This window comes from Bacillus paralicheniformis, assembly GCF_001042485.2.
In the GTDB taxonomy this organism is placed as follows: domain Bacteria; phylum Bacillota; class Bacilli; order Bacillales; family Bacillaceae; genus Bacillus; species Bacillus paralicheniformis.
The window spans coordinates 115344-230686 of sequence record NZ_LBMN02000005.1; the positions used below are offsets into that span (position 1 = coordinate 115344).

General features: G+C 45.9%; 111 protein-coding genes, 2 pseudogenes and 1 other annotated feature (2 of these 114 cut by a window edge). Of the genes and pseudogenes, 38 read left to right on the top strand and 75 right to left on the bottom strand.

Annotation, left to right across the window (positions count from 1 at the left end; all coding sequences use genetic code 11):
- From ACH97_RS05575 to ACH97_RS05615, 9 genes and pseudogenes are all read right to left on the bottom strand, one after another.
- On the bottom strand, window positions 1–773 hold the start of the coding sequence (locus ACH97_RS05575; RefSeq protein ID WP_057957822.1) for a YceG family protein. It extends 832 nt beyond the left edge of the window; only the first 773 of its 1605 coding nucleotides appear in the window; its start codon is at window positions 771–773; its stop codon lies beyond the left edge, outside the window.
- Between the two features lie 5 nt (window positions 774–778).
- Window positions 779–985: pseudogene (locus tag ACH97_RS05580) on the bottom strand (helix-turn-helix domain-containing protein); the annotation flags it as partial.
- A gap of 116 nt (window positions 986–1101) precedes the next feature.
- Window positions 1102–2283: an HpcH/HpaI aldolase/citrate lyase family protein gene (locus tag ACH97_RS05585; protein ID WP_048350141.1), complete on the bottom strand. Its 1182-nt coding sequence runs from the start codon at window positions 2281–2283 to the stop codon at window positions 1102–1104.
- A gap of 93 nt (window positions 2284–2376) precedes the next feature.
- The gene (locus ACH97_RS05590; RefSeq protein WP_048350140.1) at window positions 2377–3150 is read right to left on the bottom strand and encodes a TerC family protein; all 774 of its coding nucleotides are present in this window, start codon (window positions 3148–3150) and stop codon (window positions 2377–2379) included.
- Between the two features lie 65 nt (window positions 3151–3215).
- Window positions 3216–3794: a TerD family protein gene (locus ACH97_RS05595; RefSeq protein WP_048350139.1), complete on the bottom strand. Its 579-nt coding sequence runs from the start codon at window positions 3792–3794 to the stop codon at window positions 3216–3218.
- A gap of 79 nt (window positions 3795–3873) precedes the next feature.
- A complete protein-coding gene (locus ACH97_RS05600; protein WP_020450064.1) occupies window positions 3874–4455 on the bottom strand; it encodes a TerD family protein in 582 nt (193 codons plus the stop codon).
- Window positions 4456–4482: 27 nt separating this feature from the next.
- On the bottom strand, window positions 4483–5085 hold the full coding sequence (locus ACH97_RS05605) for a TerD family protein (RefSeq protein ID WP_048350138.1): 603 nt from the start codon (window positions 5083–5085) through the stop codon (window positions 4483–4485).
- 407 nt (window positions 5086–5492) lie between these two features.
- Window positions 5493–7388: a DUF2207 domain-containing protein gene (locus ACH97_RS05610; RefSeq protein WP_020450062.1), complete on the bottom strand. Its 1896-nt coding sequence runs from the start codon at window positions 7386–7388 to the stop codon at window positions 5493–5495.
- Window positions 7389–7501: 113 nt separating this feature from the next.
- Window positions 7502–8089, bottom strand: a complete 588-nt coding sequence (locus ACH97_RS05615) for a TetR/AcrR family transcriptional regulator (protein WP_020450061.1) — start codon at window positions 8087–8089, stop codon at window positions 7502–7504.
- 150 nt (window positions 8090–8239) lie between these two features.
- Between ACH97_RS05615 and ACH97_RS05620 the strand changes: the two genes are divergently transcribed.
- Both ACH97_RS05620 and ACH97_RS05625 read left to right on the top strand, forming a co-directional pair.
- Window positions 8240–9127, top strand: coding sequence for an ABC transporter ATP-binding protein (locus ACH97_RS05620; protein ID WP_048350137.1), 888 nt, complete (start codon window positions 8240–8242; stop codon window positions 9125–9127).
- Window positions 9124–9936, top strand: a complete 813-nt coding sequence (locus ACH97_RS05625) for an ABC transporter permease subunit (protein WP_048350136.1) — start codon at window positions 9124–9126, stop codon at window positions 9934–9936. Before ACH97_RS05620 ends, ACH97_RS05625 begins: the two co-directional genes overlap by 4 nt.
- Window positions 9937–9987: 51 nt before the next feature.
- Here the strand turns inward: ACH97_RS05625 and ACH97_RS05630 are convergent, their stop codons facing one another.
- Entirely contained in the window at window positions 9988–11346 is a 1359-nt protein-coding gene (locus tag ACH97_RS05630) for a C40 family peptidase (protein ID WP_003178705.1), read from the bottom strand.
- A 308-nt stretch (window positions 11347–11654) separates the two neighbouring features.
- On the opposite strand from ACH97_RS05630, the gene ACH97_RS05635 reads away from it, so the two are divergent.
- Window positions 11655–12647, top strand: coding sequence for an LLM class flavin-dependent oxidoreductase (locus tag ACH97_RS05635; protein WP_338399912.1), 993 nt, complete (start codon window positions 11655–11657; stop codon window positions 12645–12647).
- Between the two features lie 46 nt (window positions 12648–12693).
- Here the strand turns inward: ACH97_RS05635 and ACH97_RS05640 are convergent, their stop codons facing one another.
- Window positions 12694–13122, bottom strand: a complete 429-nt coding sequence (locus ACH97_RS05640) for a cell wall hydrolase (RefSeq protein ID WP_003178702.1) — start codon at window positions 13120–13122, stop codon at window positions 12694–12696.
- Between the two features lie 55 nt (window positions 13123–13177).
- On the opposite strand from ACH97_RS05640, the gene ACH97_RS05645 reads away from it, so the two are divergent.
- Window positions 13178–14131: a sulfurtransferase gene (locus tag ACH97_RS05645; RefSeq protein WP_048350135.1), complete on the top strand. Its 954-nt coding sequence runs from the start codon at window positions 13178–13180 to the stop codon at window positions 14129–14131.
- A gap of 53 nt (window positions 14132–14184) precedes the next feature.
- Here the strand turns inward: ACH97_RS05645 and ACH97_RS05650 are convergent, their stop codons facing one another.
- The 3 genes from ACH97_RS05650 to ACH97_RS05660 form a co-directional block, all read right to left on the bottom strand.
- A complete protein-coding gene (locus ACH97_RS05650; RefSeq protein WP_048350134.1) occupies window positions 14185–15582 on the bottom strand; it encodes a YcdB/YcdC domain-containing protein in 1398 nt (465 codons plus the stop codon).
- An 86-nt stretch (window positions 15583–15668) separates the two neighbouring features.
- A complete protein-coding gene (locus ACH97_RS05655) occupies window positions 15669–16499 on the bottom strand; it encodes a DUF1835 domain-containing protein (protein WP_020450053.1) in 831 nt (276 codons plus the stop codon).
- A gap of 157 nt (window positions 16500–16656) precedes the next feature.
- Window positions 16657–17430, bottom strand: coding sequence for a glucose 1-dehydrogenase (locus tag ACH97_RS05660; protein ID WP_020450052.1), 774 nt, complete (start codon window positions 17428–17430; stop codon window positions 16657–16659).
- 171 nt (window positions 17431–17601) lie between these two features.
- Here ACH97_RS05660 and ACH97_RS05665 point away from each other — a divergent pair, with 171 nt between their 5' ends.
- Window positions 17602–18543: a trypsin-like serine peptidase gene (locus ACH97_RS05665; protein ID WP_020450051.1), complete on the top strand. Its 942-nt coding sequence runs from the start codon at window positions 17602–17604 to the stop codon at window positions 18541–18543.
- Between the two features lie 58 nt (window positions 18544–18601).
- Here ACH97_RS05665 and ACH97_RS05670 read toward each other — a convergent pair whose 3' ends face one another.
- From ACH97_RS05670 to ACH97_RS05685, 4 genes are all read right to left on the bottom strand, one after another.
- On the bottom strand, window positions 18602–20683 hold the full coding sequence (locus tag ACH97_RS05670; protein WP_020450050.1) for a glycosyl hydrolase family 18 protein: 2082 nt from the start codon (window positions 20681–20683) through the stop codon (window positions 18602–18604).
- 90 nt (window positions 20684–20773) lie between these two features.
- Window positions 20774–22570: a glycosyl hydrolase family 18 protein gene (locus tag ACH97_RS05675; RefSeq protein ID WP_048350156.1), complete on the bottom strand. Its 1797-nt coding sequence runs from the start codon at window positions 22568–22570 to the stop codon at window positions 20774–20776.
- A 399-nt stretch (window positions 22571–22969) separates the two neighbouring features.
- A complete protein-coding gene (gene chbG, locus ACH97_RS05680) occupies window positions 22970–23704 on the bottom strand; it encodes a chitin disaccharide deacetylase (RefSeq protein WP_020450048.1) in 735 nt (244 codons plus the stop codon).
- Window positions 23701–24435: a GntR family transcriptional regulator gene (locus tag ACH97_RS05685; RefSeq protein ID WP_020450047.1), complete on the bottom strand. Its 735-nt coding sequence runs from the start codon at window positions 24433–24435 to the stop codon at window positions 23701–23703. The genes chbG (ACH97_RS05680) and ACH97_RS05685 overlap by 4 nt, the downstream gene beginning before the upstream one ends.
- Before the next feature lie 162 nt (window positions 24436–24597).
- Here ACH97_RS05685 and ACH97_RS05690 point away from each other — a divergent pair, with 162 nt between their 5' ends.
- The 6 genes from ACH97_RS05690 to ACH97_RS05715 all read left to right on the top strand — a co-directional run bounded on the left by ACH97_RS05690 (window position 24598) and on the right by ACH97_RS05715 (window position 30704).
- Window positions 24598–25932, top strand: a complete 1335-nt coding sequence (locus tag ACH97_RS05690; RefSeq protein WP_020450046.1) for a 6-phospho-beta-glucosidase — start codon at window positions 24598–24600, stop codon at window positions 25930–25932.
- Window positions 25919–27205 carry a PTS cellobiose transporter subunit IIC gene (gene celB, locus ACH97_RS05695; protein ID WP_020450045.1) on the top strand — a complete coding sequence of 429 codons (1287 nt, stop codon included), beginning with the start codon at window positions 25919–25921 and terminating at the stop codon, window positions 27203–27205. Before ACH97_RS05690 ends, celB begins: the two co-directional genes overlap by 14 nt.
- Before the next feature lie 16 nt (window positions 27206–27221).
- Complete coding sequence (locus ACH97_RS05700; RefSeq protein ID WP_020450044.1) at window positions 27222–27554, top strand: PTS lactose/cellobiose transporter subunit IIA; 333 nt, start codon at window positions 27222–27224, stop codon at window positions 27552–27554.
- Window positions 27551–27853, top strand: a complete 303-nt coding sequence (locus tag ACH97_RS05705; protein ID WP_023857786.1) for a PTS sugar transporter subunit IIB — start codon at window positions 27551–27553, stop codon at window positions 27851–27853. The genes ACH97_RS05700 and ACH97_RS05705 overlap by 4 nt, the downstream gene beginning before the upstream one ends.
- Before the next feature lie 119 nt (window positions 27854–27972).
- On the top strand, window positions 27973–29385 hold the full coding sequence (gene glcD, locus ACH97_RS05710) for a glycolate oxidase subunit GlcD (RefSeq protein WP_023857785.1): 1413 nt from the start codon (window positions 27973–27975) through the stop codon (window positions 29383–29385).
- Entirely contained in the window at window positions 29382–30704 is a 1323-nt protein-coding gene (locus ACH97_RS05715) for a (Fe-S)-binding protein (RefSeq protein WP_025810806.1), read from the top strand. Before glcD ends, ACH97_RS05715 begins: the two co-directional genes overlap by 4 nt.
- A 59-nt stretch (window positions 30705–30763) precedes the next feature.
- Here ACH97_RS05715 and ACH97_RS05720 read toward each other — a convergent pair whose 3' ends face one another.
- Window positions 30764–32479 (bottom strand): serine hydrolase, encoded by a 1716-nt coding sequence (locus ACH97_RS05720; protein WP_048350146.1) that lies wholly within the window; start codon window positions 32477–32479, stop codon window positions 30764–30766.
- A gap of 170 nt (window positions 32480–32649) precedes the next feature.
- Here ACH97_RS05720 and ACH97_RS05725 point away from each other — a divergent pair, with 170 nt between their 5' ends.
- Together ACH97_RS05725 and pepF are read left to right on the top strand one after the other, a co-directional pair.
- Window positions 32650–32919 carry a GlsB/YeaQ/YmgE family stress response membrane protein gene (locus tag ACH97_RS05725; RefSeq protein WP_017474015.1) on the top strand — a complete coding sequence of 90 codons (270 nt, stop codon included), beginning with the start codon at window positions 32650–32652 and terminating at the stop codon, window positions 32917–32919.
- A gap of 111 nt (window positions 32920–33030) precedes the next feature.
- Complete coding sequence (gene pepF, locus ACH97_RS05730) at window positions 33031–34866, top strand: oligoendopeptidase F (RefSeq protein ID WP_048350147.1); 1836 nt, start codon at window positions 33031–33033, stop codon at window positions 34864–34866.
- A gap of 22 nt (window positions 34867–34888) precedes the next feature.
- Here the strand turns inward: pepF and ACH97_RS05735 are convergent, their stop codons facing one another.
- Complete coding sequence (locus ACH97_RS05735; RefSeq protein WP_003178655.1) at window positions 34889–36388, bottom strand: amidase; 1500 nt, start codon at window positions 36386–36388, stop codon at window positions 34889–34891.
- Window positions 36389–36487: 99 nt separating this feature from the next.
- Here ACH97_RS05735 and ACH97_RS05740 point away from each other — a divergent pair, with 99 nt between their 5' ends.
- On the top strand, window positions 36488–36940 hold the full coding sequence (locus ACH97_RS05740) for a GNAT family N-acetyltransferase (RefSeq protein ID WP_020450037.1): 453 nt from the start codon (window positions 36488–36490) through the stop codon (window positions 36938–36940).
- A gap of 31 nt (window positions 36941–36971) precedes the next feature.
- Here ACH97_RS05740 and ACH97_RS05745 read toward each other — a convergent pair whose 3' ends face one another.
- On the bottom strand, window positions 36972–38102 hold the full coding sequence (locus tag ACH97_RS05745; RefSeq protein ID WP_020450036.1) for a type II asparaginase: 1131 nt from the start codon (window positions 38100–38102) through the stop codon (window positions 36972–36974).
- A 173-nt stretch (window positions 38103–38275) separates the two neighbouring features.
- Window positions 38276–39445 carry a M20 family metallopeptidase gene (locus ACH97_RS05750; protein ID WP_020450035.1) on the bottom strand — a complete coding sequence of 390 codons (1170 nt, stop codon included), beginning with the start codon at window positions 39443–39445 and terminating at the stop codon, window positions 38276–38278.
- 125 nt (window positions 39446–39570) lie between these two features.
- Between ACH97_RS05750 and ACH97_RS05755 the strand changes: the two genes are divergently transcribed.
- A complete protein-coding gene (locus ACH97_RS05755; protein ID WP_035337325.1) occupies window positions 39571–40971 on the top strand; it encodes a YfcC family protein in 1401 nt (466 codons plus the stop codon).
- A gap of 618 nt (window positions 40972–41589) precedes the next feature.
- Complete coding sequence (locus tag ACH97_RS05760; protein ID WP_020450033.1) at window positions 41590–42666, top strand: DUF4352 domain-containing protein; 1077 nt, start codon at window positions 41590–41592, stop codon at window positions 42664–42666.
- Between the two features lie 10 nt (window positions 42667–42676).
- Here the strand turns inward: ACH97_RS05760 and ACH97_RS05765 are convergent, their stop codons facing one another.
- The 3 genes from ACH97_RS05765 to ACH97_RS05775 form a co-directional block, all read right to left on the bottom strand.
- Entirely contained in the window at window positions 42677–44761 is a 2085-nt protein-coding gene (locus ACH97_RS05765) for a class I SAM-dependent methyltransferase (protein WP_048350148.1), read from the bottom strand.
- An 87-nt stretch (window positions 44762–44848) separates the two neighbouring features.
- On the bottom strand, window positions 44849–45589 hold the full coding sequence (locus ACH97_RS05770) for an SDR family NAD(P)-dependent oxidoreductase (RefSeq protein WP_020450031.1): 741 nt from the start codon (window positions 45587–45589) through the stop codon (window positions 44849–44851).
- On the bottom strand, window positions 45573–45989 hold the full coding sequence (locus ACH97_RS05775; protein WP_020450030.1) for a tautomerase family protein: 417 nt from the start codon (window positions 45987–45989) through the stop codon (window positions 45573–45575). Before ACH97_RS05775 ends, ACH97_RS05770 begins: the two co-directional genes overlap by 17 nt.
- A gap of 109 nt (window positions 45990–46098) precedes the next feature.
- Between ACH97_RS05775 and ACH97_RS05780 the strand changes: the two genes are divergently transcribed.
- Window positions 46099–46998: a LysR family transcriptional regulator gene (locus ACH97_RS05780; RefSeq protein ID WP_020450029.1), complete on the top strand. Its 900-nt coding sequence runs from the start codon at window positions 46099–46101 to the stop codon at window positions 46996–46998.
- Between the two features lie 56 nt (window positions 46999–47054).
- Here ACH97_RS05780 and ACH97_RS05785 read toward each other — a convergent pair whose 3' ends face one another.
- The 16 genes from ACH97_RS05785 to ACH97_RS05855 form a co-directional block, all read right to left on the bottom strand.
- Window positions 47055–48425, bottom strand: coding sequence for a sensor histidine kinase (locus ACH97_RS05785; protein ID WP_020450028.1), 1371 nt, complete (start codon window positions 48423–48425; stop codon window positions 47055–47057).
- Window positions 48416–49078, bottom strand: coding sequence for a response regulator transcription factor (locus ACH97_RS05790; RefSeq protein ID WP_020450027.1), 663 nt, complete (start codon window positions 49076–49078; stop codon window positions 48416–48418). Before ACH97_RS05790 ends, ACH97_RS05785 begins: the two co-directional genes overlap by 10 nt.
- 20 nt (window positions 49079–49098) lie before the next feature.
- A complete protein-coding gene (locus ACH97_RS05795) occupies window positions 49099–49869 on the bottom strand; it encodes a lantibiotic immunity ABC transporter MutG family permease subunit (RefSeq protein ID WP_020450026.1) in 771 nt (256 codons plus the stop codon).
- A 1-nt stretch (window position 49870) separates the two neighbouring features.
- Window positions 49871–50629: a lantibiotic immunity ABC transporter MutE/EpiE family permease subunit gene (locus ACH97_RS05800; RefSeq protein ID WP_023857778.1), complete on the bottom strand. Its 759-nt coding sequence runs from the start codon at window positions 50627–50629 to the stop codon at window positions 49871–49873.
- Window positions 50626–51342, bottom strand: coding sequence for a lantibiotic protection ABC transporter ATP-binding protein (locus ACH97_RS05805; RefSeq protein WP_020450024.1), 717 nt, complete (start codon window positions 51340–51342; stop codon window positions 50626–50628). The genes ACH97_RS05800 and ACH97_RS05805 overlap by 4 nt, the downstream gene beginning before the upstream one ends.
- A gap of 120 nt (window positions 51343–51462) precedes the next feature.
- The gene (locus ACH97_RS05810) at window positions 51463–52530 is read right to left on the bottom strand and encodes a YecA family protein (RefSeq protein ID WP_020450023.1); all 1068 of its coding nucleotides are present in this window, start codon (window positions 52528–52530) and stop codon (window positions 51463–51465) included.
- Window positions 52531–53069: 539 nt separating this feature from the next.
- Window positions 53070–54014, bottom strand: a complete 945-nt coding sequence (locus tag ACH97_RS05815; protein WP_041817142.1) for a DMT family transporter — start codon at window positions 54012–54014, stop codon at window positions 53070–53072.
- Window positions 54015–54033: 19 nt separating this feature from the next.
- Window positions 54034–54195 (bottom strand): anti-TRAP regulator RtpA, encoded by a 162-nt coding sequence (locus ACH97_RS05820; RefSeq protein ID WP_020450020.1) that lies wholly within the window; start codon window positions 54193–54195, stop codon window positions 54034–54036.
- A 100-nt stretch (window positions 54196–54295) separates the two neighbouring features.
- Window positions 54296–54554, bottom strand: a binding site (T-box leader).
- Between the two features lie 58 nt (window positions 54555–54612).
- On the bottom strand, window positions 54613–55128 hold the full coding sequence (locus ACH97_RS05825) for a DUF2812 domain-containing protein (protein ID WP_020450019.1): 516 nt from the start codon (window positions 55126–55128) through the stop codon (window positions 54613–54615).
- The gene (locus tag ACH97_RS05830) at window positions 55121–55468 is read right to left on the bottom strand and encodes a PadR family transcriptional regulator (RefSeq protein ID WP_048350149.1); all 348 of its coding nucleotides are present in this window, start codon (window positions 55466–55468) and stop codon (window positions 55121–55123) included. Before ACH97_RS05830 ends, ACH97_RS05825 begins: the two co-directional genes overlap by 8 nt.
- Before the next feature lie 15 nt (window positions 55469–55483).
- Complete coding sequence (locus tag ACH97_RS23385; protein WP_155273789.1) at window positions 55484–55654, bottom strand: hypothetical protein; 171 nt, start codon at window positions 55652–55654, stop codon at window positions 55484–55486.
- A 211-nt stretch (window positions 55655–55865) separates the two neighbouring features.
- Complete coding sequence (locus tag ACH97_RS05835) at window positions 55866–56618, bottom strand: MerR family transcriptional regulator (RefSeq protein WP_020450017.1); 753 nt, start codon at window positions 56616–56618, stop codon at window positions 55866–55868.
- Between the two features lie 118 nt (window positions 56619–56736).
- Window positions 56737–57564, bottom strand: a complete 828-nt coding sequence (locus tag ACH97_RS05840; protein WP_020450016.1) for a DUF4885 family protein — start codon at window positions 57562–57564, stop codon at window positions 56737–56739.
- Between the two features lie 63 nt (window positions 57565–57627).
- Complete coding sequence (locus ACH97_RS05845; protein WP_023857769.1) at window positions 57628–58455, bottom strand: PPC domain-containing protein; 828 nt, start codon at window positions 58453–58455, stop codon at window positions 57628–57630.
- A gap of 111 nt (window positions 58456–58566) precedes the next feature.
- The gene (locus ACH97_RS05850; RefSeq protein ID WP_023857768.1) at window positions 58567–59781 is read right to left on the bottom strand and encodes a serpin family protein; all 1215 of its coding nucleotides are present in this window, start codon (window positions 59779–59781) and stop codon (window positions 58567–58569) included.
- A 107-nt stretch (window positions 59782–59888) separates the two neighbouring features.
- Entirely contained in the window at window positions 59889–61400 is a 1512-nt protein-coding gene (locus ACH97_RS05855) for a class I adenylate-forming enzyme family protein (protein WP_020450013.1), read from the bottom strand.
- A 277-nt stretch (window positions 61401–61677) separates the two neighbouring features.
- Here ACH97_RS05855 and ACH97_RS05860 point away from each other — a divergent pair, with 277 nt between their 5' ends.
- Window positions 61678–62097, top strand: a complete 420-nt coding sequence (locus ACH97_RS05860) for a MarR family winged helix-turn-helix transcriptional regulator (protein ID WP_020450012.1) — start codon at window positions 61678–61680, stop codon at window positions 62095–62097.
- Between the two features lie 34 nt (window positions 62098–62131).
- Here the strand turns inward: ACH97_RS05860 and ACH97_RS05865 are convergent, their stop codons facing one another.
- From ACH97_RS05865 to blaP, 21 genes and pseudogenes are all read right to left on the bottom strand, one after another.
- On the bottom strand, window positions 62132–63043 hold the full coding sequence (locus ACH97_RS05865) for a macrolide 2'-phosphotransferase (RefSeq protein ID WP_020450011.1): 912 nt from the start codon (window positions 63041–63043) through the stop codon (window positions 62132–62134).
- Window positions 63044–63463: 420 nt separating this feature from the next.
- Complete coding sequence (locus ACH97_RS05870) at window positions 63464–64636, bottom strand: DUF4885 domain-containing protein (RefSeq protein WP_043054031.1); 1173 nt, start codon at window positions 64634–64636, stop codon at window positions 63464–63466.
- Between the two features lie 150 nt (window positions 64637–64786).
- Window positions 64787–65860 carry a DUF3900 domain-containing protein gene (locus ACH97_RS05875; RefSeq protein ID WP_020450009.1) on the bottom strand — a complete coding sequence of 358 codons (1074 nt, stop codon included), beginning with the start codon at window positions 65858–65860 and terminating at the stop codon, window positions 64787–64789.
- Window positions 65861–65956: 96 nt separating this feature from the next.
- On the bottom strand, window positions 65957–66655 hold the full coding sequence (locus ACH97_RS05880) for an ABC transporter permease (RefSeq protein WP_023857763.1): 699 nt from the start codon (window positions 66653–66655) through the stop codon (window positions 65957–65959).
- Between the two features lie 15 nt (window positions 66656–66670).
- The gene (locus tag ACH97_RS05885; protein ID WP_020450007.1) at window positions 66671–67354 is read right to left on the bottom strand and encodes an ABC transporter permease; all 684 of its coding nucleotides are present in this window, start codon (window positions 67352–67354) and stop codon (window positions 66671–66673) included.
- A 14-nt stretch (window positions 67355–67368) separates the two neighbouring features.
- A complete protein-coding gene (locus tag ACH97_RS05890; protein WP_023857762.1) occupies window positions 67369–68292 on the bottom strand; it encodes an ABC transporter ATP-binding protein in 924 nt (307 codons plus the stop codon).
- Between the two features lie 94 nt (window positions 68293–68386).
- Window positions 68387–69322, bottom strand: coding sequence for a HAMP domain-containing histidine kinase (locus tag ACH97_RS05895; protein WP_023857761.1), 936 nt, complete (start codon window positions 69320–69322; stop codon window positions 68387–68389).
- 1 nt (window position 69323) lies between these two features.
- The gene (locus tag ACH97_RS05900; protein ID WP_095323705.1) at window positions 69324–70004 is read right to left on the bottom strand and encodes a response regulator transcription factor; all 681 of its coding nucleotides are present in this window, start codon (window positions 70002–70004) and stop codon (window positions 69324–69326) included.
- A gap of 252 nt (window positions 70005–70256) precedes the next feature.
- Window positions 70257–70610: a hypothetical protein gene (locus ACH97_RS05905; protein ID WP_020450003.1), complete on the bottom strand. Its 354-nt coding sequence runs from the start codon at window positions 70608–70610 to the stop codon at window positions 70257–70259.
- A 15-nt stretch (window positions 70611–70625) separates the two neighbouring features.
- Complete coding sequence (locus ACH97_RS05910) at window positions 70626–72548, bottom strand: DUF6792 domain-containing protein (protein ID WP_048350150.1); 1923 nt, start codon at window positions 72546–72548, stop codon at window positions 70626–70628.
- A 1-nt stretch (window position 72549) separates the two neighbouring features.
- On the bottom strand, window positions 72550–73260 hold the full coding sequence (locus tag ACH97_RS05915) for a hypothetical protein (RefSeq protein WP_020450001.1): 711 nt from the start codon (window positions 73258–73260) through the stop codon (window positions 72550–72552).
- A gap of 311 nt (window positions 73261–73571) precedes the next feature.
- Window positions 73572–75098: a galactarate dehydratase gene (gene garD, locus ACH97_RS05920; RefSeq protein WP_033155080.1), complete on the bottom strand. Its 1527-nt coding sequence runs from the start codon at window positions 75096–75098 to the stop codon at window positions 73572–73574.
- 88 nt (window positions 75099–75186) lie between these two features.
- Complete coding sequence (locus ACH97_RS05925) at window positions 75187–75888, bottom strand: FadR/GntR family transcriptional regulator (RefSeq protein WP_154495802.1); 702 nt, start codon at window positions 75886–75888, stop codon at window positions 75187–75189.
- A 106-nt stretch (window positions 75889–75994) separates the two neighbouring features.
- Window positions 75995–77362 (bottom strand): glucarate dehydratase, encoded by a 1368-nt coding sequence (gene gudD / locus ACH97_RS05930; protein WP_048350151.1) that lies wholly within the window; start codon window positions 77360–77362, stop codon window positions 75995–75997.
- Window positions 77363–77399: 37 nt separating this feature from the next.
- Complete coding sequence (locus ACH97_RS05935; RefSeq protein WP_048350152.1) at window positions 77400–78776, bottom strand: MFS transporter; 1377 nt, start codon at window positions 78774–78776, stop codon at window positions 77400–77402.
- 40 nt (window positions 78777–78816) lie between these two features.
- Window positions 78817–80283, bottom strand: coding sequence for an alpha-ketoglutaric semialdehyde dehydrogenase GucD (gene gucD, locus ACH97_RS05940; RefSeq protein WP_020449997.1), 1467 nt, complete (start codon window positions 80281–80283; stop codon window positions 78817–78819).
- Window positions 80284–80303: 20 nt separating this feature from the next.
- Entirely contained in the window at window positions 80304–81230 is a 927-nt protein-coding gene (gene kdgD, locus ACH97_RS05945) for a 5-dehydro-4-deoxyglucarate dehydratase (RefSeq protein WP_020449996.1), read from the bottom strand.
- Window positions 81231–81424: 194 nt separating this feature from the next.
- Window positions 81425–82159: a twin-arginine translocase subunit TatC gene (gene tatC / locus ACH97_RS05950; protein WP_020449995.1), complete on the bottom strand. Its 735-nt coding sequence runs from the start codon at window positions 82157–82159 to the stop codon at window positions 81425–81427.
- A gap of 75 nt (window positions 82160–82234) precedes the next feature.
- On the bottom strand, window positions 82235–82447 hold the full coding sequence (locus tag ACH97_RS05955; RefSeq protein WP_020449994.1) for a twin-arginine translocase TatA/TatE family subunit: 213 nt from the start codon (window positions 82445–82447) through the stop codon (window positions 82235–82237).
- A gap of 22 nt (window positions 82448–82469) precedes the next feature.
- On the bottom strand, window positions 82470–84221 hold the full coding sequence (locus ACH97_RS05960; RefSeq protein ID WP_020449993.1) for an alkaline phosphatase D family protein: 1752 nt from the start codon (window positions 84219–84221) through the stop codon (window positions 82470–82472).
- Between the two features lie 342 nt (window positions 84222–84563).
- Window positions 84564–85486 (bottom strand): annotated as a pseudogene (gene blaP / locus ACH97_RS05965) (class A beta-lactamase BlaP).
- A gap of 364 nt (window positions 85487–85850) precedes the next feature.
- On the opposite strand from blaP, the gene ACH97_RS05970 reads away from it, so the two are divergent.
- The 3 genes from ACH97_RS05970 (at window position 85851) to ACH97_RS05980 (ending at window position 88674) form a co-directional block, all read left to right on the top strand.
- The gene (locus ACH97_RS05970; RefSeq protein ID WP_020449991.1) at window positions 85851–86237 is read left to right on the top strand and encodes a BlaI/MecI/CopY family transcriptional regulator; all 387 of its coding nucleotides are present in this window, start codon (window positions 85851–85853) and stop codon (window positions 86235–86237) included.
- Between the two features lies 1 nt (window position 86238).
- On the top strand, window positions 86239–88044 hold the full coding sequence (locus tag ACH97_RS05975; protein WP_020449990.1) for a BlaR1 family beta-lactam sensor/signal transducer: 1806 nt from the start codon (window positions 86239–86241) through the stop codon (window positions 88042–88044).
- A 93-nt stretch (window positions 88045–88137) separates the two neighbouring features.
- Window positions 88138–88674, top strand: coding sequence for a GNAT family N-acetyltransferase (locus ACH97_RS05980; protein ID WP_020449989.1), 537 nt, complete (start codon window positions 88138–88140; stop codon window positions 88672–88674).
- Between the two features lie 42 nt (window positions 88675–88716).
- On the opposite strand, the gene ACH97_RS05985 is transcribed toward ACH97_RS05980, so the two are convergent.
- Together ACH97_RS05985 and ACH97_RS05990 are read right to left on the bottom strand one after the other, a co-directional pair.
- Window positions 88717–89652: a DNA-binding domain-containing protein gene (locus ACH97_RS05985; protein ID WP_020449988.1), complete on the bottom strand. Its 936-nt coding sequence runs from the start codon at window positions 89650–89652 to the stop codon at window positions 88717–88719.
- A gap of 6 nt (window positions 89653–89658) precedes the next feature.
- Window positions 89659–90987 carry a sensor histidine kinase gene (locus ACH97_RS05990; RefSeq protein ID WP_039073141.1) on the bottom strand — a complete coding sequence of 443 codons (1329 nt, stop codon included), beginning with the start codon at window positions 90985–90987 and terminating at the stop codon, window positions 89659–89661.
- Between the two features lie 388 nt (window positions 90988–91375).
- On the opposite strand from ACH97_RS05990, the gene ACH97_RS05995 reads away from it, so the two are divergent.
- The 3 genes from ACH97_RS05995 (at window position 91376) to ACH97_RS06005 (ending at window position 94344) form a co-directional block, all read left to right on the top strand.
- On the top strand, window positions 91376–92359 hold the full coding sequence (locus ACH97_RS05995; protein ID WP_020449986.1) for a glutaminase: 984 nt from the start codon (window positions 91376–91378) through the stop codon (window positions 92357–92359).
- A 23-nt stretch (window positions 92360–92382) separates the two neighbouring features.
- Entirely contained in the window at window positions 92383–93813 is a 1431-nt protein-coding gene (locus ACH97_RS06000; protein ID WP_020449985.1) for an alanine/glycine:cation symporter family protein, read from the top strand.
- A 132-nt stretch (window positions 93814–93945) separates the two neighbouring features.
- A complete protein-coding gene (locus ACH97_RS06005; RefSeq protein ID WP_020449984.1) occupies window positions 93946–94344 on the top strand; it encodes a ribosomal maturation YjgA family protein in 399 nt (132 codons plus the stop codon).
- A 441-nt stretch (window positions 94345–94785) separates the two neighbouring features.
- Here ACH97_RS06005 and ACH97_RS06010 read toward each other — a convergent pair whose 3' ends face one another.
- Entirely contained in the window at window positions 94786–95004 is a 219-nt protein-coding gene (locus ACH97_RS06010) for a hypothetical protein (protein ID WP_125897644.1), read from the bottom strand.
- A 253-nt stretch (window positions 95005–95257) separates the two neighbouring features.
- Between ACH97_RS06010 and ACH97_RS06015 the strand changes: the two genes are divergently transcribed.
- Both ACH97_RS06015 and ACH97_RS06020 read left to right on the top strand, forming a co-directional pair.
- Window positions 95258–95968: a gamma carbonic anhydrase family protein gene (locus ACH97_RS06015; protein ID WP_020449981.1), complete on the top strand. Its 711-nt coding sequence runs from the start codon at window positions 95258–95260 to the stop codon at window positions 95966–95968.
- Window positions 95956–96678, top strand: a complete 723-nt coding sequence (locus ACH97_RS06020; RefSeq protein ID WP_020449980.1) for a DUF421 domain-containing protein — start codon at window positions 95956–95958, stop codon at window positions 96676–96678. The genes ACH97_RS06015 and ACH97_RS06020 overlap by 13 nt, the downstream gene beginning before the upstream one ends.
- Window positions 96679–96696: 18 nt before the next feature.
- Here ACH97_RS06020 and ACH97_RS06025 read toward each other — a convergent pair whose 3' ends face one another.
- From ACH97_RS06025 to chbG (ACH97_RS06035), 3 genes are all read right to left on the bottom strand, one after another.
- Window positions 96697–97473, bottom strand: coding sequence for a MerR family transcriptional regulator (locus tag ACH97_RS06025; RefSeq protein WP_020449979.1), 777 nt, complete (start codon window positions 97471–97473; stop codon window positions 96697–96699).
- 121 nt (window positions 97474–97594) lie between these two features.
- A complete protein-coding gene (locus ACH97_RS06030) occupies window positions 97595–98968 on the bottom strand; it encodes a PTS transporter subunit EIIC (protein WP_020449978.1) in 1374 nt (457 codons plus the stop codon).
- A 13-nt stretch (window positions 98969–98981) separates the two neighbouring features.
- Window positions 98982–99722 (bottom strand): chitin disaccharide deacetylase, encoded by a 741-nt coding sequence (gene chbG, locus ACH97_RS06035; protein ID WP_039073139.1) that lies wholly within the window; start codon window positions 99720–99722, stop codon window positions 98982–98984.
- 211 nt (window positions 99723–99933) lie between these two features.
- Between chbG (ACH97_RS06035) and mmuM the strand changes: the two genes are divergently transcribed.
- The 3 genes from mmuM to ACH97_RS06050 are packed head-to-tail and all read left to right on the top strand — an operon-like array spanning window position 99934 to window position 102742.
- Window positions 99934–100881, top strand: coding sequence for a homocysteine S-methyltransferase (gene mmuM, locus ACH97_RS06040; RefSeq protein WP_020449976.1), 948 nt, complete (start codon window positions 99934–99936; stop codon window positions 100879–100881).
- Window positions 100881–102335: an S-methylmethionine permease gene (gene mmuP, locus ACH97_RS06045; RefSeq protein WP_020449975.1), complete on the top strand. Its 1455-nt coding sequence runs from the start codon at window positions 100881–100883 to the stop codon at window positions 102333–102335. The genes mmuM and mmuP overlap by 1 nt, the downstream gene beginning before the upstream one ends.
- Window positions 102336–102361: 26 nt before the next feature.
- Complete coding sequence (locus ACH97_RS06050) at window positions 102362–102742, top strand: DUF2512 family protein (RefSeq protein ID WP_003178548.1); 381 nt, start codon at window positions 102362–102364, stop codon at window positions 102740–102742.
- Window positions 102743–102776: 34 nt separating this feature from the next.
- Here the strand turns inward: ACH97_RS06050 and ACH97_RS06055 are convergent, their stop codons facing one another.
- On the bottom strand, window positions 102777–103664 hold the full coding sequence (locus ACH97_RS06055; protein WP_020449974.1) for a Vgb family protein: 888 nt from the start codon (window positions 103662–103664) through the stop codon (window positions 102777–102779).
- A gap of 342 nt (window positions 103665–104006) precedes the next feature.
- Between ACH97_RS06055 and ACH97_RS06060 the strand changes: the two genes are divergently transcribed.
- Together ACH97_RS06060 and ACH97_RS06065 are read left to right on the top strand one after the other, a co-directional pair.
- A complete protein-coding gene (locus ACH97_RS06060; protein WP_020449973.1) occupies window positions 104007–104771 on the top strand; it encodes a sulfotransferase family 2 domain-containing protein in 765 nt (254 codons plus the stop codon).
- A gap of 154 nt (window positions 104772–104925) precedes the next feature.
- Entirely contained in the window at window positions 104926–105693 is a 768-nt protein-coding gene (locus ACH97_RS06065) for a SurA N-terminal domain-containing protein (RefSeq protein ID WP_020449972.1), read from the top strand.
- A gap of 50 nt (window positions 105694–105743) precedes the next feature.
- Here the strand turns inward: ACH97_RS06065 and ACH97_RS06070 are convergent, their stop codons facing one another.
- Genes ACH97_RS06070 through ACH97_RS06080 form a run of 3 tightly spaced genes read right to left on the bottom strand, consistent with a single transcriptional unit; the run spans window position 105744 to window position 108615 of the window.
- Window positions 105744–106799: an iron-containing alcohol dehydrogenase family protein gene (locus ACH97_RS06070; protein ID WP_020449971.1), complete on the bottom strand. Its 1056-nt coding sequence runs from the start codon at window positions 106797–106799 to the stop codon at window positions 105744–105746.
- A 17-nt stretch (window positions 106800–106816) separates the two neighbouring features.
- Window positions 106817–107932, bottom strand: coding sequence for a saccharopine dehydrogenase family protein (locus ACH97_RS06075; RefSeq protein ID WP_020449970.1), 1116 nt, complete (start codon window positions 107930–107932; stop codon window positions 106817–106819).
- Window positions 107929–108615 carry a class I SAM-dependent methyltransferase gene (locus ACH97_RS06080; protein ID WP_043054537.1) on the bottom strand — a complete coding sequence of 229 codons (687 nt, stop codon included), beginning with the start codon at window positions 108613–108615 and terminating at the stop codon, window positions 107929–107931. Before ACH97_RS06080 ends, ACH97_RS06075 begins: the two co-directional genes overlap by 4 nt.
- A gap of 117 nt (window positions 108616–108732) precedes the next feature.
- Between ACH97_RS06080 and ACH97_RS23960 the strand changes: the two genes are divergently transcribed.
- A complete protein-coding gene (locus ACH97_RS23960) occupies window positions 108733–109779 on the top strand; it encodes a helix-turn-helix transcriptional regulator (protein ID WP_020449968.1) in 1047 nt (348 codons plus the stop codon).
- A 122-nt stretch (window positions 109780–109901) separates the two neighbouring features.
- On the opposite strand, the gene ACH97_RS06090 is transcribed toward ACH97_RS23960, so the two are convergent.
- A complete protein-coding gene (locus ACH97_RS06090) occupies window positions 109902–110369 on the bottom strand; it encodes a helix-turn-helix domain-containing protein (protein ID WP_020449967.1) in 468 nt (155 codons plus the stop codon).
- 251 nt (window positions 110370–110620) lie between these two features.
- Here ACH97_RS06090 and ACH97_RS06095 point away from each other — a divergent pair, with 251 nt between their 5' ends.
- The 6 genes from ACH97_RS06095 (at window position 110621) to ACH97_RS06120 (ending at window position 114549) form a co-directional block, all read left to right on the top strand.
- Window positions 110621–111457 (top strand): AraC family ligand binding domain-containing protein, encoded by an 837-nt coding sequence (locus tag ACH97_RS06095; RefSeq protein ID WP_020449966.1) that lies wholly within the window; start codon window positions 110621–110623, stop codon window positions 111455–111457.
- The gene (locus ACH97_RS06100; RefSeq protein WP_020449965.1) at window positions 111454–112362 is read left to right on the top strand and encodes a DMT family transporter; all 909 of its coding nucleotides are present in this window, start codon (window positions 111454–111456) and stop codon (window positions 112360–112362) included. The genes ACH97_RS06095 and ACH97_RS06100 overlap by 4 nt, the downstream gene beginning before the upstream one ends.
- Window positions 112359–112778 (top strand): DUF2000 domain-containing protein, encoded by a 420-nt coding sequence (locus tag ACH97_RS06105; RefSeq protein WP_020449964.1) that lies wholly within the window; start codon window positions 112359–112361, stop codon window positions 112776–112778. The genes ACH97_RS06100 and ACH97_RS06105 overlap by 4 nt, the downstream gene beginning before the upstream one ends.
- Window positions 112779–113073: 295 nt before the next feature.
- A complete protein-coding gene (locus tag ACH97_RS06110; protein WP_020449963.1) occupies window positions 113074–113541 on the top strand; it encodes a hypothetical protein in 468 nt (155 codons plus the stop codon).
- A gap of 37 nt (window positions 113542–113578) precedes the next feature.
- Window positions 113579–114025: a hypothetical protein gene (locus ACH97_RS06115; RefSeq protein WP_020449962.1), complete on the top strand. Its 447-nt coding sequence runs from the start codon at window positions 113579–113581 to the stop codon at window positions 114023–114025.
- 68 nt (window positions 114026–114093) lie between these two features.
- A complete protein-coding gene (locus ACH97_RS06120; protein ID WP_020449961.1) occupies window positions 114094–114549 on the top strand; it encodes a hypothetical protein in 456 nt (151 codons plus the stop codon).
- Window positions 114550–114581: 32 nt separating this feature from the next.
- Here the strand turns inward: ACH97_RS06120 and ACH97_RS06125 are convergent, their stop codons facing one another.
- Both ACH97_RS06125 and ACH97_RS06130 read right to left on the bottom strand, forming a co-directional pair.
- Window positions 114582–114842 carry a YiaA/YiaB family inner membrane protein gene (locus ACH97_RS06125; RefSeq protein ID WP_020449960.1) on the bottom strand — a complete coding sequence of 87 codons (261 nt, stop codon included), beginning with the start codon at window positions 114840–114842 and terminating at the stop codon, window positions 114582–114584.
- A gap of 149 nt (window positions 114843–114991) precedes the next feature.
- On the bottom strand, window positions 114992–115343 hold the end of the coding sequence (locus ACH97_RS06130; RefSeq protein WP_020449959.1) for a Na/Pi cotransporter family protein. 1283 nt of this gene lie beyond the right edge of the window; the window shows 352 of its 1635 coding nt (coding positions 1284–1635); its start codon lies beyond the right edge, outside the window — the gene reads right to left on this strand; it ends in the stop codon at window positions 114992–114994.

Consider the following 115343-nt stretch of genomic DNA (forward strand, 5'->3'; position numbering starts at 1 on the left):
GCAGAACGGTACGCCACCGTTGATTTTCGCTGAGGCTTTTCCGTCGGGAACGGCTCTAATGCAGACGTGCCCGGGTATGTGAAGACAAAAGAAAGCTTTTGCTCGGGATCAAGCTGGCGAAATTCGTCTTTTCCCTCCGGATGAAACAGCAGCACATCACATCCAACAAGCATCAAATAGTATAAAAAATACCGTTGGCTTTTTGTGGTGTCCCCATACCAAACCACTTTCGGCATCACATTTTCGCAGTCGGCTTCTTTCAGCCACTTCTCCAAATGATTGCCCATCCATTTGACAAGGTCGAGGAGGACCCGGCGAAAATCCGGATCGTTCAATCCTTTTTCATGAAAGGACTGAAACATCTGCAGCACTTCGATAAGTGCCTTCCTTAAATGGCGGTGCATAGCGGCGTCAGGGTGCTTAGGAATGAGCTGCTCCCCGTCGAGAAAAGCGGCAAACCGATTGACGGAAAGCCCATTTTCTTTCTGATTGACCATATGGATGCGCTGTATGGCCTGAAACCTTTCCGGAGAAATGGTCTTATCAAGCGTCTCGCTTAACACATGCACATCACCGGACTCATACAGCTCATGGAGATATATGTAGTAATCCGTTTCATCGTGCGGCGTTCCGAGAATCCGTCCCGCCAGACGGCTTATCGTCAGATGTCCGTTTTTTTCATACGGGGTTCTCTCCGGCAGCGGCTTCTTGATGATCTGCTTCCATTCATCATCATTGACCAGGGCGTTTTGAATATTAATCTCTTGATTCATAGCGCTCAGCCGTCTCCCCTTTCTTCTGAGTCAGTGTCACTTTTCCGTCCAAATACGGCACACATGCCCGCTCTTGTTACGGCATAGGTTGTCCCGAACTTTCGGATTGTTCCTGCAGGAAAATCATGCGCTCTCTTTCGGAGCGTAGACGATTCAATCCCCCACTCTTCACAAGCCTGCTGAGAACTGAGAATCTCGCTGCTCGTGAGATCGACTATTTTCATCATGGCTGTTCATCCTAAACATTCATTTGTTTTCTCCTGAGAATATTCACAATATATGATGCCGTCTGCGGCTCTTATTTTTGAGACCGGAGTGCCGGCCCGGCCTAACTTCCGAACGATCCAAGATTTGAAAGCGGTTTGGACGCTCTCAGTATGTCTGTATAGCTGCGGTTTTCATGATATACACCGTAGATTTCAGCCTTTAATAATATTTTTTTGGCCCAACTGAGGTACGGCTTGATTTCGATCATTTTATTTGAAAAAGAGCTTTTCACAACGCCCCGGGTGCCGTCGGCACTTTCGACGATGCTCAGGGCATCCAGATAATCTTCCATTGATATAACGTGCAGGCTTTGGACCGCTTTTATTTGTGACGGATGAATCACGCTCTTGCCGTGAATGCCGTTGGCCAGATCAAGAAGCGTTTCATTGATCAATCCGTCTATATACCGATTGATCACAAGCGAAGATTCTCCCGCATCAGCCCAATTCGGCCCAAAAGTCTGAACCGTTCGCGAAGCATCTTCAAAGTACTCCCAGACAGGCCCCGAAATCACGAATTGCAAGCCGAAATAATTGACGATATCTTTGATGAAATCAGAGATGACCAAAACGTCATAAATCGGCGTTTCCGGTTTTCTTCTTATCCCGTACAGACCGCACAAATCAGTCGCGCCGATCCTGATATTCAGAACGATATCTTGATAAAAGCCCAGCGTTGATTTTAATTCCTGCAGCGCCTTTGCCCTCGTTTCCATTGCCAGCAGGTCAGGTGTCTCAAAGATCGGCATTCCGTACAGCACAATGCCGGATTCTTGCGACAATTTCGTTAAAGTATCAAGATAGTGCTCCGCATTCAGCATCGAAAACTTCGGAAATACGAATCCGGTAAACAAGTGAAGCGCGCGGCCGAGCTTGTTGCCCAATTCGAGCATTTGCTCCGGTTCCCGCACCCGGATAAACATCAGCGGCAGCCTATCGCCGCTGATGTTCTGCAGTTTTTGCGCCTGGTAAATCATGTCGGCCTGACTGACAAGATTGTTTTCAGCCTGGAGAACCTCACAATCGCCGATCGAATCTTCAAGGCAAAAAACGACCGAGCACAGCTCAGGATACTTGTTATTGATCATGACATCTGCTATATCTTTTCGGTTCCCCGGAACATAAAGCGCAGCTCCAAGCGCATGCTCCAGAATGTGCTTCGGAGAGTCTTTTGTAACCGAACCCGGCAGTTTGAAAAAGACATCTTCTTTTTGAGAGGCGGATAAAAAATCAAAGTATTGCATATGGGTCACCTTCTTTGAATAAGAATCATACACCCCTTTGATGTAAAAAAGGGCGGAGCAGATATACTCCCCCCCTTTATGTTTTGCAGTTTGTTATTCTTCCTTTGACGCCGCCGTTTGCTCTTTTACAGCTTTTTGCTTGTTCATATAGTGAATGATGAATGTCACGGCAAAAGCGATAATCAGAATGATAAAGAAGACGCTGTGCGGCATTTCAATATGCCATACACTCGCAGCCATTTTCAGTGCGATGATCCCGATTAAAACAAAGGCCGTTGCTTCAAGTTCAGGCACTTTGTCAATCAGCGTTAGGAAGAATTTCGCAACGGTTCTCATCATTAAAATGCCGAGCATGCCGCCGATCAGAAGCACCCATACCTTTTCAGATACGGCAAATGCCGCCAGGATGCTGTCCACCGAAAATGCGAGGTCCATGAGTTCTACCGAAATGACAGTCGCCCAGAAGACACCGAAAACGCGTACCATCCAGCTGTCTTTTTTGATGGCGTTTGCTTCATCATCGCCCTCGCCGATGAAGAAGTGCTTGATGACGAGCCATGCAAGATATGCGGCTCCGAGCAGTTTGATCCACCAGAATTTAATCAGGATCATACCAAGTCCAATGAATAGAAACCTAAAGAAGTAGGCTCCGATTAAACCGTACGTCAACGCTTTTTTGCGCTGTTTTTCCGGTAGGTGCTTTACCATGACGGCGAGAACGAGAGCATTATCCGCCGATAAAAGCCCCTCCAGCACGACCAGCGAGCCGATCAGCCCCCAGGAAACGGGGTCCGTTAATACTTCCACCCACATTTCCCAATCGAAAAATGAGGCGTAAATTGACATAATATGATGAAATAAATCCACTTTCGTTACCTCCTAATGATGAAAAAGCAGGGCTGAATCACGCAAACGTGATTCAGCCGGCAAAACTAGACTTGCAGGCCGTAGTTGCGGCAAAGCGATGCCAATCCGCCGGAAAATCCGCTGCCGATGGCATTGAATTTCCAATCGGCTCCGTGACGGTACAATTCGCAAACAACAACCGCTGTCTCAATTGAAAAATCCTCTCCCAAGTCAAAGCGAAGCAGTTCTTCATTTGTTGATTCATCAACGAGCCGGACAAACGCATTTGAGACTTGTCCAAAGTTTTGGCTGCGGCTTTCCGCCTCGTGAATTGTCACTGTGATGCCGATCTTTTCAACATGGGCGGGGATTTTTGAGAAATCGACGATGATTTGCTCGTCATCGCCTTCACCTTCTCCTGTCCGGTTGTCACCCGTATGAATCACGGCGCCGCTCGGATGCTCGAGGTTGTTGTAAAAGACGAAGTCGCGTTCATTGATGCATCGATCGTTCTGATCGACAAGAAAAGCCGACGCATCCAAATCAAAATCGGCGCCGCCGGTATATTTGTTTGTATCCCAGCCTAAACCGATCAGCGCTTTCGCCAAACCGGGGTTCGTTTTCGTTAAATCGATCCTTTGTCCTTTAGATAATTGAATCGCCATCGATAGGACCTCCTTTAAGAAATGTCAGGCACCGGACAAACGGACGCCAAGGCGGCGACCGCTGTCCGGATCGTCAAAATCAGCCGACCTGCAGGCCGAAATCGGTGGCGATCCTCGCCAGCCCGCCTTGATAGCCTGAGCCGATCGCTGAGAATTTCCATTCTTCTCCGTGACGGTACAGCTCTCCCGTGATCAGCGCTGTTTCAATTGAGAAATCTTCACCCAGATCATAGCGGATTAACTCTTCATTCGAGTCTTCATTGATCACGCGAACATAAGCATTTGACACCTGTCCAAAGTTTTGGCGGCGCGCTTCCGCTTCATGAATCGTAATCACGAAAGAAATCTTCTGAATGTCGGCAGGCACTGCATTCAAATTGATTTTTACCTGCTCATCGTCTCCTTCGCCTTCCCCTGTCCGATTATCGCCTGTATGTATGACAGCTCCGCCTGCGCCTTCGGTCTGATTATAGAAAATAAAGTCCTTTTCAGAAGCGCATTTGCCTTCTGCATTGAGCAGAAACACGCTCGCATCCAGGTCAAAATCAGCGCCGCCGTCATATTGATTGACGTCCCAGCCAAGGCCGACGACGACTTTCGACAATCCGGGATTTGTTTTTGTTAAATCGATCTTTTGTCCTTTCGCTAATGAAATTGCCATGTTATCTCCCCATTTCTTTTATGAATGTCAGGCGTAGCGTTTGACGATTTCCGTAATGCTCGTATCGTTTGTGCCTTCTCCGACAGCGGTGAATTTCCACTCGGCGCCGTCACGGTAAATCTCGCCCGCGATCAGGCTTGTCCGTCCAGAATAATCGTCCCGCAGATTGTATTTGACCATCTCCACGCGATCGTTCATATTGACGATGCGTATGAAGGCATTTTCGATCATTCCGAAATGCTGGCTTCGTTTCACGCAATCGTATATATTCACGACAAAGACAAGCTTATGAATATGCGAAGGAACTTTTTGCAAATCTACGATGATTTGTTCATCATCTCCGCTGCCTTCACCTGTCAGATTATCTCCGGTATGTTCGATGCTGCCGCATCTGCTCTTCAAGTTTCCGAAATAAATGACGTTCTTGTTCTCCGTGACTCTTCCGTTTTCCAGCATCAGCACGGATGCGTCACAGTCAATATTCGGGGCTCCTCCTCCAAACAGCTTTCCAAAAAAACCGCCGCTTCCGGACGCAACCGGGTCCCAGCCGAGACCGACCAAAATCTTCAAAAGCCCCGCTTTCCCTTTTGTTAAATCAATCCGCTGACCTTTCTCTAAAGAAATAGCCAAACTGTTCACTCCTCCGTTGAATCATGACTTTCAAGATCACAGTGCTGGATGAGAATAAGAGTTTGATAGATCCAATTATCACGCCAGCGTGATTCATATCTTCACAATTACAAGACCAATGAATCATTATTTAACCTGCTTAACTATATATACGGAAAGATTCAGGGGAAAGTTTCGCAGTTTTCGATATTTTTTTATCATCTTTTTATCCTGGTCCAAATCGAGACGACAATAGTAGCGATGATAAGGCTTTTTACCATAACATGCCGATGTTCGGCTTGGCAAAAGCGTACAGACATCAACCTGTCACCCGCAGAACCAAAACCGCTGAGCAGCGAATGCGGGATCAGACAGAGCGGGGAAACAAGCAGAAAGGGGTCTTATCGGTTTCGATAAGACCCTTTTGCTTAAAAAGCTCCTGCCCCGTCGCCTCCGCCCGCTCCGGGACCGCCCGCATCATATGCCCCGGCGTGCTCCTGCGAAGACGGCAGCTGCCAGCTGTAAAACGGATAATGCAAACAGCCGGCTGCGGCCATACCCAGGACAGGGGAAGCGTAATCAAGCCTGTTTGCTGATTGATTGAACCATCCTGCAGATTCATCCTCAACTTCAAGCACAATTGCATAGATCATCGTCTTTTCGTTTTGAGACAGGCTTCTCCCTGAGAACAAATCTTCTTTTCTCAGATGGTTTCTCCAAGAAAGAATCGATCTTCGGCAGATGGAAGCGTACCAGCTCTCTTTTACGGCCGGAATGAAGGCAATCAATAAAATAGACAGCCCGACGCATATGCCGTAATACAAAATGGTATGAATGCTGTCGGTAAACAAAGATGCTAAAAACAAGCCGGCTAAAAACAGAATCGTATACAGCTTTGATTTCGCAAGAACAATGCCCGCCGACAGTGCAAAGCCAAATATGACGCAAGCCGCCATGAATCCGGCCTGATGCACCACGTCTGCATACAGGATAAAGAGCAGGAGTCCGGTATGGACAGAAAGCAGTGAAAGCGACAGCATTCTCAGCCAGCGGTTTTCTTGAAACAGCTCCCTGAATTCAGGCGCTTGTCTGACACTTTCCGTCCACTTTTGAACCACATTTTGAAGAATGATTCTCTTTCGTTCATATTTGCCGAGCTGTTCCTTATGCTTACATTCCTCCTCAGTAGGCCCGCTGAGGGAATCCAGCCTGAACATATAGGAATCGCTGCCGGTTTGCTCAAAAAGTTTTTCGATTAAGAGCTGATCAGGCTTTGGCAAATCCGCCTTGCTCCCGGAAAATTCGAATTGGTATGTGTCATCAGGCGCCTCAGGATCGTCAAGAAACCTTTCTTCCGCCTGCACCTTCCGCATAGTGACCAGTCCCCGCTGATAAAGCGAAAGCATGCCGGCCAGGAGATCACGGTCTGTAAAACGGCCTTTTTTGTAAAGAAAAGCGACAAGCACAGGATCAAAGGACTCGAGTTCTGCAAACGAAAGCATAGCGCGGCGTCTCTTCTTCAAAAACGAAAGCATGACAGCCATGATGACCATGAACCCGACAATCCCCGAAAATATCCAAATCATCCTGTCCGCGCCGGCAATCCGTTCATCCCGATCGGCGTAGCGTTTCGCTTCGTCTCTTTCCTCCTTCAGCAGCTCATCCTTTGTCTGATAAGAAGGGTGCCGGACCGCCTCTTTCAAGGCGCTTTGCGGAAAATATATCCTCAGTTCCGAGCCCGTGCCTGCGCGATAGAGTCCTGTCTCGTAGGTGACTGATGAATCGCTCACCTTCGTAATCTTTCCGTTTCCTTTTTCACGCAAAAACGCATGAATATCCCGCGCCTTTACCGAATCAGGCAGATGCACTTCAATCTTTACCCGGCCGAAATCCGTATTTGCCTTTTGGTAAAATGAATGAATCAAAATCGACGTGTCTTCAAACTTTTGGGCGGCATCTTCGATCACATAGCGAAACATCACATGTTTTGTTTCATCCTTTGATGCCGAATAAGCATAATAAGTCCCGTCTTCTTTCTTTGTCTTCAACGGGGTGGCTTGATCGCCTTTTTTCCGGTGATCGGGAAGGAGATAGGCTTTAAAATTCTTCAAGCGGCTCGCGGTTTCTTCGCTGAACGATCTTGTCGCCCCTTCGAAAGAGCCTTTAAAATCGTATGTGTAAACTTCCTCTACGCTTAAATCACCGTTTTCTTTTACTGTCGCGCGTATATCAGCCCGCTCGATCGAAAAGGATTTGCCTGCTTCAGAAAAACCTGTGACGAGAAAAAAGGCAATGAACATAAAAAAGAAAAAGGAGTGCTTCATCGTTTAGTAAATCCTTTCGTTTTTTGTATCTGCCTTATATACGGAAAAGCAAGGAAATTGTTTCAGCGGTTCACAGAAATGACAGAGATGACAATTTTATTCTAAAAGCACATCTACGGTCTGCCGCACAAGCCGTAAAAGAAAATATGCATCATTTCCTCTGTAAACTGCCTGTTTTTTTCAAAGGCTTCACCCAGAGTTTTTGAATGTTCAATGATCATATTCATAAAGATGAGAAAGCTTTCCGCTGTGATTTTGGGAGAGATTTCGCCTGTACGATGACCTTCTTCAATCATTTGGAGCATAAGGGGAATGACTTTTTCATCGTATTGCCGCTTTACATAATCCATGATTTCACTGTCTTCGATCATCACCTCTTTGACGACCGTTAAAGCAAATTTTTGATTATTGGCTTCCCTTTTCTGCAAAATCATCAATTCAATCTTTTCTTTAACGGAAATATCTTTGTTCATATATTCTTCAAAATCGCTGATGGACTGATCGATATAGTCTTTGAAAACCTCTTTCAGGAGCGCTTCTTTGCTTCCAAAGTAATTATAGATCGTCACCGGCGAAACATTTGCCTCTTTTGCGATATCGGTTATCCGGATGCGCTTTGGCTCCCATGTTTTGAGCATATCCAAAGCCGTCTTTTTGATCTTCTCTTTAATCAGCAAAGCCCTTTTTTCAAATCCGTTCATATAACCATCCTTACGTAACTTTCTTAATGAAATTATAACATAACAATATTTCATTAATTTCCGTTGACAAAAAAGTTCATAAGAACGTAAAATTAGTTATGTAATTTTAAATCACTTACATTTCATAATTTTCATTTCCGGAGGTGTCACATGCTGACAGTTGAACGGCTTACGAAAAAGTTTTCCAATGGCAAAGGTATATTTGATGTTTCATTTCATGTTCAAAAAGGGGAAGTTTTTGGGTTTTTAGGGCCGAACGGAGCCGGAAAATCGACAACCATTCGACATATCATGGGGTTTATGAATCCTGATCAAGGCGATATCAAAGTAAACGGAATGAACGGCCGGAATCATCAAGGGGACATTCAGCGGCATATCGGCTATCTTCCCGGAGAGATTGCATTTATCGAAGGAATGACGGGAAAACAATTTCTCAATTTCATGGCAGACATGCACAGTTTAAAAGATACAGCTAAGCGCAATGAACTCATCGAACGGCTCCAATTCGATGTTCATACGCCGATCAGAAAAATGTCGAAAGGAATGAAGCAAAAAGTCGGGATTGTTGCTGCCTTTATGCACAGCCCTGAAGTCATCATTCTTGATGAACCGACCTCAGGCCTCGATCCGCTGATGCAAAAAGTGTTTATTGATATCGTGCTCGAAGAAAAAGCGAAAGGAACGACGTTTTTAATGTCTTCCCACAGCTTTCCGGAAATCGAAAGAACCTGTGACAGAGCCGCCATTATAAAAGACGGCATCATCATTGCCGTCAAAGATATACATGAACTGCAGTCGATGCAGCGAAAGGTATTTGAAGTTACATTTGAAAACACTGGCGATATTCTCGCCTTCATGAATTCAGGTCTGCAAATCGAATCCCGGACGGATAATCGTGTCAAAGTGGCCGTTTTAGGGAACCATGATCATTTTATTAAAGAAACCGCCAAATATCACATTCGGCACATTGATGCTTCTTCACAAAGCCTTGAAGAGATTTTCATGAACTACTATGACAGAAAGGGGACAGTGAAATGAACTTCTCCCTGTACAAACAAATGATGAGAACAAACATGAAAGGAATCATGAGCTACGGAGTAGGCTCCGCATTTTATATCCTTTTGATACTGGGCATTTATCCAAGCATCGCGGGCAATGCGGAGGATATTGAGAAAATGATTAAATCGATGCCGGAAGGCTTTCTCAATGCTTTTGGGTTTGAAAACGGACTTGGGAATCTTGAAGATTTTATATCTGGAGAATATTACGGATTAATCTTTATCGTGATCTTATCGATCTTCTCTGTCATGCTGTCGACAAAGCTTTTGGCAAAGCTGGTGGATCAAGGGTCAATGGCCTATATTCTGTCTGCGCCGACAACGCGCGGAAAAGTGGCTTTCACCCAAGCAGCCGTCTTAACGACAGGTCTTTTGATCATTATGGCCGTGACGACAGCGGCCGGACTGGCCGGCTACCATTTAATGCTGGGCGGTGATTACGATTTTAATGTGTCAAGGTTCCTCGTTCTGAACCTGCTTGGCTTTCTGCTCTTCTTTGCAGTCGGCGGCATTTCGTTCCTCTTTTCGGCCATTTCAAATGATGAAAAAAGAGCCCTCGGACTTTCCGGAGGCATCACGTTCTTATTCTTCAGCTTCGACTTGCTAGGCAAATTAAGCGAAAAAACAGAATGGCTGAGGAGCCTGTCGGTTTTCTCTTTATTCAGACCGGGCGATATTGTGAACGGAAGCACGGACATAGCTCAAGTGTCTCTTGTTCTCGCCGCAGTCGGTTTTGCCGCCTTCGCACTCAGCATTCTCATTTTTAAAAAGCGCGACTTGCCGCTGTAAAATAAAAACGCCGCTCCCGATCGGGAACGGCGTTTGTCTCAGTATAATATTTTATTCAACGACCCGTCTTACAACTCCGTTGAAAGCTTTCTTCCAGTACGGGTTGCTCATAGAATCGACGGATACCCCGCGTGAGCTGTTATCGTTCAGGAATGTGCCATTGCCAAGATAAATGCCCACGTGGCCGTTCGTTTTGTATGTGTCAAAGAAGACCAAGTCTCCGCGCTTCATTTCAGACGCGCTGACAGCTCGTCCCTTGCCGACAAGCGTGCTTGTTGTCGCACCGAATCCAAGCTCTACGCCTGCTGATGCATAAGCCCAGCGTACGAATGATGAGCAGTCGAAGCGGCGGTTGTCGATATCAGCTTGTGAACGTCCGCCTCCCCATTTGTACGGAGATCTGCCGACAATGCTTGAACCTGTGCTGATGGCAGCTTCAATCGCGTTTCCATTGCTGCTTACAACAGAACCGGAAGAGTAGTTTCTTGACGGGCTGCTGCTTTTCTTGCTGCTTGAAGAACCGCTGTTGGACGATCCGTCAGATTTGCTGACTGAACCTGAATTTGAGCTTGATGAAGATCCTGAATCAGACTTTTCAGCCGTCGCAGATTCTTCTTTCGCTTTTGCTGCTGCAGCCGCCGCAGCTCTTTCTTCTTTAAGCTTTTGTTCAAGAGCGGCTTCTTCTTTTGTCAGAGAGCCCGCTTCTTTTTTCAGATCGCTCAGCTCTGATTCTGCTGCCGCTTGCTTCGTTTGCAGCTGCTTAGAAAGGTTTGCCTGTTCTTTCAGCTGTTTATCAAGATCCGATTTAAGCGTTTTTAAATCGGCTAGTGTTTTTTGGATTTCGTCCAGTTTTGTATTTAAATCAGACATTGCTTTTTCAAGCTTGTTTTTATCTTTCTCCTGCTCGTCAAGCAGGTCTTTGTCCGCATCAACAATTGTTGAAACAGCAGTTGCACGAGTGATAAAATCTCCGAAGCTTTGTGCGCCCAGAAGGACATTCAAATAGTTTTGGGATCCGCCGTTTTCCTGCAGGCTGCGCACGCGATTTTTAATCACTTTTGAACGCTCTTCAATCCGTTTTTCGGTTTCTTTGATTTCTTTTTTCAGAGCTTCCACTTCTTTTTTCGTTTTTTTGTTTTCTTTTTCTTTGTCTTCGATTTTGTTGCTTGTTTCAAGTGCTTTTTTATCAAGCTCTTGGATTTTACCTTCAAGCTTTTTCTGCTCGTCTTGCAGCTTGGCGATTTCTTTCCGCTTGCTCTCGATGCCTGAATTCACTTCAGAACGCTTTTGCTGAATTTCTTGTTTTTGCTGAGATGTTTCTGCCGATGCCGTGTTGTTCATAAAGGGGGTAAATAGACTAGCTGTTCCGAGAATCGACGCTAAACCAAAAGTATAAACCTTTTTCTTCACTTTCTACTCCTCTTTCCTTTATGTATTCTTGTTTTTTCATTATGTAAATTCGATTGAACATTATTAAAAAATGAATCTTATGACCTATGATTTATATATCCGTTTCTAATGTACAGACGTTATTATACCATCTATTTTCGACAATAGGCGCCAATTTATATTACATTTATATTTCGTTTTTGTTTCAACGGTGTCATGTTTTGACTAATCATGTTTTGTCTCTCGTATTCTCTTCGATTTGACCCTATCTGCTGTTTTTCATATGCTTGTCTTACTGAACAAGAAAACGAAAGGAAGGCCGGTGACAATTGATGCAGCTCAGCATTCTTGACCAGGTTCCTATATCAAAAGGCTCGGATGCGCATTCAGGTCTAAAGCATTCTGCAGAGCTGGCGGAACTTGCGGATCAATGGGGGTACAAAAGGTATTGGTTTGCCGAGCATCACAGCACACGGGGGCTTGCCAGCACTGCTCCAGAAATCATGATCGCACACATTGCGGCAAAGACGGCGAATATTCGCGTCGGTTCGGGCGGCGTTCTGCTGCCCCAATACAGTCCCTTTAAAGTGGCTGAAAACTTTCGGCAGCTTGAAGCCCTTTATCCCGGGAGAATTGACCTGGGGATCGGCCGCTCTCCGGGAGGCACAACTAAAACGAGGCTGGCGCTGACAGACGGGGTTCATAAAAGCCTGCACGAATTCCCGAGACAGTTACAAGACTTGGTTAGCTTTCTGACTGATTCCGTGCCTTCCGGACATGATTACTTCGGAATTAAAGCCTCCCCTTTGACGGATTCGCCCCCGGAGGTGTGGCTTTTAGGCCTGGGAGAAAACAGCGCAAAATTGGCCGGTAGCATGGGAGCGGGATACGTATTCGGCCATTTCATCTCTCCCGCGAGAGGAAAGAACGCCTTTCAATCATACCGTGAAAGCTTTCGGCCTTCCCCTTTCTTTAAACGCCACCAATCATTGGCCGCCGTTTTCGTCGTTTGTGCGGAGTCCGATGAAAAAGCCGAGGAGCTCTGCTTGAGCCAAGATTTATGGCTTCTCCGGGTTGAAAAAGGGCTGGACAGCCTTGTCCCAAGCATTGAAGAGGCGAAATCGGCCGCTTACACAGCTGCCGATAAAAAGAAGCTTGCCCAAAACCGCAGCCGTATGGTGATCGGGTCTCCTCAAACAGTCAAAAGAAAACTGCTCGAGCTTTCTGAACGATATCAAACAGATGAGTTTATGATTTTAACTAACGTCTACCGGTTTGAAGATAAGAAGCAGTCTTACGAAAGACTGGCAGAATTATTTTGAACGAAAAACATCCCTTTTCAAAAACCTTTGAAAAGGGATGTTTTTGTTAGAACGTATTATAGACATTCTCACACTCTTCCGCTGTCGGCTCGTAAAAACAATGCGATTTAAAGCGGCCGACATGCGGCTGATTGTACCACTGTGCGGGACACGCCCCCGCCGGTCTGAAATACCACAAACTGAACTTTGCCGGCCAAAGCCGCTCCCCGTTGACCGCCCTGCGTGCCAAACGCCTTTCGCTTTCCCGCGCCCTTTGATAGAAATAACCGTGCGTCACGGCTTCAAAGGCATGCGGCTGATGGATCATCTGCGGAATGGTGCGAAGTCCCACAAAGTCGGAACAGTTTGCCCTGATGCGATTGATTCCGACATTTCCGACCATAAGCATACCTTGCACGCCTTCGCCTTCAGCCTCCGCTCTCAAAAGTCTTGCCAAAAGACTGATATCTTTAGAAGAAGCCTGAACGACTGCCATTTTTAGTCACCCCCATGATGTCGTCACCTTTATCATATTCTGTTTCATTTAGGTGATGACGATTTCGGGATTTATCTTTGACATTGCCCATGAAAGAAAGCTATTCTTCTATTATCAGAACCCAAGAAAAAACAAAGGGGAACGGAGGGATCGTGAATTGTCAGTATTAAAAAGCCCTGAATGGGTATACAAACGATTAATGGAAAAAACGGACCAAACAGTTATTGTCGACGTGAGGTTTCATTTGACAAAACCGGACGAAGGCCGAAAAGCGTATACGAAAGGCCATGTGCCCGGAGCCGTTTTCATTGATTTAAAAGAAGATCTGTCGCGCAACCCGGAAGAGCACGGCGGCAGACACCCGCTTCAAGACCCTGACCTTCTGGCCGCGAAGCTTGGAAAAATCGGCATTGACCGGCAAACAGATGTCGTTGTTTATGATGACAGCGGCGGCATGTTTGCAGCGCGCTTTTGGTGGCAGCTTCACTATCTCGGGCATGACAGCGTCTATATCATGGATGGGGGACTGTCCAACTGGATCAAAGCGGGCTACGAGGTGAACGCCGAGGATCCTCGTCCTAGCGAGCGCGAATTTAAGCCGGCGCTCAGAGAAAACGAACTGCTCGATGCCAAAGAAGTACTGAAGCGAATCGGCAGAGAAGGCTCCATTCTGATCGATGCGCGCGATCCTTCAAGATACACCGGGGAAACCGAGCCTCTCGATCATCGGGCCGGCCATATTCCCGGGGCCAAAAACTTTTTTTGGAAAGGCAATCTGACCGTAAGCGGATTATGGAAAAGCAAAGAACAACTCAGACAGCACTATGCTGTTTTAGACCCGGACAGTGAAATTGTCGTCTATTGCGGATCGGGCGTATCAGCCTGCCCAAATGTGCTCGGCCTGAAAGAAGCCGGATTTGAAAATGTGAAGCTGTATGCCGGCAGCTGGAGCGATTGGATCAGCTACCCCGACCATCCGATCTCCACTGGGACAGAGGACGACACCTGATCTTACAAGAGACGGCGGCCAGGGGCCTTTGCGCCTCAGCCAGCCGCCGTTTATTACATGTTTTTGCTCATAAACGCCTTTCCGTCATGGGCATCGATAAAGTACGGGTAGACCGGCCGGTAAATAAGCCTGTAGAAGTCATCCTTTTCCCGACTGTAATCCCTTTCCCATTGCAGTTTCACATCAAATGCCGCTGCAAAAGCGGCTTTCGCTTCTGCCTCTGAAATGGATGGCGAAGGACTCAGATCGGCCAGCGCTTCCGGCTCGATTTCCGGACCGTGATAACCGACGACCTTGCCGGTTGTCCGGCTGATACTGATATTGGCAGAGCCAAGCCTTAACGGCACCTCTTTGTATTGAAGATCAAATTGAAAAAAAGCGTTTTGCCTGCCCCCGTCATTTTCCGCCGGATGCATTCGAAAAAGCTGATCTGCACCGGGATAAAGCTTGTACAAAAATTGCAGCGCCCGTTTCAAGCAGTCTTCCTCGCTCAAGAAAAACTGTCCTTCTGATTTGATGAAAGAAGCGACCCCTTTGAGCTTCCCTGACTTTTTATCTTTCACGATTTTCAACGTATTTTGGTTCCTTATTTCAAAGTAGCCGGCTATACTCCGGTCTCTCGGCTCAGGATCGTTTCCCAGGCGCCATACCGTTCCAATTGACTCTCCCATATCGGTTTCACGGATTTTCCGCATCGAGGGAGCAAAGCCGATCATGTCATCGATATCAGCATGACGGTCAGCCTCAGGCAGCACAGGAAGCGGCAATGTGTCTTCTTCTTCCTCGTCATCAGCCGCAGGCTTCATCTGGCGTTTTTCCGTGATATCGGCGGGATAGCTGAAAAACGGCAAGTCTGCTTCGTAAATGAGATGCGGGCGATCATCTCCCCCTTCATAAAGCTCACTGCGGACTTTTTCGACCGCCAATTCGAATTGAATATGTTTAAGATAATCGGCTGTCACCGATTCCTTATCAGCGATCTGCTTTGGAATGGAGAAAGAGCTTGTTCCGCCGTTATAGCGAAACTCCATCACCTCTCCGTTCTTGGCGACCTTGACGTAAAAACCTGTTTGCGGCAGCGGAAGATCAAGGACAGTCTGAACATACGTAAAACGGACGAATTGTTCTGTTTCCTTCTTTTCATGGAAAACAAATTCATAAGACGCACTCGGGTAATGCTGTTCTGTAAACTGAAGGGCGATTTGCAGCAGCCTTTCCTCCGCAAGAGATTCCTCGATCACCGGTTCATACTCTTTTGTCAAATTGATTAAGCGGCCGTGATGATCTAACTCCACCGAAATGTCCCGCTCCGGCTCTTCAACGTCCTGCCAGACGAAAAAAACCCGTCTCTCTTTTTCATCCTTTTCTCCGTAATCTTCGATCATGAGCTGATAATGCGAGGGAACCTTACTAATGGATTGCGCTTTTTGCTTTAACTGGTCACGAACCAAATCCTGTCTACCTCTCTTTCATTTTCATCTCCTTATGTATACGAAATATACCGTTAATCGTTTCATGAAAATTGAGATAATTGGATTTAACTGGTGAACTTACATGGCGATTTTAACCTGATGCTAAAATACCTCATTCCTTTTGGTACGCCTTCCATCTCAAAAATACCTTTGCGGATCAGCTCTAAAATGCGGTACTCGATGAATTCATCTCCGATGTTTTCCTCCAGATGACCAATGACTTCGCCGATCAGGCGGGGACAGTTGATAAAGGTGTTGGTTGAACGGTTTTTTTGAAGCTGTGCGAGCTTGCCGATGATGAACGAATCATAAAAGTCCTCTTTCACGCTTTTGATTCTGCCGTCTTCCCATACTCGCAACACGCTTGTCTGCTGAGACAGCGCTGTCCATTCCTCCGCAAGGCCCCGTCTTTCAGCGGCTGTCAAAGCCGGCTGATCCCTTTGTTCATAAATGAATCTCAGGTTTTCATCATTCAACTCACCAGAACTTCGGGTATGAGGAAAGCACTTCGACGTATTCAGATGGAAAACAGCCAGGTTCATTTGCCGAAGGATATAATGTACAAATCTCAGGCCCGTTTGTTCATGTGCATGATCGCCCGTCCACATAAAGGCGGTGGCTTGCTCCTGAATACGACTCAATGCAGAAACCGCATCTTCAAAACGGCTGTATATCTCTCCAAGCTCGTGAAATCGGTCATTCAGATATGTTTTCAGCCAGTCATAACGATTGACCCTGCCTTCTTTGACTTCCAGGTTTTGAAGCGGCCCGATGGAAAATAATTCAGGAAGGACGATCAGACTCTTTTCCTGGGTTCCTCCCAACTGTTTGAGCATCATGTTGATACTGCCGCCGGCAGATTCGCCGAAGGCAATGTGAACGACATTGTTTTGCATTATAATCTCCTTGTTAGTTAAGTTGTAATAGCATTAAAGCTATTAAACTCATCTTTTTAACTATTATATACAAAAACAGGATATAAAAGGTGACGCAATAAAAAACCCCCATTCCGCCATTCGAAAAAGGCAGAACGGGAGCTGAAAAATGCACTTGCTATTCCAGCTGTGACGGGTAAAGCGTCATACCGCCGTCAACGAACAAAGTCGCGCCCGTTACATAGGCGGCTTCTTTCGACACAAGCCATGCCGCTGCGGAAGCCACTTGTTCAGGCTCGCCAAATTCGTTCATCGGTATCTTTTTCAGCTGTGCCGACTTGTGGCTTCCCTCCAAGTCTTCATTGCTTTCGGTTGCGATCGTTCCCGGCGCGATCGAATTGACGCGGATTCCTTTGTCCGCATAATCAAGGGCAAGCGTTTCTGTCAAAAGCTTCATTCCGCCTTTTGAAGCGGAGTAATGAACATTTTTCGGCCTCGGAATTTGCTGATGAACGCTTGATATATTGAGTATGCTCCCTTTCATGTGGCGGTCCGCCATATATCTTAAGGCTTCCCGTGCGCCGAGAAACGTACCGGTTAAATTAACGTCGATCACTTTCTGCCATTCACCAAGTTCAAGTTCGTGCGGGAGGGCTTCTGCGCCGTTAAATCCTGAATTATTGACCATGACATCAAGTGAGCCGAAATGTTCAACTGCTGATTTAATCAGCTTTTTTATATCCTCTTCAGAAGACACGTCAGCTTCTACCGCAAGGGCGTTTCCGCCCGCTGCTTGAATATTGTCGACGGCTTCCCGTGCGCCTCCGGGATCGCTGTGATAATTGACAACCACATTCATCTTTTCTTTTCCAAACCGTTCTGCAACCGCCTTGCCTATACCTTTTGAAGAACCGGTCACAATTGCTGTTTTTCCTTTTAAATCACTGTACAACTTAAACCCCCCTCAATTTCTTTTCTTCATGTACATTACCCGGTATCAATATGATCAAACAAAGTGTGAATACATGCCTCTAGTATGATCTTTTTTAAACATATGGAAAATTCAGAATTATTTTGTTAATATCTAACTTGAACTTACAACAAAATAAGGAAGTGATACGATTTGGTTAGTGTTAAACGAGGTTTGATCACAGGTCTCATTGGTATTTCTATTTATTCTTTAGGTATCCACCCGGCCCAAGCCGCACCATCGCCTCATTCTCCTGTTTCAAGCGATCCTTCATACAAAGCGGAAACATCGGTTACCTATGATCCAAACATGAAAAACGATCAATACGGCTCGTATTCAAAGGCATTTACAGGCACCGGCAAAGTGAATGAAACAAAGGAAAAAACGGCAAAAGAGTCCTCCGCCAAAGCTCCTTACAGCATTAAATCGGTGATTGGTTCTGATGATCGGACAAGGGTGACCAACACAAGCGCATATCCGTACAGAGCGATCGTTCATATTTCAAGCAGCATCGGTTCGTGCACCGGATGGATGATCGGTCCGAAAACCGTCGCAACAGCCGGACATTGCATCTATGACACATCAAGCGGTTCATTTGCCGGGACAGCTACTGTTTCGCCGGGACGGAACGGGACAAGCTACCCTTACGGCTCTGTTAAATCGACGCGCTACTTTATTCCGTCAGGATGGAGAAGCGGTAACACCAATTACGATTACGGTGCAATCGAACTAAGCGAACCAATCGGCAATACTGTCGGATACTTCGGATACTCGTACACCACTTCATCACTTGTCGGGACAACTGTTACTATCAGCGGTTATCCAGGCGATAAAACAACAGGCACACAATGGCAGCATTCAGGACCGATTGCCATCTCCGAAACGTATAAATTGCAGTATGCAATGGACACGTACGGAGGCCAGAGCGGTTCACCGGTATTCGAACAAAGCAGTTCAAGAACGAACTGCAGCGGTCCATGCTCGCTTGCCGTCCACACAAATGGAGTATACGGCGGCTCTTCGTACAACAGAGGCACCCGGATTACAAAAGAAGTGTTTGACAATTTGAGCAACTGGAAAAACAGCGCCCAATAACACACGAAGACAGCCCGCTTCCTTTTGGAACGGGCTGTTATATCTAACGGCTGCACACTTACTTCACATTAAGCCTGTACTTTTTTCCATCTATTGATATCGTGAAATTTGAAGGGCCGCTGATCGGCAAATAATAAACAAGCTGAAACTCCGCCGCCTCACCAGGTTTAATCGTTTTCCAGCTAGATAGAGTCACTCCGATGCGGTGGAAATCTCCCGTCAGTCCGCCAATGTTCGGTCCCGTATGCCCTTTAGCAATCACTTCAACTTGATCGCCGCTCCAGCTTCCAAACCGAGGGGAAGTGGATGTCGGCACATCAAATTCGATAACAGAACCTCCCGTAATCGTGACATCGCTGTTATTGATCAGCTTCATTACCGGGTGGATCGGGTAATTTTGATCTCCTAATGGAAAGTTCGTCAGCTCTATGTCTACATCCAATGATTCATCAGGAAAAGGCGATGTGCTGAGCCGGTTATCGTATGGTGTTGTATCCGAGAATTTGTGATACAGCGTGCTCGTTAAAGTATTGCCAATATCGTATTCTCCTTTATTGCCGTTTCGTTCGGGATACCAGTCATAATCACCGCTCAAATCCCAAAACATGACACCCCCGATTCCTTTATCAACGACATAATCCGCCTTCGTTTTGATCGATTCCTCATCCTCTGTCGATAGAAACACTTTCTTTTCTGGATTCCAAAGCCAAGGCGCTGCCAGCCCCGCGTCATAATGCCTTTGATAAGCGCCTGTCAAATCAGCCTTGCTCAATCCATACCTTTCCAGATAAGAACCGGCAATGCCCTTTTCAAGGTTTTTGGCGTGCCACATCGGGTTTGCCCCTGCTCCAATTTCATTCCCCTGCTCATCTTTATCGTGCCAAATATTATCGATTCCGGTTGCTCCGTCACCGCATTGCCTGAGTCCCTGAGGACAATCTGCGCTTTTGGATGTTCCCCACAGCCCGTTTACTCCGCCGTTCACATTCTTCCAGCCTCTCGTATAATAAGGAACACCGATATTGATTCGCCCCGATTCCATAGCTCCTCTAAAATAATGGTAAGCCCAGTCCGTATTTAAATATCCGATCCCTTCGTATTCCGGCGTAGTATATATGTTGGAATGCTTGAGTTCGGCATCTTCGCCGTTATCGAATAAAGAAGCGTTCGGTCCGACAAACTCATTCCAGGCTCCATGAAGATCATAGGACATGATATTGACATAATCGACATATCGAAGCGGCTTAAACGTTTCCATCCCTCTCAGTAAATATGCCGATGATGGCGCTGCAATGGTCAGCATGTAGTACTTTCCATCTTCAGCGGACGCTTGATCAAGCTTTTCTCTTAATATTTTCATCAATGCCTCAAAGCTTTTATTTAACCCGTTGCGCCGCGGATTGGCGATGTTCCAATCTGCAGGATTCCCTACATCCTGCATTGATGTAGGGTACTCATAGTCAATATCGATTCCATCGATCTCGTATTTTCTGAGAAACGCAACGACCGACTCCGCAAAGGTGTGAATACCCTTGTGGTTTACAGATCCGTCTCCATTCGTTGTCATCGAATAAAAGCCGCCGCTTGGAATCCGCTTCCCGTCCCTGTCAACATAACCGCCGGTTTCGGCCCAACCGCCGACAGCCGCCAAAACTTTTACATTCGGGTATTTCTCTTTATATTGATGGATAAGGTTAAAATGCCCCTTATACGGCAAGGTTTGATCCATTTTTACATCGGAATGCTCCGGCCAGGTCATCCCGATGGACGGGTTGTTCTCATCTGTCTCATCTCCGACTGAAATCCGATGATCTTCCCCGATGTGGGCAAACGCATAATTAATGTGGCTCAAGTACTTCCAGGGGATATCATTTACTAAATAACGATCTTGATTGCCTTTTCCAGTACGCCAGCTTGTAAAGTACCCGATGATTCTCCGGTCTAACTGATTGGCAAGCTTTTCACGGCCGTCCCGGTCGTATACATCGCAGTACGGCACATGTTCAACGCCTGAGTCCCAAAGCCCTTCCGGACGGCAGTCCGGTTGTTCATTTGAAGTCTCTGCAGAAATGTGCCGGTTCGGGATAAAAAGCGCAAGGAGCAGCACACAGGATAAAATAGATGAAGCGGCTATCTTCATGTTTATTCAGACTCCTTTGTCCATAAAGAGAGACGTGAGAAGCTTTTTCCCAAATCTCTCTTTATCGTTTTCTATCCATTTGACTTTCTGTTATTCGCAGCCTCCGACCAGCCGCCATACGCCCCATTCACCGGATTGATCCGGCCGGTCGCCTTTCGTCCACCATTTCGCTTCATACACTTTTCCGTTAAATGCAACCCGCTCTCCGCCCGTGTATGCGTTCGTCTCTTTCCATTCGTCATATGAACATGCCTGGTCAGAATTCGTCGTGACCTTTACTGTTGGTCCGGTATGGAGCTCTCCATCGGCATCCTTTGCTGAAACTGTAAATGAGTAGGCCGTACCCGGCTTCAAGTTGCCGATTTCCGCTGATGTTTCTTTTACAGATATCGACCGGCTTTCAAATGACACGACATATTCCGTAATGTTTGTTCCGCTGCTCGGCGCATCCCACGCCAGGCTGACACTTGTAGCAGTTTTTCCGGTTACACGCACATTCACAGGTGCCGATGAAGGCGGCTCCGGATTGCCTCCGTCCGGTGCAAAATCTAAATCGGCTGCCAATTTATTGAGAAGCGTCCGATTGGAATCGCCGCTGAAATCCCAGAACATCGCTCCGCTTAATCCGTTTGCTTTAATAAAATCCGTTTTGTGGCCGAATGATTGTTCATCATCATAAGTGATGAAATTGCCATTTTCCGCGTTATACAAAAACGGCACTTTCGCTTGATCGTTCCAATACCTTTTATAGCCGTTTTGATTTACATAGTTCTTTTCAAGATCTGAAAAGTCGAATACTCCATTTTCCCACGTCCCTTCTTTCGCCGGTCCGCACTTCTGATATTCTCCGTGGCCGCCGGATTCACAACCGCTCCAGCCCCTTCCGTAGAACGGTGTTCCAAGCACTAATTTGTCCCCCTTAACACCGGCTTCCTTATAGCGTTTCACAGTGTTTTCAATGTTGTAGGTCTCAGCATTTGGAACGCCTGCTTCTTTTGCTTTTGGATCATAGAACAGCGGCGCATTATGGGCGCTTATGCTTTGCCATCCGCCATTAAAGTCATAGGTCATGATGTTAATCCAATCCACGGTTTGAGCAATTTTATCAAGCTCAGTGTTGCTCACATACTCCGGACTTGCGCCGGATGCGATCGTCAGCAAGTATTCCTTGCCGTCCTTTGCTTCTGCAGCATCAAGTTTTTTACGCACCTCTTGCAGGAGCAGCGTGTAATTTCTTTTATCTTCCGGCCGTGTGCTATTCCCCGGCAATCCTCCGCTGACCGGGTATTCCCAGTCAAGATCGACCCCGTCAAACCCGTATTTCCTTAAAAATTCAACGGCCGAAGCGGCGAAATTCCCCCTTGCCCCAGGATCTGCCGCGACATCTGAAAAGCGGTTAGACCAAGTCCATCCGCCGACCGATATGAACGTTTTCAAATGAGGGTGGCTCTTTTTCAGCTTCAGCAATTGTTTAAAGTTGCCGCGGATCGGTTCATCCCAGACATCCCCGGGATTTGACTTTTGTGCGTCAATCCAGGGATCGCCCATTACGATTGTTCCATTTGGCGCGTCGATCACTCCGTTTTCATCCTGACATGACCATGTTTGGGGATTGGGGCCTGTAGGATCGGGGTTCCCGTGCCTTCCTTCCCAGCAAATATCAGCAAAAGCATAATTAATGTGGCTGACTTTTGAAACGTCCATATCCCAAACTTGAAAATTCCTTCCGTAAGCACCCCATGATGGATAGTAGCCGATGATTTTATAGTTTTTTCCGGAATCGGCCTTTGCAACTTCCCCATTTACAAATGACAAGCTCAGCAACATGACAAAAATGAAAGAAAAAACGAAAAACTTTTTGCTTTTGTTGACCAACACGATGTTCATCTCCTTTTCATCCAATTTTTTTGACAAACTATGAAACTAGAAATCTCCTATTCCTCACCGCCTTTTTTGTTTGTTTTATATTTTCCTTGTCATCTAATAGCTGCAGCTGCACAGAAGCCAACAAGGGAAAACGCTTACATAAATGAGATTGACATCATGATTTCATTAAAATTTCGGGTGTGTTCGTTTGGTAAAGCTGGTTGTGCTGAGGGTGAAACACGTATAGATGTCTATACATTTGCGTATAAAAGAAGACTTTTTAATGGCGAAGGGTTGCTGAATTTGTTATGACAAATCTATATTAATCAGAATTTTCTGAACTGTCAACTTGAAGACATTGACTACACAACCGCCGCTTTCTACTCCATTTAAGGAATAGAAGCGGCGCCTCTAGCCTCTTCATAGACTAGCGTAAGACGTAAGACGAATATCCGGACATTGTTGCAAAGCCGATTTAAGAGAAGGTTCCGTCAGCAGTGAAAGTTCATATACCCGAGGATAATGGAAAGACGATTTTTCAAGCAGACATTTATCGACGTAAGCCGGATGGCACATCACTTCAATCACTGCTGCGTCTTGATAATCACGAAGGATGCTCGAAAGATCCTTCAATCGATCGACTTTCAGCTCAAAAGCATCGTTCGACCTTACACCCTTCCACAGTGAAGGATGATCATGATTGACCTTTCTGCATGGCAGGTCATACTCTTTCGCAAGCTTTACAAACACCTCAGGGAGATTTCCGTATGTATGAATATGATGATGGCTGTCGATATGTGTCGGATTTAAACCGAAAGACAAAGCTTTCTCTATTTGCGCTTTCCACTCTCGGTATACTTCATCAAGGTCAATGTCGAAGAAACCCTGGTAGTACAAAAGCTTGCGAAAATTCCCTTCTTCATCCGTTATCATATGCAGTCCGCCGAGAATCGGGCGCCCGGCCGTCAATGTCAAGTGGACGCCGACTCCGAGTTCACGATTTTGCCGTGCGAGTTCGACGGCATGCTCCGCTTCTTGCATATTGACCATGAGCGTAGTCGATGTGAGCACCCCGTGCTGGAAAGCTTCAATGATTCCAAGGTTGACTCCCCTTGAAAATCCAAAATCATCCGCATTTATGATTAGAGATTTCACCTTTCATTCCCCCTTTGTTCATAATCACGTTCAATGAAGAACTCAACACGGTCACCGCGAAAATAGGCCATAGAATACTCGACGACTTCTTCCGACGCCAAAAATGTTTGCGTCGATATCTGGAAGCAAGGTGTGCCTTGTGTAATATTTAAATGTTGTGCAATCTCCTCATCAGAAATCACAATTTTGATTTGTTCCTCTGTTCTTTTTATGTTGTTTCCTTGCCTGCTGATGCACTGGTAAAGTGAAATATTCGCCATTTCTTCCGTTACTTCGGGGACGAGATCCGTTCTGATATAGGCTGTTTCAAACTGGATTTCTTCATCGTCCGCATAGCGGATTCTTTTGATTTGATAGACCATTTGTTCAGCGTCGATTCCGAGGAGGGTTTGGATTTTTTCAGACGGCTTTATTTTTTGCAAATCAACAACTTTGATTTTCGGTTTAAAGCCTTGAGCCTTCAATTGCTCTGCATAACGGAGGCTGCTGGAGCTCAAGATCTGCTTTACTTTTCCTTTGGCGACAAATGTCCCTTTTCCCTGCTTTCGGTAAATGGCCCCTTCCATAAGCAAATGATTCAGCGCGGTCCGCAGCGTCGTCCGGCTGACATCATACAGTTTGCAAAACTCGGACTCCGTCGGCAGCAGGCTGCCAGGCGGATAATAACCGCTTTCAATCTTATCTACAATATCTTGTTTAATTTGACTGTGGAGCTGTGGTTGTTTCGCCATACATGTTCTCCTTTGGGGTGTGTTCGTAATTATAGAATAACACAAAAGGTTCCTAAAAAAAACAATTTGTCATAACAAATATGTATGGACAAATTTGTTATGACATGTTAAGTTTCAATTGTGTGAAGCGCTTTCATATAAAGAGAATGAAGGAGGGGGATTATGGCGCTGAAAGTAGTTGTTATAGGCGGAGGGTCCAGCTACACACCGGAAATTATTGAAGGCATCATCAAACGGCAACATCAATTTCCGGTGAATGAGATTGCACTTGTTGATATCGAGGAGGGCAAAGAAAAACTTCGCATCGTCTCAGAACTCGCGAAGCGAATGATCAGGCATGCGGGGGTTCCCATCGAACTGAGCCATACAATAGATCGGGCAGAAGCGTTGCAAGGTGCCGATTTCGTCACGGTTCAAATCAGAGTCGGCGGACTGAAGGCGAGAGCTTTAGACGAAAAAATTCCGCTCAGCCACGGCCTAATCGGGCAGGAAACAAACGGAGCCGGCGGTATGTTTAAAGCTTTCCGCACAATTCCTGTCATGCTGGATATCGCTCGCGATATCCAAAAGATTTGTCCCGAAGCATGGCTGATCAACTTTACCAATCCGGCCGGCATCGTGACGGAAGCTTTGCTGAAGCACGGACCTCATCAAAAGGTCGTCGGGGTATGCAATATTCCTTACAACATGAAAAATAGCATTGCAGAAATATTCGGCGTGGATGTGAACCGCGTCATGATTGAATTCGCAGGCCTCAACCATTTTGTTTTCGGAAAAAGGGTATGGATCGACGGCATCGACCGGACGGAAGAGACGATTGAGCATCTGTTGAATGATTACCTCGGCTACTCGCCCTCCAATATTGCGGCGTTGCCGTGGAATCGCCAATTTCTGCGGTCTTTACGTATGCTTCCGAGCCCGTACCATCAGTACTATTATCAACATGAAGATGCGCTCGCAAAAGATATCGAAGCGTACAATAACAACGGAACACGAGCGGAAACCGTCATGGAAGTGGAGCGGCAGCTGTTTGAGAAATACAAAGACGCCGAGATCCATGAGAAGCCTAAAGAACTGGAAGGCCGCGGCGGGGCTTACTATAGTGAATCAGCCTGCTCATTAATGAACTCGCTTTATCATCATTCAATGGATATTCAGACCGTGAACACACTGAATAAAGGAAGCATACCAGACCTTCCCGATGATGCGGTGATCGAAGTCAACAGTGTCATTACAAAAAGCGGACCGATTCCTCTGACCGTCGGAAAACTGCCTGCTGCCATTTGCGGGCCGATCTGCCTGATGAAAAAATTTGAACAATTAGTGATTGAAGCTGCGGTCACCGGCGACTACAATACGGCATATTCAGCCATGATCACCAATCCGTTGGTCTCCTCTGATCACAAAGCTCAAAAGGTACTGGATGAAATGCTCGAGGCGCATAAACGTTACCTCCCGCAATTTTTTGAGGAGGTCTGTGAACATGAAACAAAATAAAATGATGGCATTCATCGAAGCAAACATCATGCCGATCGCCGGAAAGATCGGTTCCCAAAGACACCTGATTGCAATACGCGACGGATTCATCGCCATTATGCCTCTTATTATCATCGGTTCCCTCGCCATCCTGGTTAATAATTTTCCAATACCGGCGTTTCAAAACTTTATGACCGGCCTGTTCGGAGAGGGATGGACTGCTGTCGGCGGGGCGATATGGAATGGCTCTTTTGCTCTGTTGAGCCTTTTAGCCGTTGCGGCTGTCAGCTTTAAGCTGGCCGAGTCCTATCACACAGATGGCCTGTCTGCCGCATTAATCGGGATTGGCGCATTCGCCGTGCTTACGCCGACCACTGAAGACTTTGGCTTTTCAATGACTTGGCTGGGAGCACAAGGCCTGTTCGTCGGCTTAATCGTGGCTTTGCTGTCGACGGAAGTCTTCCGGCTGTTTTCACAAAATGAGAAATGGAAAATCAAAATGCCTGAAGGAGTGCCTGACGGCGTCACAAAATCCTTGAATGCTCTATTGCCGGCTGCCGTCATCTTATCCACTGCCGGGCTATGTAATGCTCTGATTGTTCATTATTCGGGACAAAGCATCCATGAGCTTGTTTTCAGCACGATTCAAGAGCCGCTTCAAGGTCTTTCCAACACGGTTGGGTCAGCCTTGATTTTCACTTTCTTGAATCATTTGCTCTGGTTCTTTGGATTGCATGGAACAAATATCCTCGGGCCGATCATGGAATCCGTCTACCTCCCGCTTATTCAGGAAAATCAACACTTATTCTCGCAAGGAATGAGCGCTTTTGAAGTGCCGTATATTGTGACAAAGCCTTTCTTCGATTCTTACGTATTTATGGGGGGATCGGGAACGACATTGGCTCTGCTTGCCGGCATTTTAATTGCCGTGAAATCGAAGCACTACAAAACGATCGGGAAGGTGTCTCTCGCACCCGGCCTTTTTAACATCAATGAGCCCGTTCTGTTCGGACTTCCTATTGTATTAAACCCGATCATGTTCATTCCGTTTATCTTGATTCCATTAATTTTAACGATTACGTCATATGTCGCTTTGGCTTCCGGTCTCGTCCCGAAAACTGTCGCGATCCTTCCGTGGACAACGCCGCCGATTGTCAGCGGGTATCTCGTCACCGGAGGATCAGTCCGGGGAGTCTTATTGCAAATCTTCAACCTGGTGCTGGCCACCCTGCTCTACCTCCCGTTTATAAAAGCAGCAGAACGTTCCGCCTTGCACCAGACAGAAAACGAATAAGTAAGGAGTGAATGTTATGGCAGATACACTACAATTGGAACAGGTCTCATTTGAAATCATTCTTCACGCCGGAAATGCGCGTTCTTCTGCAATGGAAGCATTGCAGCTTGTGAAACAACACGAATGGGAAACCGGATATCAAAAAATACAAGAAGCAGAATCGGAGCTGAGCCAAGCTCATCAGGCACAAACCCGCCTTCTGCAAAAAGAAGCACAAGGCGAAGGCCTTTCACCCAATCTATTATTAATCCATGCGCAGGACCATTTAATGACAGCCATGACTGTAAAAGATTTGGCGAAAGAATTGATTCATTTATATCAAGAGCTTCAGAAAGGAAGAGAAAAATGAAGATCGCACTTGTATGTTCAGCTGGAATGTCTACGAGTATACTGGTCAAAAAAATGAGGGAAGAAGCGAAAAACCGTTCATTGAAGGCCGAAATTAATGCATATGCGGAGGCAGATTTGCCAAGTCATCTGGATGAAATTGATGTGATACTGATTGGTCCGCAGGTCCGGTATTTAAAAGGGCAAATGACAGAGCGTGCCGAGCCTTATCATACGCCCGTGGCCGTCATTGATCAAATGGCTTATGGAATGATGGACGGTGCAAAAGTGCTGAATCAGGCAATCAGCCTTGCAACCTGATGCCTCCTGCAAAGAACCGCGTTTTCTTTGAAAACGGGTTCTTTTTTTTGAAGTTTAAAAGAATGATTTTTTGAAAGCGTTTGTTTTTGTATAATAATTGGTAAAGGATGTGATCATACATGATTTCCTCACAAGTGAAATCCCAGTTGATTGAAATTGTCGGCTCTGTCAATTATGACGATTCGAACGCCGGACGGCTCGTCTATTCTTATGATGCGACACCCCAGTTTCAATCGATGCCTGACGCGGTCATAGCCCCGCGCAGCACAGAAGAAGTATCGCAAATCGTGAAAATCTGCAACACGCACCGCATTCCGATTGTGCCGAGAGGTTCAGGTACAAATCTTTGCGCCGGCACATGCCCGACTGAAGGAGGAATTGTCCTCCTGTTTAAGCATATGAATCGAATTTTAGAAATCGATGAAGAAAACTTAACGATAACCGTTCAGCCCGGCGTGATCACGCTTGATTTAATTCACGCCGCTGAAGAAAAGGGATTATTTTATCCGCCCGATCCGAGCTCGATGAAGATCTCGACAATCGGCGGCAACATCAATGAAAACTCGGGCGGCCTCCGCGGGCTGAAATACGGAGTGACACGCGATTATGTCATGGCGCTTGAAGTCGTTCTCGCAAACGGGGATATCATCCGCACTGGCGGCAAACTCGCCAAAGACGTTGCCGGCTATGATTTGACGCGTCTTTTCGTCGGTTCTGAAGGAACGCTCGGCATCATTACTGAAGCAACATTGAAACTCATCCCGGCACCCGAAACAAAAAAAACCGTCCTCGCCCTCTATCAAGATATCGACTCTGCAGCCCAAACGGTTTCAAATATCATCGCACACAAAATCATTCCGACGACGCTCGAATTTCTCGATCAGCCCACGATTCAGGTGATCGAAGACTTCGCGAAAATCGGCCTTCCCGTCCATGCCAAAGCGGTTCTCCTGATCGAACAGGACGGCACCGAGGAAGCAGTCCGCCGTGACATTGCCCTGATTGAAGAGATTTGCACAAAAGGAAATGCTGTGTCCGTTCAAACCGCGCAAACAGAAGCTGAAGCGGAAAATCTTCGGGAGGCCCGCCGCACCGCACTTTCCGCTTTAGCCCGTTTAAAGCCGACGACCATTCTGGAGGATGCCACGGTACCGCGCTCTGAAATTGCCGAAATGGTAAAAGCAATTAATACGATCGCCGAAAAGCACAAAATATCGATTTGTACATTCGGGCACGCAGGCGACGGCAACCTTCATCCGACCTGTACGACAGATGTCAGAAACAGTGAAGAAATGAAACGGGTCGAACAGGCTTTTGAAGACATCTTTAAAAAAGCGGTTGAGCTGGGAGGAACAATCACCGGAGAACATGGGGTCGGCGAAATGAAAGCTCCTTATCTGGAACTGAAGCTGGGCAAAGCGGGAATCGCCGCCATGAAGGCGGTAAAACAGGCGCTGGATCCTAACAGCATCATGAATCCCGGGAAGATATTTGCGAAAGACTCCCGCAAGCGGGTGGTGGTGACAAAATGACGACAGCTAACGAAAGAAAGGTCATTGAACAGCAGTTTAAAAAAAGAATGGACGAGGAAGAGCTGCTGAATTGCATGCGCTGCGGCTTTTGTCTGCCGTCATGCCCCACCTATATCGAATCCGGTTTTCAGGAAAGCCATTCACCGCGCGGACGCATCGCGCTCATGAAAGCGGTCGTCGATGGGGCGATTGAGCCTGATGAGGATGTCGAACGGTCACTGGAGCTTTGCCTCGGCTGCCGGGCGTGTGAACCTGTATGTCCTTCAGGCGTAAACTACGGGCGCTTGCTTGAAGAAGCGAGGGATATTATTCAGCAGAACAAAAAACACACCCTTCCGGTTAAAGTGCTTCGCCGCGCGGTATTCAAAGGGCTTTTCCCCCACCAAAACAGAATCAGGGCGCTGACTGGAATACTCGGCGTGTATCAGCGTTCCGGCATGCAAAATGTGATTCGCAAATCGGGCTTACTTCGTCTTTTGCCGGACCATCTCGCGAAAATGGAGGCTGTTTTGCCGAAAGTTCCCGATATGAAACAGCTGAAAAAACGGCCGCACCTGCTCCCTGCGATCGGAGAGAGAAAAAAACGGGCCGCCTTTTTCTCGGGCTGCCTCATGGATACGTTGTTTTTAGATACGAATATGGCAACCATCGAGCTGCTGCGGCTGGCCGGCTGCGAGATCATCATTCCCGAACAGCAGACCTGCTGTGGTGCCCTCCACGGACACAGCGGCGAAAAGTCTGAGGCCGTCCTGCTCGCAAAACGAAATATTCAGGCATTCGAGGATTCAAACGCGGACTTTATCGTGACAAATGCAGGGGGATGCGGAGCATTTTTAAAGGAATATGATCATCTCCTGAAAGATGACTCTGAATGGCGGAAACGGGCAGCGGTTTTTACAGGGAAACTGAAAGACTTTTCTTCCGTCCTGTTGGAGCTGAACTTTGATCAGCGATCCCTTGAACTGCCGCAGCAAATCGTCACCTACCAAGATTCGTGCCATTTGCGAAATGTCATGAACACCTCCGCTGAGCCGAGATACCTTATTCGCAGCATCAACGGCATTGAATTCAAGGAAATGAAAAATGCCGAAAGCTGCTGTGGATCAGCCGGTATTTATAACATTGTCGAATCCGAAATGTCGATGAAAATTCTCGATACAAAAATGGAAGCAGCAGCAGCGACCCGGGCCGCTACGATCGTTACAGCTAATCCCGGATGTCTGCTGCAAATGAAGCTCGGCATTGAACGAGCTGGGCTTACAAACCAAGTGAGAGCTGTTCATCTGGCGGATTTATTGCTGGAAGCCGTCCAGGAGTGACTAGGCGGCTCACATTTGGTATATTTCTCGGGAAATAAATCGAAATATGTCTTCTGCTGCTATTTCCGGACAGCAGGAAATTCTCCATTCGGCTGGATGAAGCGCAAACCTGTTACCTGTCCGGAATCGCCGGCTTCGAACCGGACGCTGAAACCCGGCAGGTTTTTGATTTGAAATGTCAACTCACGGTAAGGCTCAAGTTCGTAATCAGGCTGACCGGGCAATGAAACCCAGAGCGTCCGGTTGTTTCTGAAAGACACAACGACATCTGTTCCGTCTTCCAATGCATATTCGCCCGTTAAAGAAGCAAGAAATTCAGGATCGTACAACCGCTGATCCGGCTTCCTGACAAATTCGATTTCTCCAGCGCCTTCCGCCATTTCAAACGGTACGGAAAGGCGGCTGATATGTCCGTGTATATCAGCGCTGAAAGATGAGAGCATCGCCATCTCCGTGAGCGGCATTTTCATCTCGAATATATTGTAATGATAATGCTTCAAAGGCATCACAAACGAATTGAAGAGCGCCTGTAACATACCGTCTTTACACTCTATTTTGATTTCACCGTAGCCGGGGTGCTCGTATACACCTGTGTAGTCCTTCAGGTCATGAGAAGGCTTCGTTCCTTCAATTTTGGTAAGATCCGCGGTTCGATCCACGCCTAAAGCCGCTTTCATTATTTTTTCCGCTTCGCCTTTCAGCCGGCCGTTCCAATCAATCTCTTCCAATCCAAGCAAGCGGTCAAAAATATTGTACGCCAGAACATTTGGGAGAAAGCTGCCGTTCATATTTGTCAAAATGGCAATCCCGATTTTTTCATAAGGCATGAAAGCAACAAGCGATGAAAAACCGTCAATATTTCCGCCATGATGAATCATATGACGGCCACGGTACGGTTCAACAAACCAGCCGAGCCCATAGCTGCAGACAGGGAGTTCCTTCGCTTTAAGAATGGAGTCGCAGGAAATGCAAGGCGTATGCAGCTCATGAAGGCTTCCCTCTGATAGAACACCGCTGAATTTGTCGCTGCCAAGCTGAAGCAGCACCCAATTTGCCATATCCAAGGCATTGGAATTGATCGATCCAGCCGGCCCGATCACATCGATATTGCGAAAAGGAATTTTTTCAACTGTTCCGTTTTTCTCTTGATATGGAAAGGCAAAATCGGAAAGCTTTTGCATATCTTCGACCGAGAAGCTGCTGGATGTCATATGCAAGGGTTTGAAAATCCGCTCATGAACAAACTCCTCCCATGTCGTTCCCGCTATTCTTCCTGCAAGATAACCGGCCGTCATGTACATCAGGTTCTGATACTGCCATTTTGATCGAAAATCCAGATTCGGCTCAAGGTAGCGGAGCCGTCTGAAAAGCTCTTCCCTTGAAAAGGAGGAATTGTACCACATCATTTCGTGTCTTGGGAGGCCCGAACGATTGCACGCCAGATCACGGGGAGTCATCCGTTCGGTTGCCACCGGATCATACATCTTAAACTCCGGGAGGTATTCCCTTACCGGCTTGTCCCATTCCATTTTCCCTTCATCAGCCAAAACCGCCATCGCCGCCGTTGTAAATGCCTTGGAAGCGGAACCGATCGCAAATACCGTTTCCGGGTTCACTTTTAATTTCCGTTCTTTATCCCTGAATCCAAACCCTTCCGCCATGATGATCTCGTCTTCCTTAATGACTGCAACAGCGGCTCCGGGAACGTTCCACTCCTTCATTTTTTCCAGGGCAAATGCCCGAAAGCCTTTTAATTCCTTTATAGGCTGTCTCATTTTACTCTCCTCTCTTGATCTAAGCGTCTTATGCCTGTTCCAGGTGTCCGTATTCCATACGTTTGTTCGCCCGAATGGTTTCATTTAGAGAAAATTTGTATATTTATTCACGAATTCCAAAAGATAGGTATAAGGCTGAAAATGTCTAAAAAACAAGGAGGTTTTGTTCAATGTTTGGATTTATTTGGTCATTGATCATCGGCGGAATTTTAGGCTGGCTGGCCGGCCTCATTATCAGACGTGATGTACCCGGAGGAATCATTGGAAATATTATCGCGGGATTTATCGGTTCATGGCTCGGCTCCATGATTTTGGGACGCTGGGGTCCGATGATCGGCGGATTTAATATCATTCCGGCTCTGATCGGTGCGATCATTTTGATTTTCATCGTCAGTCTTGTCATGAGAAGTATGGGCGGACGAAACCGCAATGCTCAATAATGGATGATTTACGACGGTTTCATTAGAAACCGTCGTTTTTTATTTCATTCTGCTGCCGTCTTTTATATAATTAATTAGAAACACGAAATATTTTCAAGGGGAGGCTGTACATTGGAAAAAGTGGCAGAAAAAAGACCGAAGCGCTCTGAGGTGCCGCAGGAACTGACTTGGAATCTTACTGATTTATTTCCTTCTTATGAAGCTTGGGAAGACGCACTTGTGAAAATTGAGGAAGATCTCGTATCCATCGGCTCATTTAAAGGAAGGCTTCACGAAGGAGCTGACGTGTTGCTCGATTGTTTAATGCTGCAGGAAAAACTGCTAGAGCGCCTAGTCCGGGCCGCCGCCTATACTCACCTCAGAAAGTCCGAAGATTTGACAAACCCCGTCAACCAAGCCGACGCTTCAAGGATGGCCGCACTTCAAGCAAAACTAAACGCCGGGCTTTCATTTATCCAATCGGAAATTCTCGAATTCCCCGAAAATCAAGTGGAGACGTACATAAAAAATGAGAAAGGACTGGAGCCTTTCAGCAAAATGCTGTCCGAGATAATGGAGCGCAAGCCGTATAAGCTTGCTCCCGAAACAGAGGAAGCGTTAGCCGTTTTAGGCGAAGTGCATGATGCACCGTACAAAATTTTCGGGATGGCGAAGCTTGCAGATATGCAATTTTCACCGATTCAGGACCGGAACGGCAATGAGTTGGCCAATTCGTTCGCGTTATATGAAGGAAAATACATGTTCTCTCCTGATACGCATATTCGCAGAACCGCCTTTGACTCCTTTACAAATACCCTGCAAACATACAAAAATACCATCGCCGCCGTCTATGAAACAGAAGTCAAAAAACAGGTCGGCATGTCAAGGCTTCGCGGATATCAATCCGCCACCGATATGCTTCTTCAGCCGCAAAGCGTCACGCTCGAAATGTACCACAACCAGCTTGATGTGATTAAAAACGAACTTGCACCTCATATGCGCAAGTATGCCGCCTTGAAAAAACGCGTATTAGACCTCGACGACATGCGCTTCTGCGATTTGCAGGCTCCGCTTGATCACGACTTCAGTCCAAAGACGACTTACGAACAGGCCGGCCGGATGATCTTGGACGCTTTACAAGTGATGGGACCCGAGTACGCGGAAGTCATGGAAACCGCATTGACTGAGCGGTGGGTTGATCTCGCTGACAACATCGGCAAATCCACGGGTGCGTTTTGTTCAAGTCCGTACGGAGTGCATCCCTTCATTTTGATGACATGGACGGATACGATGCGGGACGCCTTTACCCTTGCCCATGAACTCGGTCATGCCGGTCATTTCTACTTGGCAAACCGCAAGCAGCGCATCATGAATGTCAGACCGTCTCTATATTTCATCGAAGCGCCTTCTACAATGAACGAAATGCTTCTCGCCCAGCATTTGTTTTCCAAAACAAATGACCCGAAAATGAAGCGCTGGGTCATCAACCAATTGATGGGCACGTATTACCACAATTTTGTCACCCATCTGCTTGAAGGGGAATATCAGCGGAGAGTCTACGAACTCGCCGAACAAGGGTGCGCACTTACCGCTTCCGTACTGTCTGAACAAACCACCGCCGTGCTGTCCGAATTCTGGGGCAGCGGAGTGAAGCTTGATGAAGGGGCAGGTTTAACATGGATGCGTCAGCCGCACTACTACATGGGGTTATACCCTTACACCTATTCAGCCGGGCTGACAGCATCGACAATCGTCTCGCAGCAAATTAAAGAAGAAGGTCGCCCTGCCGTCGAGAGATGGCTGAACGTTTTAAAAACAGGCGGTACAATGAAACCGCTGGACCTGTTGAAACACGCGGGTGTTGACATGTCGACGGATCAACCGATACGCCAGGCAGTTGCGTATGTCGGAACATTGGTTGACGAGCTCGAAAAACTGTATGATCCAAAAGAAGACCGGCCTGATTAACGGGCGGTCCTCTCTTATACGGTTACAGACTGCCGAGCATTGGATTTCCTTTCATTCCGATCCATAAGTCTGATTGCTCTAATAAATGGGCGGTGCGCAGCAGCCAATGTTCCTTTCCTTTCGGAGCCGTCACTTGAACACCCAGCGGCAAACCTTCATTTGTCAGATGGACCGGGACGCTCATTGCAGGCTGTCCGGTTAAGTTGGCAAGCTGTGTGAATGGTGTATATGTCAAGCTTTTCAAAAACATTTGATAAATCAGCGACTGCTGCTCGATTTTTTCCAGCTCACTCACTTTCAGGAGAGCTTCGGCTTCTTTTTCGGTATGGGTGAGCTCGCCGACCTTTGGAGCGGGGTAAGCCGTTGCCGGGGTCACATACAGATCATAGGTCTCATGAAACGCCGCCATTTGTGCAGCTGCTCGATCCCAGGAAGCAAGGCTTGCTGTAAATTCGGCTGCCGACACTTTTTTGCCTGCTTCATTCAGCACCCATGTGACAATTTCAACGTCCTGAACAGTGATCGCTCTTCCAAGCGTTTTTTCCATTCCAAGAATCATCGCGGAAATTTCACCGCTGTTCATTAAGTAGTAGTTCTCCATTAACCGGATTCCGTCAACGCCGTTCGTCTGCTCTTCGACATGGTGTCCCTGCGCTTCCAGCCATCGAACGGTGCGGCGGACGGCTTGTTTGGCTTCATCGCTGACAGGCGTTCCGACGGGTGATTCTACAGAGAATGCGATTTTCAAAGGGCGCTCCAGCCCTTTTTTCATATCCTCTTCATACTGACCTGGAAATAAAGGCGTTTGAAAAGCGGCTTCAGGCTGAATGGTTTGCAGAATATCCAGGAGCGCCGCGCTGTCCCTGACCGTACGGGACAGCACAAAATCGATCGATGCCCCCTGCCACTGCCGTCCGGCGCCCGGTCCTACAGGCGTTCTGCCCCGGGTCGGTTTCAGACCGAATAGTCCGGTAAAGGAAGCCGGTATCCGGATGGAGCCTCCCCCGTCGCTTGCCCCTGCAAGTGGAACGATTCCGGCCGCCACCGCAGCCGCAGAACCGCCGCTTGAACCCCCGGGTGAATAATCAGTGTTCCAAGGATTTCGCGACGGCCCATACAATTCAGGCTCAGAAATATTTTTTAATCCGTATTCGGGTGTATTCGTCTGTCCGAGAAATAAAAAACCGGCGCCGCGCAATTTCGCGACGAAATTCGAATCGCGCTTTGGTTTATAAGATGAAAGCAGCTTGGCGCCGGCTGTGAGAGGCTCCCCTTTCAACGCTTGGGAAATGTCCTTTAAAAGAATCGGCACCCCGGCAAACGGCTGGTGTCTGATGTCAAGCTGTTTGGATTCAATTTTGACCTGCTCTTTTCTTGTCCGAATGACTGCATTCAGTTCTGGATTGACTTCTTCAAGACGGGAAAAAGCAGCGTCGATTAATTCGTTGACCGTTACTTCCCCATGTTTGATAAGCTTAGATAAAGCAACCGCGTCATGCTTTACATAGTCAGATATATTCATATCAGTACCTCACTTTACTGTTCGCTTGTGCTTACTATTGTGCATGAGCCTTTTGGGGATTTCAACGATTTCTGTTTAGATCAAAAGGAGATGAGTGAAATGAACATTCGGAGATTGCATCCAGAACATGAGCCGCCGCTTGATTTACTGTTGACGGCAGACCCTTCCGAAAAACTGGTTATCGATTATCTCAAACGGGGACAATGCTATACAGCAGAAATCGACCGCCGGATTGTAGGTGTCTATGTGCTGCTGCCGACGAGACCAGAAACAGCAGAGCTCGTCAATATCGCCGTCAAAGAAGATCTGCAGGGAAAAGGAATCGGCAGACAATTGGTTATGCATGCGATTGAAACGGCAAAATCACAAGGATTTAAGACAATTGAAATCGGAACCGGGAATTCAAGCATCGGCCAGCTTGCGCTCTATCAAAAATGCGGATTTAGAATCACCGGCATCGACCGCGACTTTTTCTTGAGGCATTACGAGAAACCGATATACGAAAACGGCATGCGCTGCATCGATATGGTTCGCTTAGCGCTCGATCTTTAAAAAATCCGCCGGGCTCCCCGGCGGATTCTCGTCAATATTCTTCAAAATAGGACTGGATCTTTTTCGGATCATCTGTTTTGGTCAGCGCCAGCATCAGCAAAATCCGGGCTTTCTGCGGGTTCAAAGAGTTGGAAGCCAATATGTTTTCCTTTTCAAGATCAGGATTGGGCGTGACAACCCCGCTGCCGGTGCGTGTAGAACGCACGACTGCCGCCCCTTTTTTCACCGCTGCGACTGCCCCTTTTTTCGCCTCGTCAGAGACTGAACCGTTTCCGCTTCCCGCATAGATAATGCCTTTCGCTCCCGCCTTGATTGCAGCGTCAAACAGATAGCGCCCGTCGTTTTGATACCCGTATATGATGTCGACTTGAGGAAGCAGATTGATCTTGGAAATATTAAAATCGGTATCTTTCGTATGCTTTTTTGTGATGTCATTATGAAAATAGATGCCGTCGGCAATATTGCCGAGGTACCCCATTTCTTCCGACTTGAAAGTGTCAGGAGCTGTCGTATGGGTTTTCGTCACATATCTTGCCGCAGCAATCCGGTCATTCAGCACCACCATGGTTCCTTTCCCGTAAGCTTCCTTGCTCGCAGCGACCTTTACAGCATTGTACAAGTTGGCAGGCCCGTCGGCTCCAATCGCTGTGGAAGGCCGCATAGATCCGACCACAACGACGGGTTTATCGCTTTTGAGGACGAGATTTAAAAAATAAGCCGTTTCTTCCAAGGTGTCCGTTCCGTGAGTGACGACAATTCCATCGACATCATCTGAAGCTAAAAGCTTCGCAGTGCGCTTGCTCAATTTCAGGAGCGTTTTATTAGTCATATTCTGACTTCCGATGTTTGCCACTTGTTCTCCGCTGATATTCGCGATATCCTTCATTTCCGGAACGGCTTCGATGAGCGTATCAATCCCGACTGCACCCGCTTTATAATTGGTCGTCGACGTTTTGGACTGATTCGCTCCGGCAATTGTCCCCCCTGTAGCCAAAATTCTTATGTTGGGCAGACGGTCATTTCCTTGGGCAGTCTTAACAGAAGCAGTTTCCGTCTTCGCCCGGGCCTTTGTTTCATTTCGAGATTCGTTTGAACCGGAGCACCCGGCATTGATCAAAAGCAATAAGCCTAACACAATAAATAACATTCGTTTTTTCGTCATGTTTTGATCTCTCCCTGCTGCGAAGTCCGCTAATTATATATGTATTTTCTCTTTCCTCCTCTCTTTCATACCAGTTTAAAATGCATTTATACGTTGTCTATTCATATGTTAGATTTTCTTCTGCGTTTTTTGGCATTAAAAAAAGGGAAACCTCGTTTCCCTCTTCAGACCTTCTATTGTTTTAAAAAGCTGAATTCTTCCTTTATTTTTCTCAACAGCTCTTCATTGGTGAGCACATCATAGGCCGTGAATGCCATAGATTTTGCGCCGAGCATTAAGCCTTCGAACCCTTGGCTGCTCATGGCTGCCTCCCGAAACTCGGGTGTGTGGCACGCGTACGGTTCATCGCAAATTTGTACATAAGGATGAATGGAAGGTGCGATCTGGCTGACATTCCCCATATCAACTGAACCTCCTCCGTCCGCTTTTTCATGAATCGAATCGGGATCGACGCCCAACTCGATCATGTTTTGTGTAAAGGCGTCTGACAGCGTTTCATTTGTTTTCAAATCATCGTAAGACAGCTCGTAAAAAGAGCTCTCAAGTCGGGCTCCAGTCGCAAGTGCGGCTGCTTTTGCACAATTTTTTACTTTATCAAGCAATTCATTGACATAAGCACGTTCCGTTCCTCTGACATAAAACTGGGCAACCGCATAATCCGGCACAACATTTGCCGCTTTCCCTCCCTCTGGGATAATCCCGTGAATCCGGGCATCAGGGAGAATATGCTGTCTGAGCGCATTAATGCCGTTGAATGTCTGAATGACGGCATCGAGCGCATTGATTCCTTCGTGAGGCGCTCCCGCCGCATGCGAGGCCTTTCCGAAGAATTCGAATTGAATCGCATCCATCGCCAGCGATGTTCCGCTTTTTTCATGCCTGCAATACGGATGAACCATCATAGCGGCGTCCAAGTGATCAAAAACCCCTTGTTCAGCCATGGTTACTTTTCCGCCTTTCGTTTCTTCCGCAGGCGTTCCGTAAACATACACTTTCCCTCCGCATGATGCGATGACTTTGCTGACGCCGATTGCGGCGCCGACCGCCATCGTGCCGATCAAATTGTGCCCGCAGGCATGGCCAAGGTCAGGTAATGCATCATATTCAGCCATAAACCCGATGGCAGGGCCGGGACGGCCGCTGTCAAATTCGGCCGTAAACGCCGTCGCAAGGCCGCATGTTCCTAATTCCACCTGAAAACCGTGTTTTTTCAGCTCCTCGGACAGAATCTTTGAAGCTTTGAATTCTTCATGCCCCAGTTCAGGGTGATTGCCTATATACTGGCTGATATGCAGCAGCTCTTCACGAATATGTTCGATCTCTTTCTCAATTTGTTTTTTCATAACGGTTCTCCCTTCTCCATTACCGGAAGTTCTTTTCCAGGGTTGACAAAGTAAAGCTCATATCCTCAAAATGATTAAATATATAATTATATGAATATTAATACATTATAAAGGAGACGAACGGAATGAGCAATGGCACCCCCCAGAAAATAAAACTGCACTTCCCTCATACTTATGCTTTGATTTTTTTCATTATCATTTTAGCTGCACTGGCTTCATACTTCATTCCATCAGGAGAATTTGAACGGGTTGAAGAAGACGGCCGAACGGTTATCGTACAAGGGAGCTACACACAGACTGACGCCGGTCCGGTCGGTTTTTTCGAGATGTTTAAAGCCATACCGGAAGGCATGATTCAATCGGCGGATATTATTTTTTACATCTTTTTAATAGGCGGAGCTTTCGGCATCATCCATCAGACCGGGATGATTCGTGCAGGTGTTCATGTGCTCGTGCAGCGCTTGAAGAAACGCGGTTTCCTCCTGATTCCCGTCACCATGTTCGTCTTTTCCATCGGAGGCGCAACGATCGGTTTATCTGAAGAGACGATTATTTTTATTCCGATCGGCATCGCTGTTGCAAGAGCGCTTGGCTATGATTCAATGACCGGGCTGGCGATGATTTCCCTTGGCGCGGCTGCAGGGTTCACCGGCGGCATGTTGAACCCGTTCACAGTCGGAATCGCACAGACAATTGCGGAAGTCCCAGTGTTTAGCGCCCTCGGTTATAGATTGGCCGTTTATGCCGCCATGCTCGGTTTCTCCATTTTTTATGTCATGCGGTACGCTGAAAAAGTCAAAGCGCACCCAAATACCGGTTTGATGTATGGAAGCGAAACAGAGATGAATGAAGAGACAGCCGCAGGACACGCTGATCTTTCCTTCACCGGAAGACACGGCCTCGTCCTGCTGATTACAGCATTGGGCTTCGGCATCAATATGTTCGGTGTATTTCAATGGGGGTGGTTTTTAAGCGAGCTGTCGGCCGGCTTTCTCATCATCGGCTTTGCCGCCGGCCTTGCGGGAGGACTCGGCATCAACAACACCTTCCATTCATTTGTTGACGGTATGAAACAGGTTGTATACGGAGCGCTGATTGTCGGCTTCGCCCGTGCCATTGTCATCGTATTGGAAAACGGACAGATTATCGATACGATCATCAACAGCCTTGCTTCAGCCATCAGCTCACTTCCGAACGAAATCAGCGCCATTGGCATGTTCGCCGTGCAAATCGTGATCAACACATTTATTCCATCCGGAAGCGGACAGGCAGCCACAACGATGCCGCTTATGGCGCCGCTGGCCGATTTATTGGGATTCGAACGCCAGATTGCCGTATTCGCGTATCAATACGGAGACGGAATCACCAACTCCATCATCCCGACCTCCGGTGTACTGATGGCTTCGCTGTCAATCGCAGGCGTCACTTACGAACGCTGGGTCAAGTTTGTCTGGAAGCTGGTCGCAGGCTGGATTTTCATCGGCGCCGCCGCAATTGTTATCGCCATGATCATCGGTATTAAGTAAACATCCGGTCCACAATATGCAGCCGGAGCCCCCGGCTGCATTCCTCATACATGTCTCCGTCTCCCTGACCATAGAGAAGCCTAAACCATCAAAACCGGCGTTTCTGAGACGATTGATCTACTAAATTTTAAGCTCAGGTTAAGAAAACCCGAAAACAGGACTTTTTATCCACCATAGTCCAATTTCAAAATTCATCAACAAAGTGGCGGATTCTAAACAAAACACTTATATTTTTCACCTGTTCTGCCTTGTCATGGCTAAGGTGGAAAATGGATCAATCTCAATTAAATGCACCGTTTTGTAAGTCATTAGTTTTAGTCTATTCATACTACCCAAAGTTTGAAAACATGCCTAATCTTGCAAAACATTGACCAAAATTAGTATTTAACACCTATTTATTATTGATTCTTCAAACCTTAAAATGAGTGATGTTGTTTCTGTTTTTTTAAAGAAACTAAGGAAAAAGGAAGAATTATAATCAAATTTTCACTGTTAGATAAATGAAATGACCGGGACTTGAGTAAGATTTGTCCCGATGAAGGGCCTTTTTACCCTAACCACCCCATTCTTTTCATTTACATAACATTGAAAAAATAATAATAAAAAAGGAGACAGACCATGCGAAGTAAAAAGTTTTTTCTAATGATGCTTTTGATGATTGTAGCAGTCGTGTCAACAGCCTGCGGAGGCAGCAAAAGTGCGAGCGGAGAGAAAGAAGATACGAAAAAAGCAGATAATGCAGAAGTTAAAATACTAAGCTCCGAATATACGCTTCCGGATGATTCATCAACAAACCTGCACGAAAATGAACTTATACTAAAGATCAATGTTTCCGTTAAAAATACAGGAAAAGAACCATTGATGGTTGATAAAAGCCAATTCAGCCTTTACGAAGGCGACTCAAAAATGTCGGACGTCAGCGTATATGATGAAAGAAACAAGAGACTTCGTTCTTCCACGCTGAATTCTGACAAGGAAGTCGACGGAAATATCTATTACATCGTTGAAAAGGGCAAAAAGTTTCAGCTTGAATACACACCTGACATGTACGGTGAAAACAAAGCCGATCCTGTCAAATTCGAGATCGACGGCGGCAGCGACGATTTGCTGAAAACAGCCAAAAAACTTGAAGATCCGGCAAAAGCTTTGCTGGCTTACACAGATGTAACGATTTTCGGCAAAGATAATGATAACTTTGATAAACTGGTCGACGAAAATAAACGTGAAGTCGTTACCGATTACCTTGAAGGCGCTCAAAAATCAATCGTTCGCTCTTTAGGATATTATGATGAAGAAGATGTCGATAAAAAGAAATTGAATAAACTGATCAGCGCCATCCAAAACGCTTATCAAGAAAAATCTCAAGTCAAAGCAGTTACAAAATCAATTTCAGGCGATGAAGCAACTGTTGAGGCAACCGTTACACCAATCGATAATACGGATGTCCAAAAGAAAGTGAAGAAAAGACTGGAAGACTATGTGAAAGACAGCGGCAAAAACTTCATGTCCAGAGATGAATTGATCAATCCTGCGATTGACATCATGAGTGAAGAAATCAAAAAAGCACAGGCGACTTCAAGTGAGAAAACCGTTGAAGTTAAGCTTGAAAAATCAAAAAACGACAAATGGAAAATGGATGCTGATAATTACAAGACCGAACAATACTTCTCAAGCTTCCTTAAAAGCAACAACTAAAAAAAGCACCCTAGTGGCGCTTTTTTTCAATTACAATAAAACAAGTGCTGTCCGGCAGCGGCACGCGTCGGCCGAGCCGGTCTGTCAGCTCGATTTTAGGGTTAAGGTGTTCTTCATACCCTTCCTGTACATAGTGTTCGAACACAAGAATGTTCGCGCGTTCCCCCAACTCTTTCTCAATACAGCGCCGGAATTCAGACGGCGTAAAATAGCCGAACTGCTCCTGCACTTCATGCGAATAGGCTTCTTCTCCCCAAGTATATGTATAGAGGAATTCCATCGCGTCATTCACAAACAGTACAGCCGCATCCTTTTCAGCCTCAAGAATTTGCACCTTTCTCCCTTTAAAATCATGGATATACCGTTTCAAGAAATCCATTCCATCCGGGTCTTTAAAGCGAATCCGCCGCGTTTCCTCTTTGTTTTCGGTCATGATTCCGTCCCTGATGATGATTCTGCCTCCCCGCTTCAGAATATCAAAGGAACTTTTTAACGCTTGGACAATGACGAGGTGATTAAATCGTTTTCCTTCATACGGAATGTATGAGAACAATTCGTGCAATATCGATGAAAATACAATCGTGTCGACGCTTTTCTGTTCGAAGTACTCAGGAAGATCCAACGCATCAGCCTGTTTCACATGCCACGGCTTATGTTCGCGCACTTTTCTTTTTTGGAGCTCCTCAATGACATTGACGGAAAGGTCGATGCCGATGACCTCTGCTTCAGGATGCTGGTCCGTCAGCAAATCAAGCATCACGCCGCCTCCGGCTCCGATGTCGAGCATTCTTTCTCCAACAGCATAATCGGCAATCTTCTTTTTATAATCTTCCGCACCGTTCATGTCAGACAGATAAGCCGCTTCATTTTGCAGCCGGTCAAACGAATCCTTGCGAAACTCAAAAAAATCATAAAGCAGCACGATCGCCCGTTCATATAAAGGCGATTTCTCCGCTTCCTGGCAAAATTCAATCAGCTTCAGTCCGGCCTGCGAAAACGAAAACGTGACGCCGACAATCTCGGAAGCCTGATCAAACGGCTGAACAGCAAGCGAAACGTGTTCATTTACAGGCACCCCGCCGAAAAGCAAATCGCTGATCGACATCTCTTTTAAGCACGCTTCGATAATCCGTTTTTTATAAACATTCGTATGACGCACACCCTGGTAATCACGGTACATGTCCTTCATCAGCGGCTCAAAGCTGATATGCTTGACTGATAAAGGATTGACAGAACGAAGCACTAGCAAAAAGATTTTGACAAACTCTTCAAAACTGAACGATGACAAGGCGGATTCCACATACCATAAATCGACCCGCTGAAAGAAGCGTCTCAGCACATCTTCCGCGGCATGTTCCCTCAAAAACCGCTCGTACCGGCTGCTGTCTTCGCCGGAATCGAACGCCTGTCCCCGCAGTTTTCTGATCCTTTCCGCAAACGGCCAATCTTTGTTTCTTTCTCCTGTGCAGATTTGGCCGATTATCCGGTTCACGTCTTGTTCAATCGATTCCCAAAGTGCCGGCGAAACCCCTTCAATGATACATTTGTTCAGAACGTACAGAACCCGCCTGATGTCGATGTGCTGAAGTTCGGATGCTTCAATCCAATCGATAAGAGGAGTGAATTGGCGATACCTTGATTCCCCGCGGATATACTGCCCGATGAGTCCATGCGTCAAAATCAAAATATAGATGAGTTCGTCAATATCCTGCCGCTCCGGCATATACGCCTGTCTTCGATCAGCATAAATCTGCGCCGACCCGATATTATGGATCGCAAGCTGAAAGCCTTTCTCACGCCATTCCTTTCTTTTATGAGGCTGGCCGCACTTAGCCGTTTCACTCCATATGAGAACCTCTTCAATGATTTCTTTTTCCCGCTCAGGAATGTCCGCTTTCTCCAAGATGGAGAGCGTCTGTTCCACATAAAGAAACACGGGATTCTGAGGCATGTTCTCCAGCGAAGATATCCGCTCCAGATTGACATTTTGTTCTTCAGTTAAAACAAGATACTTGAGCCATTCGGCATCACGCAAAACATGATAATCCCCGCTTTTCACTTTTTCAATGGCTTCTAACGATTGTAAACGCCTCATACGTTCTTCCCTCTTTTTTCTATTTCGATATGACTAATCATAAGGTAAATGGTTTCATATAGAAATAGGATAATAGACTTATAACCGCTATAATGTTTGGCCGCAGTCCGCCGTTAAGATTTGACCAGTAACCGTTTCTTGTTCGAGCAGCGCGCAAATGAGCAAGGCGATATCTTCCGGCTTTGCGATCCGTTCAAGCGGGAGCTTTTGGCTGAGCCGCTTCATTTTCTCTTCATTCCCCTCCCACCATCTCGTCGATACAGCGCCAGGTGCCACACAGCTGACCCTGATATCCGGAGCGAGCGCATGCGCCAATGATTTCGTCAGTCCGTGGACCGCCGCTTTTGATACGGCATAGGGGAGCGAAGAACCTGAGCCCGTCAGTCCGGCGATGCTGCCGACATTTACGATGGCGCCTTGCTTATTTTGCTTCATTAAAGATGCCGCCGCTCTCGCGCAATAAAACATCCCTTTGACATTTACCGCATACAGTTCATCCCAGACTTCTTCAGAAGCTCCATCCAAGTCATCAAGCTCGATATGCCTGGTGATGCTTGCATTGTTGACGAGCAGATCGACGGTGCCGAACTCACGGGCCGCCCGATCAAACATGCCTTGAACTTCATTGACCTTAGAAACATCGGCTTTAATCGCGAGCGCGCGGCCGCCTTGATTTTCAATCATCCCAACCGTCTCTTCAGCCTCCGCTTCGGAACGCGAATAGTTGACAATAACCGCTGCGCCGCGGTTTGCCAAAGCGAGCGATGCCGCTCTGCCGATCCCAGTGCCGCCTCCTGTGACAAGGGCTGTTTTATTTTTCATTTCCATTTTTCATCACTCCCTTTTCAACTGATGCAAGCTGTGCTGTTCCATTCCCAAACGACCAGTTCTCTTTCACGTTTTCGGCCGCAATGATCATGACGTCCTCTTGGCGGATGCCGGCGTTTTTTTGTAAACATTCTGCAATGCGTTGATACAGCGCCAGCTTTTTTTCGACCGGTCTCTCTTTCATTGTGATGTGAATATAGATCAAATCCTTCGTCCGTTCGATATTCATATAGCCGGGATCGAAAAAGAATTCTTCCTCATCGTGCTGGGTGATGACCTGAAAATAATCATCTTCCGGAACATCGATCGTCTCCGTCATCGCCTTGTGAACCGTTCTGCTGATCCGTCGAAGCTCTTCGTTTGATCTTCCTTTTAAAAGATCCATCCTGACAAATGGCATATATTTATTCCTCCTTTGTATTGTTTAATAGTGTATAACGGTTATATCATTTTGTATAATTGAATCATTTGAAGGATTCATTCAATTTTATTGAACTTGAGGTGATGGGATGGATTTCAAAACGTTAAAGACGTTTCATAAAATCGTGGCTTGCGGAAGCTTTAACCGCGCGGCTGAAGAACTGAATTATGCGCAGTCCACAGTCACAATGCAAATCAAAAAACTCGAAGAAGACCTCGGCATCCGATTGCTCGAGCGGGGGAAAACATTCCGACTGACTGAAGCCGGCAGGCTTTTTTTTGAAGAAAGCAGCCATATTGTCAAGAATATGGATCACCTTCAACATCATATGGCCGACTTATTGCTTGGCGAAGCGGGAAATATCCGTCTAGGAGCGGTCGAACCAATCGCGAGCTGTGATTTGCCGCGGATGTTGGGGAGATTTTTAGCGGATTATCCGAAGATCCGGGTTTCCGTAGATATCGCCAACTCATCGACATTGGGGGAAAGGCTGGTTCAAGGCAGCCTGGACCTTGCCGTCTGTTCGACTCCGGCAATGGGAACTGATCTTTATTTTGAACCGCTATATGCTGAAGAGCTCGTAGTGCTGCTTCCTGAAGGACACCCCGCCGGAAACAATGAACACATCCATCTGAAAGATCTTAGGGAGCACCGTCTACTGATCACAGCCAACAATTGCACCTACCGGAAGAAAGTCGAAATCGCGTTTCAAGAGCTGCCGGGAAGCCAAATGAACACGATGGAGATTGGAAGCATGACCGCTTTGAAAAATTATGTTGCCGCTGGACTCGGCGTTGCCCTGATTCCGAAAAGCATCGTCTCCCCTCCTCCTCCCGGAACGATTGTCCGGTTTATCGGCGATGACCCGATCAGCGTAACCTTCGGCATCCTTTGCAAAACCGCGTCTTTCCCGCTGAAACAAGCGGACGCAAAGCTTTACCAATATTTGAAACAGGAACTGGGAGAACCGAAAAAACCTTCCGGCTGATGTCGGAAGGTTTGGGATGATGACATAATGGGACATTGAATGATGATGATCTGGTCTCAGAGGGGGATGGTTACTTGCACCTGTCCGCCCCCCGCTTCACCGTTTTTAATCGATAAATCGCCTTGATGAAGCTTGACAACACGAAGCGCAAAGGTAAGTCCCATACCGTAATGCCCATTCGATGTCCGGCTTTTATCTTCCATATAGAAAAGCTCGGCAGCTTTCTGCAGGCCTTCTTGAGAAAATCCTTTTCCGCTGTCAGTGATTGTGAAAATCAATTGATCATCCGTACACACAGCTTCAAAATCGATTCTCCCGCCTTCTGGTGTGTGATCTGCAGCGTTCGTCATGATGTTCATCAACGCTCGATGAAGCAGCTGTTTGTCCAACAGTGCTTTTTTATCTTCAAGGTTCTGTTCCTTCAGCACAATGTCAACCGATTTGTTCCCTATGTATGCTTCAGTGTCATTGAGAACACTTTCGACTAACGGTTTCACAGCACTTTCTCTATAATCGATATTTAATGCTTCCTCCGTTTTTGACAAATGGATTAATTGGTCAATGTACTGATCGATTTTTTGCCCCGCATCAAGTATGTATCTGATATATTCCGACTGCTCTTGATTTTGCGGTGATAAGCTCAGCAATTCCGCATTACCTTTAATAATGGTCATTGGAATTTTAATGTCATGAGCCAATGCGCCGATCTGTTCTTTTTTCGTTTTCTCTAAGTGCCACTGCGCACGGAGGGAGGCTTGAAGGGCATTCCTCATGTCTATCAGGGAACTGATCACATGATCAAATTCCTTAATATTCGAAAACTCCGGAGTGAAATTTAAATTTTGTTTTTTAATTTGCTCAGCGATGGTGTTTAATGTTTGAAAATGATCTTTTAACCTGTTTGCAAATCGGGTTGTTACCGCAAAAACGACCGTAATTAGAAGCAGAATGATGATGCATAAGCTTGTCAGCTCATAGTTCGGGAGAAACCGTCTCAGCAGGGGAGACCGAAACTCAGCGCGCAAAGGATACTCCAACACACAATACTCGTCTTTGCGTTCGATGATCATATAGCCTTTTTGACTTAAGGTGACATACGGCCTGCTCTCAATTTTTTTCCGTACAATGGAAAGATTCGTTTCTTTCATGTTTCCCGCTGTCTTTTGTTTCGACTTTTTATCCAATATGGCATACAGCATCGTATCAGGTATCATGTCTTCCGTTATCCGTTCAGCCGATTGAAGCTTGGGCTTAAGCTTTTCAGCTTCGATTTCATTGTAATTGGCAGGATAAAACAGCCCTGCATTCATTCCGATCATATTGATCAAAACATATACAGCCGTGATCGCGATCAGGCTGAAACTCAAAGTGAGCATATATTTGATCAGTTCTCTGCGCAGCGTCTTTTTTTTACGGATTATTCCCATCTGTACCCTACGCCCCATACCGTTTTGATCGGATCTCTTTCGTGTTCTTTGCATTTTTTTCGGATCGTGCGGATAAATTCGGTTATCGTGGAGTATAATGCATTGCCTTCCAGCCCGTATACATAATCATAAATTTCTTCTCGTGTAAAAGTTCGTCCTTTATGCTGAGCCAACAGCTCACATATTTTAAATTCATTTTTTGTTAAATTCAGCTTTTGATCATGAATAAATACTTCTTTGCTGTCAAAGTGAAATAAAAAACCGGAAATCACACGTTTAGTTTCGTGTTTCTCTCTTTTTTCCCTTCTCAAGTGTGCATTTACTCTCGCACTGAGCTCAAGAACGCCGAAGGGTTTTGAAATATAGTCGTCTCCTCCAGTCAGGAGGCCCTTAACGATGGCCTCTTCCTCCGTCTTAGCGGTGAGAAACAGGATCGGACAATCTACCAGCGGCCGGATTTTCTCGCATAATTCAAATCCGTCCATCCCCGGCATCATCACATCAAGCAAAATTAAATCATACCCTGAAAACACGTCGAGAGATTCGGCGTTAACTTGACTCAATGTATGAACTTGATGCTGATCGCGGCGCAAAATATTTTGTATGAGTACAAGAATATCTTTCTCATCATCTACTGCCAAAATGTTCGCCACTTGCTGACCACCCTTTTTCATTATTCATAAGCTTTTCTTCCTTCCCAGCGGATAAACCAAACGATGCTTAGAGCGAATACAGCTATTATAGCAAACACCATGATGAAAGCCCCCTGCTTGATTTCCCCGTCTAGAACAGAACGCAGAGACGAATCAATTTGGACAAATCGGTCAATCCCCTTATACCCTGTCAGCCTGATTCCCCATGCCCAGGGATTATATTTCCAAATGACATCGCCCAATCCCGTATTCATCAGTGCTGTCATCAAAAGACCTGCCCCGCCTATTAAAATCGAAGCCCCCATTCCAAATATGCAGCTGATCAGAAAATAAATGAAATAAAGTGTGACACTTCCGGCTGCCAGCCATGCCCCAGCCTCTAAAAAAAGGGCGATTGTCAGGTTCGGCACATGAAATAGAACTTTGAGCCCCAATACATAGAGTCCAATAGCCAAGAATACCGCACACAAGTTCATGAACAGAAGCAGTGTGACTTTGCTTAAATAAGCCGTTAATTTGGGCGCCGTGCCGCCCAACAGCACTTGAAAACGGCCTGCCCGCTCCTCTAATGAAGCCGTCATTCCGCACACTATTCCAATCAGAAGCGGCAGGGCAATCGCAATTGCCTCAAAATACGTGCGGTATAATTGATATGGATCATGATCTCTGTTATAGAAATAAAGCAGAAAAACACTCGCACAGATAACCGGAACGGTCAAGTGAAGCCAAATAAAAGATGTGCGCTTTGTTTTTTGAAAATCAGCCGCAAGGCATCTGAAAAATAGCAACAAATCAAACCGCCTCCCGTTTTATCGATTTGCGATCAACGGCAGGGGAAAATGACCGCCTGGTCAGACGCGCCAAAATAGCAAATAAAACAACAGATAGAACAACAGCCGGAGGAACGACTGCCCAGCTTGTTAAAGGATCGCCATTTTCAAGAGGCACACCGTTGGGATGGATGCCAATTGTCGGACACATGACCCTGATCGGCCAGCTCCACGGATTCAGCCACCAAAAAGGACTTGATGCCGACATGATGCCCAACACGATACTGCCCAGCATATTGAACAAAACGGCAGATATAAACCCAAATTTTCGCGCTATCCATAAACAGATGGGGATCTCCCACAGTGTCGTAAGCCAAAGCAGCAGATTCGCGGCAATGACTGTCAAATGAATGCTCGAAAATTGAGGAATGACAAACTGCATCACAACCATGAACCCTAAAAAAACAGCTTGAGACGCTAAAGAATAGAGCGCAATGACGCTTATTTTTGCAGACCAGATCATATGTAAATGTACGGGAGAAGAAAAAATGCCGTTATAATTCGACGCTTTCATTTCTTTCTGGTGTGATAATGCACAAAGCAAGGCGATCATGACCGGCATCAAGATGACAGACCACCAATTATACGTACCTGCTACAAAGAATCCTGGATTCATTAAAAAGGCGAAGCAAATATTAATCAAAGGCACAATGAAGATCATCTTTCTCGAAAATGTTCTTTTAAACTTCAGGTTTTCCGCTTTTGCATAATATCCGATCATTGTTCTCCGCCTTCTTTCCCCCGCGTTGATTTGACAACATCCATAAAAAGCCGCTCGAGATCGTCCCCCTTATTGATTTTCCCCTGATATCCGAGGTATCCTCCGCTGATAATCCCGATATGGTCTGCGATCTGCTCGACTTCCGACAGAATGTGGCTTGATAAGATGACCGTCATCCCTTGCTTTGGAAATGACCTGATCAGTTCCCTTAACTCTTGTATACCGATCGGGTCGAGACCGTTCGTAGGCTCATCAAGTATGAGTAATTTAGGGCGATTTAAAAGAGCGATGGCGATTCCCAGCCTCTGTCTCATCCCCATAGAAAACTGCCCCGCTTTTTTCTTTCCGGCATGATGCATATCAACAGTTTTAAGCACCTCTGTTATTCTCGCATCAGGAAGACCCAATAATGTGGCATGCACCTTGGCATTCTCGTAGGCTGTTAAATTATCATACAGAGGCGGGGATTCTATTAAAGAACCGATGTCTTTTAATACAGACCTTTTCCATTTCCGCCCCTCAACCAAAATGTCCCCGGCAGTCGGGTTTAAGATTCCGGTTAAAAGTTTTAAAGTCGTTGATTTTCCTGCTCCATTCGGTCCAAGCAGACCGTAAATACTGTTCTTTTTAACTGACAGTGAGACGTCTGAGACCGCTTGCGACCTTCCAAACTTTTTTTGAAGATGCCTTGTTTCCAATAGAATTGTACTCATCTTAATCTCTCCTTGTTTGATCTGATCGGTACCGATATCTTAAAATACCTTTCTCAAGATTTAATCAGAATCAAACGCAAAAAACCTTCCGGTTCCCCGAAAGGTTTAGCGGCCTTTGCCTTAAGAAGGCATAAGCTCAAGATGATGATCCAGTTCGTCCTGCAGGACGGCTTCAATATCTTTAAAACGATTCGATACGGTCGAAGCGCTGACGCCGTATTTTTTTGCAAGCTTCGCCTGGGATAACGATTTTTCCGATTTGGAGATCGTATTGATAAAATACTCCAAAGCAGCTGCAAAGGCTTCTGTTTTCTTGATGACCGGCGCTTTTTTAACACAATACGATTTCCAAAGGCCGACCGCCCAGGAGACAAATGATTCAGAATGTCCTTCGTCAAGCATACCTTTCTCAAAGACAAGCGCTGTTTCTTTTTCCATCTCATTGGCCCATTCGATGTCTTCCGACCCTTGTTCAGACGGTGCACTCTCTTCCTGACGGCAAAGCTGCATTAACACATGATGAAAATCATCTCTCATCAGCTGTTCTTTTGTTCCGCCTTCTTTTGTGAAACGGCTTAAAGCATCGTTTAACCTGTCTTTGAGAGCATCCGCCATTTTTGCAGGATAGATGGTGAATTGTAAGAAGAACTCGGTATGGCTTCCAATCTTGATCGGAAAGCCGAGCACGTACTCGCCTACAAAAGGCCCTTCCCGCTTCACATTCATCCTTATGGTGAGCTCTTCATTTGTTACAGCATCCTCAAAGCGAATGCCGCCATCTGTTATATGTTTCACACGCAGCAGCGCAGGGGAGAGGTCTTTCCACGATTGAACGGCTTCCTTAGTCTGCGATCTGAGAATCGAAGAACCCTTTTTCTGTAAAAAGTCTTCGAAAATCGTCAATCCTCCGTCTGCCAACGGCCGGGAAAATACTCCCCACACGCCCAGATTAAAAACACATATCTTTTGTGCAGACTGTTCCAAGTCTGACAGAAAAGAATACTGATTAAGAAATTGATCGATTGTGTCTTTATGTTCCGTAAAAGCGAATTCCATGACGTCTTTCTGGATTTGTTTCAATTCCTGCACCGCGACAGCCGGAAACGCTCCCTCCGCTTTGCCGCAGCATTTTTTATATTTCAGCCCGCTGCCGCAGGGGCAAGGCATATTTCTCTTTACTTTTCCCACGTTTAAACCTCCGTATCTTATACTACAACTTATTTATTTTATCAAAACTTTCAGGAGGGGGAAATCCGATAATGAAAATCAGTATGATTTAGCTGAAAAGTAAAATTTTATAAAAGAGGACAAATAGAAAAAAAGACTATAAAATGGTTAGTTCTGTGTTTTTATCATCCATTTATGACAGAGGGTGTTATACATTTTGCAATACGCTGGTTTTTGGGTTAGAGCGGGTGCATGGTTGATCGATTGTGTATTGGCGGTCAGATTACACTTTTCATCCGCATTGATTTGGAGACGGATCTCCTGAGGTCGGTGCAACAGCACTGCTGGTATACGTTTTGTATCCGCTTTTGATGCCGCTGACAAAGCTCCGATGCACATTGGAAAAGCACTTTTTAGACTGATGATACAGGCCGACGGATGAAGCTATGGCAGGCTTTCGTGCGCTACTTCGTCTCATGGGTCATGAAAACAGGCGACACTGAGTAAACGATCTTTATGTATTTAAGTGCATACAGAAAAAGGGATATAAATCCCTTTTTCTATTTCCGGTATTCCAGCAGACTGATGGTCAGGAGCACAAGGAAGCACCCCAGCCACTGAATGGATGTTAAACGTTCGTTTAAAAACAAAACACCTCCGAAGATGGTAAGAACGGGGCCGATCATAGAAATGACGGCTCCCCGCTCCGCTCCTATCCGCTTCATGCCTTCCAGCATGAATAAAAAAGGAATGACCGTCGTCACCGCCGCAATGATCATAAAAAAACCATACATTGCGGGAGGATAAGAAAGCAGGATTCCCGGCTGTTTTCCTGTTGCGCGAAACAGCGCATAACCGGCCATCGCAAGACTTGCCGCCGACATTCCATAGGCATTCATCCGAATCCCGCCGATTTGACGGACAAGGCTTCCCGCCACAACAAGATAAACCGCATAGGCGACAGCGGACAATAAGATCAAAAAAGCTCCTGACAGGTTCGCTTCAAATGCTTGCACATCCCATCCGCCGACAGCCAAGAACAGCCCGGCATTCACAAGCAAGATGGCAGCAAACGTTTGACCCGAGATCATTTTTTTATTTACAAAGGCAGTGATGATCAATACGAACATGGGATAGCTCATCACAATCATCCGTTCAACGATTGCCGAAACATCATGAAGGCCGATAAAATCAAGCAATGGCGACAGAAAAAAACAAAGCAATCCGGCCGCATAAGCTTTAAAAATCTCCGCTTTTTCTGGTTTAGCCGGAAGCTTTGAACGATACACAACAAAAATCAACCAAAACAGCGGCGCCGCAAATAATTGCCGGTACAACAGCACCGCTTCCGGCTGTGCACCTTGTTCATAAGCCCATTTGACAAAAATGGATTTTGAAGCAAAACACATCGTCCCAAAGACCATAAAAACGACCCCGGCCGCTTTTCGAACGCCGCTTTGAATATGGCCGCTCTGCTCAGCTGTACTCTTCTCTGCTCGACTCAACTCGTATCACCCGTCCTTTTTATTCGTGGATATGTTTTTTTATAAAATGGAGCAATGTGCTTCCCTGGGCCGTCAAAATCACACCTTTTCCCAAACATTTTGGACAAGGCTCCGGCTCTTCTCTTCCGCTTCCATTGCAATTTGGACATGTCGTTTCCAAATCGTCCGTTGCAATCACCATTTACCATCACACCTCCGTTTCCGTTTAACATGATGCGGCCACTCCGGCCAGCCTTCCTCCATGGCCACCACCTCCTTAAAAATACAAAAAACCCCCGTCACAAAAGGACGAGGGTCTCGCGGTACCACCTTTATTAATCGCATCAACGATTCGCTTGGAACATACGGAAAGGGAACAGTCAGCCCTTTCGATACGCTTCTCTTGATAACGGAGAGAACTATCCCGGCTCCGCCTACTGTCCGTTTCAGCGAAGCGATTCAGAAGCCCATTCGGCGTCAGAAGGGCATCGGTTCACACCAGCCACCGACTCTCTTAAACCCATGCTCTGACACGTACTTGCTCTTCCTCAATATCGTTTAACCGTACATGATTTGTAAAAAATATATTACTCTGAAAATTAGCATGTGTCAATCAGCATTAAATTCTTGTTTTTTTACGAACCTTTAATATACACACGGTCAACAGACACAAAACAAGGAGATTGAATGCTGCTATCCAATAAAAATATCCAGGGATGCCTATGACGAGAAGCGGTAGTCCCAAGCTGAGAAATACACTGGCAAATGCAGCATACAGCACTTTTAGTAAGCCATTATATTTTTCTGCTTCAGATTCGCGGTCTGTATAAATCGCATTTGTTTGAACTTGACTGGGATCAGCCGCAAAGTAGTGCCAATTTAAAAACTGTGTCACATGCTTCCAGCCTGCATCCTCGTATATATGAATATATTCTTCCTGATCCAGGTTTGATGTTGTCTTATAGTCGAGCCGATATACTGTATTGCTTGGTTTTGTCTTTTCAAATATATAGATAAATAAAAAGAAGGACTTTAACATCCACCCCTGTTTTGCCATTTCATTCAGCCAGTTCTCCTCCTTCCGGTCTTGCCAAGCAAGAAAAAAACGGAATTTACGCTTTCTTTTTTTACTCATGACTTGTATCTCCCTCTTTTTGAAAAATAGATTGACTGATCGCCACTAATTTGGATAGGCGTTTAAATTCGAGTTCAATCACCTGCCATCCTTCATTCGTTAAAATATACTGCTTTCGCCGATTATCGCCGGATTTGCCTTCCTTTCTAATCAGCCCCTGCTTTTCGAGTTTGCTTAATGCACCATAAAGAGTGCCAGGCCCTAGTTTGACCTCACCCTCACTCATGCTCTCAACCCTTTGCATAATGCCGTAGCCATGTAGTGGTTGAGTTAATGACAATAATATGTAATACGTAGCCTGCGTAAGCGGTAAATAGCTTTCCGCCGTTTTTTTCTTCACTTTTCGCACCTCATTTTAAGTATGGCGTTTTTCATTTATATATCTCATGAGCAGTACAACACCTATTAGATTGAAAATGATGCTGCCGCCAAGAGCTAGTCCCCACCATACACCGTTTATTCCTGATAAAATTGCTAAATTCAATAAAAAAATTCCGCTCAAAACAAATAACATCTGTGTATTCAAATCATTCGCCTCCTTATTTTACATCGCCTTACGATATATCGACTGACGATATAATAACATATTAGAAGATTCGACACAAATCAAACACAGCATTTACCCTGCAAATCAAATAAGTGAGCACAGGCTATTGCCCAAAAGGAATAGCTCACATTAAAATTAAAAAAACCGCCTAAAAGGTCATTTCACGACCTTATCAGGCGGTTTCCAGCGATTATTCCTTATTCCTGTCAGCAAACACCGTCATGGCGTCGCACATGAACTTCGCCAAGCCGGCGCCGTATTGATCAATGTTTTTCGTAAAGCGCTCGTCAGCGACATACATTTGTCCCAGACCTTTGAAAGCTTCGAGCGAATAGCTGTGGCCGGTGTTATTGTTCAGAAAGTCGTACCATTCCTTTATAGCCGCCTGTGCTTCCTCTGAGTCTGAGGCGCCTTTTCTGAGGGCGGCGATTTTTCTGTAAATGGCATCATATTGCTGTTCCATCTTTTTCCGTTCACCTTCGGGCATGGATTCGATATAGGCCTTCGATCTGTCGACGGCTTCATCGCCCCAGCGTTCCCGCGCTTCTTCCTCATACGGGTTTTGACTGAAATCAAATCCCGCGAATTTTTCCTCGTTTGTCATGTTGATTTCTCCTTTCGCGAATTGGATCGTTTTATCGATTGTCGCAATCATTTGGTCAAGCCGGCTTCTTTTCTCCAGCAGCGCTTTGCGATGGAGCTGAAGCGCCTCATTCCTGTCAAATGAAGGGTTCTCAAGAATGCTTTTAATCTTTTTTAAAGGGAAGTCAAGCTCTCTGAAAAACAGGATTTGCTGCAGCTTTTCCAGATCGTCATCTGAATACAGCCGATACCCGGCTTCGGTCGTCTCCGACGGAGCTAATAATCCGATTTCATCATAATGATGCAGTGTGCGCACACTGATGCCGACTAAGTCGGCCACTTCCTTTACTTTCATTTTCATTTATCTGACCTCCCTTCAATATCGACTATAAAGTATCCCGCAACGTGAGGGTCAATGCGAAATTTGAAATTTTTTTTATACAAACAAAAAACCCGGCAAAATTGCTTCGCCAGGTCTTTTAAGAATTGTTCAGCAAGACTTCTTTAAGAAACGGATCATCCAGCCACTCGTTCAGCTGGCCCGCGGAGAATCCTTTTGATACATTGAGATCGATGAGCGTTCCGCCGGCATATCCGAAAGAAGCCGATCTGTCCGCAATGGTGTCCGGCCCTTTCGCCAGAACATTCTTCAGCTTCTTCAGCATGTTTTGAAAGCTCTTCTCCAAGTCGCTTTTCGGGTCTTTGGCAGAGTCAATCACTCTGATGAGTCTCTCATTTCCGCCTTCAAGCTCTCCTTTTTCATCCAAACTGACATCAGCCAAAGACAGACCGGCAATCGTTTTCAAAAACTCATTCACATGCCATTTTTCATAAGCTTCTTTATCCAGCGGCGTTCCATTTTGTTCACCGATCAGTTCCGCATGGCTCAACAGACGGGCGCCAAACCGTTTATCACTGTTATTTAAAACGGCTTCGATCCGGGTTCTTTTTTGTTCATCTTCGATGCCTTCAACTATAATCCGGTTATTTCCGTCTACATGCAATGTCAGATGTTCACTCTCGGAAAGAGAAATTCCGCTCTCGCGCAGCGTCTCATCGATCTGGCTGTTCAAACGCTGCCTGTCCACATAAAGATTATAGATCTCAAATTGAACGCCGTTCATTTGTGATCGTAATGACGGTGCATTTTTTTGAGCCGCTTCAGCCTGTTTGCTGATGGAGAGGGTGTCTGTTTGGCTGCCGGCCATTCTCTTGGAACCTGTAGTCTTAGCCGGCATCTCCGCGGCGGCAGGCTTCATCAGCTGCTCGGAATAAAGCGAAAGTTTTACCCTGTCTCTAATATTCATGGGAGCTCCTTTCATGCCAATTACATTCGATTACTTTTTATATCGGACGGAATTTGGATCTGTTTACCAGCCGTATGTTGAATCATATTGATAATTGATCTTCAGCTGCGGCGATCTCCATGTTGAACTGCTCCAAGCGAGCGAATAGTATCTCACATTCCATGTCGTTTTGACCGGAAGCGCAAGTTCAGGCTTTAGATCCGGAAACAGTGTGCCGCCGGAAACCGATGTGTGCCAAACGCCTTCTTCCTTGTTCAGAACTTCCCTGTAGGTGTGTCCGAGGCTCGGAGAAATGGTTCCCTCGGCGGAAACGCTTTTCACAGTCGCTCCTTCGGGAATGGCCGAGACATTGGCAAGATTGACGGCGGCAACCGGAGAAACGACTCCCTGTCCCGGGCTTGAGATGGATGATGGAGACAAATTCGCCGTATAAGCACCGCTCTTCATTCTGTCGATAAATTCAAGTCTGTAAAATCCCCAACCGTCATATGAACCGTCTTTAGACGTGACGACCGCAATGTACCGGCCTGTCTCCGGAACATCCAAGCGGATGATTTCATTTTGGTTTCCCGTTCTTTCAGAAGATCCTACTGCAGGATAGCCGTAAGAATCTTTAAATAAGTAAAGATCATAGTCTGTATTTGCTGGGATGTTCTTTAGGTGAATGGCAAGCTGTTCTCCCTTTGTCGCGTAAAATTTGTAATAATCTTTATCGCTTTCGCTGTGAATCGTCGCCGAAATCGTCTTGTATTTCCACAATCCTAAATCGTAAGCCTCAGCGAAAGAATTGTTGGGTTCATACTCATCTTCGTAAACATTTGCCGAAGCCGAAAATGCTGGAATCGCCATCAAAAACACACTGAACACGAAAAGAAACAAACTTTTTTTCATTTGTCATTGCCTCCCGTTTATTCATCACCATAAAGGAACTCCCTTCCTTATATCGGTAATTGAATTGGAAGTTTAATGAATATTTTATAAAATAATAGATTTTTTCCAAGTTTACTCATCCGACGGCTCTGCCACACTGCCCACAAAAAGGTTCATTCCGGATGTTTCATCAACAATCGCGAAATAAAACGGGTGGTCTGCAGTCATCGTCACTTCAGGGACGGGAGCTGATTCGATGATCTCAACCGCCGTTGCCGCGGATGCTTCGGTACCCGCTTCATCTACTTTGATAAATGTTTTATGTCTGACTTTATCAATTTGAGCGGCGCCTTCTCCGGCAAACATATTTGAAAAATCCGCGCTGCTAAACACGGTTTTCATTCCAAGCCGTTTAAGCGGTTCATTTAACATGTAGTCTGTTTGAAATGAGAAGCGCGGCAGCTTGAGCTCCACCTGTTTCATCGTCCAGCCCTTATGCAAGGCGCGCCATTGATCATACGTCATGCCAGCTAGAAGCTGTTCAAGATTTGCCGCTTTTTTCGGCAGAAAAACAGCCAATGACAGACCTTCGTCTTGAAAAGGAAGCTTGACGGCTTGAAAATGTTTGTTTTCCAGATAAGGAAAGCGGTTTGTCTGCGTCATCATGGGGTGTTTTTTTGCGGAGCCGTCCGCAGAATAAAATGGCTGTTCCGCTGTCATGTGAGGATCAAATGGATGCTTCCAGCTTTCTCTAAAATAGACGGCATTAATGATGTAGGCAATCGTATTCGACGAGACCTTGTCAACGATCTGATCAATGCGGTCTTTCGTTTTCTTTTTGACCCAGCCGTTGATTTCTTCTGCTGCCCGATTTGGATCATCATGAAGCTGATAGGCGTCGCCAAGGCCTTTGATCGCGTCTTGAAAGCTTTCTTTCAGCTCCCTTTTGGACCATATCGAATTGGCCGATGAAAATTCGCCGTGAGGCAGCGTTTCTAGCGAACGATTCACAGATTGTGACATCCTGTTGATCGATGTCATATCCGTCTGGTTGAGGTTTAAAGTGCCGAGCAGTTCCTTTCTGCTGTCTCCCGCGGCACCGTTTGCCGTCATCACAAGTGCCTGGTGAATACTGTAAGGCGAGAGGAAGATGTTTTTCCGGCTTCCTTCCTCTTTTATCATGTCTTGAAACAATGCGAGCGCAAACCGCTGTTCAGCTTCAGATAACGAGGCGTCCGTTTTTTGCGCGGATCTGACGGGGGGGGGATCGGCCTCCTTGTGCACTCCGCATCCGGCCAACAATAAAAGACCGGTCCATATCACCATCGCACTCCATTTCGATTTCAATTGTCAACACCTCCTACTGTTGTAGTGGGTTTAGCATTGGAAAACGTTACAAAAAACGGCAGCAAAAAAAGCTTATCCAATGCTGGATAAGCTTTCTGTTACTGCGCTCACTGTCCTTTAACAGCCAGTTCGCGCAAATCTTTTTTGACGATTTTGCCGAGCCTGTTTTTCGGAAGGCTGTCGGTAAAAACGATTTCAGGAATTTTATAGTCGGACAGGCGCTCTTTGCAATACGCGATAATGTCCTCCTTCTTAAGGCCGGAGCTTTCGTTTTTCACCACATACGCCCTCGGAACTTCCCCGTACATTTCATCCGGGACGCCGATGACGGCCGATTCGACGACTCCGGGCACTTGATCGATGATCTCCTCCACCTGGTCAGGATAAATGTTGTCGCCTCCGTAGACAATGACGTCTTTATACCGGCCGGTAATATATAAAAATCCGTCTTCATCAAGTTTGCCGGAGTCCCCCATATAAAACCAGCCGTCTTTCAGCACCTTTTGCGTGGCGGAAGGATTTTGGTAATACCCTTCAAAAACATACGGGCTTTTGACGACGACTTCTCCGACTTCGCCCCTTGGCAGCTCTTCATGTGTATCAGGGTCTTCGATTTTTATGCTGACTTGCGGAATCGGCTTGCCGGCTGAATTGACTTTATCCCAGCCCATGTCAGGCCGCCATACGCTGACCGTCCATGCTTCTGTGCTGCCATACCCCTGCACCATCAGGATTCCCATGTCATTGTACTCCTTAATCAGCCGCGCCGGCACCTTGGTGCCGCCGGAGACAAGCATTTTCACAGACGACAGGTCGAATGGATGTCTTTTCATTTCCTCCAGCATGTAAGTGTAGACGGAAGGAAACGCCATCATCATATGAATGTGTTTCTTCTCGATCTCCTGCAGGATTTCAAACGGTTCGGGGTCCCATAAGAAATGAAGCCCAATTCCTTCAAAAGCCGCCTGAAAAACATGGTTGAGCGAGCTCATATGATAAAGCGGATGGCTCGCTAAAAAGCGCATGCCTTTCAGCTGTTTCGATTTCACGTTCACCTCTGTCAAGTATGCGGCCAGACTGCCGTGGTTGACCATACAGCCTTTCGGATTTCCGGTCGTGCCCGAGGTGAACAGCATTAAAGCCAAATCATGCTCGGTCACCTGGTCGGCCTCCACCTCCAGCGGCCTGTTTTTAAATAGGCTCTCAAACTGTTCAGTCGTGTTCATTCCCGCACCCGCTTCAATCATCAGGCAGAACTGAAGCTGTTCGCGGAGCGGCGTTAGTATATCGGCAAATTCCAAGTCATAAAACATCACCTTCGGCCGGCAGTTGTTCAAGATTCCTTTTAATTCATACGATGTCAGCTGCCAGCTTAACGGCACGACTGTCGCCCCGATTTTAAGAGACGCCAGCAAAATGACGGGAAAATGATGATTATTTTTACATAAAACCGCGATGTGGTCTCCTTTTTGAACACCCTCCTCCAGCAGATAATGAGCCAGCTGGTTCACCCGTTGATGATACGCTTTGAACGTAAACGTTCGATCTCCTCCGGACAATGCTTCCAACCCATCTGACGTTTCCATATGATGATTGATTAATTGCTGAAGTGTACTCAAAATTTTCATCTCCAAATTTTCATTGTTTCTCACAAAACCTGGTGAGATTATGTGACGCACAAATTCATTCTAAAACAAAATATATCCATTGTAAAACTATTTCATAATAGAATTATTATCTTTATGAATTGATAACAAAAGAAATTAAATGACTCATGTTAAAATTCATAAAATCGTTTTTTGCGGAGCATTCGCTTATGATAAAATAGACCTATGTTTGTTTGACCAGCATAAAATTGCTGATCTACTACACGATGTCGGAAATGAGGAAACCTTCATGAATCACCATCGGATTGAAGCGAATCTATTGGATCATGCTTTCACGAAATATTTGCGGTCTTCAAAGAAATTGGACGAAGAAACGATTCCGAAAAGTATCACGAGCGGCAAAGGGTTTATTTTGCGTATCATTTACAGACACGGAACATGTACGATAAAGGAGATTTTACAGGAGGTCGCCCTGTCTCCATCAGCAACGACAACAGCTCTGAACCATTTGGAGAAAGAGGGCTTTGTGATCAGATCGAGAAATAACGATGACCGGCGCACCGTCTGGATCGAACTGTCGCAAGAAGGCACGAGGATCGCCGCACAAATGGTGGAAAACCGCCAGGCCTTGATCGACAAGCTCTTCGGCAAATTGTCAGAGGAAGAAAAAAAGGTTTTTTTTGCTATAATTGAAAAAATTATGATGTGAAACGGGCCGTCGATCGAAATCGACAGCCCTTTTTTTATTGTCTGACCCCAAGCGCGTCCAGCGCCATCTTCAAGTGCTCTTCTTGTTTTGTCTGCAGGGCGAACATGCCGATTTCGATGCCGTAGGCGGCCTGCAATTCCGTAATATGCTCTTTCATCCGCGGCCAGACCCGGCCCCCTTCTTTTTCATAATAAGAGATGAGCCGGGCGGTTTCGGCTTCTCCTAAAATCGTCTCGTATAATAGAAAATCTTTTGCCGGGTCGGCGATTTTCGCTTCCGTCCAATCCAACAGCCCAGTTATGCTCTGATGCTGGTCAATTAAAATATGCGGGGGATGCAAGTCGCTGTGGATAAACGCAGTATGTTCAGGCCAATACGAGTCGTCGGACAGCCACTTTTGCCATCTTTCCCAGAGCTCGCCGCTAACCCCGAGCTCTCTTTTGATCTGTTCCATCTGCTCTGCTTTTGACCGCCTGACGCCATCCGGATTCATCACATGCATGCCCGCTTCTTCTGCGGCTTTATGATCAATGCTGTGCAATAGCGCGAGCGTTTTCGCCAATGACTTGACAAAGGCTTCAGCCGGAGGCTCATGATCCATGTTCCATACGTAATTCTTCACCTCCATGTCAATGACCGCGGCAGGAACCCCCGGAAGCTCCGGATATGCAATCAGTTCGGGAGTATGAATGCGCCAATCCGGCACAGCGGCGGGAAGATGGTTTTGCAGCAGCTTCAGCACTTTCCCTTCATACACTGCTCTTTCAATCACATCGTCGCGCCGCGGTTTTCTCAAGACCCATCTCTTGCCTGCTTCATCTTCGGCAAAGACGACTTGAAAATCCATGCCGGACTCGTTGATTTCCGCATGCTTTCGTTTCAGCCGAAGGCCGTGTTTTTCCGCAAGTTTTAATATTTGTTCAATTTGTTCATTTACAATTGTCATATACGATTTTCCCCTTTACTGAAGGTTTTTAATAAAAAAAAGCACAGGTCGTCTGCCTGCGCTGGAAAGTAAACGGAAAAAGATAATATGACAAATAAACTGAAGGCAAGCTTCAGATAAGCTATTTTTAAAGGCAAAAAAAGAGGCGCTGGAATCCGCGCCTCTCCCTCTGTTATTGCATAAAGGGTCCCCTAAAAACAGGCAGACTGATCCCGATTACCCTGCACACAGGCAGAGACTTTGTTCACGATTTAGTTAGCGAGGACAAAGTTCAATCGGAATCTGATGTATGCCATTTGGGAAATCCCTCCGTTCTTTAAAGTTATCCTTATTTTAACAGGTGGCAGGGTGACCCGCAACGCAAAATTCAATTATTAAGAAAATCAAACTGATAGAGGAAACCCATATGTTCCTGCCTAACTAATAATTAACACCCGTTCGGCGCTTTAATTCTCTTAGCCAAGCCGTATCCCCGGTTCCATAGCTTTTCTTTTGCCCTGTATCCCGCAAAGATCCGTTGCTGTAGTCAATAGATAAGATAAAATCCGGAACAGAATCATATCCGGCTTCTGCAAGTCTGTTCAGCTCTGCTCCATAATGAGCGATTGCGAAATGAGCCGTTTTCTTTTGGACAGGGTCCTTCTCCAGCTCTTCTTTATACACATCTAACAAATCACGGCCGTCAGGTGTTACATATCGGCCATCAACCACTTCCAAGTCCTTCAGGTGATAGCCTGTCACCTCATATATCTCGCGAACCGTGTGATATTTTTGCTGCGCTTCTTTGGAATATTGGGCTGAATCGCTGCTCAAGCTTTTCATGATATGCAGAAATAACTGTTTGCTGTTTTCTCCTGATTGCAATATATGTTCAAGTTGATGGATGAGCTGCCCATCATCAGTTCCGCTCACTTTTACTTGATAATCAATCGGTGAAATTGTAAAGGTGAGCGCCGTATCCGCAGGAATGGCAATATGATATTGATCCAGCAGCGCTTGAAGCTGTTTGTTGACTTGGCTGCGCTGATATATTTTCTCATTCTCCGCCTCTACTTCCCCATTAAAATTCACATTTCGAAACGCGGCATCCTGCATATTATAGTTTTGCGCTTTTCCTTTGAACAGCCACTCAGTTTCATTGTCATATGCAGCTTGTCTTTCTGCTGCCGACAGGTCATTTCTGAAATAAGGGGAATTGGAATTTTTGTATTTATCCTTAATATAGCCTAAAGGATCAGGTTTCGTTTTGTTCATTGCATTGATTTTGCTGTATTTTTCATCTAAGATTTTTTTCCTGATATCACTTTCTGACTCATAGGGGTTTTGGGCATTGATCTTCGTTTCTTCCACAGTTTGATCATTTGCTGCTTCGTATGCCCGCCTGAAAGCTTCGGCATGATTCACAATACTGTCCTTTGAGTAGTTCAGCTTACTCAAACTTTCCTTCGATGGTCTTCCCGCTTGACTGCTGGCCTTCTTCGCAAAGGCAGTGATATCGGAAGAGACATTTTTTACAGTTGTATCAGCCGCATTCCTTTTCAACATATTCTGAATCATCAGCTGTGTACGGATGTATTGACTATTGAGACGCATTGGGTACCTCTCCTCAATTCTTTCTATAATCCCTATATCGGCTTGATTATGTTTATATTAACCTTATTAAACAGTAATTTACATAGCACCCTCATCAATTTGGATGAAAAATCAAAAGGCATCCGAAAAAACGGATGCCATTCCTTATTTCTAATCTTCCCTGTCACTTTTATTCCGTATCCGCTCAATCACCTCATGCAGTCCCTCAGGTTTATAAAATTCCACCGGAGAACTGCCCTTTTCAAAGGAAATCGTCTCGGCTTCTATCAGCGCGACATAGCGCCCGTTTACCTTGGCAAGGTGGATCGAATCTCCGAATTCAGCCAGCAGTCCTTTAATCTCGGTTGCTCCCAGCTTCATTTTCAGCTCTGCCTCAGGCATATGCTCAACGATCTGGGCGGAGGCTTCGATGACTTGATGGGTGTCGAGGCGTTCCTGAATCTCCCGCTTTTCGCTCGCTTCCCAGATTTCGAGATCATGTTCAAACTGCTGGAGTTCTTCGCTTTTGTCTTCAAATGCTTCGTACACATGCTCCTGCACCATGTTCATCACTTGGGACTTCATGATTTCCGGCATCGACTCGCCGTACTCGACGAATTTTAAGAAGTCTTCAAAGTAGCGGGCGTGCGAGGCCTGGTGGATTTTCACTTCGCTTTCCTCTGTCATGCCCTCTTCAGGCATGTGCGGATACTGGATCGATTTCATGTTTTTCGTCGTGATCGCCATTTCGACCTTGCGGATCAGCGATGATTCATCGGCGATCGAAGCGACCTTCGGTTCAAAGTCGCACTTCATGACAAAGACAAATGTATCATCGAAGTATTTGCGCGGTACGGCTGTCGCCACCAAAAAAACGCCTCCCCTGACGGCGCTCGTGTCGAGGTATGTGCGGACGAACTGTTCGCTCAGCTCATTGAATTCTTCCTTTGTCTCCGCCAGTTTTGTTTTGTGAAACAGATTGTAGTTCGGATTAGAATCAAGCTCATGCCCCGGCTCTGTGATGAAGCGGCCGATTTTCGTCGGCACCTGCTCTGATTTCGGATGGCGTTCGGCTTTCCGCTTCACGATTTTTTTCAATTCCCCGTCTAAGAAATCCTTCAGTTCGCTGGTTTCAAATTCCTCTGTATCCAGCGTCTGAAAATGTTTATATTGCTTGTTGGCCTGCTCATCCTTGCCGTCGACCTGAATGACGTAAAAAGAAATATAGCGAATTTCAAATTCCATGACATGTTCACCCGTTTTCCTTGTTGTTTCAGTTCTTCAAGTATAGGTAAATGCCTGGAATCCGTCAATTTGCACCTTCACTATATAATTGATCCATTATAATACATCTTCCCGGTCAATTTTTCGGATCGACCAAAACGCAATAACAATCCCGATTACAGCCAATGAAACAGGAATATAAATAATAGAAGCAATTGAAAATCCAGGACTTTGCTGACCGATCAGCGCAATCAAAATGCAGGATGTCACAATAGTGGCAGGAACGGATTGTTTGCGCATCCCAAAGTATAATGGAATAAAACTCAACCCTGTTGAAGAAGCAGCGTAAATGAGCATACTGCCAATCTCATTTCCAATGGCTTGCAGCGTCAGTTTTTCCGGGCTGAATTGATAGATATCATTGAGCTGCGAGAAAATAAACGCAAGAATCAGTTCGGACACGATCATTGTCAAGAAGGTCAATCCGCCGGTGAGCAGCAGTTTTGCGGCGATCAGTTTTTTTCGGCTGACCGGATATGTAAACATGACCGTGATGGTTCTGTTTTTATACTCTCCGATGATCAGTTTGGCAATCAGCACGCCTGCAAAGACAATAAACACAGACCTTACAAAAGTTCCGAGAAGCAGCAGCGTGGATCCCGCGTCAGCCATCGCCATTTGGTCTTGAGTAAGATTTTTTTCCTCCGATCCGATCAGGCACAAAAAACCGAGTATACATAGATTTGCAATCACTGCACCTTTGTAATACCACCCTAGTTTCGTTTTTTTAAACTCCAATTTAATTAAATTCAGCATTGAACTTCAACTCCGTTAAAATACATCTATTTTTTCGATCCGCCTTACTGCCAAAAAGGAAAAAATCAGACCGACAGCGGCCAGAGATAAAGGAATATAAACAATTGAAGAAATGGAAAAGTCCGGGCTTGTGGAACTGATCAACATGCTGATCACGACAGACGAAATGATCGTTGCCGCAGCGGAGTGCTTCCGCATTCCGAAAAAGATGGGCACTAAACTCGTTCCTGCGGCGCCAAAAGCAAAAACGATCATTTTCAGAGCCTGCTGAGAAACCATAGAAGCTGTTAATTCGCCGGGGATGACCCCATAGATTGAATTCAGCAGAAAAAAAGCAGCGGCAACGCATGCATTTGATATCAATATCGTAATGAAAGTCAGCCCGCCTGCGATCAGCAGTTTAGCAGCCAGCAGTTTTTTTCGGTTGATCGGGTACGTAAACATCACAAGTATTGTCTTGTTTTTAAACTCTGAAATGATTAATTTTGAAATCAGCACGGCTCCAAAAATGATAAAAACCGCTCTGACGAAAGTGCCGATCACAAGAAATGTTTCATCAATCGTTTGGAACGTATCCTTGCCTTCTGTGAAGGTCACCATCCACAGAAAACCGAGGATGATGAAATTGGCAAAAACGGCTCCGCGTACATACCAGCCAAGCTTCATCTTTTTCATTTCGATTTTCAATAAATTCAGCAAGCATCTCCGCCTCCTTATGCGCTGGCCGCATTGCCGTTGATTAAGCTGAGGAAGTAGTCCTCAAGCGAAGTATGCTTTTTATTCATGGACTCAATTTCTATATCATTCAAAATCAGAGCTTTAGAAATGGCTGTTTGAGAAGCTTCGGCATCATAAATTCGGATCGTTTTATCATTTAGTATTTTAAAATTAGCAATCTGAAGCTCATGTTCAAGCACAAAGCAAGCCCGCAATTGATTCGGCGTCACGAGTTCAATGTAATCTGTGTTCCGGCCTCTTACGCTTTCCATCGATACTTCTTCAACAAGCCTGCCGTCCCGAATCACTCCGATTGTATCTGCAATCTGCTCTACTTCGTTCAGGATATGGCTTGAGATGAGCAATGTCATTCCATATTCTTTGCTCAATACTTGAAATAAGTTTCTGATTTCTTTAATCCCGATGGGATCAAGGCCATTAATCGGTTCATCTAAGATGAGCAAGTCGGGTTTGGTAAGAATGGCACGCGCGATTCCAAGACGCTGCTTCATACCAAGCGAGAATGTTTTGACAGGTTTGCTGTCGATATTTTTTAAATTCACCATGTCCAGCACTTCCTGAATCTTGGCTTTATTGTGATATCCCATATACTCACAGTGCAGATTTAAATTTTCATTGGCTGTCAGATTTTCATAAAAAATCGGGTATTCGATCATGCTGCCTATTTTGCCGAGAATCTCGTATGATTGATTTGTCAGCTTATGCCCGAGAATATTGATTTCCCCGCTTGTCGGTTTTACGAGGCTCGTCAGCATCTTCATGACGGTCGTTTTCCCGGCTCCGTTCGGGCCGAGAAAACCGTATATTTCTCCCTTTCGTATATGCATGCTTACATTTGACACAACTTCTTGACCTTTGAATGTCTTGGTAAGCCCGCTTGTTTGTACGATGTAAGTCAACTCTGTTTCCCCTTTCCTGTCTTTGCTATGTGTCTATTGTAGCGATGGACGCTGTCTTTTTTATTTCTTGTTTCTTAAGAAATTCTTACGTTTGCTAATAGGTCATTCGTTTTAGCGTGATGGAAAACGCTGTCCGTTCATACGGCTTGCTTTGGAGAGAGATGCCCCCTCCCATTTTCTCAATGAGCCTTTTTGTAATTGTTAAGCCGAGCCCGCTTCCCTGGAACGCTTTATTTCTCGATTCCTCAAGGGTGTACAGCCTTTCGAACACCCGCTGCTGATCATACTCGCCAATCCCTTTCCCACGGTCCCAAACCGTAATAACAATCTGCGTGTCATCATATGTAAGGGACAATCCGATCAGCTTTCCATCTGCACCATATTGAATCGCATTTGATAAAAGGTTTTGCAGAACCCGGTCAAGCGCTTCTTCATTTCCATGTGCATAAACCGGGGTATCCGGGATGTCGATGACAGCTTTAAAACCTTTTGCCTGAACGGCATCATAGTGTTGGAGAATGTTTTTTCTGCATATTTCGTTGATATGTATTTTCGTGAGCAGTATTTGCTTATCTTCTGATTCGAGTTTGGCCAAGTCGAAGAAAGAATTCATCAGCTGAATGATTTCGCCTGTTTTTTGATAAAGTTTTTCCAGCAGCCTTTCACGCTCTTCTTCCGCCATATCCGAGTCATTTTGAATCGCCTCGATATATCCGAGCACAACAGTCAGCGGGGTTTTCAGATCATGGGACATATTGGTCAGCATTCGTTTCATTGACTGCTCCGTTTTTGCAAAGCGGGCTGTTATGCGTTGACGCTCCTCAACAAACAGGTTCATTTGCACGAGCAGATCCCGCAGTACTTTATCATCCGTTCCTAATAAAATTTGATCAGCCGCCTGCTCATTTAGCATCATACTGAGCTTTTCCGTGATGTACTTCAAGTTTTGGTCCCGCTGTTTTTTCATTTTATATTGAACGATATTGAGAGACGCCAAAATCATCAGCATGCCAATCCATAACATTGTCATGCTAAAACTCTCCTAATTTATAACCGATGCCCCAAAGCGTTTTAATATATTGCGGAGAGGAAGGATCATCCTCTATCTTTTCCCTCAAGCGCCTCATATGGACGTTAATAATATTTTGATCGCCAAAATAATCCTCATTCCAAACCGAACGATAGATTTGTTCTTTTGTGAATACTTTTTTAGGGTTTGTCACAAACAAGGTCAGCATCTTCCATTCCGTTGATGTCAGCTGAAGCGGTTCACCATTTTTTTGTACGGATACATTTTCTATATCAATCGTAAGCTCGTGAATACGTACTAGTTTTTGATTTGCCGGCTCACTGGCGGAATACTGCGTTGCGCGCCGAATGGCGGCTTTTATTCTTGCAGTCAGTTCGATCATCGAAAACGGCTTGGCAATATAATCATCCGCACCAAAACCCAGCCCCAGCGCTTTATCGACATCCCCGTCTTTTGCAGAAATCATTAAAACCGGGACCTTGCTCTGTTCACGGATCAATTTCAGAAAATCCATCCCGTTCAGTTTAGGAAGCATGATGTCGAGCAGAATCACATCATAATTGCCCTGCTGAAACAAGCGAACGCCCTCTTCTCCGTCAAAAGCAAGCACGACCTCAAACCCTTCTTTTGTTAAATAATGATCGACCATTTCACTGATCGAATGATCATCTTCAATAAGCAATATGCGCTGCATCTTGTTCACCCATCCTTTTCAACATAAAAACACACGTGCAATTACACTCATTGTAATTGAAAAACGTGTGTTTTTTACAAAAATTATTTATATTTCTAGTTGAATCCTCTTGTAGCTTCCGGATCTATTGACTGATACCAATCTACTTTCCCACTAACACGAATCAAGTCACAGGCGCGGGGTTGTACAAACACAAGTCATTGGAACAAAAAAATGACCTCTGATGTCAGGGGTCATCTTTTATTGATCAAGGGGCTTATTCTTTTTATAGTAAAGTGTTACGTTTTGCTTCCGCAAAGTTTCAATCATGTCATGATAACTGTTTGCAAACTGCTCGTTGTCTGATTTCATCCGGGTGATGACGGTTTTGCGGTTTTCACTTTTGTGATCTAATTCTTCTTTAATTTTCGTGATCATCATACCTTTTTGCCCTTCGATTTCGCTTTTTAGCACTTTATCAAATTCTTTCAGTTCTTTTAAAACGCTTTTCAGCGGCGCGTTCAGCCGGGCCGCTTTATCCTTTGCTGAAATACTGCTTAAAAACATATATGTCGCTGAAACTGTTTCAGTTTCCTCCAATAACGGTTTTACCATCTTAATCCCCCTCCCCTATGCCTTAAAATCAAACAGCGCCGAAATTTGCTCATCTTCATCGAACAATTTTTCAATGCTGGCGCGAATGCTTTTTACAAATTTCTTTTTGCTGGAGGTTTGTTTTTTTAATTCGCTGACGACGCCGTCGCACTGAGGAAGCGGGGCCGTGTGGTACGAGTCGTGGACGACGATTTTATTCAGCTTTCCGTTTGATCCGGCGAAGCCTGAGGCGAGCTTGAACTGAATGTCGAATTGGTAGCGGGAAGGATTGGCTTCCATGTCATGAATGGCTTTTGTCAACTCAGATTTTTTAATTGCGAAATGATCGTGGATTTCATGGTGGAAAACACGTTGGTAGCGTTCAATTTCAGCCTCAATCTTTGAAATGGCAGCCATCCCCGCCTGGTAAATCCTGACGGCAGATGACAGATTGACCTTTATCTCTTTTCCGTCCTTGCCTTTCTTAGAAAAATAGATGTCTCCTCCTTTGTAGCTGATGCCTTTCTTTTTGGATAGGGCGTTTAGAAGCGGGGTGATGCTGTGGCCTTCGCCAATAAGATTGAGAAGGTCTTTTGTGTCTTGATCCAGTTTGCCTAAGGCTTCTTCCAATGCTTTATAAGTTGAATAAAATTCGATTAAATTTTTCATTAGTGATTGAGAGAGTTGTCTATTATTTAGAGTAAATATGACAGTCTTCCAGTCGACAAGAAATTTGATCTTTTCATATAAAACGTCAAGCCTTCCTGTCAGTCGCTCTACTTCGGCAACGTCTTTTTGAATGGTCTTTTTTTTCGCTTCATCAATATAACCGTTTGCTTCAAGCTGATTGAGAACAGGGCCGCTGTAGGCCTTGACTTTCGCAAAAAATGCTTTAAACTCTGGCAGCTTTTTATCAAGTGCACCCACCATATTCAAGAGGCGGGCCGGATGTTTCAAGCAATATGCTATTTGCTGAGCTGTACCCTCTTCATTCATTATTCCGTTTAAAAAATCCATATCTACGCCGATTGCTTCCATAGCAAAACCCTGAATGCCGCCCTTTCGATAATCAGCAGCATATTTTTGAAAGTACCCTTTCAGTTTGCTCACATCTTCATCAGGAATATGATCAATGACACTTCGGAATCCTTTTATATCCGGGTGTGTGTTCGTCATCTTCACATCGCCGAACGTAATAAAATCAGCCTTCCCGCTGACACCGTAGAGCGGATCGTTACTGGAAATGCGCTGGGTGATGTTGGCTGTGACGCCTTTGTCGTTGTAGTATTTGATGATGGCTTTTTTGAGTCTGTCTTTTGGGATTGTTGATAAATCGTTTACTTGATACTTCTTTCTTAGTTCCCTTGCCATTTTCTTATCAATCAACAATAAGTGATCTACACTTATTTGGGCCCCATTTACACCATAAACCTCATCAAATTCACCATTAACTAACTGCACTAAAACTTGGTTATTGTTTGCGAGAGAATGGCCCATAGCATAAGTTTTTAACTCTTTAGAGTTACCGACCTTTCTCTTGGAGGCCCTTGAAAATTCCCTTGTAGCCTTATATTGTCTGTTATCCATTCCCAAAAACAATCCAAAGAAATTATATTTCCAATCTTCATTATCGGCGCTGCCCTCGGAAATAATGTGGAGCTGATCGATATGTTTTGTCTTATCCTTTATATGAATAGCTGTTCCATCATAGCCTGATTGACTGATTGTTTTATCCTTACTATGTTCTAGAATTTCTTTTGACGTAAAAATCTCTATATTTTCTTTAAGTTCATGATTTGTTTCCTCTTTATAAATTCTGCGAACATCTGCCTCGAAATTATCTTTAGCTTTTTTCACTTCATTTGGATTATTTGAAGCAAACCTATTTTTATAGCTGTATTCCAGGTTTATTATACGAAGTTTCACATTTTCATTTTCAAATATATTTTTAGTTGCCATCCTATTTCTCCTTACCAGTTAAAAATACGATGGATTTGACTAACTTCTTAGCTTTCTTTTCAGCAGAATCAACATCAAGTGAACAAGGTTTAGAACTTTTTAGACAAGTAAAGTCAAATGTAAATTGTATGCCAACATAATTCTGTTTATTTATATAACCAATATAGGAATGAGTCTCATTATTTTTTTGATTTGTATCGTCGTGAACAGTTTTCATATACGCAAAATAAATATCCTTATCTTTTTCCTGGAACTTTTCAAATTGTCCTTTATATCCATTTTCCTCCCTCACTTGTTCTAACATTTCATTTGGATTATTGATGAAAGATTGATTTAGGTAATATTCTACAGAAGCATTAAGAGAAACATTCGTTTTTTCATCGTAGCTATAAAAAGAGATTATCTCTTCATCTTTTCCGAGAGAGGATAAATTGTCATCATATTTCCCATCCTCCGGAAACAACATCGTAAACCCTTTCAGTTTAGACTCAAGCAAATAATAGCCCGGCTCGACTTCCTTTGTTGATGCCATGTATTCTCTTGTTTTCTCATCTTGGAACGCCGGAACCTGCGGGAGGTCTTTCGGGTCCATATCTTTCGGCTTGACCGCTTCTTCTTGATTGCCGTTCTTGCCGTTTTGGCTGTCGTTCATACTGCATCCTCCTGTAAAGATTAGTATTATAGAAAAACACAATATCATCATCTTTTTCATTTTATTAAACCTCCAAGGGCTTTTAAGTTAAGCTGCAAGCACTTCATTTTAATGCGAATGACATGCTTGAAAATGATACTTTTTTATGTTACAACATGGAATAAATTAGATAAATAGGAAATAAGAATCACCACCCTGCAAATCGTATGCCGGCCCTCTGAAAAAACAGGCAGTATGGTTGATGCGCCAAGGCTCCGAAAGGTACTGCGGTTTAGTTTACCAAAGAGGAAATATGAAAAAAGAACCACTTTATACTTCTTGTTAAAAACGAGTTCACAATTAAAAAAGCACCTTATCAAGGTGCTTTTCGATCAAGTCACAGGCGCGGGGTTGAACAAACACAAGTCATTGGAGAGCCCCCAATGTTCCGCCCATGTTTTCCTTCCGCTTGCGACGTTAAGGATCGTCCTGAAAATTTCCCAGCCGACTTCTTCTATTGAAGCTTCACCTGTTGCGATCCGTCCGGCGTTAACGTCGATTAAATCGCGCCAATCTTCTGATAATGACTGCCGGGTTGCCACTTTCATAACCGGAGCCATTTCAAGGCCGTACGGCGTTCCTCTTCCGGTTGTAAATACTTGCAAATGCATGCCCGAAGCCAGTTGCAGGGTGCCGCATACAAAATCGCTTGCAGGTGTCGCTGCAAAAGTGAGTCCCTTCTGTACAGCCCTTTCACCTGGCGCGAGTACGGCATTGATCGGGCTGCTTCCCGATTTCGCGATCGAGCCGAGCGATTTCTCAACCACGTTTGCCAGCCCGCCCCTTTTGTTCCCTGGCGACGGATTGGCGCTTCGGTCTGATTCGCCTCTTTCCAGATAGCGGTCATACCAAGCCATTTCCCGAATCAGGGCGCGACCGACTTCTTCATTGACAGCGCGCGGTGTTAAGAGATGAACGGCATCGCGGACTTCGGTGACTTCCGAAAATAAAACCGTGGCCCCTGCCCGGACGAGTAAGTCGGCCGCATATCCCGCCGCGGGGTTTGCGGTCACTCCTGAGAAAGCGTCGCTGCCACCGCACTGAAGGCCAATCACCAGGTCTGAAGCGGGACATGTTGTCCGCTTCCGTTCATTCAGCCTTTTTAAGCGCTCTTCGGCCATTTCCATAATCGATTGTATCATTTGCTCAAACCCTCGCCGTTCCTGCAATGAAAGAATGTTTTCAGCGTCTCCTTCCGGCTCTATCCTCGTCGGAAGGAGCTTCTCGCAGCCGAGTCCGATCACCATCGCTTCCCCGCCGAAATTAGGGTGTCTGGCGATATTTTGAATCGTTCGGATCGGGATTTTGGCTTCCGGCGCATTAATCGCCACACCGCAGCCGTACTGATGATTTAATGCAGCGACACCGTCAACGTTCGGATATTTTGGAAGCAGTTCCTCTTTAATTCGTTTAACTGCGTAATCGAGAACGCCTGCGACGCATTGCACGCTTGTCATAATGCCAAGCACGTTTCTCGTGCCGACGCTCCCGTCTTCATTCCGGTATCCTTCAAATGTGTACCCTTCAAGAGGGGGAGCGGGTTTTGGAACTTTGTTGGCGATGGGCAGTTCATCGAGCGGCGGAGCTTCCGGAAGCATGATATGCGACTCGGAAATCCCCCCGCCTTTTTCGATTGGTTTGACGGCATAGCCGATAACCTCACCGTAGCGAATAACGGCTCCCCCCTGTGTAATGTTCGTTAAAGCCACTTTATGACCTTGAGGTATCCGCTCCTGCAGTTTAAGCCCGCAAGGAAACACCGTCCCTTTCGGCAGTCCGCCGGCATTGACGATGATTGCGGTATTGTCTTTTTCGTTCACCTTAATGTACAGCGGGGTTTCAGTTTGATTGACAAGCATAAGTATTGATCAACTCCCCTTTTCGATCAGCGCCTTTCCACAGCCTTTCTCCCGCTGCGGCACATGTTAGAAAGCGCTGTCAAACAACTTAATGATTGTTTTTTTCATCACGAAGACCATTCAGTATTTTGTCACGTACAAATTTTAAGTGCTCATACATATGGTGATAGGCTTGATATGGGTCCCTTTGTTGAAGGGCTTTCAAAATATTCGTATGATATTCGACAGTCCGGTCCCTTTCCCTGTATGGAATCTGGCTGTCGATTTTGGCGTGTGTAATCAAGAGTGATTGAATCATGCCCTCAAGCACCGGGTTGTTCGCGCTCAAAGCGATAATCCGGTGAAATTCTTTATCTGCTTCTCCATAATGATTATCCGTGCTGTTTGCAATGATATCGATCGTTTCCTGCAGCCTTTCGAGCTGACTGTCATTGATCTTTTCTGCGGCGATCGTGACAAGCCCGAGTTCCAGCGCCATCCTCGCTTCAATAATGGCCGGCAAATTATCAACCGCCAAAGCCAGCATGACAGAAAACGGCTGGATGCCAATTTTATCATTAAAATACGTGCCGTCCCGGGTTTTTCTTTTAATAATTCCGAGCGTTTCGAGTGATATTAAAGCTTCGCGGAGAACGGGTCTGCTCACATTCAGTTTTTCCATGAGCTCTATCTCCGTCGGCAGTTTGTCCCCCGGTTTCAATTGGCCGCTTGATAATAAATGGACGATTCGTTCTACAACCTGTTTCGCCAATGTCTTGCGATTGACTGATTCGACCTGCAATGTTTCCATATCTTCTTCCACGACTGTGGGCCCCCTTTCAGTTGTTCATATTGTAAGACAAAATATCGCGTATGACAATGTCGGCTAGGGGCCTCTCAAACCGCTGTTTCCGCAATTAACGAACAAGACAAGGACGTTTAGGGTCGAAACGCCAATTTTCAATCAAAAACTGCATGGCAACGGCATCATTCCGCTCGCCTGCTTTCATTTTCTCATACCGTTCATTTGCTTTTTCCACCTGTTCCATGTCGATTTCAATGCCGAGCCCCGGCTGATCAGGAACTTGGACAGATCCGTCAGCAATTGAAAAAGGCTGTTTTGTCAGACGCTGTCCATCCTGCCAAATCCAATGCGTATCAATCGCCGTGATGTCGCCGGGAGCTGCTGCGGCAACGTGGGTGAACATGGCCAATGAGACGTCAAAATGGTTATTGGAGTGAGAACCCCACGTCAGCCCCCATTCATGGCACATTTGGGCAACGCGGACAGATCCCTGCATCGTCCAGAAATGCGGATCTGCCAGCGGTATATCAACAGCGTGCAGTTGTATCGCGTGCCCCATTTGCCGCCAGTCTGTCGCAATCATATTCGTTGCTGTCGGAATGCTTGTCGCACGGCGGAATTCGGCCATGATTTCCCGCCCCGAGTATCCGGCTTCCGCTCCGCAAGGGTCTTCCGCGTAGGCGAGCACATCCCGTTTTCCCTTACAAAGCGCAATCGCTTCTTCCAATGACCACGCGCCATTCGGGTCAAGGGTGATTCTCGCCTCGGGAAACCGTTTTGCCAAAGCGGATGCCGCCTCGATTTCTTCTTCTCCCGAAAGGACGCCGCCTTTTAATTTAAAATCATGAAAACCGTATCGTTCTTGAGCTGCTTCAGCAAGACGGACGATCGCCCCGGGTGTCAACGCTTCTTCGTGGCGGAGGCGGAACCAATCGTCACTTGCCTCTTGCTCACTAATATAGGGAAGCGTTGTGCGCTTTCGGTCGCCGATGTAAAACAAATAGCCGAGCATCTTCACTTTTTCCCGCTGCTGGCCTTCCCCCAAGAGCGACGCTACAGGGACGCCGAGAAATTTCCCGAGCAAATCGAGCAAAGCCGCTTCCAATGCGGTCACTGCGTGTATTGTCGTCCGCTGGTCAAAGGTCTGCACCCCGCGTCCTCCGGCATCCCGGTCTTTAAAACGACGCCTGACAGACTGCAAAATCGATTGAACAGCGCCGAGCGGCTGACCGATGACAAGCGGCTTCGCCTGCTCCAGCGTCTGGCGGATCCGTTCGCCGCCCGGAACTTCGCCGACACCGAGAGCGCCTGATGAATCTTTTAAAATCACGATATTCCGTGTGAAAAAGGGGCCGTGAGCTCCGCTTAAATTCAAAAGCATACTGTCGCGCCCTGCCACGGGTATGACCTGCATATCAGCAATTGACGGTGTTTGCGATGCTTGCTCCTCTTTTACATGCTGATGAATGTTTGTATTCATATCGATTTAGCCTCCCTCTTATTAAAGCGCTTACATTTCATATGGATAAAGTGGTGTCCGCAGGGTCTTCCTCTTTCTGCAGTTCGATGCGCTTGATCGGCCCGACGAGAAACAGATAACTTAATACCGCGGCAATCGCGTTGGCACCGACAAACACAAGCGCTCCGTTAAATGAGCCTGTCGCATTCACGATATATCCGATGATGATCGGTGTCGTGATGGACGCAATATTTCCAAAGGTGTTGAAGATGCCGCCGCTCAAGCCGGCACACTCCTTTGGCGAGGTATCTGACACAACCGCCCAGCCCAGCGCGCCAAATCCTTTTCCGAAAAAGGCAAGCGACATGATGGAAACGACCAGCCAAGATGAATCTGCATAGTTGCATACGATCATCGAGCAGGACATCAGCATGCCGAGGATGATCGGCGTTTTTCTGGCAACCGTTATCGAGCAGCCCTTTTTCAAAAGGAAGTCTGACACGAACCCGCCCAGCAATCCTCCTAAAAATCCGCAGATTGCAGGAAGCGATGCGACAAAACCCGCTTCAAGGATCGACATGCCGCGTGCCTGAACGAGATAGACCGGAAACCAGGTCAGAAAGAAATAGGTCAACGTTGTGATGCAGTATTGGGCGATATACACCCCGAGCAGCATCCGGCTTCTTAAAAGCTGCTTAATGTAAGGCCATTGGGACTCCTTTTCCTTCTTTTCCGTGTTCTTTCCCTCATCCATCGAGACAAGCGCGCCGCCTTCTTCGATGTACGCCAGTTCGGCGGCATTGATTCTCGGGTGTTTTTTGGGTTCGTAAATCGTTTTCAGCCAAATAAACGACATCGCAATCCCCAGAGCACCCATAATGACAAAAACCGTATGCCAGCTGAATGAGTGGGCGAGCCACCCCATCAGCGGTGAAAAAATGACAAGTGCAAAGTACTGCGCCGAGTTGAAGATCGCCGATGCTGTTCCGCGTTCAGAGCTTGGAAACCAGGAAGCCACCACCCGGCCGTTGCCCGGGAAGGACGGCGCTTCTGACAGACCGACGAGAAACCGGAGCGCAAATAAAAGGATAACGGCCGTTCCCGCGGCGAAAAAGCCAAGCGTTCCCTGCAAAAGGGTAAACAATGACCAAAAGAAGATGCTGGCGGCGATGATGATTTTCGACCCAAAGCGGTCGAGCAGCCAGCCTCCGGGAATTTGGCCGACAACATACGCCCAGCCAAATGCGGAAAAGACATACCCCATCGCCACCGAACTCAGCCCAAGCTCATGCTGCACAGAATCGCCGACAATCGAGAGTGTCGCACGGTCGGCATAATTAATGGATGTGACGAGAAACAGCATAGACACGACAAACCAGCGGACAGAACTTCTTTTCCCCGCGGTATGGGGGGAGGCTGCACGATTTTTTTTCATAGCATCTTCTCCTTTATTCATTTGTACCGAAACGATTGATTTACGGTTTGAAAAATACGGTTTTCACAGCTGTAAAAAATTCTTTTGCTGCCTCCCCCTGTTCCCGTGAATGTGAGCTCGATTGTTTAACGCCGCCGAATGGCGCCTGCAGTTCGACACCGGCGCTTTCGGCGTTGACGCGAATGAGCCCCGCTTCAATTTCATCTATGAATGACAGCATCCAGCCGATGTTTTGCGTAAAAATGGAGGCGCTCAGGCCAAATTTGACGTCATTGGCCGTCTCCAAAGCTTCCTCAAGTGTATCCGCCTTGATTAATGCGATGACCGGGCCGAAAATTTCTTCTTGGGCAATCGTCATGCCGGAAGTGACATTGTCAAAAATGGCTGGCCTGATATAATAGCCGTTTTCGTATTTTCCATCTGCCAGCCTATCGCCGCCGAAAATGAGGTCCGCTCCTTCTTGCTTTCCTTTTTCAATATAGGACAGGCAGTTGTCAAGCTGCTGTTTGTTCGCAATCGGTCCCATCCAGACATCTTCTTTTAAGCTGTCGCCGATTGTAATTTCTTTTGTTTGTTGAAGCAGCTTTTCTTTAAACCGGTTATAAACACCGTTTAAGACGATGACGCGGCTTGTCGCCGTACACTTTTGACCCGTCGACCGAAACGCTCCGCTGATGACCGCTTCAACCGCACTATCAAGGTCGGCGTCATCTGCTATGATCACCGGGTTTTTGCCGCCCATCTCAAGCTGATACTTCGCCCCTCTTTCAAACGCCGTCCGGCCGATAATTTTTCCGGTTTGGTTCGACCCTGTAAATGTAATTCCGTTCACATCCGGGTGTTCGGCAAGCCTTTGGCCGGCCGATGATCCTGGCCCTGTCACCGCATTGACCACGCCTGACGGAATCCCTGCTTCTTCAAAGCACGAGATAATTTTAAGGCAGGTGACTGCGGTTTCTGTAGCCGGCTTGATGACGACCGTGTTTCCATAGATGAGGGCAGGCGCCATTTTCCAAATTGGGATGGCAATGGGAAAATTCCAAGGCGAGATGACGCCGACGACACCGAGCGGCACCCTGTCGGTGTACATGAAAGCGGATGTGTCGGTGGAGGGAATCACATCGCCCGTTTTCCGCATTCCCTCTCCGGCATAGTATCTGAGAATCGCGATTCCCCGCGCTGTTTCTCCTTTTGCTTCAGGCAGTGTTTTCCCCATTTCACGCGTCGCACACTCGGCAATTTCATTGAGGCGCTGTTCCATGATATCAGCGGCCTTGTAAAGAAATTGACCGCGCTCCGCTCCCGACAGCTTTCTCCAAGCCTTTTTGGCCTGCTTGGCCGCTTCAACCGCCCGGTCTACATCCGCAATCGAAGATTTTTGCACAAGCCCGACGATATCCCGTGTATCTGCCGGGTTCAAGCTCTGTTCCATCCCGCCCGATTCAGCCTTCACCCAGCGGCCGTTGATAAAGTTAAAATACGTTTTATTTTCAGCTGCAACAGACATCTTCAAATTCCTCCTTTTGTTTATAGGGCAGCGGTCGTTTTCGGATAACGCCCCATCGCGTTTTTCAGAATGTTTTCGAGCTGCCGGCAATGTTCTTTTTCCACCGGAACGATCGGCGGTCTCGCCGTGTTTTTCACATGAAGGCCCATGATTTCCATACCGGCTTTGATCAAAGACACGGCATAGCCCTTCCGAAGTTTGCGGATCTCGTTAATCGGCATGATGACATGCTCATAAATCTCTTTGACAAGCTGGTCGTTGCCGTTTAATAATGCCTCATAAAACATCCTTGAAATATGAGGAATATAATTGGATATCGCCGAAGAATAAGACGTGAAGCCAATCGGAGCATAGGCCGGCATCGTGACTTCAGCCATCGGCATTCCGTTGAGCCAGCCCAGCCTGTCTCCTATCGTATACGACAAACTGATATTCAACGCCATATCCCCTATGCCGTCTTTGAGCCCGACAAGCTGCTCGAGATCGGTCAGCCGCTGAATCTGTTCAAGTGTCAAAACCGCATTGTCTCGCTGATAAATGATGGCGTTTAAATCCGTGCTTTCAATGATTGTTTTCGTATACTGATAGAGGCCTTCCTGCTCTCCGTGTATCAAGTATGGCGGGAGAATCAGATAGCCGTCAGCCCCTTTTTCCTCGGAAATCCGCGCCCATTCCAAAGCGGTGCTCAAGTTGCCGCCCACTCCTGTGTAAACAGGCACCTTCCCGCCCGCCGCCGAGACGGCAATTTCGACCATTTGCTCATATTCCTTTGCGCTGAGAGACTGAAATTCTCCTGAGCCGCAAGCGATAAAAACCGCCTCAAGCCCTTCATCCAATAAAAAGCGGATGTTTTCGTAAAGTGCTTCTTCCTCCAGTTTTCCTTCCTTGTTGAAGGGTGCCACCGGGAAACCTAATATGCCTTCCGGCGCCTTCCGTAATTGACTCATCTCCGTCATCCCCCTGTCGTTCATTTCCTGAGAAAGCGTTATCATTCAGTTGAAATGCGATGTTTCTGTTTTAGAAAACCCCTCCATTCATCTTTTTGTTTAATTGTAAGACAAATAAACAAATTGTCAATATCATTATTTTCTGATTTTTTTATATCAAGCAAAAAAAAAGAGACTGAAGACACGGTCCGTCTTCAGCCTTGGGCCTCAGCCCCTGGTTGCACAGCGGTTTTTTTTCGGTAAATCAATGCCGATAAAGAGATGCTTAATTCGTATAATACAAGCAGCGGGACGATCACCAACACATCCGAGATAAAATCGGGCGGTGTGATCACAACTGATACGACGATCAGCGCAAAATAAGAAATTTTTCTCATTTTACTGAGCTTGGCCGGATTTAAAATCCCGAGGCTCGTTAAAAACATCACGATGAGGGGCATTTCAAACAAAAACCCGAATGGCAGTGTCAGGTTCATCATAAAGCGAAAATAATGCTCCGCCGTAAACATCGTTTGAAAATGGCCGGCGGATAATCCGATTAAAAACTGAAGAACGAGCGGAAAGAGCACAACATAACCGAATACAATCCCTAAAATAAAAAAAGTGAACAGCCCCGGAATATAAAATAATGCCGTCCTCCGTTCGCGGTCGGTCAGCGCAGGCGCCACAAACCGCCATGTCTGAAAAGCGGCCACCGGTATGGTGGCTGCGACCGCCAGCACCCCCGCAATCATCATATATACCCAAAGAATATCCCCCGGCCCCAGTACAGCAAGCTTTTCATCAAGGTCTCTGATCAGCCAGTCATAGATGTCCTGAACAAACAAAAAGCCGGTGATGAGAAACAGAATAAACGTCAGAAGCGTTTTAATGATTCGCTGGCGCAGCTCTTCAAGATGGGCAATCAAATGTGTTTCCCTTTTTTTCACCTTCGACTTCCTCCCCTTCACATGCTAAACAGAAAAAAAGAACAGACGGGTTCACCCGCCCGCTCTATTGATCATCTATTTTGCCGATGGATCGCTTTGCTTTTTCACATTAGTCTCTTGTCCGATCTCATTGTCATCGGCAGATACTAATGACTTTGTCGCGCTTTTGAATTCGGTCAGCGTTTTTCCAAAAGCCCGGCCGATTTCCGGAAGCTTTGAAGGCCCGAAAATGATCAGCGCAATTACCAGAACCAGGATGAGACCCGGAATACCGATATTTGAAAGCATTTTGCTGTCATCCTTTCATTGATTACTGGGTTACTTTTTTCTCCTTTTGCTTCACTTGCTTCTGATGGGCTCTTGTATGTGCGAGGAAACGGTCTTCTTCGACTTCGTTTGACTTCTTCACGCCTCCAGGCACAATGTTGGAAGCGGTCCGTTTCAGCCCTGTGTAGTCTTTATGATAAACATAGGAAGCTCTTGTCGAAATCGCGGCACCCGGTTCTGTCACATATGGGACCACGCGGTAATCTGTCCGCCATTCTTCCGGTGTGACCGTACAGCGCACATAGCCGCGGTAATCATTGAAAAACTTTATATGAGGATTGTTCGATAAAATCTTATCCGTATCCGCTCTTTTATCAGCGCCGTTTCCTCCAGATGTAATCGACGTCCCGACGAATTCCACACCGAAGATGTCCGATTTTGGATTGTCAAAGTCAACGAGCAGGTTATTTGCCCAGCTGGCATGCACATCACCGGTGAGGACGACGATGTTGTTCAGTTTTTGAGATTTGATGAAGTCGATCACCCGCTTGCGCTGAGCGGGGTATCCGTCCCACGAATCCATGCTGTAAATCGGCGCCGCGCTTGTCCCAAAGTTCCATTGCGCAAAGAAAATCTGCTGTGCGATAATGTTCCAGTGCGCCCCGGAACGACTCAGGTTGTCAAACAGCCAAGCCTCCTGTTCGGCTCCAAGCAACGTCCGCTTCGGATCATTCGATTCATCAGAAGGAGGCTTATTGCCATCTCCATTGGCTTGGTCATCGCGATACTGACGGGTATCAAGCACGCTAATGTCCGCCAGATTTCCGTAGGAAAAATTCCGGTACAATTGCATATCAGGACCGTTCGGCAGGGATTTGCGGCGGAGCGGCATATGCTCGTAATAAGCTTGGTATGCGGCGGCGCGCCGTTTAATAAACGCTTCTACTGACTGGCCTTTTTCAGGGATGACATTCGCGTAGTTGTTCTCCACTTCATGGTCGTCCCATGTGACAACCCACGGGAAGGCGGCATGCGCGGCTTTCAAGTTTGCATCTGAACGGTATTGGGCATGGCGGTTTCGGTAATCAAGCAGCGACATGATTTCAGGACCGCTGTGTGTCCTGACATTGCCTGTTTTTGAAACATATTCATTCGGACCGTACTCATAAATATAGTCGCCGAGATGAAACACAAGATCGAGCTTTTCTTTCGCCATATGCTGATAGGCGGTATAATAGCCGTGTTCGTACTGCTGGCATGAAGCAAAAGCGAATGTGAATGTAGCAACATCTGCCCCTGCCGCCGGAAGCGTTTTTGTCTTGCCGACGGGGCTCAGCTGGCTGCCGCATTTAAAGCGGTAATAGTACACATGATTCGGTTTCAGTCCGGATACCTCAGCATGTACCGAGTGTGCAAGGTGCGGTGTCGCTTTTTCGGTTCCCCGTTTGACGATACGGCGGAAGCGTTCGTCTTCCGCGACCTCCCATTTCACGGATACAGCTTCATTCGGCATCCCGCCCCCGTTTAGCGGATCGGGCGCCAGCCTTGTCCACAACACGACGCTGTCAGAAAGCGGATCTCCCGATGCTACGCCAAGTGTAAACGGATATTCGGAGAATGTCGGTGCTGCATTGACTTCCATTGCCCCCATCGATTGCGCAATTGCAAGTCCGAGCGAAAGCCCGGCTATTTTGCCGGCCCCTTGAATAAAACGGCGGCGGTCAAACGTATTGTCCTTGAGGCTTTCCTCGCTCAGCTTTTTCATCCATTCCTCCAGCGGTCCTTCATGTGTCATTCGTATTACCCCTCTCTATACAAATGATTGATCGGGTTCTATTATAGGCAGAGTTTATTAATGAACTGTAAATTATTGTAAACAGGAGGAGGGACGCGGTTGATGGTCCATCAAGTCGCACCGCCAATAGATGTGTCGAATTTTGTCACAATCCAACCCATTCGCCTATGATTTCGACAAAAACCCGGTCCTTTCCCACAGACCGATTTTCCCGTTTTTCTTCACATGATCTTTAAAGAGAGAAAACAAAAAAAGCCCACACCATTGCCGGACAATGATATGAGCTTGATCACCAAGTGACTTTATGTAAGATGATGTTTTGACGGATTCATCGCAATGTTTTTATTTGCCGTTCATGTTTAAGGCTTTCATTACCACCTTTGTTGCCTCTGCAATAAGTTTATCATCATACTTGGCGTCCTTTTTATCCCTGCTGGATAATACTGCAAGAACGACAGGATCTCCTTTTGGCGGCCAAATGATGGCAATGTCATTCCGGGTTCCATATGATGCCGCTCCAGTTTTATCAGCCACTTCCCAACCGTCCGGCACACTGGCACGGATTAAGGCGTCTCCAGTGGTATTTCGTTTCATCCAATCGATTAAAAGCTCGCGTTTTTCACTTGGAAGTTTATCTTCAAGAGCAAAAGCTCGAAGGCTTGTGACAAGTGCTCTTGCTGTACTGGTATCCTGAGTTTCACCCGGATTCACTTCATTTAACTCTGGTTCGAATCGTTCGGGATTTGTAACCTCATCACCAATCTTCCTCAGTTCCTTTTTCAAACTTTCAGGTCCGCCAATTTGTTTAAGAATGAGATTCTGTGCCGCATTGTCACTATATCGAAGCGAAGCATCCGCAAGCTCTTTGAGCGTCATTCCCGTATCAACGTGCTTTTCCGTAATCGGGTTGTAGTTTACAAGATCATCACGTGTATATGTTATTCTCTGGTTCAGATCTTCTATTGATTTCTGTTGCAAAAGCACGCCTACAGTTAAAGCCTTAATCGTCGAAGCAAAAGCAAAACGCTCATCCGGCCGATACGCTACCGTCCGGTTTGTACCTGTATCCAATGCAAAGATCCCGAGTTTTGCATCAAATTGTTCCTCAAGTTTTGCAAAATCATCTTTCATCTCCGTCTTTTCATTCTTCTCGGCAGGTTGCGAGGCATTCGTTTGATTGTTAGCGCATCCTGCAAGCCGACGCAAGAGAAAAGCAACACTGCTGCAGCCTTTTTCAGTTTTAAAGTACTGAACCATAATTTCATCAAAATCGTCTCCCTCCGTTTGAATATTTGATTGATCGTAACCAGATGAAGCACTCTTTCCACTATCCCTACAGTGTTATGGCTTGAACGATCACGAAACAATAATTGGTACGTACGATCTTTCAGCCGACTCAAACATCAAATCTTACAAATGTAGTCTTTGAAAGTATTACATATGTAAGATTTAAATGCAACCGTTTTTTCGGAAGGAAATGATGACCTCGTTTCCACCGGGGACAAATGAACGGAGGGAAGTGATGGAATTAAAAATGCAGAAACTGCATGTTCACTCCAGTTAAATTGACTTCTTAAAATGGCAAACCTATAATGAGAGTATTACATTTGTAAGTATAGGATGATTAAAATGAAAAAAATACCTCAAATCTCTGATGCGGAATTAGAAGTGATGAAAGTCATCTGGAAGCATTCTTCGATCAATACCAATGAGGTAATTAAAGAGTTATCCAAAACCAGTACATGGAGCCCTAAAACCATCCAAACCATGCTGCTGCGCCTCATTAAAAAAGGCGCTTTAAACCACCATAAAGAAGGACGGGTTTTCGTTTACACACCAAATATAGACGAAAGTGATTATATAGAGGTTAAGAGTCACAGTTTTTTAAACCGGTTTTACAATGGAACTCTTAATTCGATGGTATTAAACTTTTTGGAGAATGATCAGCTGTCAGGTGAAGAAATTAATGAATTGTATCAAATATTAGAAGAACATAAGAACAGAAAGAAGGAATGAAATGAGCAGTTCTTTCTTTATTCCCTTTTTGGTTAGTCAAATTCTATTGTCTCTGTTTTTTTCTATCATCATACTCATTAAAAAACTGCTCAGGACTCAAATCACTGTAGGCACCCACTATTATATTAGCGTGATTTCTCTTTTGGCATTGATCGCTCCTTTTATCCCCTTTCATTTTCTAAAAAGCCATCATTTTGACTGGATTCTGAATTTAGGAGGAGCTCAATCGGCCTTATCCCAAACCCACTCCACAGACAAGACGACAGAAGCAATCGGCCAACATGTAAACTGGGTGCAGGACTTTTCGTTGTCGATTGAACAATCGTCTTCCAAAATGATAGATTCAGCCTTTTTCGCAGTTTGGATATTGGGCGTTGCCGTTATGCTTTTGGCTACTCTTTATAGCAATCTAAAAATCGGCAAAATAAAAAAGAACCTGCAAATTGTTAACAACAAAGAGCTATTATCCCTTTTTCACACATGTAAAGAGGAAATACGCTTTCATCAAAAAGTCATTTTGGGCCGTTCTCCATTGATAAAATCCCCCATTACATTTGGGGTCATTCGTCCATATATTATCTTGCCAAAAGATATTTCAATGTTTTCAGCCGACGAAATGAAATGTGTTTTGCTTCATGAACTGTACCATTGCAAACGAAAAGATATGCTTATCAACTATTTTCTTTGCCTGTTGAAAATCGTCTATTGGTTTAATCCTCTCGTATGGTATTTATCAAAGGAAGCGAAAACGGAGATGGAGATTTCTTGCGACTTTGCCGTATTAAAAACGCTTGATAAAAAATTGCACCTCAAATATGGCGAGGTGATTTTAAAATTCACTTCAATTAAGCAAAGAACATCGTCTTTGTTAGCCGCTTCTGAATTCAGCAACTCATACAAACATATCAAAAGACGGATTGTTACAGTTGTCAACTTTCAGACGGCATCACCTTTGCTAAAGGCGAAAAGCGCCTTAGTGTTCACTCTTGTTCTTGGGGCCATATTAGCCGGTACTCCTTCTGTGTCTATATTGGCCATGCAAAAAGAAACACGCTTTTTACCCGGCACCAATGTAGAATACGAAGATTACAGCACTTTTTTTGATAAATTTTCAGCCTCAGGGGGCTTTGTCCTGTTTAATTCTAATAGGAAAAAGTATACAATATACAATAGGAAAGAAAGCACCTCCAGATTCGCACCTGCTTCCACCTACAAGGTGTTTAGCGCATTGCTCGCACTGGAATCCGGGATCATCACGAAGAACGACTCTCACATGACTTGGGATGGGACTCAATATCCGTATAAAGAATGGAATCAAGACCAGGATTTATTCTCTGCGATGAGCAGCTCCACAACATGGTATTTTCAAAAATTGGACCGGCAAATTGGGGAGGATCATTTACGTCATTATCTCAAATCTATACATTATGGAAATGAGGATTTTTCAGTCCCGGCCGATTATTGGCTGGATGGCTCTCTTCAAATTTCTCCACTTGAACAGGTCAATATATTAAAAAAGTTTTATGATAACGAATTTGATTTTAAACAGTCTAATATTGAAACTGTGAAAGATTCGATACGTTTAGAAGAATCAAATGGCAGGGTTTTATCCGGTAAAACCGGAACCTCGGTAATCAACGGGGAACTCCATGCCGGTTGGTTTATCGGGTATGTAGAAACTGCCGATAATACTTTTTTCTTTGCTGTTCATATTCAAGGTGAAAAACGGGCTGCCGGAAGCTCCGCTGCCGAAATTGCACTTTCCATTTTAGATAAAAAAGGGATTTATCCCTCCGTTTCCCGATAACAGTTTACTTTTTATTCTATGAACATGAATGATGCGCAAATCGATGAATGGTCCTTTCACATTCCTAATAATACGGAACTTGGAGGCAAGAACATGGAAACCCTTTATACAGAAAGATTGACTTTGAGAAAAATGGAATTGGAAGATGCAGATGTCCTCTGTCAATACTGGTCAGATCCGGAAGTCACAAAATATATGAATATCACGCCTTTTACAGACGTCTCACAGGCGCGGGACATGATCCAAATGATCAATGATTTAAGCCTTGAAGGGCAGGCAAACCGCTTTTCAATCATTGTGAAAGAAACGGATGAAGTCATCGGGACGTGCGGTTTTAATATGATCGACCAGGAAAACGGCAGAGCTGAAATCGGCTATGACTTAGGGAGAAATCATTGGGGAAAAGGCTTTGCTTCCGAAGCTGTTCAAAAGCTGATCGACTACGGCTTTACAAGCTTGAACCTCAACCGGATCGAAGCGAAGGTAGAGCCCGAAAACACGCCTTCAATCAAACTCCTCAACTCGTTATCCTTTCAAAAGGAAGGACTGCTAAGAGATTACGAGAAAGCGAAAGGAAGACTGATTGACGTATACATGTTTTCGCTGCTGAAAAGAGAATACGCTGGGTAACCGGCATGCAGAAGAGCTTCCTCTAAGGTGAGGAAGCTCTTTTTAACCCCTTTTTCCGGCGCTTTCGCTCAACCGCTTGGCTTCCAAAAAGAAAACCTGAATAAATTTCTTCGTGTTGACGCGGGCGGACGGCAAGGCGGCGGCAGAGTCTTTCTGCAGCTCTTTCATTTTTTTGCTGATGACAGTAAAGTCAAAAAAACGGGACGCATAGCTTTCAAACCGCGGATTTGAAAAATCTGTTAAACCGAGTGATGCGAAATGGTTTAGCGAATGGCTGACCGCCCGCCGTATCCGCTGCTCAGACGCTTTAATCTCCCTGTTGATCTCCACGGGTGAAGCAGCCGGCCCGAGCTTTTGCTCGGCAATCTGATGAAAAATCTGTTTGAGCGGCGGAAAGTCCTTTTCATATAATGAAGTCTGTTCATCATCAAACAAATACTGAAGGATGGCGAGTAAATCCTGGGACCCGCTCTCCCCGACGATTCCGAGTTCAGAAAGGAGAAATTCGCCCGTTTCCTGAATGCTTTTTTCCCTAAAGCCGTTTTTTCGTCCGCTGCCGAGACTCACGAGCCGGTTCAGCGAAGATTGTATGTCATGGATCGACCTTTCCAGCTCGATGCGCTCCTTGACTTTTTGAATGACGTTCAAGATTTCAATGCGGTTAATCGGTTTATGTATATAATATTCAATCCCCAAAGAATAGGCTTCACCGATCATTTCCTTCGATTCCACCTGGGAAATCATGATGATCTTCCCTGAGAAAGCGCCATACAAATGACGAACCGTCTCAATTCCGTCGCGGAGCGGCATTAAAAGATCGACAAACAAAATATCAATTTGCTGCAAATTCAGGACGTGGCCTTCCAAATCGCAGCCGTCTTCCGCTTCTCCGGCCACTTCTCCCAAATCTTCGTCTTCAATGATTTGTTTTAAAATCGATCGCACAGCACGGTCATCATCTGCAATAAAAAAACGCACAGGCCTTCACCCTTTCTGAATCAATTGTTGGACCGGAAGTCTGATCGTAAACACAACACCGCTTGCATCACTCTGAAATCGAATGCTCCCCCCGAGCTCCTCGACAGTTTCCTTCACATAAGACAAACCGATTCCGGTTGAAGGGGTTCCGAATTCATCATATTTTGACGTGTATCCCGGCTCAAACACCACATCCCCGACTTTCTCTGGAATGCCCGGTCCGTCATCTTCCACGCGGCATTCCAGCATGTCATCGGCGCGCCTATAGAGGCTGAGGCGGATGGAGCCCTGTCTTTGAATCGCTTCCACCGCATTCGCCATAATATTATTAATCACGGATAATACAGTATACACGTGGTATTTTGGATGTTCTCCGTCTATCGAATAATGAAAGTCAATGTCTTTTTCGAGCGATTCGGCATACTTTCGATTAATGCCGGCCACAAGCCGAACTAGATCTTCTGCCGCCATGTAGTCTCTGAAGCTTTCTTTCGAAATTAGTTTTGAAAGCCCGGCGAAAATGCGCTGGTTGTCTTTTTTGACCTCGTGGATTTCACCGGCGAGGCGCAGCACCTTCTGGCTGATCTGCCGGACAGAGGAATTGTTATCGCTCTGTCTATTTAAGAGCCTGTACAGCTGATAGGATTCGTTCGTAATCTCTTCAGTATTCTTCAACGTCTTTTTCAAATGAACGGTTTCTTCATATAAATTTGAAACGATCATCAACATGTGCTCATTTTGTTCGCGGATCTGCTTTTCCCGCGATTGCGTTTCATACAGCTTCATGACATTAAAAAAGCTCAGCACAATAAAGCTGTGGGAAAAAGCAATCGCCATCATGTCGCGGATCTTTCCCGGGGTGACGGTAGACTCGAACATCATATATTGAACGACCAGTTCGGCTCCATCGGCAATCAGTTCAATTCCGAAGCCCAGAAACCCGATGTAGAGCGGGCGAAATTGAAATCGCTTCACTTTTGCCAAGTAGAATAGAAACGCATATGTGAAATAAAAGAAAAAAGTCGGATAATGGTGATAAAAGGATGACAACCAATCGATCTGCCCCGGGCCGAATGCATCAAGCAGCACCCGAAACCCGACGACGGCCGCTCCCGTTAAAAAGCCGGACAGCACAGCCGGGACATTCCGCAGCAGCAACAAAAGAAAGAAAAAAGTTGGAACGCCGAAGCTGACCCGGAAGGTCTCGTTCAACGGATAAAACTTCAGCTCTCCTGCGAGCGGCACCGTTAACATCATCACTGTTAAGATATAGCCGTCTTTCTTTACAAGCCGGGCCGCCTGCTTCATCACGCTTCCCCAATTTCCACCCATCATGCTGATCCTCCATTACAAACGTGTTGCTTTATTTTGACTTTAACCGCACGTTTTCCGCAACTCCCATTTTACCCACAGTCGATTTGATTTTTAAATCAATTGGCTTATTTTTTAAATATTTTTGTCGCTTTTTGTAGGTTTATGTAGGTTCTATTATAAATTGAATGTATATTTTCTCTATTTGAAAACGCTTATATTTTCCCGCAACTCACTCCCTTGCGCAACCCAAACCCCTTTTCCCAGGAAAGAACAGGCTTTAAAACAACTTGTGCGGCAGAGGCTTATACCCCTTTGCCTTCTGCCGCCATGCCCTAATCACCGCTTTTTAGAGCCTCGTATTTTTTCAGCAAACCTGCAAGCTTTAACAGGTCAGATTGGAGGAAATTCGATGAATGAAGTATTGGAAGAACGCTATGACGCCCGCTTCTGGCAATCCCGCCTTGAAGATTTGGTTGAACATTACCGTCCTTTTTCCGCAAGCGGACGCAACGCCGAATACATTCCCGCTTTAGGAAAAATCGACTCTAACCAGCTCGGCATCTGTGTGATCGGTTCTGATCAAACGGTGATCAAAGCAGGAACTTGGGACGTATCATTCACACTCCAGAGCATCTCAAAGGTGGTCAGCTTTATCGCAGCGTGTTTGACGAAAGGGATTTCTTACGTATTAGACCGTGTTGATGTAGAACCGACGGGAGACGCGTTCAATTCAATCATCCGCCTTGAAATGCACAAGCCGGGAAAGCCGTTTAACCCGATGATCAACGCCGGAGCGCTGACCGTTGCGTCGATCCTACCCGGTGAATCGGCACTGGAAAAAATGGAGTCGCTTCATGAAGTCATTGAAAAAATGATTGGAAAACGGCTTGAAATCAATGAGGAAGTATTTCGGTCAGAGTGGCAAACCGCCCATCGGAACAGAGCATTGGCCCATTATTTAAAGGAAACCGGCTTCCTCGAAGCAGACGTCGAAGAAACGCTTGAAGTCTATTTGAAGCAATGCTCCATGGAAGGAAGCACTGAAGACATCGCCTTGATCGGCATGATTCTCGCAAATGACGGATATCACCCTCTCCGCCAAGAGCAGGTGATCCCGAAGGATGTCGCCAGGCTGACAAAAGCTTTAATGCTGACGTGCGGCATGTACAATGCTTCAGGAAAATTCGCGGCCTTTGTCGGCATTCCGGCAAAGAGCGGCGTCTCCGGCGGAATCATGTGCGCGGTGCCTGCCAGCATGAAAAGAGAACAGCCTTTTCGGCATGGATGCGGCATCGGCATCTACGGTCCGGCGATTGACGATTACGGCAACAGCATGACGGGCGGAATGCTGTTAAAACATATAGCCCGTGAATGGGATCTCAGTATTTTTTAAAATCACAAAAAAGAGGTGAAAGCATGCAGCAATTCCTTCAAGAAGTCATTGTTGTCACAAATGATTTTCTTTGGTCAAAACTATTAATTATTATGCTTCTGGCTTCAGGACTGTTTTTTACTTTTAAATCGAAGTTCTTTCAAGTTCGCTTGCTGAAAGACATGTTCCGGGTTTTAAAGGAAGGAGCACCCGACAAAAACGGAATCTCTCCTTTTCAGGCTTTTTGCATTAGCATGGCCGCGAGAGTAGGCACAGGAAATATTACGGGGATTGCGATCGCCATTGCCTTGGGCGGACCCGGCGCTATCTTTTGGATGTGGATCATCGCCATCATCGGTTCGGCGTCAAGCTTTGTCGAAAGCACGCTGGCGCAAATTTATAAAATAAAGGATAAAGACGGCTTCCGCGGCGGCCCTGCTTACTATATGGAAAAGGGTTTGAAAAAACGCTGGATGGGTGCGCTGTTTGCCGTCTTGATTACATTATCCTTCGGAATCGTGTTTAACGCGGTCCAGTCCAATACGATAACGGTCGCTTTTGAAAACTCATTCGGCACAGACCGTCTTACACTGGGGATTATCATTACGATTGCCTTCGGCATCATTACCTTCGGCGGTATCAAACGGATCGCCAAGCTGTCCGAATATATTGTCGTATTTCTCGCCGTCTTATATATCGGCGTCGCCGTTTTTGTCATGCTGATGAACATTACGAAACTGCCGGACGTCATCTCTTTGATTGTCGGTCATGCGTTTGGCCTTGAACAAGCGGCAGGCGGAGCCATCGGCGCAGCGCTAATGAACGGAATCAAACGCGGCCTCTTCTCAAATGAAGCCGGGATGGGCAGCGCGCCGAATGCAGCAGCCGCAGCGACAACGAGCCATCCTGTCAAACAGGGTCTTGTCCAGGCTTTAGGGGTTTTCACGAGCACTTTGGTGATTTGTTCAAGCACAGCTTTTATCATTTTGTTTTCCGATGCGTATCAAGAACCGGGGCTGAGCGGAATCGAGTTGACGCAAGCATCGCTCAGCACGCACATCGGAGCATGGGCCTCAGGCTTTCTTGCCATTATGGTGTTCCTGTTTTCTTTCAGCACCTTAATCGGAAACTACTACTATGGAGAAACGAATATCGAATTCCTGCACACGAACAAAGCATGGCTCTTCATTTACAGAATCTGTGTGCTTGCGATGGTTATCTTCGGATCGGTATCAAAAGTCCAGCTTGTGTGGGACCTCGCCGACTTGTTCATGGGCTTGATGGTCATCGTCAACTTAATCGCGATTTTCCTGCTGTCAAAAGTGGCATTTGCCGCCTTGAAAGACTATGTGAAACAGCGAAAAGCTGGAAAAGATCCGGTCTTTTATAAAGATGTTCTTGAAAACCATGAAGGCGTCGAATGCTGGGAACGCTCCGGCACCGAACAAAAAACCGAAAGCAAAAATGCGATATAACACAAGCCGCCGTATCCGGCGGCTTTTTTCGTTCATTTTAAACCGTCCAAAATAATAAAACGTTTTTCCTCTTGTATCCGTCATGTCTCCGAAGATTTACTTCACCTGCTTTGGCAGAAAAGGGGGCCAGCCATGAATATGAAAAGAAGCCGTATCCGCCGGCTTGCGCTGATATTCGCAGCGATGGCGGCGGGGCTTGCTTCAAGAAAGGCGGCCGATATGCTGCCGGACATCGTGAATGCCTATTTAGGGGATGCGCTGTGGGCGCTGATGATTTTCTTCGGCGCAGGCTTTTTGTTCAAAAACGCGAAGACAGCTTCAGTGGCGCTGATTGCGCTCGCGTTTTGTTTTTTAATCGAATGCAGCCAGCTGTATCACGCTCCATGGATTGATGATATCAGAGCCGTTCCGCTCGGCGGACTCATTCTCGGTTATGGATTTTTGTGGAGCGATTTATTGGCTTATGTGCTCGGCGTTTCCGCAGGTGCCGCGGGCGAAAAGCTGTTTCGCAAACGAAAAAGACAGCCGTAACGCTGTCTTTTGGGGAATATTTACGCACTTTGATTTTGAGTCTTTTTACAGTTTAAAACAAACATAGCAAGTCCGATAATAAGAAGGATGGGTCCAATGAGTAAAGCACGGTACAGGCGATTATTTCCTGTATTCGGCAGCGGGTTGCCTCCTGTTTTTTTTGACATGTCCAATGTCTCTATCCTTTTTGGCAGGAGGAGCTGCGGTATTTGTCTCTTCCTTATGATTTTCTACCGCATGCTTTACGATTTGCCCATCTTTTTTGAGTTTCAAATTCGAACGTCTCTTCATTTTAAATAGATCCCTTCGGGGCAATCGTTTCCGTGTGTGTCAAAGCGAGCGATCCCGTTTTCATCGTTTTTTCTCCTTGCAATTTCTGCGCATTTTTCGTTATGACTGTGGCAATAATAAAAAGCCGGCAACAGAAGAGAAGCGCTAATATTATTCGTTAAGCTGTATGATGACGGTTACTAATGCAGCCAACATCAAAAGAATGATAATGGCGAAATAAGTCCAAAGAATGGAAGTAAAGGGATTGAGCGGCCTTTTTGTCCTCTCATTCCAGTTTGCGTTTTTACGGTTATTGGATTTGAGTTGTGCCAGCTGAAATATATTTAAAAACACAGATATAACTAATGCAACTGCCAAAGATAGATTCAAAGTTTCAACCTCCCTTAAAATAAGTCGAGGAGTCATCCAAGGCAAGCTGACCGTAAATTTCCTCCTCTAAATGAATCATTTCCTTTGTTTTTTTAGAGATGAAAATGGTAATCGTCTTGAACGCTTCCTAAAACCTATTCCATTGCTTTATTAGCCGTTATCTCCCCATATCCTCTTTTTTAGTTTCAGACCGCCGCCCATAAATATTATCCCGTTTTTTAGACAGACTACCTGAATAAAGGAGGCAGGTCATATGAAATTAAGCAACAAACTCATCCTCGGGTTAACGGTTTCGTCACTCGCCGGGAAGTTTCTTGAAAAGCTGCTGATCCAAGACAATGTCAGCCCCAATATTACCGCGTCATTTAATCAAGAAGCTGATATTCCGGATATTGATGCGTCCTCATACATCCATCATTTCGCCTCGGTCATCGGCAGTGTGGTCATCGGGCGAAACGTTTTCATCGGGCCTTTCTCTTCGATCAGAGGAGACACGGGATTAAAAATCTACATCGGCCATGATTGCAATATCCAGGACGGAGTTGTCTTGCACGGTATGAAAAACTATGAATACAACAACCCTGTTACTGAACAATCCGTTTTTAAGGATCGTGAATCGTATTCCATTTACATAGGCGAGAAAGTATCACTCGCCCCGCAATGTCAAATTCACGGCCCCGTACGAATTGACAACAATGTTTTTGTCGGAATGCAAAGCCTTGTTTTTGATGCCTATATCCAAGAGAATACGGTGATCGAACCGGGAGCAACAGTAATCGGTGTTACAATTCCCCCAAAACGGTTTGTTTCGGCGGGTCGTGTGATTTCAAACCAGGAGGATGCCAACCGGCTTCCTGAAATAAGCGATTCTTATCCATATCATGACCTCAACTCGAAAATGACGGCCGTCAATCTTGAATTGGCAAAAGCGTATAAAAAGGAAGCGAGAAAATGGAAACTATGAAAGAAATTTTGGTTGTCTACGGACGAATCATCACCATCCTTCCCCTTTTATTGGCTGTTACATTGCTAATGGGAAAACGCTCAATCGGCGAAATGCCTGTATTTGATTTTTTAATCATTATTACATTGGGGGCTGTCGTCGGAGCTGACATAGCCGATCCGAGGATTGAACATTTGCATACCGCCGCTGCGGTGGTTGCGATTGCCCTATTGCAAAGACTCGCTTCAAAAATCATGATCAAAAACAGAACACTCGGACGTCTGATTACATTTGAACCGACCATCGTCATCAAAAATGGAACGTTTATTGTCGGCAATTTAAAACGAATCAGATATTCGGTGGATAATGTTCTGCAAATGCTTCGTGAAAAAGATGTTTTCAATGTCAGCGACGTAGAAATGGCGTTTATAGAGGCGAATGGAAATTTAACGGTATACAAAAAGCCAAATAAAATGGAAGTCACGGCTGAAGATATGGGGATTCAAAAAAGCGGCGGCGAATTTTCATATCCGGTCATCATTGAAGGGAAAGTGTACACATCTGTCCTTCACCAATTGAATGTAACGGAAAACTGGCTCAAAAACCAGCTGAAGAAGAAAGGGCTTGAACGAATGGATGAAATCTTTTTCGCTTCTGTTAATCAAAACCATCAACTGCATGTTTCGCTTGATAATGAAACGGCGAAAATTGAGCCGGAGCTTTTGCATTAAAAGCTCCGGCGGATTTTTTCATCGGCCGTTTTCGGGACAGAAATCGTTGTGAATCATGTAATATTCGAACACCTGCTGCAGCCACTCATCCTCTTCTTTTGTAAAAGGTGAAGAAAACTTCTCTGCCAGCTGCTGCGATTCGATTGTCTCCATCTGTCCTAAAGCCGACAGCACGCCCTCTCCGACAAATTCCAAACTCGTCTTCATATATCGGTCCGCCATTTCCTGCACTTCGGGGTCATCAACCGGTTTTCCCATGAGCCGCTTGGCTTCCTTAGATAAACGAACATACTCTTGATCCAATTTGGCCATCTCATCTTCTGATTTGCCGAATACATCATCGGCAAAACGTTTGGACACCTGCTGTTCAAGCCATATGCGCTGCTCCTTCTCAGTCTGGATGCTGTTCAGCAGGCTCATGAAAACAGAACTGTCGATTTCCTCTTCCTCCTCCAGAAGACCGATTGTCCTGTTTATCGCTTTCAGCCCTGTTTCAATATGTTCCTTTTTCTCCTCCAGCACCTTTTTCTGCTCCTGCAGCGCCTCAATCAGACCGGCATCAAAGCATGCATCCTTCATGAAAGCGCGAATTTGTTCAAGACTGTACCCGAGAAACTTAAAACATGTGATTTTCTGCAACTCTCTCGCATCTCTGTCTGTGTAGAAACGGTGGCCTGTTCCCGGCTGTTTTTCAGGCTTCAACAGGCCGATTTCATCGTAATAATGGAGCGTCCGAATGGATGTCCCTGTCATTTCTGAAAAAACACCGATTGAATAATATCCGTCATTTTCCATAAAAATCCCCTCCAACTGACGATTTATTCCTATCATAACGCCTCACGCTGCTGGAGGTGCAAGCTTATTTTTCGCAGACTCGTGATTTTTCCAAAAGGTACGGGACAATCAACTCCAGTTTTTAATCCGGCGGAGTCTCCCCGATTAAGTTCTGCAAATCTTTTTTCACATTCCCAGCATCCGTTCCGATCACAATCTGGATATGATGCTGGTCAATTTTGACCACACCGTGCGCTCCTAATTGCTTTAATTGCGCTTCATCCGCAAAGGACGTGTCTTTTAATTTCATTCGCAAACGGGTTATACAGTTTTCGCAAGTCACGACATTCTCACGGCCGCCGATATGCTTAAGAATGCCTTCAGCCATAGACTGATGCAGCCGGTTTCCTTCAGGTGTTTCCTGTTCCCTTCCGATCACCGGAATGTTTCGCTTTATAATCACAAAGTAAAACGTAACATAATAGAGAGCAAAAAAGGCAAGGCCGACGGGTATGATCCATAATCCGCCGTCTGATAAATTAAGGTTCAGCAAATAATCGATTGCGCCTGCTCCCCATGAGAAGCCGTGACGAATCCCAAGCAAACAGAGCGCCGCTCCGGCAAGTCCCGTATAGACCGAGTGAAGAAAGTACAATAAAGGCGAAGTAAATAAAAACGTGAATTCAACTGGTTCCGTAATCCCGGTGATCAGTGATGTGGCTGCTCCTGAAGACATGAGCGCTTTCGTTTCCTTTTTTCTCGTTCTGGCTGCATGCGCGATTGCCAAAGCGATCGCCGGAATGCCAAACATCATCGTGATAAAAAAGCCGCCGAGAAAGTAGCCGGCTGTCGGGTCTCCATTCAAAAACCGCGTAATTTCCCCTGTCACCGCTTCGCCGGATGCCGTCTCATAGCGCCCAAGCCCAAAATAAATATACGTATTCATGACATGGTGAAGGCCGAACGGCAGCAAAAACCGATTCAGAAATCCGAATACAAACACCCCGAAAGCGCCAAGACCTACAAGCGACTGGCTAAAAGTGTCGATCGCCGCTTCTGCATAAGGCCAGACGATTGAAAAAAAGCCTGCCACCGGAATCGTCACCAATACGATCATCGTAATCGGAAACTTCTCTCCGCCAAAAAATGAAAACATGCTTGGCAGTTTCGTATGTTGAAACCGGTTATAAATGAAAGCCGCCATCAGGCCGGCGAGCACCCCGCCGAAGACGCTCATATCAAGATCAGGATTCAAGATGCCGAGCCCCTCTTTTAATACGGTTATCGCTAAATATCCTGTCAGCGCAGGAATTCCTTTATCTTTTGAACGGGCAAAGCCCATGGCGATGCCGATTGCGATCAGGACATCCATATTGTTCAATATCACGCCTGACGCTTGAAAAAGCGGTATATTCAGCATATCTTCCGCAGAAAGACGCAGCAGCAGGCCGGCGATCGGAAGAACGGTAATCGGAATCAGCAAAGACTTTCCCAGCAGCTGAAAAATATGTTTCATTCCGGCATTCTCCTTATGTCAAATTCCTAAATGATACGAGCTGGACATCAGTAAGCTTATTCAAACGGATGACAACGTCCGGATCGGTTAAAAATTCAAGTTCATCGACTCTCGGATAATTATAAGAAGAGTTCGTCAAAAGCTCCTTATCGAGGTATGCCGGGTGGGTCATGACCTCCACGGTATCATGCTCTTCAAACAGTTCAGAGACGGCTTCTTCATCCTTTAAAGCCGCTTCGAGGACAGGTGAAAAAGAGTCTGTTGTTTTCACTCCTTTTTCCGTGATCACAGCACTCTCCATATTGCGCCTGACAGGCAAACGATACTCTTTGGCGAGCGTCAAAAATGCGTCTGAGATGCCCGGGGAAGCGTTGATGTGATGGTGGCTGTCCAAATGATCGGGTTCCAAGCCCATGTTGATGCATGTTTCAATCTGCGCTTTCCACTCTCGGTATACTTCATCAGTATCAATTGTAAAAGCACCTTGATAAAATGCGAGATTGCGAAAATTCCCCTTTGCATCGACGATCGTCCGGTGGTCAGACAAAAGCGGTCTTCCGCAGGTCAGCACCAAATGTACGCCGATCCCGAGCCCGGGCGATTCGCGAGCCAGCCGCGCCGCATGACCTGCGCCCGGCATATTTGTCATGAACGTCGCTGATGTTAAAATCCCCAGCTTATAGGCATCAATAATTCCATAGTTCACGCCTCTTGAATATCCAAAATCATCAGCATTGATAATCAGTTTTTTCATCCATCCAATACCCCTTATCAGTCTTTTTTAAAAAAAATATGCGGAGACGTACCGTTTTACCCTAAATAGAAAACGACAAAAGCTACTAGTAAAAACTGATTTTTGGTAGATTGACAAAAGCTACTGAAGTCTTTTAAACTATTTTTCATATATTTTTAAAAACTCTAAAAAAGGAGGCCGGGGTCTCAAACGACAGATCCTCAACAATGAGATGACCAATCCGATCCAATCGATTTTAGAACAATTTCCTATCATCACACTTGACGGCGCGATGGCCACCGAGCTTGAACGGTACGGCTGTGATTTGAACGACAGCCTGTGGTCTGCAAAAATGCTCATCGAAAACCCCGAGCTTATCAAACAAGTGCATCTGGATTATTTCCGTGTGGGCGCCGATTGCGCGATGACAGCCAGCTATCAGTCGACGGTTGAAGGTTTCACAAAACGCGGCCTCAGTGAACAAGAAGCGCTCCACCTTATCCGGGAGTCTGTACGTCTTGCTGTAGAAGCACGCGATGAATTTTGGGCGGTTCCGGAAAACCGCAAAGGCCGGCCCAAACCGTTTGTAGCCGCTTCAGTAGGCCCTTACGGCGCTTTTTTAGCGGATGGTTCCGAATATCGGGGGGATTATGACGTCACAGAAGACGAATTGGCCGATTTTCACAGGCAGCGAATGGCCGCTTTAATCGATGCAGGCGCCGATATGTTAGCCTGTGAAACAATACCGTGCCTTTCAGAAGCAAAAGCAATCGTTCATTTATTGAAAGAATTCCCTGACACACATGCGTGGATCAGTTTCAGCGCTAAAGACGGACGTCATATCAGCGACGGCACGAAAGCCGGCGAATGCGCGAAATGGCTCGATCAGCATGACCAGGTTGCGGCAGTTGGCGTAAACTGTACGCGGCTGGAGCATGTCTCTTCGCTCATTGGCGGCATCAAAAAGCATACAGCTAAACCGATTATCGTCTATCCGAATTCCGGTGAACAGTATGATCCGGAGACAAAAACATGGCATGGTGCGGCATGCAAAGCTTCCTTCGGAGAAAGCGCCCGCAGCTGGTACAACCAAGGAGCACAGCTGATCGGCGGCTGCTGCAGAACAACACCTGAAGACATAAAAGCCGTCGCCGACTGGGCGAGAAAGCTGGAGATATGATGGAACAGTCAAACAACAATCGTCAGAACTTTCAAAGAAAAATGCAAACGAGACACCTGATCATGCTCTCCTTGGGAGGCGTTATCGGCACGGGTCTTTTCTTAAGTTCCGGCTATACGATCTCACAGGCGGGTCCTGCCGGAACGATTTTAGCCTACTTAGTCGGGGCTCTGATTGTCTACCTTGTCATGCTCTGCCTCGGCGAATTATCGGTCGCCATGCCTGTCACCGGATCGTTTCATATGTATGCCTCCAAATTCATCGGGCCGGGCACCGGATTCACCGTCGCCTGGCTTTACTGGCTGACCTGGGCTGTCGCGCTGGGTTCGGAATTTACCGCTGCCGGGTTATTAATGCAGCGCTGGTTCCCCGATACTTCGGTGTGGATGTGGAGCGCGGTTTTCGCTGCACTGATTTTCGTGTTCAATGCTGTCTCAGTGAGATTTTTTGCCGAGTCCGAATTTTGGTTTTCGAGCATTAAAGTACTTGCCATTATATTGTTTATTATTTTAGGCGGAGCGGCGATATTCGGCATCATCCCGCTACAAAATACAGATTCCGCACCGCTTCTTTCAAACTTTGCAGGAGAAGGCGGGCTCTTTCCGAACGGTTTCCTTCCAATTTTTATGGCGATGCTCTCCGTGAATTTTGCGTTTTCGGGTACGGAGCTGATCGGGATTGCCGCCGGAGAAAGCGCCGAACCGGAAAAGAACATTCCAAAAGCGATCAAGACAACACTCTGGAGACTGGTGCTTTTCTTCATCGGAACGATTTTCGTGCTCTCATGCCTCATTCCGGTCAAAGAAGCCGGTGTGATCAAAAGCCCGTTCGTCGTCGTTTTTGACCGTATCGGTGTTCCATACGCGGCCGACATTATGAATTTTGTGATTCTGACGGCTCTGCTTTCCGCGGCCAACTCAGGCTTATATGCTTGCTCCCGGATGCTCTGGTCACTGTCAAAAGAAAAAACGTTACACCCCGTTTTTCAAAAGCTGACTTCACGGGGAATTCCGTTGAACGCGCTGATTTTCAGTATGATCGGCGGCATTCTGTCGCTGCTCTCCAGTGTTTTTGCACCTGATTCCGTCTATATCGTTCTTGTATCAATTTCAGGCTTTGCCGTTGTTGCCGTCTGGATGAGCATTGCAGCCTCGCAGTTCATGTTCCGCAGACGCTTTTTGGCTGAAGGAAACACCGCAGACGGCTTAAAATACCGGACACCGTTTTATCCGGCAGTACCGATTGCCGCTTTTCTATTATGTCTGGCATCCTGCATCGGCATTGCCTTTGATCCGAACCAAAGAATCGCCCTTTTTTGCGGTGTTCCATTTATGGCGTTATGCTATATCATCTACTATGCAAGAAACAGAAAGAATGGCGGAAAAATGTCTGAGCCCGTTAAAAAAGCAAGTTTGCATGTTTCGTTTTCTGAATACGAGGAAAAGAAAAACTAAAATCTCGTATAAAGGAGCGAATTGTTATGGAACATGTGAAAGCCCTTGCCATTAAAGGCATCATGACAATTGTGATACTGTACCTTGTTCTCGGGCTCGGGTTTAGTTTCAGTTTTGAAAACACCCTCTTCATCACAATTGTTCTTGGCGCGGTATCCTATTTGCTGGGTGATTTGTTTATTTTGCCGAAGACCAATAACATCACAGCCACTTTAGCCGATTTAGGCGTCGCTTTTCTTGTCGTTTGGCTGATGGCTCTTGCGATGGGAACGGCTGCAAACACCGCTGCATTGGCCGCGTTTTTTGCAGCAGTCGCTATGGCAATCGGTGAATACATTTTCCATTTTTACTTGATGAATAAAGGCCTTGGCTCTCCCAACCGCAGAATGGAAACGAGAACGGAATAATATATAAAAAAACGTCCAGCAAACTGGACGTTTTTTAATCAAGAATAGAGATTTTCCCAATACGGCCGCACTCTTCTGCAAACCAGATCGATTGGGCTGGTCCGGCCGCTATCCCGTGCGGTTCAGACTCGGCCGTCGGAATTGGATATTCCGTAATATCCCCGTTGACTGTAATGCGGCCGATTTGACCCGCACCCCATTCCGTAAACCACAGGGCACCATCGCCGCCGGCGGTAATCGCGTGCGGGCGGGCATTGGCTGTCGGAAGCGGGTATTCGCTGATCTTCCCTGAGACCGCAATTCTCCCAATTTGATTTTCGTTTATTTCTGTAAACCACAAAGCTCCGTCCGGGCCTGCAGTGATTCCGACCGGTCCGGATTGTTCTCCAGGAAGCGGATACTCGCTGATGTCTCCATCTGCCGTTATTCGCCCGATGGAGCCGCTTTGATTTTGTGTAAACCAGAGTGCATCGTCTGCTCCCCTTGTAATAAATGACGGGAAGGCTCCCGGTTTGGGCAGTTTATATTCAGTGATTTCGCCTGAAGATGACAGCCTGCCGATTTGATGTCCGGCCATATCGGTATACCACATGGCATCGTCACAGCCTACGGTGATCCCAAACGGGGCAGTACCTGGAGGAAGGGCATACTCAGTTATTTCCCCTTGAGGCGTCATTTTTCCGATTTTCCCCGCTTTATACTCCGTAAACCATAGCTCACCGCTAATCCCGGGAGTAATAATCGAGGCGCCTGCGCTCTTCGTCGGAATCGTATATTCGGTAATATCTCCAGACTCTGTGAGCATACCGATCCGGTTTCCCTTTTGTTCAGTAAACCAAATGCGCCCGTTTGCACATACGGCGATCCCGTACGGACCCGACTCGGGGTCGGGAACGTGATATTCAGTCATGCGAATCTGCATGAGCGACCCTCCCTTTATTCCATTTTCCTTGAGCATCTGACCTTTCAGAACGCTCCCAGGCATTTCTCATTTTCATGTTACCTCAGGCGGAGCATGCAGTGAAACAGAAAGTTCCATTAAATATAAACTGTACAGGCATGCTCTAGTATCATAAGATTGTTTTAAAGCATAAACTTATTTTTCTATATATGGTTCAATAAGGAACCGTCTGCCAGATCTTATCATTTTGAAATATATTCATATTATCGCCCTATCAATTCATTGGTGACGGCATACTTTGTGTATAAAGGCAACCGCTGTCTCAGGCGGACCAAAACAAAGAAAGAAGTGGATGTGTTCTGCATGTTTGAAGATGAGAGACTGAATCGCTTGATTTACCTTTATACCCCTCTTTTTGCGAAAGATTTTCCGATCATTCTGTTCTGGATTCCAAAAAGCGGCTGCACGACGCTGAATCGCTGGTTCTTTTTCCAAAACGGACTGCTTGAAGATGTTGGCCGAAGATGCGCGGGGGAGGTTCATCACTACAGAAATACGATCTATACGCAGCAGCCGGATTATGTGAAGGATCTTCTGGCAGAATTAAAAGAGGGAAAAAAGGACACTTACAAGCTTGTGCGCAACCCTTTCCGGAGAGCAGTCAGTTCCTTTCTGGCGGCAATTTGCTCCCCGAATTTTATCTGTCTGTTCAACAGTGACATGAATACAGGGCTGTCTTTCACCCAATTCTTGCATTATTTAAAAGATTTGGGGCCGGAAATCAGCGCCATTGACCGGCACCTTGGTCCTCAGTATCTCGAAGGAGAAGAAGAGTTTGTTACCAATTATATTTACCTCGAGCAATTCAGCGCGCAAATCAGAGAGATTGAAAACAAATACAAATTATTGAAATCTCCGATATCACAGCTGTCGAAATCACCGCACCATCTTTCCGATACTATGCTCAAAAAAGGAAAATTCGCGGACACCGTTTTCACCATGTCATCCTTCGACTGGGTGTTACCGACTTTTGAGAGCTTTTACAATGACGAAACAAAAGAGCTGGTGCAGGAGATTTTTGCGAAGGACTTCGAAGTCTACGGCTTTGATCCGAAACATATCAAGTAAACCGGAACTCGGCCATCACATTACGATCTCCTTTCAATTCGATTACATTTTGGAAAATTGATTCCAAATGGTTTCTTTTTCAGAGACGATCGTTTAGAATGCCCACTAAAGGTCATTTTAAGAATCACTTCTGTTTGAAGAAAGGAGATATATTATGAAAAAAGGCATATCATCTCTCATGATTGGATTATTGGCTGTCGTATTGGGCGCCTGCACTTCAAATCATGATGATCAGCAATCCAAGGCAAACAATCAAGAAAAAACAGCCCAAAGCGGGCAGCAGGATCAAGAAAAGCAAATGAAAGCCATGCAGAAAAAGCTTGATCAGCAAAAAGTCGATGATACAAAAACAGTGGCTGTCGTTAACGATGAAAAGATCACAGGCAAGGACTATAACAGCGTATTATCAACCGCACAAATGCAGTATCAGCAAACAGGACAGGATCCGACTTCAAAAGATGCGGCACAGCAAATCAAAAAGCAGGCCATCGACAGCCTGGTCGGACAGGCTTTAATTACCCAAGAAGCGGACAAAAAAGGCTACAAAGCATCTGAGAAAGAAATTGAAAAACAGCTGGACGAAAGCAAAAAGCAGTATAAAAATGAACAAGATTTTGAGGAAGCTGTCAAGAAAGCCGGCTTAAACATGAACACGCTGAAAAGTGACATTGCCGACAATATCAAAACAGAAAAATATATTGACAAAGAACTGCCGGCAGATCAGGTCACAGACAAAGAAATCAAAGATTACTATGATCAATTTGCCGCACAGCAAAAAGACAGCGGACAGAAAAACACACCTGCGTTTGACGATGTCAAGAAACAAATCCAAGACATGCTCAAACAGCAAAAAAGACAGGAAAAACTCGGACAGCAGGTTGAAAAACTGAAAAAAAGCGCCGATGTGAAAGTGGAAATTTAACAAAGTCAGCCATCCGTTACAGGATGGCTGACTCGTTTTATTTATCAGGTTTATTCAAGCGACTCTATCGCCGCCATCACATCAGCTTCATGAAAAGATCCCATCAGACATAAAGATTCATCCGGACGCACGGCATGAGCGGCAACGGTCCGTTTTGCCTCTTCAACGTTTTCTAAAATGCCTAAATCGCTAAGTCTTTTCGGAAAACCGAGCCCTTCATAAAAGGGAATCAGTTCGGCAATTTCATCTGTCCGTCCTTCTAAAGCAAGCTGCACGAGTATCCCGTAGGCTACCTTTTGGCCGTGCAGCACACGATGGGTTTCGGGGATGAACGTTAAGCCGTTGTGGATTGCATGGGCTCCGGCCATTCTGCCATAGCGTCCCGCATATCCACCTACTGTGCCAGCCAGCGCGATAACCGCTTCGAGGACATGTGCGAAAGATGAGGAGGTTTCGCCTTTTTCAAGACTTTCTATGGCTTTCAGACTTTCTGTCAACAAAATATCCCGAATATAGACAGACTGCCTCAGCCCTGTCTGAACCATGATGGAAAGCGAATCGGCCGTATTTCTGATGATCGCTTCGGCCTCATACCATTTCGCAAGCGTATCACCGATTCCGCTTTTCACATAAGCGACCGGCGAAGAAAGGAGAAGCAGCGGATCGACCAGCGTCAAATAGCTTGAGCGCTTATGGTATTGGACGCCCGAAAAGTTGCCGTCATCATCATAGATCACGCTTAACGGCGTGCTTGCCGCGCATGTTCCCGGGATCGTCGGAATCATCATGACTTCAATGTTCAACAAATCGGCGGCTGCCTTCGCCGTATCTAAGACGGTTCCCCCGCCTATCCCGATGATGACATCTGCCGATTCTGCTGCTTCTGCTGCTTTTTTAATCTTATTTAGGGAACTGCAGCCCGTATGCTGAACGACTTTCCAATCGTTTGGAGGCGTCGTATAACTCGTAAAAGCTTTAAACGATTTGACTCCAGTAATGATGACGGGCCGTTCGAATGCATTCGCAAATGACGGCAGTTCTTTCGCGATCCCCTCTCTGCAAACGTACTGGTTCGGACCGCTTCTGACAATATCTTCAGGCTGCATATTTCCCACTCCTTCTATTATTTTCTAATATTTATCATCTCACTTTCTAACAAGATGTCAAACGATATCACAAACCGGTCACCGGTTTCTTTCTGAATTAAGCAAGACTCTCTTCCTTCCCATTCAAGCTCAAACAGCTGTTCCAAATGAAATATTCCGTGTGGAAAGCTTCCGGTATACAAAGCTGACGCGGCTGCAGCGGCTGTCTGTGCGGTAATGAATGATTCATTTTCGCCGAACAGCGCGATGCCTGTCCCGGTGCTCCGGCCGTTTTTCAATCCTTCAGCATCCACCTTTACCGCGTATTGCGCTGATCCGATGTTGAGCACCCCCAGCATACGGACCGCCAGATTTCGAATTCCCTTATTGTTTAAGAGCTTGACTGCGCCGATTTTTTGCATGGCCGCAATCAGTGCGGTGGCAGGCCTTGAATCAAAGCAAAGCCGGGTAGAAACAGAAGGGACGGCTAATGTGCCTGGCAATGTCACCTGATCGGAAAAAGGAAACCGGTACGCTGTCCGGCCCCCCAATCGCCCGCCGAAGTTTGTCCGCCGGCCGTCTGTAAAACTGCTGACTTCCATCAAGCGTCCATTTTCTTTCACATCATACACCGTATTCAGATGGTCAACTGTCCACTCGATCGCCGCTTTTCCGTGGCTGTCACCTAAACCGAGCATGATCGCAATATCAATCCGGCTCGTTTCATCGAGAGCCTGGGCGGCTTTCTGCGCAAGTAAATTGGTAAGCCCCGGAGCCAGGCCGACGCTTAATAATCCCGTGCCGCGGCATGCTTCGTCATTCAGCTGTTCAAGCTGAGCCAAAAATGAACCGTTCGCCGTAATGTCGATATAATCCGTGCCGCTCGCCAGACAAGCCTCTGCCAACTCAGTGTTTTCCTGATCGATGCACACGATCACCAGCTTCGTCGTCTTGAGCCAATCCCAGTCAGCCGGTGCATCTCTGTTGAAACGCATCGGCTTCACTTGGCCGCCCGTTTCCTGACTAAAACGCTCGGCGTGATCCAGGTTTCTTCCGGCAGCATACACACGGCCCGGATATTTTTCCCCGAGACTCCGGCAGATTTGGGCGCCGACATGACCGTACCCGCCGATCACGACAATATGTTTCTTCATTGTTTGCCGCCTCCTTTCACAGCAAACCAGCCGTCGATTACATAAGCGCTGAAAAATCTCGTTGCGTTTGTAAAGCCTGCTTTGCCGAGCAGATCCTCCACCTCTGAAGCCGGCACCGGATGAGAGCGGCTGCCGATTGAAGCGGAAAAGCTCTCCCATTCCTGTTCAGAAATCCCGCCTGCCAGCATATGCTCCTTCCAGGCACACATCTGCCACTTGAATGCCTCTGACGTCATGTCGCCTTGAATGGCTGCAATGAAAAACGGAGCGCCATCCGCTAATCTTGAGGCGATCTGCTGCAAAAATTCAAGCTTATGGCGGACAAAGTGAAGCACAAGCATGCATGTCGCAGCATCATATTGAAATCCGCACTCAAGCTGATGTACTTCTCCTTCAATCAGATCGGCTTGAGGCTGAATTCCGGCGAGCTCCAGCCTTTTTCTCGCCAAACCGAGCATGCTGGCAGACGGATCGACTCCTGTAAATGACCAATTCGGGTGTCTTTTTGCAAGCGTCACGAGCTCCTGCCCACCTCCGGCCCCGACGACCATCACATTAGCCGCATCTTCAGAAAACCGGACCGTCAACAAGCGATCCATCATATCGTAGAGCATTTCATAGCATGGGATTTTTAAAGGGATTTTCTTTTCGTATTGATAGACATCAGGATGATTCCAGTCCATGTTCACGACAAGCCGTTCTCCTTTTAGTAAAATTAATTAAGAATTGTTCTCAATTATAAAGGAGTTTCAACAAACCACCATCCCTTAAACCTGGGATTTTTAAAGAGGAGGACCGACATGAACCGGCCGTTAAAAGACATACTGAACGAACTGCAGCGCACAACCCGTTCTTCGCCCCAATATATCGAAGCCATGCTGTCTGCATTAAAACAGGCGATTCCGTTTGATGCATCATGCTGCACGGCTGTAGACCCCAAGACCTTACTGTCCATCGGAGCCGTCACAGACGATCAAATTGAAGCGATCCATCCGCAATTATTCGAGCTTGAGTACACGCAGGAGGATGTGAATCGATTCGAAGCCTTAATTCAGACACGACAGACAGCGGCTATATTAAGTGAATCGGTCAAAGGAGACTTCCGGCAAAGCAAACGCTACAGCAACATTCTTGGGCCTGCAGGCTATGAAGATGAATTGCGCGCCGTTCTGCTCAGCAAGGGGGAGTGCCGGGGATACCTTACCCTGTTGAGGAAAAGAGGACAGCCGCTATTTACAGAAAAGGATAAGAGCTTACTCGCTTCACTCGCACCGCTTATCGGCCGGCACCTTCAGCAATTCAGACACCACCTGTCAAAAAAAGACGTGTTTCACATGAAACATGTCGGAGGCATTCTGATTTTGTCGGAAGACCTGCAGCCCTTGTCATGCAATCGAGCGGCCCTCCATTGGCTAAATATCTTGCGCGGCTGGGAAAGGATCGGCAGCGATGCCGTGCCGAGACCTGTCCGGGCCGTCTGCACGCGGGCAGCGGCTGAAACTGCCGATCCGGCAAAAACGGTCATCTCGATTCCGGGTCATTCCTGCCTATCCATTAAAGCGAGTCGTTTAGACGGCTTTGGTCCATCAGGCCAGATCGCCGTTTCATTCGAGCCTGCTTCACCGGCAGAAACCATACCGCTGATAGCAGAAGCCTACAGCCTGTCCGACCGGGAAAAAGACATTGTGTACCGGGTCATCCGCGGACTTTCAACAAAAGCCATCGGAGACGAATTGCATATATCGGCTTACACCGTTCAAGACCACTTGAAATCGATTTTTTTGAAGACGGGCGCAGGAAACCGGAGGGAGCTGATGTGGAAGCTGCTTGATGATGTGCTGGAGTGAAAATAAAGCGGGTGGAAAACTGTTCTCAACTCCGATTCCACAGACGAGACACGAAGTGTTTTTCACTATGTCTTATCTTGTAGGAATGAAGACCAGCAAATTCAGAGGACTTAACTTTTTCTTCATTCCACCCCATCCTGTTCATTGAACAGCTCGTCCAAACGCGCCACAGCATCCTGTTTTTCAAAGGTGCTGAACCATAGGTCGTCATACGAATCCAAAATGCGGTAATGGTGAGAAATCAAGTTTTGCTGAAGGCGAAACTCGCCTTTTTTCTCAATGTCCCGCCACCACACTTTTCCGCCGAGCGTCTTCCCTTTTGGTCTGTCGATGCTTCGGTGAGTGACAGTCTCCACCACCTCAAGGGGCTCATCCCCGAGCACGGCCTGCAGCACCTCACTGTTCCGAAAAAGCGCGCATACCGCGACAACATGCGCCCACCCCGCTGCCGACCTGCCCTTTTCAATTTGCACGAGCGTTTTCTTCGACATCCCGAGCACGTTCGCCATTTTCTCCTGCGTATAGCCGCTTTCCGCACGGATTAATCTTAACTTGGATGAAATGAGTTCGGTTATGTATTCTTTATCCATGGAGGAACCTCCGATGTTCTTTTTAGTGTAATATTACACTAAAAGTTACAATGGTTCAATTTTTATGACCCTGTAATTGCTGTCAGTTTAACACTCTCCTTATGATCTTCACCATTGTGATTCCATTCCACGACAGCTTCAAATTGCTCATTCTTTTCACAAAAAATACGATTTTTTCATTAAGCAACATCATACAAGAAATTTCTCAAAAACATGATAAACTTAAACATCATCACACCAAGGAGGCCAACATGCGAAATGAAACCCGCACGCTTTTCCTCGACCCTGATCTAAATGTTGAAGCCTACCGCTTTAAAGGCATTATGCAGAAGTTTCCGAATCACTTTCACGAGTACTTTGTGATTGGTTTTATTGAGAAGGGGCAGCGCTATTTGCTTTGCAAAGGAGAAGAATACATCATTAATCAGGGCGACCTCGTGCTTTTCAATCCTTATGACACGCACAGTTGCGAGCAGATTGACGGAAAGGCGCTCGATTATCGCTGCATAAATGTGATGCCTGACGTTATGAGAAAATTTGTGAAGGAGATCACCGGAACCGACAGCCTCCCATATTTCACGGAAAATGTCTTGTTCCGTCATGAGCTGAACGCCAGCTTGAAGGAGCTTCACATTCAAATATTGCAGAAAGAAAAAGCCTTGAAAAAAGAGGAGCTTTTTCTCAACCTCCTCGAGGAGTTGATTCGGACGTATTCTGATGTTGCGTTTCTCGAAAATGCGCCTGAACCGTCCGACGAAGTCAAAGCGGTGTGCGGTTATTTGGAATCCCATTACCAGGAAAACATTACGCTTGAACATTTAAGCAAGCTGGCAGGCTGGAGCAAGTATCACCTCCTGCGGTCGTTTACGAAGCAGAAAGGAATTTCCCCCTACAGCTACTTGGAAACCGTCCGTATCAATCATGCGAAAAAGCTGTTGGAAGAAGGCGTAAAACCAATCAATGCCGCTTTCCAAACAGGCTTCAGCGATCAGAGCCATATGACGAAATTTTTCAAGCGGCAGGTCGGGCTGACGCCGAAACAATATATGAAAATCTTTGAATATGACAGGCAGGAGATCAAAGGATGAAGACAAGACGCGAAACCGCCGGACACCTCGCAGCTGTTATCACGATCATCATCTGGGGTACCACTTTTGTCTCGACAAAGGTGCTGCTCGAGGATTTTGCGCCCGTAGATATATTGTTTTACCGGTTTCTCATCGGATTGATCGTGCTGATTATGGTGCATCCGCATGTGCTGACATTCCGGAGCTGGAGGCAGGAAGCGCTGTTTGCGGGAGCAGGTTTATGCGGGGTGACGCTTTATTTTCTGTTGGAAAACATCGCGCTTACCCTTACCTACGCCTCAAACGCCGGCATGATCGTCGCAGTTATTCCGATGATCACCGCGGTATTGGCGCATTTTTTCCTTTCGGGCGAAAAGCTGGAGCCCCGTTTCTTCATTGGATTCGCCGCCGCTTTTACAGGACTTGCGCTCATTTTCTTTAACGGACAAATGATGCTCAAGCTGAATCCGCTCGGCGACATTCTTGCTGCTGCCTCTGCATTCGTCTGGGCGGCATATGCGATTTTGATGAAAAAAATCAGCACATTCGGTTATCATACAATCCAATGCACACAGCGGATCTTTCTGTACGGCTTGCTATTCATGGTTCCCGCTCTGTTCCTGTTTGATTTCCGCTTCGACGCCAGCCCTTTCGCCTCCCCCGCCAATTGGCTGAATATCCTGTTCTTAGGTGCGGGCGCTTCTGCGCTTTGCTTTGTGACATGGAACTGGTCGGTCGGTGTGCTTGGGGCGGTAAAAACGAGCGCTTATATCTATATGGTACCCGTCATCACCATTGCCGCATCCGTCGTCATTCTGCAAGAAAAACTGACATGGGTTGCTTTTTGCGGAGGAGCGCTCACATTGGCCGGTCTTTATATTTCTGAAACAAAACCAAAACCGCAGCTGAAGGAGGAACAAATTTGATAGAAGAGACAAAATGCGCATTGATCATCGATGAAAGCCTGCCGCTCGGGCTAATTGCCAATACAGCTGCAATCCTGGGGGCTGCACTCGGCAAAAACAACCCCGGCCTGCTCGGAGAACATGTAACGGACGGCTCGGGAATCGACCATTTGGGTATCGTCAAACTTCCAATCCCCATTTTAAAAGGCAACGCCGAGCTGCTTCATCAATTAAGACAAAAGCTGTTGACCGACGAATTCAACGATATTCTGACTGTCGATTTCACCGATGTCGCGCAAGGCATTCATACATATGAAGAATTTATTGAAACATTTCAAAGCACCGCAGCTTCCGATTACCGCTATTTTGGAATCGGCGTTTGCGGCGATAAGAAAAAAGTCGCGCGGCTGACAGGAAGCTTGGGGCTGTTGAGATAAACAAAATACGGAAATTGACTTCGCTTCATTTAATGAAGGAGTCAATTTCCGTATTTTTTTGTCAATAGTAAAAAGAGGAACAATTGGGGTTGCAGTTGGAGGAATTATCATAACAACAGCTGGTGTAATTAGCTGGAACTCAGCATCTGAAATCGCTATTGGCACGGCGGTGTCTGCTGTGATATTTAGATAACTAATATCTCATTAATTTCCTTATTTAATGAAAGCTAAATAAATACATATTATAATGTATTTATTCAGTTTTTCAAAATTAAAGTATCGTGGAGGTATTACATTGAACACAGACAAACAAGTATTCATTGAAACGCAAAAAACAGCCAAAACCCTTAAAACTTACCGCGATAAGAGTGACGAAGAGTTATTAGCCTTTCTCGCTAAACAAGATTCATTAACCTTAAATCAACTGAAAGTCTATTACTCAGATCCTTCATTTGCGCTTCATTATTTCATTAGTGCGGCCTTTTTCAGTATAATATTGGCTACCTTCATAACTGCAATTCTTTCTGGTCAAGCAGCTTCGATATTCCCTTTCATTTCCGGCATCTCCATTCTAATATTAGCTGTCATATTTGCGGGGTGTATCTTCTGGGTGCTTAAACAGCTTGTCATCCTGAAAAAAAAGCCGATTCAATTCATTACACACTTTTCCAGGAAAGCCGAGTTTGCACGTATCGTAAAAATGATTGATTATGTTTTACAACAAAAATACAAAAAGGCATTAAAAAATATACCATACCAATAAAATCTCATGTTTTTTATGAAATAGGAGTGACAATCCAATGAGAAACGAAAAACAATTATTTGAAAAAGCCGAACATACAGCCAAACTCCTTGAATCTCACAAAAGTGACGAAGAGCTGCTTACATACCTTGCAAATCAAGATTCTGTTGCATTAAATCAGCTAAAAATCTATTTTTCAAACCCCAGCTTTACTTTAACATATTTTATTAAAGGCATTTTTTTTAGTAGTATGACTGCTGTAATTATGGCGGCCTTTTTATCTGGTCAAGTCTCCACCTTCACCCATGACCTTTCAAGGTTTTTTTCATTCTGCTTCATGTTCTATCTGATGTTCTCTTTGCTTTGGATCGTCAAAATGCTAATCACCTCGCGAAAAGGACCAATGCAAACAATCCTGCATTTCCAAAAAAGAGCGGAATATTCCAGAATCACGGGTATGATTGATTTTATTTTAGAAGAACGTTTAAAAAAAGAACTCAATTAGAAAGCAGAGGAACATTCACCTCTGCTTTGATTCTCTAACAATCAAACAAAAAAAGAAGGACAAATGACATGCAAACAGACAAACAATTATTCGAAAAAACAAAACAAATAGCAGAAGCTATATTATTATCGAAAACTGAAAACGATGAAGAGCTGATGGCATACCTCGAAAAACAAGATTTATCCACGCTAAACCGGCTGAAAGTTTATTTTTCGGGTCCTACGCTAAAAATTAGCCACGTGATCAAAGCTTCGCTTTACAGCTCCTTCACTGCCAGCATTATAACTGCTATATTTTCTGGTCAAGTCGTTTCCATTTCATATGACATCGAGCATAATTCTTTTCCTTTGATATTAACAATATTACTTTTAGCCAGCTCGATCTGGGTGTTCGGCACGATCACTAAATCACAGAGAAACAAAGACCAAAACTTCTTACACTTTAGAAAAAAATCGAACCATACAAAAATTATTGGAATGATTGACTTCGTTTTGGAAAACAAATATAAAAATATTTCAAATTGAAAAAAGCATCCCTAAAGATGCTTTTTTTATGCTTACTCACCACTAGACAAATTCTGTCTTCTCTCCTGCTCCGCGATGATTTCATTATCCTCAGCGTTGTCTCTCGTCACTTTCTGCGTCAAAATCGCGCCGACCGCCACTAAAATCATCACAGCTATGTAATAGCCTTTTTCATTGAGCTGCAGGTTGTCCGCATTGTAAAGGCCGATACCGAACAAAAAGACCCCCGCAAAAAATGTGAAATATGACATAACCGTAAAGGCCGTTGTGTTTCTTCTTCTGTGTTTCTGCATCTTAATACCTCCTAAAGAATAAAACTATTATACTTTATTTAGGTCAACAGAAGAAGAATGTTCTTCCTTCCCACACATAATTTAGTAAATATGTCACATGGTGATAAAAAAGGCCTACAAAATAAAAAACCGGGAATGACTCCCGGTTTTTAATGCTTTTCTTCGCCTAAAACAGCTTCTGCAATATTGACGGCATGGTCGCCGATCCTTTCCAGATTGCTGGTGATATCGACGAAGATCACGCCTGCTTGTCCGCTGCATAATCCGTCGTTTAAGCGAAGAATGTGCTTTTTGCGAAGCTTGCGTTCCATTTTATCGATTTGATTTTCTTTTTCGACTACACGTCTTGCGGCATCTTCGTTATTTTCTCCAAGAGCTGTGATAGACTCCTTAACAGTGGAAATGGTCAGATCAAGCATTTCTGTTAAGTCCGCCATTGCAGCTTCGGAAATTTTCACCCTGTTGGATTGCTGGTACTCGCCAAGCTCAACCAAGTTTTCA

Bases quoted from the DNA above. Each gene is read 5' to 3' on its own strand.
- ACH97_RS05585 (WP_048350141.1), bottom strand. From the start codon at position 2,283: ATGCAATACTTTGATTTTTTATCCGCCTCTCAAAAAGAAGATGTCTTT.
- ACH97_RS05595 (WP_048350139.1), bottom strand. From the start codon at position 3,794: ATGGCGATTCAATTATCTAAAGGACAAAGGATCGATTTAACGAAAACG.
- ACH97_RS05600 (WP_020450064.1), bottom strand. From the start codon at position 4,455: ATGGCAATTTCATTAGCGAAAGGACAAAAGATCGATTTAACAAAAACA.
- ACH97_RS05610 (WP_020450062.1), bottom strand. From the start codon at position 7,388: ATGAAGCACTCCTTTTTCTTTTTTATGTTCATTGCCTTTTTTCTCGTC.
- ACH97_RS05615 (WP_020450061.1), bottom strand. From the start codon at position 8,089: ATGAACGGATTTGAAAAAAGGGCTTTGCTGATTAAAGAGAAGATCAAA.
- ACH97_RS05620 (WP_048350137.1), top strand. From the start codon at position 8,240: ATGCTGACAGTTGAACGGCTTACGAAAAAGTTTTCCAATGGCAAAGGT.
- ACH97_RS05625 (WP_048350136.1), top strand. From the start codon at position 9,124: ATGAACTTCTCCCTGTACAAACAAATGATGAGAACAAACATGAAAGGA.
- ACH97_RS05640 (WP_003178702.1), bottom strand. From the start codon at position 13,122: ATGGCAGTCGTTCAGGCTTCTTCTAAAGATATCAGTCTTTTGGCAAGA.
- ACH97_RS05645 (WP_048350135.1), top strand. From the start codon at position 13,178: ATGACGATTTCGGGATTTATCTTTGACATTGCCCATGAAAGAAAGCTA.
- ACH97_RS05655 (WP_020450053.1), bottom strand. From the start codon at position 16,499: ATGCAAAACAATGTCGTTCACATTGCCTTCGGCGAATCTGCCGGCGGC.
- ACH97_RS05670 (WP_020450050.1), bottom strand. From the start codon at position 20,683: ATGAAGATAGCCGCTTCATCTATTTTATCCTGTGTGCTGCTCCTTGCG.
- ACH97_RS05675 (WP_048350156.1), bottom strand. From the start codon at position 22,570: ATGAACATCGTGTTGGTCAACAAAAGCAAAAAGTTTTTCGTTTTTTCT.
- ACH97_RS05685 (WP_020450047.1), bottom strand. From the start codon at position 24,435: ATGGCGAAACAACCACAGCTCCACAGTCAAATTAAACAAGATATTGTA.
- ACH97_RS05690 (WP_020450046.1), top strand. From the start codon at position 24,598: ATGGCGCTGAAAGTAGTTGTTATAGGCGGAGGGTCCAGCTACACACCG.
- celB (WP_020450045.1), top strand. From the start codon at position 25,919: ATGAAACAAAATAAAATGATGGCATTCATCGAAGCAAACATCATGCCG.
- ACH97_RS05700 (WP_020450044.1), top strand. From the start codon at position 27,222: ATGGCAGATACACTACAATTGGAACAGGTCTCATTTGAAATCATTCTT.
- ACH97_RS05705 (WP_023857786.1), top strand. From the start codon at position 27,551: ATGAAGATCGCACTTGTATGTTCAGCTGGAATGTCTACGAGTATACTG.
- glcD (WP_023857785.1), top strand. From the start codon at position 27,973: ATGATTTCCTCACAAGTGAAATCCCAGTTGATTGAAATTGTCGGCTCT.
- ACH97_RS05715 (WP_025810806.1), top strand. From the start codon at position 29,382: ATGACGACAGCTAACGAAAGAAAGGTCATTGAACAGCAGTTTAAAAAA.
- ACH97_RS05720 (WP_048350146.1), bottom strand. From the start codon at position 32,479: ATGAGACAGCCTATAAAGGAATTAAAAGGCTTTCGGGCATTTGCCCTG.
- ACH97_RS05725 (WP_017474015.1), top strand. From the start codon at position 32,650: ATGTTTGGATTTATTTGGTCATTGATCATCGGCGGAATTTTAGGCTGG.
- ACH97_RS05735 (WP_003178655.1), bottom strand. From the start codon at position 36,388: ATGAATATATCTGACTATGTAAAGCATGACGCGGTTGCTTTATCTAAG.
- ACH97_RS05740 (WP_020450037.1), top strand. From the start codon at position 36,488: ATGAACATTCGGAGATTGCATCCAGAACATGAGCCGCCGCTTGATTTA.
- ACH97_RS05745 (WP_020450036.1), bottom strand. From the start codon at position 38,102: ATGACGAAAAAACGAATGTTATTTATTGTGTTAGGCTTATTGCTTTTG.
- ACH97_RS05750 (WP_020450035.1), bottom strand. From the start codon at position 39,445: ATGAAAAAACAAATTGAGAAAGAGATCGAACATATTCGTGAAGAGCTG.
- ACH97_RS05755 (WP_035337325.1), top strand. From the start codon at position 39,571: ATGAGCAATGGCACCCCCCAGAAAATAAAACTGCACTTCCCTCATACT.
- ACH97_RS05760 (WP_020450033.1), top strand. From the start codon at position 41,590: ATGCGAAGTAAAAAGTTTTTTCTAATGATGCTTTTGATGATTGTAGCA.
- ACH97_RS05765 (WP_048350148.1), bottom strand. From the start codon at position 44,761: ATGAGGCGTTTACAATCGTTAGAAGCCATTGAAAAAGTGAAAAGCGGG.
- ACH97_RS05770 (WP_020450031.1), bottom strand. From the start codon at position 45,589: ATGGAAATGAAAAATAAAACAGCCCTTGTCACAGGAGGCGGCACTGGG.
- ACH97_RS05775 (WP_020450030.1), bottom strand. From the start codon at position 45,989: ATGCCATTTGTCAGGATGGATCTTTTAAAAGGAAGATCAAACGAAGAG.
- ACH97_RS05780 (WP_020450029.1), top strand. From the start codon at position 46,099: ATGGATTTCAAAACGTTAAAGACGTTTCATAAAATCGTGGCTTGCGGA.
- ACH97_RS05785 (WP_020450028.1), bottom strand. From the start codon at position 48,425: ATGGGAATAATCCGTAAAAAAAAGACGCTGCGCAGAGAACTGATCAAA.
- ACH97_RS05800 (WP_023857778.1), bottom strand. From the start codon at position 50,629: ATGATCGGATATTATGCAAAAGCGGAAAACCTGAAGTTTAAAAGAACA.
- ACH97_RS05805 (WP_020450024.1), bottom strand. From the start codon at position 51,342: ATGAGTACAATTCTATTGGAAACAAGGCATCTTCAAAAAAAGTTTGGA.
- ACH97_RS05820 (WP_020450020.1), bottom strand. From the start codon at position 54,195: ATGGTGATTGCAACGGACGATTTGGAAACGACATGTCCAAATTGCAAT.
- ACH97_RS05825 (WP_020450019.1), bottom strand. From the start codon at position 55,128: ATGAGTAAAAAAAGAAAGCGTAAATTCCGTTTTTTTCTTGCTTGGCAA.
- ACH97_RS05835 (WP_020450017.1), bottom strand. From the start codon at position 56,618: ATGAAAATGAAAGTAAAGGAAGTGGCCGACTTAGTCGGCATCAGTGTG.
- ACH97_RS05840 (WP_020450016.1), bottom strand. From the start codon at position 57,564: ATGAATATTAGAGACAGGGTAAAACTTTCGCTTTATTCCGAGCAGCTG.
- ACH97_RS05845 (WP_023857769.1), bottom strand. From the start codon at position 58,455: ATGAAAAAAAGTTTGTTTCTTTTCGTGTTCAGTGTGTTTTTGATGGCG.
- ACH97_RS05860 (WP_020450012.1), top strand. From the start codon at position 61,678: ATGAATCACCATCGGATTGAAGCGAATCTATTGGATCATGCTTTCACG.
- ACH97_RS05865 (WP_020450011.1), bottom strand. From the start codon at position 63,043: ATGACAATTGTAAATGAACAAATTGAACAAATATTAAAACTTGCGGAA.
- ACH97_RS05870 (WP_043054031.1), bottom strand. From the start codon at position 64,636: ATGCGTCTCAATAGTCAATACATCCGTACACAGCTGATGATTCAGAAT.
- ACH97_RS05875 (WP_020450009.1), bottom strand. From the start codon at position 65,860: ATGGAATTTGAAATTCGCTATATTTCTTTTTACGTCATTCAGGTCGAC.
- ACH97_RS05880 (WP_023857763.1), bottom strand. From the start codon at position 66,655: ATGCTGAATTTAATTAAATTGGAGTTTAAAAAAACGAAACTAGGGTGG.
- ACH97_RS05895 (WP_023857761.1), bottom strand. From the start codon at position 69,322: ATGACAATGTTATGGATTGGCATGCTGATGATTTTGGCGTCTCTCAAT.
- ACH97_RS05905 (WP_020450003.1), bottom strand. From the start codon at position 70,610: ATGGTAAAACCGTTATTGGAGGAAACTGAAACAGTTTCAGCGACATAT.
- ACH97_RS05910 (WP_048350150.1), bottom strand. From the start codon at position 72,548: ATGGCAACTAAAAATATATTTGAAAATGAAAATGTGAAACTTCGTATA.
- ACH97_RS05915 (WP_020450001.1), bottom strand. From the start codon at position 73,260: ATGAAAAAGATGATGATATTGTGTTTTTCTATAATACTAATCTTTACA.
- garD (WP_033155080.1), bottom strand. From the start codon at position 75,098: ATGCTTGTCAATCAAACTGAAACCCCGCTGTACATTAAGGTGAACGAA.
- ACH97_RS05925 (WP_154495802.1), bottom strand. From the start codon at position 75,888: ATGGAAACATTGCAGGTCGAATCAGTCAATCGCAAGACATTGGCGAAA.
- gudD (WP_048350151.1), bottom strand. From the start codon at position 77,362: ATGAATACAAACATTCATCAGCATGTAAAAGAGGAGCAAGCATCGCAA.
- ACH97_RS05935 (WP_048350152.1), bottom strand. From the start codon at position 78,776: ATGAAAAAAAATCGTGCAGCCTCCCCCCATACCGCGGGGAAAAGAAGT.
- gucD (WP_020449997.1), bottom strand. From the start codon at position 80,283: ATGTCTGTTGCAGCTGAAAATAAAACGTATTTTAACTTTATCAACGGC.
- kdgD (WP_020449996.1), bottom strand. From the start codon at position 81,230: ATGAGTCAATTACGGAAGGCGCCGGAAGGCATATTAGGTTTCCCGGTG.
- ACH97_RS05955 (WP_020449994.1), bottom strand. From the start codon at position 82,447: ATGCTTTCAAATATCGGTATTCCGGGTCTCATCCTGGTTCTGGTAATT.
- ACH97_RS05960 (WP_020449993.1), bottom strand. From the start codon at position 84,221: ATGACACATGAAGGACCGCTGGAGGAATGGATGAAAAAGCTGAGCGAG.
- ACH97_RS05970 (WP_020449991.1), top strand. From the start codon at position 85,851: ATGAAAAAAATACCTCAAATCTCTGATGCGGAATTAGAAGTGATGAAA.
- ACH97_RS05975 (WP_020449990.1), top strand. From the start codon at position 86,239: ATGAGCAGTTCTTTCTTTATTCCCTTTTTGGTTAGTCAAATTCTATTG.
- ACH97_RS05980 (WP_020449989.1), top strand. From the start codon at position 88,138: ATGGAAACCCTTTATACAGAAAGATTGACTTTGAGAAAAATGGAATTG.
- ACH97_RS05990 (WP_039073141.1), bottom strand. From the start codon at position 90,987: ATGATGGGTGGAAATTGGGGAAGCGTGATGAAGCAGGCGGCCCGGCTT.
- ACH97_RS05995 (WP_020449986.1), top strand. From the start codon at position 91,376: ATGAATGAAGTATTGGAAGAACGCTATGACGCCCGCTTCTGGCAATCC.
- ACH97_RS06000 (WP_020449985.1), top strand. From the start codon at position 92,383: ATGCAGCAATTCCTTCAAGAAGTCATTGTTGTCACAAATGATTTTCTT.
- ACH97_RS06005 (WP_020449984.1), top strand. From the start codon at position 93,946: ATGAATATGAAAAGAAGCCGTATCCGCCGGCTTGCGCTGATATTCGCA.
- ACH97_RS06015 (WP_020449981.1), top strand. From the start codon at position 95,258: ATGAAATTAAGCAACAAACTCATCCTCGGGTTAACGGTTTCGTCACTC.
- ACH97_RS06020 (WP_020449980.1), top strand. From the start codon at position 95,956: ATGGAAACTATGAAAGAAATTTTGGTTGTCTACGGACGAATCATCACC.
- ACH97_RS06025 (WP_020449979.1), bottom strand. From the start codon at position 97,473: ATGGAAAATGACGGATATTATTCAATCGGTGTTTTTTCAGAAATGACA.
- ACH97_RS06030 (WP_020449978.1), bottom strand. From the start codon at position 98,968: ATGAAACATATTTTTCAGCTGCTGGGAAAGTCTTTGCTGATTCCGATT.
- chbG (WP_039073139.1), bottom strand. From the start codon at position 99,722: ATGAAAAAACTGATTATCAATGCTGATGATTTTGGATATTCAAGAGGC.
- mmuM (WP_020449976.1), top strand. From the start codon at position 99,934: ATGACCAATCCGATCCAATCGATTTTAGAACAATTTCCTATCATCACA.
- mmuP (WP_020449975.1), top strand. From the start codon at position 100,881: ATGGAACAGTCAAACAACAATCGTCAGAACTTTCAAAGAAAAATGCAA.
- ACH97_RS06050 (WP_003178548.1), top strand. From the start codon at position 102,362: ATGGAACATGTGAAAGCCCTTGCCATTAAAGGCATCATGACAATTGTG.
- ACH97_RS06055 (WP_020449974.1), bottom strand. From the start codon at position 103,664: ATGCAGATTCGCATGACTGAATATCACGTTCCCGACCCCGAGTCGGGT.
- ACH97_RS06060 (WP_020449973.1), top strand. From the start codon at position 104,007: ATGTTTGAAGATGAGAGACTGAATCGCTTGATTTACCTTTATACCCCT.
- ACH97_RS06065 (WP_020449972.1), top strand. From the start codon at position 104,926: ATGAAAAAAGGCATATCATCTCTCATGATTGGATTATTGGCTGTCGTA.
- ACH97_RS06070 (WP_020449971.1), bottom strand. From the start codon at position 106,799: ATGCAGCCTGAAGATATTGTCAGAAGCGGTCCGAACCAGTACGTTTGC.
- ACH97_RS06075 (WP_020449970.1), bottom strand. From the start codon at position 107,932: ATGAAGAAACATATTGTCGTGATCGGCGGGTACGGTCATGTCGGCGCC.
- ACH97_RS06080 (WP_043054537.1), bottom strand. From the start codon at position 108,615: ATGGACTGGAATCATCCTGATGTCTATCAATACGAAAAGAAAATCCCT.
- ACH97_RS23960 (WP_020449968.1), top strand. From the start codon at position 108,733: ATGAACCGGCCGTTAAAAGACATACTGAACGAACTGCAGCGCACAACC.
- ACH97_RS06090 (WP_020449967.1), bottom strand. From the start codon at position 110,369: ATGGATAAAGAATACATAACCGAACTCATTTCATCCAAGTTAAGATTA.
- ACH97_RS06095 (WP_020449966.1), top strand. From the start codon at position 110,621: ATGCGAAATGAAACCCGCACGCTTTTCCTCGACCCTGATCTAAATGTT.
- ACH97_RS06100 (WP_020449965.1), top strand. From the start codon at position 111,454: ATGAAGACAAGACGCGAAACCGCCGGACACCTCGCAGCTGTTATCACG.
- ACH97_RS06115 (WP_020449962.1), top strand. From the start codon at position 113,579: ATGAGAAACGAAAAACAATTATTTGAAAAAGCCGAACATACAGCCAAA.
- ACH97_RS06120 (WP_020449961.1), top strand. From the start codon at position 114,094: ATGCAAACAGACAAACAATTATTCGAAAAAACAAAACAAATAGCAGAA.
- ACH97_RS06125 (WP_020449960.1), bottom strand. From the start codon at position 114,842: ATGCAGAAACACAGAAGAAGAAACACAACGGCCTTTACGGTTATGTCA.